Source organism: Colwellia sp. NW0002-52-1, assembly GCF_057550865.1.
In genome coordinates, this window is sequence record NZ_BAAJLU010000003.1 from 1 (window position 1) to 115,343 (window position 115,343).

Genomic DNA, 115,343 nt, shown 5'->3' on the forward strand with positions numbered 1-115,343 from the left:
GCTTTTAGCATTTCAATGGCCATTCTATTTTTCCCGCCACGTGTAACGACGATATCAGCGAAAGGCTTATTGGGCTCAATATGTTGGCGATACATAGGTCGAACAGTAGTTAAATATTGTTCTGTAATTGACGCTACGCTTCGTGAACGCTCGACAGTGTCTCTGTTAATTCTTCGCACAAGACAAATATCAAGCGGAGTATCTATATAAATTTTAATATCGAATTTATCTCTTAGCTCTTTATCCGAAAATAAAAGGATACCTTCGATTAAAATTATAGGCGTGGGATCTAAATGAATTGTTTCAGGTAAACGGGTATGGGTTTTATAACAATAAGTTGGTATATCAACACTTTCACCATTACTTAACTGTGTTAAGTGTTTTGATAGTAGACTATGTTCAAATGCACTAGGGTGGTCATAGTTAGTTTTTACACGTTCTTCCATCGATAAATGTGATTGACTATTGTAGTAAGAATCTTCTTTGATAATGGCAATGCCACTCGATCCTAACTCAGGTAACAATTCATCGTAAATTGTTTGCGCATAAAGTGATTTTCCAGATGCAGAAGCGCCGGTTACCGCGATAATTGTCGGTTTATTGATTTGCAAAACAGAGAGCCTTAAAAATATGATTAACAAAATGTTAAGTAATTATTATTTGCGGTGTGACTAAGAACAACTCACCGCACTCATATTATGGACTAATTTATCTGAAATTCATTAAAATTTAAGCAAAAGCAATAACTCTGCGTTAAATATTTACAAAATATCTGTTGTCTATAATTTATAGCTTGGTAAAGTATCACATGTTGACCAATTGGTCATGAAATTTATTAATATTTACGAGGATAAATTTTAAAAATTTGTTAAAATACGTAAATTAAAGACAGGAAATCAAAATGGCAAGAGCAATAGTTTTAGTAATCGATAGCTTTGGCGTGGGTCATGCACCTGATGCAGCAAATTTTGGCGATATTAATGCCAATACTTTTGCTAATTTATCGCGATACTTCTATCAACACGAAAAACGTAAAATCAGCGTGCCTAATTTAGCTAAAATGGGTTTAGTTCAAGCGGCATTTGAAGCTGGTAAGAGCGAGTTTCCTGTAGAAGAGCAAAACCCTGAGCAGGGCGCCTATGGTTATGCTGCAGAATTAAGTACCGGTAAAGATACACCTAGTGGTCATTGGGAAATGATGTGTGTTCCTGTACTTTTTGATTGGGATTACTTCCCTAAAGAAGGTAATGCTTTTCCTGTTGACCTTATTGATAAAATTAACCTAGCTACAGGTTATAAAGGTATTTTAGGTGATTGTCATGCTTCAGGTACTGATATTATTAATAAACTCGGTGAAGAGCATATTAAATCAGGCTTGCCTATTTGTTACACATCAGCAGATAGTGTGTTTCAAATTGCTGCACACGAAGAGCATTTTGGCTTAGATAACCTTTATAAATACTGTGAAACAGTTCGTGAATTACTTGCCGATATGAATGTTGGTCGTGTAATCGCTCGTCCTTTTGTAGGCAGCAGTCCTGCAGATTTTACCCGCACGGGTAACAGACGTGACTATTCTATTTTACCGCCATCACCTACAGTGCTAGATGCATTTACCCAAGCCGGTGGCCATGTGATCAGCGTTGGTAAAATTGCCGATATTTATGCCCATCAAGGTATCAGTGAAAAAACTAAAGCAACGGGTATAGACGCACTTGTAGATGCCACAATTACCCATATAAATACGGCACAAGATAAGAGTTTAATCTTTACTAACCTAGTTAACTTTGACCAAGACTATGGTCACCGTCGTGATCCCGTTGGTTATGCATTAGCACTTGAAAACTTTGACAAACGTATGCCTGAAATTATCTCAGCCATGAACGACGACGATGTATTGTTTTTAACCGCTGATCATGGCTGTGACCCAACGTGGCCGGGTAATGATCATACGCGTGAATATGTCCCTGTAATAGCATTTCACAAACAGGTACGATCTGTTAATATCGGCGAGCGCGGTACTTTTGCTGATATCGGTCAAACTATCGCAGATTTATTTTCATTAGATAAAATGCCTTATGGCACTAGTTTTTTATCTGATCTTGATTTATAACAATTAAAAGTTAACCACTTTACTGATAACATACAGTAAAATGAGAAAAAAAATTTTTACACAAAACATAAACAGTTCTTGGGAGAGTACTACATGAATGTTTTTAAAAAGACGTCGCTCGCACTATGCGTAAATGCGGCTATTTTGGCGTCTGCTGCAGGTGTTTCAACTGCAACATTGGCACAAGAAAATACTAATAAAACTGAAGCTGAAGTTGTTGGTGTTGAAGTTATTCAAGTTACCGCTCGTAAGCGTACAGAAAATATTAAAGAAGTTCCGATTTCTGTATCAGCACTTACCCCTAAAAAACTAGAAGTTTTAGGTTCATCTGGTATGGATGTTAGAGCACTTTCAGCTAAAGTACCAAGCTTACTGATTGAATCTTCTTTTGGTCGTACATTCCCTCGTTTTTATATACGTGGCTTAGGCAACACAGATTTTGATCTACTAGCCTCACAACCTGTTTCATTAATTTATGATGACGTAGTTTTAGAAAATGCTTTAACTAAAGGTATGCCAATGTTTGACATTGAGCGCGTAGAAGTTTTACGTGGCCCTCAAGGTACATTGTTTGGTCGTAATACACCCGCTGGTATTGTAAAAGTACAATCGAAAAAACCAACACAAGATTTTGACGCAAATGTTTCTGCTTCATACGGTAGTTTTGGTAGTACTGACTTACGTGTAGCTGTTGGTGGTGGTTTAACAGATACATTATCTGCTCGTGTTGCTCTATTGCAACAAGATCGTGATGACTGGATAGACAATAAAGCCCCAGGTTTTGAAGCAAATGACCAACTAGGTGGCTACAGTGAAACTGCTGGCCGCTTGCAATTGTTATGGGAACCAAGTGATGAATTTTCTGCATTGTTTAACTACCATTTCCGCGATGCAGAAGCTGATGCTCGTGTTTTTAGAGCAAATATCATCAAGCCGGGCACTAATGAATTAGTTGATGACTTTGATCGTGAGACTGTATTTCATGATGCTGCTTCTCGTAACAACCAAACGGTTGATATGAAAGGTGCTAGTTTAAAGCTTGAATATAACATGGGCGATCACACGTTAACCTCTGTTACTGGTTATGAGTCTGCTGAAATGTTTTCAGTTGGCGATATAGATGGTGGTTACGGCGCATCTTTCTTACCGGAAATGGGCCCTGGTTTTATTCCATTTCCATCAGAAACTGGCGCTAGAATGCCAGATCATAAGCAAATTACTCAAGAGATTCGCATTGCGAGTAATGACTTAGGTAAGTTTGATTATCAATTTGGTTATTTCCTTTTTGATGAAGACTTAACGATTAACAACTTAAGTTTTGATACTTTAGGTGGTGGTGCACAAAACGGTATTGCTATCCAAAAAATGGAAACTTCGGCGTGGGCAGTTTTTGCATCACTTGATTATGAAGTTTCAGATAAGTTAACGATTAACGGTGGTTTACGTTATTCAGACGACAAACGTGATTGGGATGGCGAATTAGTTCAATCTCCATTCGGCGCACCAAGCTTTACTGAAAGTAACAATGTACAAGATTCACAAGTAAGTGGTGACTTAAGTGCTAGCTACAAATTAAATGATGAAACTAACGTTTATGCACGTTTAGCTCGTGGTTACCGTGCGCCAAGTATCCAAGGACGTAGTTTATTATTCTCAGCTAATTCAACAACAGCTGATTCTGAAACTGTTGACTCTGTAGAAACTGGTTTTAAATCAGTATTTTTAGAAAATACAGCCCGTGTTGATGGCTCTGTTTACTACTACGTTGTTAATGATCAACAATTAACGGCTGTTGGTGGTTCTGGTAACGTAGCAAGTTTACTTAATGCTGATAAGTCAGTTGGTTACGGTTTTGAACTTGACTCAGAATACTTTGTTACAGACGATTTAGTATTAACAGCAAGCGTTAGTTATAACCATACAGAATTACAAGATAAAAATGTAGCTGTGCCAGGTTGTGGCGGTGGTTGTACAGTAACTTCACCACTAAATGGTGACGGTTTAGCGTTAATCGATGGTAACTCACTACCACAATCTCCAGAGTGGATTTCAAACTTTGCTGCTCGTTGGACCAAAGAAATTGCTGATGGCGAACTTTATATTTACACTGATTGGTCTTACCGTAGTGAAGTTAACTTCTTCTTATATGAGTCAACAGAGTTTACTGGCGATGGCTTACTTGAAGGCGGTATACGTGTTGGTTACGAATGGTACACCGACGGCGCTGAATATGAAGTGGCTGTATTTGGTCGTAATATTACCGATGAAGAGCAACTTACTGGTGCGATCGATTTCAATAACTTAACAGGTTATGTTAACGAACCTCGTTTCTGGGGTGTTGAATTTAAAGCGAACTTCTTTTAATAACGAGCTTTTTGTTATTGATTAGTTTTGTTTTAACAATACGTTAAAAATAAAAAACCGGCTATCAATTTGATATCCGGTTTTTTTATTGTTTGAATTTAACTTTCAGAGCATCACATTAAATAACCTGAATTCTGTATAAGCAGCACTTGCTCAATACTCCCTTTTAAGCCATTTTCTGCGTTAAAACGTCGATAAATAGCGCGCTATTCATAAACGTTTTGCCTTGGAAATGGCATAAAATGAAGTATTGATGATATCTATTCGTGATGTTCACCTGGCTATAGCATTTACTTTATTACCTAAGCTTTTGGTTCACTTGAGTTTCAAGCACTCATTATCCAGAGTTCAGGTTAAATAAGGTAGTCTAGATTGAAGCCGACTACCCAGAAATGGCAATCTTGAATTTTACTGTTATTACACTCTGATTTTAATTGCATTAGCTAAAACTGTAAGTATTTCTTCACTGGTATCTAAATTGATACATGCATCGGTAATACTTTGACCATAAACTAATGGTTCATTTGGTATAACTTTTTGATTTCCTGCAACCATAAAGCTTTCAATCATGACACCAAATATAGATTGATTACCTGTGGTTATTTGCTCAGCTAACGAATTTGCAACGTCAATTTGTTTGTTATGATCTTTATAGCTATTGCCATGACTGCAATCAATCATTACTTTTTCAGGTAAACCTGCTTTATCTAATGTCTCACAGGTCTGTGTAATATACTTTTCTTGATAGTTTGGCTCTTTGCCACCTCGTAAAATTACGTGTGCGTATGGATTACCATGTGTTTGATAAATACACATTTGGCCGCTTTTATCAGGTGAATAAAGCACGTGTGGCACGCTAGAAGCTTTTATAGCGTCAACGGCTATTTGAATGTTTCCGTCAGTACCATTTTTAAAACCAACAGGGCATGACAGCGCAGAAGCTAATTCTCTATGAACTTGGCTTTCTGTTGTGCGCGCACCAATAGCACCCCAACTGATCAAATCTGAAATATACTGGCCAGTTACCATATCTAAAAATTCAGTACCGGCAGCTAAACCTAATTTATTAATTTCCATTAATAAATTTCGGGCTAAATTTAAACCTTTAGCAACTTTAAATGATTTGTCTAGATCAGGATCACTGATTAAACCTTTCCAACCGACAGTGGTACGAGGCTTTTCAAAATATACTCGCATGACTATTAGTAATTCGCTGGCATACTTTTCTTGTAGTACTTTTAATTTTTTTGCGTAGTCAATGGCCGCTTCAGTGTCATGTATTGAGCAAGGGCCAATAATAACCAATAAACGTTTGTCGTCGCCTTTAATGATGGCTTCAATTTCTTTACGGCTTTTAATGATGAAATTGGCGGTGTCGTCGTCAAGCGGTATTTGCTCTGCAAGTTCAGCAGGCGAAACTAAATTATCAATTAATGTGGTTCTAAATTCATCTGTTTTTATAGTCATGTTCTTTCAAATGCTGGTTAGCCTGCATATATTGATGCAGCGCAATAATATTATCGCGCTAACATAACGAATATAAGCAATTATGTGAACCGCTTTCGAAGAATTAATGAAACTAAATTGTTATAAGTTAATATTTATAACGCTGAAGACCGGTTTCTGAGAGTATTTTAGCCGTTATTTCTTCAACAGACAGTTTAGTCGTATTTAGGAAGGGGATTTTTTCTTGTTTATAGAGCTTTTCAACTTCTCGTATTTCCATCCTACATTGGCGAGCAGAAGAGTACTTTGTATTGGCCATTCTGCCATCGCGAATATCGACAAGTCTTTCAGCGTCTATTGTTAAGCCAAATATTTTCTTTTTATGCATTTTTAAAAACGACGGTATTTTTAATTCGTCCATGTCATCATCGGTAAAAGGATAATTTGCAGCTTTAATGCCATATTGTAGTGCTAAATAAAGCGCCGTTGGTGTTTTACCAGAGCGAGAAACACCAACGAGGATAACATCGGCATGCTCATAATTAGTAACGTTTGAGCCATCGTCATTAGCTAACGAGTAATTAACTGCGTCGATACGATAATCATAACTGTTTTCATGAATACTATGGGTTCTATGGGCTTTAGGTTTTGCTTTAATACCCAACTTTTCTTCAAGTGGGGCAATAAAGTGCTCAAGGAAGTTATAAATAACCCCATCACAGCCGTCAATAATTTCTCTAATATCTGGATTAACAAAGGTATGGAATACCAAGGGCGGCATACCGGTTCGCTTGGCTGCTTTATTAATACGCTTACATGCTTCAATTGCTTTTTCTTTTGTTTCAACAAAAGAAATAGTGTCATGCTCAAACTCCATAGGAAAAAGAGATAACAGTGCATGACCAAAAACTTCAGATGTTATTGCTGTGCCGTCCGAAATATAAAAAGCTGCCCGCATTTTTTATCCTATATATTATTCTGAAATGAAAGGTGAAAATATTTAAATAGTACTTTAGTTTCAAGGTTAGCAGTGTAAAATGTCTGTGGCATGAAATAAACCACTTATTAGTACAAAAATAGATAAAAGCGTTAAGAAAGATATTTTTAGCATATTTTTGATAGATAGCTTTCTTAAATTTTATTATGTCTAGTGGAGATGTTGTCGTGCAAGAATACGTGCTTTGGTATGAAGATTTAGGAATGAATGATGTTGACCGTGTTGGCGGTAAAAATGCATCATTGGGTGAAATGATTTCCAATCTTTCAAATGTAGGTGTGCAGGTGCCAGGTGGCTTTGCAACTACCTCGTTTGCTTTTAATGAGTTTCTAGAACAAAGTGGTCTTAACGACAAAATTTATCAGTTACTCGATGATTTAGATGTCAGTGATGTAAATGCTTTGGCTGAATGTGGTGCAAAAATTCGTCAATGGATTATCGATACCCCATTTCTTCCTGATATGCAAAGTGATATCGACCAAGCTTATGCTAAGCTTGCTGGTGGTTTTGCTGATGATGCTTCATTTGCTGTACGCTCATCTGCAACCGCTGAAGATATGCCAGACGCTTCTTTCGCTGGCCAACAAGAAACCTTTCTAAACGTTCGTGGACTCGATGCCGTAATGGTCGCGATTAAACACGTATTTGCCTCTCTTTTTAATGACCGTGCTATTTCTTACCGTGTACATCAAGGCTACGACCATCGTGGTGTTGCGCTTTCTGCCGGTATTCAACGTATGGTTCGAAGTGATATTTCGTCAAGTGGCGTTATGTTCTCTATCGATACTGAATCTGGTTTTGAAGATGTGGTATTTGTTACTTCAAGCTATGGCTTGGGCGAAATGGTTGTGCAGGGTGCTGTTAACCCAGATGAATTTTATGTTCATAAGCCAACGTTAGCTAAAGGAAAACCTGCAGTTGTACGCCGTAATATTGGTAGTAAAGCCATTAAAATGATTTACGCTGCTAACGAAGAACATGGCAAGCAAGTTGAAATTGTCGATATCGACCAAGCACAATCTGATACCTTTTCACTTAATGATAAAGAGGTTGAAGAACTCGCCAAGCAAGCGGTTATTATTGAAAAGCATTATGGCCGAGCTATGGATATTGAGTGGGCTAAAGATGGCCTAGACGGTAAGCTATATATTGTACAAGCACGTCCAGAAACAGTTAAAAGTCGTGAAAATGCTAATGTAATGGAGCAATTTCAATTACAAGCAACGGCAGATATTATCTGTGAAGGACGCTCTATTGGTCATAAAATAGGTAGTGGTCAGGCAAAAGTATTATCATCGTTAGCTGAAATGGATAAAATTTTACCAGGCGATGTTTTAGTTACGGATATGACCGACCCAGATTGGGAGCCAATTATGAAACGTGCTTCTGCCATTGTAACTAACCGTGGTGGAAGAACATGTCATGCTGCCATTATCGCTCGTGAAATGGGTATTCCTGCGGTTGTTGGTTGTGGTGATGCAACATCAAAAATTGCTACAGGCGATGACGTAACAGTTTCTTGTGCTGAAGGAGATACCGGTTTCATTTACCAAGGTAAATTAGATTTCACTGTCACCACATCAGAAGTCGACGCAATGCCTGACTTACCTTTAAAAATAATGATGAACGTAGGTAATCCAGATCGCGCATTCGCTTTTGCTCGTTTACCACATGCTGGTATTGGATTAGCACGTTTAGAATTTATTATTAACAAAATGATTGGTGTTCATCCTAAGGCTTTATTAAATTTTGATGAGCAATCAGCCGATCTACAAGATGAAATTCGCGATATTATTGCGGGTTACGATAACCCTGTAGAGTTTTATATTGCCAAGCTAACTGAAGGTATTTCTACCTTAGCCGCAGCATATGCCCCTGAAAAAGTTATTGTGCGCATGTCTGATTTTAAATCAAATGAGTACGCAAATTTAGTTGGCGGTGACAACTTCGAACCAGAAGAAGAAAACCCGATGATTGGTTATCGTGGTGCTTCTCGTTATATTTCTAAAGACTTTAGAGATTGTTTTGCTCTTGAGTGTGAGGCGATTAAACGCGTTCGTATCGATATGGATATGACCCATGTTGAGATCATGATCCCATTCGTACGTACACTCGACGAAGCGGCTGCGGTGATTGATATTCTTGCAGAGCATGGCTTAAAACGTGGTGAAAACGGTTTACGTATTATTATGATGTGTGAATTACCCTCGAACGCTTTACTGGCTGATCAATTTTTAGATTACTTTGATGGTTTTTCAATTGGCTCTAATGACTTAACACAACTTACGTTAGGTTTAGATAGAGATTCAGGTTTAGTGGCGCATTTGTTTGACGAGCGCGACCCAGCAATCAAAATTTTACTAGAAATGGCCATTAAAGCCTGTAAGGCGCGTGGTAAATACGTAGGAATTTGTGGTCAAGGCCCATCTGATCACGAAGATTTTGCCGCTTGGTTAGTTGAAAAAGGCATTGAAAGCTTATCACTAAACCCAGATACCGTATTGCCAACATGGTTATATTTAGCAGAGCAACACAAAAAATCATAATAAATTAACCTTAATCGGTTGAAAGTAAATTATGACCTTATTAAAGCCTAAGTACTTGTTTGTTATTACTTGTGATTACAATGACAAAAAAGTTCTTAGGCTTTTGTTGTAAAACGATTAAATTAACAAAGTCTCATGATATAATATTTTTCACATAATATTGTTAATAGACTTTTATCCATGTTACCTCGCTTAAGTCCTCAAGAGTTAGTTTCTCCATTATATCAAGAGTTTGCCGAAACCTTGGCGACTAAATCGTTCTCAGGTGATATAAATTTTCAGTACAGTGCTCGATTAGCGCATGCCACTGATAACAGTATTTATCAACAACTTCCTCAATTAGTACTGCATCCTCGTAACAAATCAGATATTCAAATTATTACTTTGCTCGGCAGCGAAGATAAATTCAACGGCATTAAATTTAGTGCACGTGGTGGCGGCACAGGTACTAATGGTCAAAGTTTAACGCCAGGTATTGTTATCGACTTATCAAAATACATGAACCGTATTTTAGAGATTAATGTTAAAGAAAACTGGGTACGTGTTGAATCGGGTGTTATTAAAGATCAACTCAATGATTATTTAAGACCTTATGGTTTTTTCTTCTCGCCTGATTTATCAACCAGTAACCGCGCAACTGTAGGGGGAATGATCAACACTGATGCCTCAGGTCAAGGATCATTAGTTTACGGTAAAACCTCTGATCATGTTTTAGCATTAGAAAGTGTTTTGGCAAACGGTGAAATACTGCAAACAAAACCTCAAAGCATGGAACAAGCACAATTACTTGCTCAGCAGGAGGGTACAGAAGCAAAATTAATGCAACAAGTACTTAACTCATGTGTTGATAATCGCGTACAGATTTTAGAAAAATTTCCGCGCTTAAATCGATTTTTAACAGGCTACGACTTAGAAAACGTATTCAATCATGACATGTCTATGGTTGACTTAAGTCGTATTATTACCGGCTCAGAAGGCTCGTTAGCCTTTGTTTGTGAAGCAAAACTAAACTTAACGCCTATTGCGAATGCTAAAACGTTAATTAATATTAAATATGACAGCTTTGACTCAGCACTACGCCACTCTCCACGCTTAGTAGAAGCGAAAGCGACTTCTGTTGAAACTATAGACAGTACAGTACTTAATTTAGCAAAACAGGATATTGTATGGCAATTAGTCAGTGATATGCTGCAAGATGTTGATGGCGCGGTTATGGACGGCATCAACATGGTGGAATACAACGGCGAAAGTATTGAAAGTGTTGCCGACCAAGTATCTGCTTTATGCGCAGAGCTTGATAAAGATATTGCTAATAAAACCGGCGTTATTGGTTATCAAGTAACATCTGATCTTACCAGCATAGGTAAATTGTATACTATGCGTAAGAAAGCCGTAGGCTTGTTGGGCAATACCAAAGGCAGCCAAAAACCGCTAGCATTTGCTGAAGACACTGCAGTACCACCTGAAAACTTAGCCGATTATATAGTTGAATTTAGAGCATTACTCGATGGTTACGGTTTGCACTACGGTATGTTCGGTCATGTTGATGCCGGAGTTTTACACGTGCGACCAGCACTCGATATGTGTGACCCTGAACAAGAAGTTTTACTGAGAGATATTTCAGATAAAGTGGTGGCGTTAACGGCTAAATATGGCGGGTTAATGTGGGGTGAACATGGTAAAGGTTACCGCAGTGAATACGGTCCTGAGTTTTTTGGCGAGACATTATTTCTTGAATTAAGAAAAATTAAAGCCGCTTTTGACCCACTAAATAAAATGAATCCAGGTAAAATTTGTACGCCTTATCTTTCGACAGAAAAACTAGTTTCTGTGGATGATAAAAAACGTGGTTTTTATGACAGACAAATCTCTACTAAGGTAAAGACTTCTTTTAATTCAGCGCTCGATTGCAACGGTAACGGTTTATGTTTCAATTACGATTTAGATAGCCCTATGTGTCCTTCTAGCAAGGTAACGCGTGACCGAAGGCAGTCTCCGAAAGGTAGAGCTGGTTTGATGCGTGAGTGGTTACGCTTATTAGAGACTAAAGGTGTTGATGTGCTTGCTATGGAGCAAAAAATTCAAAACTGGTCCGTTAAAAGCCTATTAGACAAGGTGAAAAACCGTTTAACTAACGTTTTAAATCGGGATGATGCAGATGACTTTTCTCATGAAGTTATGGAAGCAATGCAAGGATGTTTAGCCTGTAAAGCTTGTGCGAGTCAATGCCCAGTTAAGGTTGATGTACCTGATTTTAGAGCGCGTTTTATCAACCTATATCACACCCGCTATTTTAGACCTTTAAAAGATCATTTAGTGGCGAATGTAGAGTGGATGACACCATTGATGGCTAAAACACCAAAACTAGTTAACAGTGTTTTAGCCTCAAGTATTTACGATAAATTATCGCAAGTCTCTATTGGTTATGTTGATACGCCTTTATTATCAATTCCGACATTAACACAAAGAATAGCACAGCATAAATTTACCTCTTTTGATTTATCAGCATTGAAAACTATGAATGCTGATAAACGTGCTAAAGCACTCTTAATTGTGCAAGACCCGTTTACATCCTTCTATGATGCAAAAGTTGTTGAAGATTTTATGTTATTAGCTAGAAAGCTAGGATTCGACCCGATACTTTTACCTTTCAAACCCAATGGTAAACCGCAGCATGTAAAAGGTTTTTTAGCTAAATTTGCTAAAACAGCTAAAAACACGGCGGAGTTTTTAAATGAAGTACACCAACTTGATATACCTATGGTAGGTTTAGACGCTTCATTAGCCTTATGTTTTAGAGATGAATATAAGCAAGCACTAGGGGAAGATCGTGGTGATTTTGAAGTTAAATTGGCACATGAGTGGCTGATAACACTCATAGATAACAGCGTTAGTCCTGTAATTACAGTACAAAGCGCTAGTAGCATAGCTTATAAATTATTTGCCCATTGTACTGAAAAGACTGCCTTAGCTGGCAGTGAAGGGCAGTGGGTAAAGATTTTCAAACATTTTGGTTTAAATTTATCTAATACCTCGTTAGGTTGCTGTGGCATGGCTGGTACGTATGGACATGAAAAAGTGAATCTTAATAACTCTACATCGCTTTATAAAATGAGCTGGCAGGATAAAGTAGCACAATTAGCCACTGAGCAAATCTTAGTTACTGGCTATTCGTGTCGAAGCCAGATAAAACGTTTAGACAACAAAGTTACACTGCACCCGGTGCAAGCTTTGCTAAAAGAATTATAAAGCTTTCAGGTAAAGCCAGCTAATATATCCAGCACTTTAAAACAAAAAAAGCACCTTAGGTGCTTTTTTATTTTTATAGGTCAGTTTTAATACTGATAACTGATAACTGATAACTGATAACTGATAACTGATAACTGATAACTGATAGCTGATAGCTGATAGTTGATAGTTGATAGCTATACTTACTTAGCACCTGCAGCAATAATATTACGTGCCATTTCATCAGCAATATAACCCGTAGGCATACTGTTTGATTCTGCTGTTTCAAAAACAGTCATCAAAGTGTTATAGATATTCTCTACTAACTTTGTTGCACTTTTCGCACAATAAGGTTCAGGATAAATCTCTAATGCCACATTAATAATACCACCGGCATTGATAACATAATCAGGTGCGTACAAAATACCTTTTTCAAGTAAAGCTTTGTCATGACGTGATTCTGCTAATTGGTTATTTGCACAACCCGCGATAATACTTGCTTTCAATTGCACGATTGTTTCATCATTAATAGATGCACCAAGTGCACAAGGAGAGTACACATCAACATCTTGGCTATAGATTTCATCTAAACCAACAACGGTAGCATTTAGCTCTTTTGCTGCTCTATCTAAAGCGACTGGGTTAATATCAGTTACGATCAATTCTGCACCTGCAGCATGTAATTTTTCACAAAGTGAATAACCTACGCTACCTAAGCCTTGAACGGCTACTTTAATGCCCGTTAATTCGTCCTTTCCTAACTTAAACTTAACAGCTGCTTTAATGCCTAAAAAAGTACCTAATGCAGTGAAAGGACCAGGATTACCACTTTTGCCTTCAAGTCCTGAAACGAACGCTGTGCTTTGGTTAACAATTGCCATATCACCTGTTGTGATATTAATATCTTCTGCAGTGTAGTAACGGCCATTTAAATTATTAACCGCATGGCCGAAGGCTTTAAATAATGCGTCTGATTTTAATGTTTTGGCATCACCAATAATAACGCCTTTACCACCGCCAAGCTTTAAACCGGCCATAGCATTTTTATATGTCATGCCTTTAGATAAACGTAATACATCTTTAAGAGCGGCTTCATCGCTTGCATAATCCCAAAAACGACACCCACCGGCAGCAGGGCCTAATGCGGTACTATGAACAGCTATGATAGCTTTAAGTCCTGATGCGTCGTCACTACAGTATACAACTTGCTCGTGGTTATCAAAATCTACTAAATCAAAAACGGCCACTATCGAAATCTCCAATGATTTGAAAATAGTTTAAGTATTATTTTTTACTTAAACTAGGGTTGTAATAATTCGCTGCGCACAATACCATTTAGGCAATTGCTTCGCTACTGAAGCTGCGAATAAATTTGTACTTTGCTGTGAACTAATTCATACAAACTTTCTTAATGTTAATAACTTATTAATATAAACAATAAAAAGACCATAAATATGACAAAAAAATTAGAAATGACTCAAGACGAACAACAAGCTTGGGTTCGCGAACAATATTTAAAAGCTACTAAGTATCTAGCGCAAAAAGGCTTGGTCACTGAGAGCGTAGCAGATACAGAAAGCCGTTATTTAATTCCATTAATGGCGGTTTGGAAAATTAATTTAATCGACAAAACCAAAGTGTGGGTTATTAGTGGAGATTTACCGACAGATCATCTTGTTTTAGAAGAAAATGAATCAGCACGTAATGTTTTACGTCACTTTACTTTTAAATGGCAAATACAAGCAGACGGACTTTTAAAAAGTGATTCTCAAGAACAAGTTGACTATGCGAAATTATTAATGTCTAAGGCCGAAGGTCTTTATCAACTTTATGCTAAAGATGATGTATGGGCTTAACAGTTCATTGTAATAAATGTTGGTGATTATCTAAGTCAATTTAATGGCTTAGATAATACTTCGCTGGGGTGACTTGTTCCAAAAGACAGGTCATTTTTTGTTTAGGCATGCCAGCCTCCATAAAAACCGCCCCGGTTGTATTAAAATTATATTGACGAAAATAATCGATAATCTCTAAAGGGCTATAAATAAATATTTCTTTTAACTCCATTTCCTTGGCTATGTTAAAAAGCTTTTCTAAGATAATTTTATCCACTTGATCTTTACGGCAGTCTTTTAGCACGGCAATACGACTAATTTCTCCGCTTGATAAAATTCGCCCTGTACCAATGGGTTCTTGGGTTTTATCGTGACAAGCCAGTACATGATTAGCAAAGTAATCTTTTCGATCAAACTCAATTCTCTTAGGTATTCGCCATTCATAAACAAATACCTGCTCTCTGACATTTTTTAAAAGTGGGGCTGCTTGCTCCCACTGTACTCTACTAACTGTGTATGACATTTTTTAATCTATATACCAATAACCCTTATTTAATACACTAGTTAATAATTGTTTGTTTTTCAAACAAATTGCGAGATTTTTAACTTCATGAGTAGTTAAAGGTTGTTGTTGTGCTAATTTTTCGCCCAATGGAAGAGTTTGATTATCGAGTAAAAAGCTCTCACCATTGATAAATAGTGTTGTTTGTTCATCATTAATTAGTGCCACTTTTAAACCTGAAACCGGCATAAAATTAATCTCGGGTTCAGATAATATATCGTTGAGTTTACTTTCATCTATATCTTCAACCGGTACTAATATTTCCATGGCATGATGACCTTGGGTTAAATATTGCCCGATAAACTGTTCGTAAAATGACTCTTGTTCAAGCTGCTGCAACATAAATGCTTTTAGTTGTTGCTTATCTTTTGGTGTAATGAGGTAACTCGTATTCGTTAACGCTCTAGCTGGATCACTAAACCTTTCTTCGCCTAAGTTATTATCAATCAGTTTATCAGCAAAATTTGACCATAAATCTTGGCTAGAAGGCGCTTGGAAACCAATAGAGAAATTGACTGAATTTTCAATTGATATGCCTTTATGCGGATGATTAGGTGGAATATAAAGTAAATCTCCGGCTTGGGTAATTTCATCAATAACAGGCGTAAACTCAGAAACTTGTTTCAGATCTGCATGGGGTAACAGGTTGGTTAAAGTGTTGTCAGGTGCGCCCACTTGCCAATGTCTTTTTCCACTGCCTTGAACAATAAATACATCGTATTGATCTAAATGTGCACCAACACCACCATTTGGCGTTGAAAAACTTACCATGACATCGTCTATTCGCCAGTTAGGTATAAACGAAAATGGCGTTAACAGGGCATCTGTTGGTCGAGACCAGTTGTTGACTGCTTGCACTAATAAAGTCCAATGAGATTCACCGTATTGAGAGAAATCTTCAAATGGACCATGATCAACCTGCCAATTGTCACTATTATCAACACTGATAATGCGAGACTCAATTTCAGCCTCCATCGCTAATCCGGCTAATTCATCAGCAGAAATTGTATCTTTAAAGTTTGAAAAGGCTTGTTTGATCAGCAAAGGTTTTTTTTGCCAGTACTCTTTAAGAAATATTTCTGGAGATAAATCTCCCCAATTTAACGATTCTAAATTCATTTTTAACCCTTATAATCAACAGTACTAGCGCAATGTAAATACTAAAATAAACATGCTTACAATGTCGGTACTATTGATTGTTTTAAATAGTAAATAACTCAATAGTCAATAACTAAAGAGCAAATAACAAAAAGGGAGCCTACCGGATCCCTTTATTATTAACTTTTTAAGTTTATTTTATTGTAATGAGCTTAGTCTAGCTCATTGATAAACTCTACCGCGCGACCAATATAAGACGCTGGTGTCATTTCACAAAGCTGTGCTTTTGCAGCATCTGGTAATTCTAACGTCATAATAAATTCGCGCATTGAATCACCGTTAACACGTTTACCACGCGTTAATTCTTTAAGTTTTTCATATGGCTTTTCAATGCCGTATCTGCGCATTACCGTTTGAATTGGCTCAGCTAATACTTCCCAGTTTGAGTCAAGTTCAGCTAATAAGTTTGCTTCATTAACTTGTAATTTGCTGATGCCTTTACGTGTTGCTTGATAAGCAATTAACGTATGCGCAAAACCAACGCCTAAGTTACGAAGTACCGTAGAGTCAGTTAAGTCACGCTGCCAGCGAGAGATAGGTAACTTCTGTGCTAAATGCGTGAATAATGCGTTCGCAATGCCTAAGTTACCTTCAGAGTTTTCAAAATCTATTGGGTTAACTTTATGTGGCATTGTTGATGAGCCAATTTCACCCGCAATGGTTTTTTGCTTGAAATGCCCCATAGCGATGTAACCCCAAATATCACGATCGAAATCAATAAGAATGGTATTAAAGCGTGCAATGGCGTCAAATAGTTCAGCAATGTAATCATGCGGTTCAATTTGTGTTGTAAATGCGTTGAAGCTTAAGCCTAATGAATTAACAAATTCATCAGCAAAATTATGCCAATTTACTTCAGGGTATGCTGATAAATGCGCATTGTAGTTACCCACTGCACCATTAATTTTACCTAACATTTCAACTTGAGCAATTTGCTGACGTTGGCGCTTTAGACGCACGTAAACATTGGCCATTTCTTTACCTAGCGTACTAGGTGAAGCCGGTTGACCATGAGTACGACACATCATAGGTATATTTTTATATTCAACGGCTAATGCTTTTATATCAGCTAGAATATCGTCAATCATAGGCATTAGTACGTTTTCACGACAGTCAGATAACATTAAACCGTGTGAAAGGTTGTTAATGTCTTCAGACGTACAAGCAAAATGAATAAACTCAGTAATGGCATTTAATTCAGCATTAGCGCTAATTTTTTCTTTTAGAAAATACTCAACGGCTTTTACATCATGGTTAGTTGTTGCTTCAATGTCTTTGATATTTTGAGCGTCAGCTTCTGAAAATTCACTCACAATAGCATCTAACAGAGCATTAGCTTGGGCAGAGAAGGCAGGAACTTCGGCTATTTCAGCGGTAGCCGCTAATTTTTGTAACCAACGTACTTCTACTGTTACACGGTATTTAATTAAGCCAAACTCGCTAAAAATAGGGCGTAATGATTTAACTTTACTACCATAACGACCGTCAACCGGTGATATCGCAGTTAATGCTGAAAGTTCCATAGTATATTCCTGAGGTTATATTTAAATTTCTTTAAGTAATTGTTGGGCGCACGCGACCATTTTTGTGCGACCAAAGAGTATATTTCTACGTTTTCCACCAACTTGACGCCATAACACACTTGAACGGATACCGGCGAGTAATAGCGCACGAATTTTATGTTGGTTACTTTGCTGCTTTAGTAAGCTTGGTTCGCCAGCAACTTGTATTGGTGTACCAATAGGGCTGAGTAAGTCGCTGTAAATACTGGCTAAACTAGCAACAAGTGTTTCGCTGATAATATCGTAGTGTGCTAATTGACGTTGGCTTTGTTCAATGCGGTCACCCAAAAGTGCTAACTGACCTTTTTTGTTAGCTAATCGTCTTTCTAAACCTAATAAGCTGACAACATAACGGGTTAATTCTGGGTCTTTTTCTTTTGTTTGATTGCCTAATTGTTCTATTAAAGCTTTTAAGCCAGATTTTAAATGCGCTATATCGTTACTATAAACGTCTAAAATATTGTCGGGTGAAGTCACCATAATACTGTTGAGCATAATGCCAAGCTCTGACTCTTCTATTGTTCCAGTACGCGCTAAGTTCTGCACTAACACGGCAGTTTGACATACTGCTGCTAAGGTAATTGTTTGTTTTTCTAAATTATTCATGAATATCTTTTATTAGCGAATCAGGGAATTAATAATACCGCCACCAAGGCAAATATTATCTTGATAAAACACCACAGATTGTCCTGGTGTTACTGAGCTTTGTGATTCTGAAAACATCACTAAGTATTCACCATTAGCCATAGGTGATAAGTTACAGGCAACATCTTCTTGGCGGTAGCGGGTTTTTACTGTGCAACTAATCGGCGCTGTTAAGTCAACGCGATCAACTAAGTGTAATTGATTAGCAATTAAACCTTTAGAAAATAGGCGAGGGTGGTCCTGTCCTTGACCAACAATTAATACGTTACGCTCAAGATCTTTATCAACCACATACCATGGCGCTTCACCGGCATTTGCAAGTCCGCCAATACGTAGCCCTTTGCGCTGACCTAAGGTGTGATACATTAAACCGTCGTGTTCACCAATAGCTTCACCTTCAGGTGTTTCAATAACGCCTGGCTGTGCCGGTAAGTATTTACCTAAGAAATCTTTAAATTTACGCTCACCAATAAAACATATGCCCGTGCTGTCTTTTTTATTGTGCGTGATCAAGTCAGCTTTTTCAGCAATAGCACGTACTTCAGGTTTCTCAATATGTCCAACAGGAAATAATGTTCTGCCGACTTGCTGATGACTTAATGTGTATAGAAAATAGCTTTGATCTTTATTGCTGTCCAAACCTCGGTGCATTTGCCATTTGCCATTACAATATTCACGTTGAACATAATGCCCCGTAGCAATGTAATCAGCGCCTAAATCTTCACAGGCAAATTCAAGAAATGCTTTAAATTTAATTTCTTTATTACACATAATATCAGGGTTAGGTGTTCTTCCTGCTTTATATTCAGCAAGAAAATACTCAAACACGTTATCCCAATATTCGGTAGCAAAATTTATAGTATGAAGTTTAATGCCTAGTTTCTTACAAACATTTTCTGCATCTGCTAAGTCTTCAGCAGCGGCACAATACTCATCATTATCATCTTCTTCCCAGTTCTTCATGAACAAACCTTCAACTTGGTAGCCTTGTTCAATTAATAAGTAAGCAGAAACTGATGAGTCAACACCACCCGACATACCGACGATAACTTTCGTGTCTTTAGGTAATTTCTCGTTTGGCGCAGTTGAGTTTAGATTTACATGTTCGTTAGAGGTCATGACAACTATATTTCTATGGAAAATGGCGCGAAATTATAGCATGGTCATTCAGCGTGATGATAGATTAAAGATTAGATTTTAGGTGACTTAATGGAATTTTTTTGCCGCTAAGGTAGTCTTCGATGCATTCAAGCACTAATGAACTGCGTAATTGAGCAGATTTTGCTTTAATTTCATCATATGTTAACCAATGACATGCAAGAATTTCAGTATCTTGTGGTTTGCATGGTTCAAAACAGTCACGTTCAATAACAAAGCAAAATCGTAAATAATACAGCGATAAAGATGCTCGAAAATAATAATAAATACCACTGAGGTAATCTACAGAGCTAATTAATCCCGTTTCTTCTTCAAGCTCTCGTATTGCCGCGTCAACTAAGTTTTCATTAGCTTCTAGATGGCCAGCAGGTTGATTATATACTGTACGTCCATTTTCAATCTCCTCTACTAATAAAAATTTACCTTGGCAAACAACGACAACGGCAACGGTTGTATTAGGCTTAAATTGCGCACTGCCATGCGGATTTGTAATTAAATCATTCATGTTTTACTCTCTTATATTCACCATTGTTAATACCATCTAAAGTCCATTTTCCTATGCTATATCGAATTAATCTTAAAGTAGGAAAGCCAATATGGGCGGTCATTCTTCTAACTTGTCTGTTTTTCCCTTCCTGTAAGGTTATTTCTAGCCAAGTGGTAGGAATAGCAGCACGCTCTCGTATGGCTGGTACTCGAGGCCAAATATTGGGCTCTGTAATTATGCTAACTTTTGCTGGCTTAGTGAGTCCATCTTTAAGATTTAAACCTTGTCGAAAGGCAATAAGATCATCTTCAGTCGGGGCACCTTCAACTTGTGCCCAATACACTTTACTGGTTTTTTGGCTCGGATTAGCTAATTTATGCTGAAGTTTGCCGTCATTAGTTAATAGCAGTAATCCTTCACTATCTCTGTCTAAACGTCCTGCCGCATAAACATCCTTTACATCAACATAATCTTTAAGGGTTTTTCTATTTTGATCATCAGTAAATTGGCATAGTACGTCAAAGGGTTTGTTAAAAAGTACAATTTCAGGGCTAAAGTCAACTGGTCGTACCTTTTGTGGTTTTCGCTTATATTTAGCCGTAAGTTTTTGATTTTGTTTTATTGTCACAAATATTAACTCTATAAAATTTTGTTAGAAAATAATTCATCTATTTTAATGCGCTTTGAATTCCTATATTATGCGCGCGAAAATATTTTTTATCGATAAAATGAATAATTATTCGTAATTGAATGTGTATTCATTTTATCGATATATGGCAAATCAGCAAAGGATTTTAAATGACCACAGATACATCAAAAATTATTTATACAATTACCGATGAAGCGCCAGCTTTAGCTACGCACTCTTTTTTACCTATCGTAAAAGCATTTACTGCTTCTTCAGCAATCGATGTTGAAACGCGCGATATTTCATTGGCCGGTCGTATAATTTCTAATTTCCCTAAATATTTAACAGCTGAGCAACGTATGGACGATGCATTAGCTGAGCTTGGCGAATTAGCAAAAACACCTGAAGCTAACATTATTAAATTACCTAATATTTCTGCTTCTATTCCTCAGTTACAAGCGGCAATAAAAGAATTACAAGCGAAAGGTTATAACTTACCTAATTACCCTGAAGAGCCACAAAACGAAGCTGAAGAGTCAATTAAATTAACTTACGCTAAAGTACTTGGCTCTGCAGTAAACCCGGTTTTACGTGAAGGTAACTCTGATCGTCGTGCACCTGGTTCAGTTAAGCAATATGCGCGTACTAACCCACACTCAATGGGTAAATGGTCGCCTACGACTAAATCACATGTTGCACATATGCAATCAGGTGATTTTTACGGTAGCGAAAAGTCAACGACCATTAATGGCGCAACTAACGTTAAAATCGAATTTGTTGCTCAAAATGGTGATGTTACTTTATTAAAAGAGCATTTACCTTTACTTGATAAAGAAGTTATTGATGCTTCAGTGATGAGTAAAAAAGCATTAGTTGAATTTTTTACTGCTGAAACAGAAAAAGCTAAATCTGAAAATGTTTTACTTTCTCTTCACTTAAAAGCCACTATGATGAAAGTGTCTGACCCAATTATGTTTGGTCATGCTGTAAAAGTATTCTACAAAGATGTTTTTGAAAAACACGGCGCTACTTTTAATCAATTAGGTGTTGATGCCAATAACGGTATTGGTGATGTTTACACTAAAATTGGCCGCTTATCTGATGAAAAGAAAGCTGAAATTGAAGCTGATATTAATGCCGTTTATGTTACACGTCCTGAATTAGCTATGGTTGATTCTGATAAAGGTATCACTAATTTACATGTACCAAGTGATGTAATTATTGATGCGTCTATGCCAGCTGCATTACGTGCTTCAGGTATGATGTGGGCACCAGATGGAACGCAAAAAGAAACTAAATTTATGATCCCTGATCGTAACTACGCAGGTGTATTTTCTGCAGTTGTTGATTTTTGTCGTGAAAACGGTGCATTTAACCCAACTACAATGGGCACAGTACCAAATGTTGGCTTAATGGCGCAAAAAGCTGAAGAGTATGGTTCACATGACAAAACTTTCACTATGTCTGGTGAAGGTACAATGCGTGTTGTTGACGATAGTGGTACAACATTATTAGAGCACGCGGTTAGCGAAGGCGATATCTGGAGAATGTGTCAAGCTAAAGATGCACCGATCCAAGATTGGGTTAAATTAGCCGTAACACGTGCTAAGGCAACTAACGTTCCTGCTATTTTCTGGTTAGATGCTAACCGAGGTCACGATGCTGAAATGATCAAGAAAGTTAATACTTACCTTGCTGATCACGACACTACCGGCCTAGATATTCAAATTATGGCGCCTGTTGAAGCCTGTGATTACACATTAGCTCGCGTTGCTAAAGGTGAAGATACTATTTCAGTAACAGGTAACGTACTACGTGATTACCTAACTGATTTATTCCCAATTTTAGAACTAGGTACTAGTGCTAAAATGCTTTCAATTGTACCATTAATGAATGGCGGTGGTTTATTTGAAACGGGTGCTGGTGGCTCAGCGCCTAAGCACGTACAACAGTTCGAAAAAGAAAACCACTTACGTTGGGACTCTTTAGGTGAGTTTTTAGCTTTAGCGGCTTCTTTAGAGCACTTAAGCGTAAATACTGGTAATGCGAAAGCACAAGTATTAGCAGACACACTCGATGAAGCTACAGCTAAGTTCTTGCAAGAGAATAAATCACCATCTCGTCGTGTTAACGAGCTAGATAACCGAGGTTCACATTTTTACCTTGCTATGTATTGGGCACAAGCTTTGGCTGAACAAAATAAAGACGAAACTTTAAAATCAAGTTTTGTTGCTGTTGCTCAAGCGTTAACTAAGCAAGAAGCAAAAATTGTTGAGGAACTTAACAGTGCTCAAGGGCCTAGCATGAACATTAATGGTTATTACTTTGCTGATACAGCTTTAGCTGAAAAAGCTATGCGTCCAAGTGCAACGTTAAATACTATTTTATCTAGCTTACTTTAATTATTTATTAAACATAAGTTAGTCAAAAGCTAGGCAATTGCCTAGCTTTTTTTTGCCTGAAATTTAAGCTCTTATACAAAGAGTGATATGAAAATAAACCCATTTATTTCCTATAAAAGTTTGCAATTAAATTAAAGCAACGGTTTAATCATTCATAGCAGTTATACTAAACATCATGATTTCAGTATTAGTGTCGCTGCGCTTTTTCTATTAGTTTAAGGGAAAAGAAACTAGCAAACGGCTATTTTTATTAGTAAATTTAGGAGAACTCGTATGTCGAACCATGTAATTATTCCTAGTGCAGGCGCTAAAATCACCTCAGAACAAGGTTTGTTAAAAGTACCTAATAACCCAATTATCCCATTTATCGAAGGCGATGGAATAGGTGTCGATGTTACCCCACCTATGATGAAAGTTGTTGATGCTGCAGTAACTAAAGCTTATGGCAGTGAAAAGAAAATTCATTGGATGGAAGTTTATGCCGGTGAAAAAGCAACGCAAATGTATGATTCTGAAACTTGGTTGCCTGATGAAACTTTAGACATGTTCAAAGAATATAAAGTGGGCATAAAAGGTCCGCTTACAACCCCTGTTGGTGGTGGTATGCGCTCTTTAAACGTTGCTTTAAGGCAGATTCTTGATTTATATGTATGTCAGCGACCAGTGCAATGGTTTACCGGTGTTCCAAGCCCAGTAAAGAAGCCTAGCGAAGTAGATATGGTTATTTTTAGAGAAAACTCTGAAGACATATACGCAGGTATTGAATACCAAGCAGGTACAGATCAAGCTAACAAGATGATCAAATTTTTAACGGAAGAAATGGGTGTTACAAAAATTCGTTTCCAAGAGAATTGTGGTATTGGTATTAAACCTGTTTCTAAAGAAGGTACCCAAAGATTAGTTCGTAAAGCTATTCAGTACGCTATAGATAATGATCGTGAGTCAGTTACTTTAGTGCACAAAGGCAACATCATGAAATTTACTGAAGGTGCCTTCAAAGAGTGGGGTTATGAATTAGCGAGAGAAGAGTTCGGTGCTGATTTAATGAATGGCGGTCCTTGGTGTACGCTTAAAAACCCTAATACAGGGAAAGAAATTATCATCAAAGATGTAATTGCTGATGCTATGCTGCAACAAATTCTATTACGTCCGGCAGAGTATAGCGTAATTGCTACTTTAAATTTAAACGGTGACTATTTATCAGATGCCTTAGCAGCACAAGTGGGTGGTATTGGTATAGCACCTGGCGCTAACTTAAATGATGATGTTGCTATTTTTGAAGCGACTCATGGCACAGCACCCAAATATGCGGGTCTAAATAAAGTAAATCCAGGTTCAGTTATATTATCTGCTGAAATGATGTTAAGACATATGGGGTGGACTGAAGCGGCTAACTTACTGTTAAAAGGCATGTCTGGTGCTATCAATGCGAAAACAGTGACTTATGATTTTGAACGTTTAATGGATAATGCAACCTTAGTCACTTGTTCTGAATTTGGTGATTGTATTATTGATAATATGTAAACTGATAATACGTAAAACGTAGCACCATTTAGGTGCTAATAAATTTATCAAAATTTTTAAGGTAAATTAAAATCGTTAAACATAAAAAAACACAGCTAAATAGCTGTGTTTTTATTTTTTAATATTTTCAGTTTATTATTAATTGTCTGAGTCTGATTCTATTTCTGATGGAGTAATACTTGCTGCGTGATCACCTTTTGGGCCAGCATTTAACTCGTAATTAACATCTTGACCCGCTTTTAACGTACGGTATCCTTCCATTTGAATTGTTGAATAATGAGCGAAAATATCTTCACCACCATCCTCTGGACGAATAAAACCAAAACCTTTCGCATTATTAAACCATTTAACTGTACCGTGAGCCATACATCAACATCCTTCTAAATTCATCGGTAATTAGGTATGCTTTCCACAAAGCATTATCTTAAGTATCATTTTTACGCTACATGACTAAAAAATAGCCATTAAAGTAAATCGTAGATAATAATTAAAAATAGTCAAGTATTAAGTAACATATTTTAATTTTTTAGTTATTATTTTTTAAATCTCAAGCAAAATTTAACTGACAGACTAATATAGAATTATGAGTAAATGGAAAGAATTAATAGGTGATCAAACAGTTCTTGATGACGAGGTTATTGAAAAATTTGATAAACCCCCAATGTATACAGTTGTGCTTTTAAATGATGACTACACACCGATGGATTTCGTTATTGATGTGTTATGTAGATTTTTTAATATGGATTCAGAACAAGCAACAGATGTGATGTTAGCGATTCATTATAAAGGGAAGGGACGTTGTGGTACCTTTACAGCTGAAGTAGCAGAAACTAAAGTTGATCAAGTGCTAAGTTACGCAACGAGTAATGAACACCCGCTTAAATGTACTATGGAAAAAGCGTAATTACGCAAGATTTTAATGGGAGCAACCTATGCTGAATAAAGATTTAGAAGTATCGTTAAATATGGCTTTTCGTCAGGCTAAAGAGTCTCGCCATGAATTTATGACGGTTGAACACTTATTGTTGGCATTGTTAGACAATCCTTCATCTATTGATGCTTTAAAAGCATGCGGCGCAGAAATCGAAAATTTAAAAAAAGAGTTATTAGCATTTATTGCTGATACAACCCCAGTTATTCCTGCTGGAGAAGCTGAACGTGAAACTCAACCAACGCTTGGTTTCCAACGAGTTTTACAGCGTGCTGTTTTTCATGTGCAATCGTCAGGTAAAAGTGAAGTAAATGGGGCAAATGTACTTGTAGCAATATTTAGCGAGCAAGAATCTCAAGCAGCTTATTTCCTTAAAAAATCTGACATTACCCGTTTAGATATTGTTAATTTTATTTCTCATGGTATCGCAAAAGTTGAACAAGAAGGGATAAATAGTGGTGAGTCTCAAGCTCCCGCTGGTGAAGAAGAACCACGTACTATTGATAATTTCTCTACAAACCTAAACGAAGTAGCCTTAAAGGGGAATATAGATCCGCTAGTGGGGCGCGATAATGAATTAGAACGAACCTTACAAGTATTGAGTCGCCGCAGAAAAAATAATCCTTTATTTGTCGGTGAAGCAGGCGTTGGTAAAACCGCTATAGCTGAAGGCTTAGCAAACTTACTTGTTTCAGATAAAGCACCTGAGTTTTTAAAAGACGCGACTATTTATTCTTTAGATATGGGCGCATTGTTGGCTGGTACTAAATACCGCGGTGATTTTGAAAAACGCTTCAAAGCCTTGTTAAAAGAACTTGAACAAGACGGCAATGCAATTCTCTTTATTGATGAAATTCATACTATTATAGGCGCTGGTGCTGCCTCTGGTGGTATGCTTGATGCCTCAAACTTAATCAAACCGTTACTGTCATCAGGAAAGCTTCGATGCATGGGGTCAACAACGTATCAAGAATACCAAAGTATATTCGAAAAAGATCGTGCCTTAGCTCGTCGTTTCCAAAAAATTGATGTTGTTGAACCTAGCGTTGACGATACAACAAAAATTTTACATGGCTTAAAAGAAAAGTACGAGAGCCATCATGGCGTTAAATACTCTAATAATGCCTTGAGAGCTGCCGCGCAACTCTCAGCAAAATATATTAACGATAGATTTTTACCTGACAAAGCTATTGATGTAATTGATGAGGCGGGTGCTCGTCAGCAATTAGTTCCGGTATCTAAACGTAAAAAAACCATCAACAATACCGACATCGAGAATATCGTCGCTAAAATGGCACGTATCCCTGAAAAGTCGGTATCTTCAACAGAAGTCGATAGTTTAAAAACGCTTGACCGTAATTTAAAATTGGTTGTTTTTGGCCAAGATCATGCAATTGATGAGTTATCTTCTGTTATTCGTTTATCTCGAGCGGGCTTAGGTAATGAACACAAACCAATAGGCTCTTTTATATTTGCCGGCCCAACAGGCGTTGGTAAAACAGAGGTTACTCAACAACTCGCGAAAGTCTTAGGTGTAGAGTTACTGCGTTACGATATGTCTGAGTATATGGAAAAACATGCCGTTAGTCGTTTAATCGGCGCTCCTCCAGGTTACGTGGGTTATGAACAAGGTGGCTTATTAACAGATGCAGTGATTAAAAACCCGCATGCTGTTGTGTTGTTAGACGAAATAGAAAAAGCACATGAAGACGTTTACAACATTCTACTACAAGTGATGGATCACGGTACGTTAACTGATAATAACGGCCGTAAAGCTGATTTTAGAAATATTATTTTAGTGTTAACAACTAATGCAGGTGTTGCGCATACTGTTAAGCAATCTATTGGCTTTAAACAGCAAGATAATACCCTTGACGCTATGGAAGAAATAAACAAAGTATTTTCACCTGAGTTTCGTAATCGCTTAGATAATATTGTTTGGTTTAACCATTTGGGTGATGAGGTTATTCAACAAGTTGTAGATAAATTTATTGTTGAGCTGCAAGTCCAACTTGACGAGAAGGGGGTATCGTTAGAAGTCACCAAAGATGCTAAAAAATGGATGGCTAATAAGGGTTACGATAAAGCTATGGGTGCACGGCCAATGGCAAGGTTGATTCAAGAGCATTTGAAAAAACCATTGGCTAATGAACTCTTGTTTGGTGAGTTAACGCAAGGTGGAGTAGCAAAGGTTGCGGTTAAGAAAGACAAACTCGTTATTAACTATGAATCGAAGAAAGAGTTAGTCGAACACTAATGTTTAGCTAATACTTAGCACATAGATGTTCAATAGCATTTATGTGCTTTTTATTTATAGTTAAATAGCACAAGCTACACTAAGTTTATCTTTTTTAAGATATAAAAAAACCGAGCAAGCTCGGTTTTTTGTTTTTAAATTGGCAATAACAAAAATTTTAGTTATAAAAAAACGCTTTGTTAAGCAAAAGCGCTTTTAAAACTAAAACTTGAAATATTTATCTAGCACGGAAGATAATACGACCTTTAGATAAGTCATAAGGTGTTAATTCAACAGTAACTTTGTCGCCAGTTAATATACGAATGTAGTTTTTGCGCATTTTCCCAGAAATATGAGCAGTAACAACATGGCCATTTTCTAGTTCAACACGGAACATAGTATTTGGCAAAGTATCTAAAACAGTACCTTGCATTTCAATATTTTCTTCTTTCGCCATTGGGCGCCGAACCTCTAAATTAGTGCGTAAATAAAAAGCTGCGCAGATAATGCCGAATTGCGGCGCTAATGTAAAGCTATAGTGTTATTTATTTACCGTTTGCCATTGATTTTCTACTAATATTTGATGGGCTTTGTAGCGGTCTTTATAATTCATTTTACTGCATGTTTCTATTTGGTAGCCAAGGTAGAGAAACTGTCGATTCTGTTGAGCAGCGATTTCAATTTGTTTTAGTATAGAATACACCCCTAAACCGTAGCTTTTATAATTGGGATCATAAAAAGTATAAACAGCAGAAAGGGCGTTTGGTATGTCATCTGTTACTGCAACACTGATTAAAATATCATTATGCCAAATTTCGATGTAGCACTGCTCAGTAATATTGTTTTGGGTAAAACTTTTAAATTGTTCTTCTGAGGCTGGGAACATACTACCATCGTGATGCACAGTGTTAATATACCGCTCATAAAGCGGATAGTAACTTGCTTTGATCGTCCGGCTTAACAAAACTTTAAAATGTTGGTTACGTTTGAAAATACGCTTTTGACTTTTCGATGGAATAAACTCCTGAACTAGAACTCGTAACGATTTACATGCTTGGCAAGCAACACAATGAGGCCGATAAATATCATCACCGCTGCGGCGAAAACCTTGCTGCATTAGCCAACCATAATGTTCTCTATTATGTAAACTTTCATCAACAGCAATTAACAGGCGCTCTTCTTGTTCTGGTAAATAATTGCAAGAAAAAGGCTTTGTAATGCCAAGTTTATAATTATTATTCATTGGTGATTTTACTCGCAGACTTTAAATGTAAGGCTTAAGGTCTGCATGATATAAATGTTGTAGGCTTAAGGTTATTTTGCGGATTTTAACGTTATATATGCAGACTCAAAATCGCCAAGGCTAAAATACGTTTCAGCTAACATTTGCATTAATTCGATTTTATCTCGTGCCATTTGGTAGGTTTCGGCAAGTGTAATGGTCTCTAATAGTAAGGTTTTACATTCAATAAATGCTTTATTTTGCGCTAATATTTTTGCCATATTCTTACGTACATGTATTTTAACTCTTTCAGATGCACTTAAATCTGCAGCAATAATAGCTTCATTCAAGTATTTTTTAGCCTCTTTTATGTTCCCAAGATTATTTTGATACTCTGACAACCTAGACAATGAAAATGCTTGATTGAGCTTGTTTTTATCTTTTAATGCTTGTCGGTAAGACTTTAACATCCAGACACTGGCATCTTGCCAGTTTTCTATTGCTTGATAAATTCTAGCAAGATTATAATAACCAATAGATAAGTAATGTGGGGTATCTATTTTTTCATATATTGTATTTGCTTGATGTTGATATTTCAGTGCAACTTTTATGTTGCCTAGCCTTTTATTTACAGCACTAAACCTTTCTAAAATAATGGCTTTATCAAAAACATTGGGCATTAATTCTAAATATTTTATGGCGAGGGCTAAATCTTTTATCGCTTTATCATTACTTCCCAATAAATTATTAGCGTAAGCTCTCTCAACCAGTGCCGAAATTTTGTAAGTCGATAAGTTAAATTGCTCGGTTTTAATTACCGCCATATTAGCTGCTGCATAGAACTCATTAAACTGTCCGCGTTGAAAGTAACCTCTTGATTGACTAATAAGTACTCTCGCATGCCAGGTATCAGTTAGTAAACCAGTCGCTAAAGCTGCTTTTGAATATTTTAGAATATGTTCTGGTTGGTCAATGATGTAAGCGACTTCTGACTGAAGTACCATTAATTTCGCTTTTAAATTTACGTTGAGCTCAGGATCAACTAATAAAGACTCGATTTCATAAAATACAGCTTTCGGGTTTATAGAAATTTGGTTGTTTAATTTTCGTTCAATATTTGCAAGGTTGTACGAAAGAGCATAATTTGAATAGAGTGTAATGATTATTACCATTAACCAAGTTGAATTTTTACGCAAACCTTCACCATAACTAAGCAATTTAATATCTATTATCATTATTAGCAAATTTCAACAATTATGCCTACTTATAAATTCAGTATTTTGGTGACGCTATCATCACTAATGTAATTTTTATACTGTATAAATCGATTGTCTTATAGTTATGTTAACGTTTTGGAATTGAATGTTAGGAGGTTATTTAGCTTTTTCTGTTAAATAAAAGCAAGGGTTTTAGTTTGCCAAAAGTTTATCGGCGGGATTATTTTTTTTGCAGCACTTTGGTATCCTAAAAACTGCTCTCTTGTAACTTCAATACAACCCATGTTAGCTAAAAAAGGGTTCAACATTTGGCAATCTATAAATTCAACATTAATTGATTTAAGTAATTTAGCTAAATACACAAGTGCTATTTTCGATGCATTACTTTGTCGGTAAAACATAGATTCGCCAGAGAAATAACCATTAATTGCTACACCATACAATCCGCCAACTAATTGCTCGTTATGCCATACTTCAATCGAGTGTGCTTTACCTTGTTCATGCAATAACCTATAAGCAGCTATCATAGGGTCAACAATCCAAGTTTCTTCTTGACGAAAGGGTGCATCAGCACATAGTGAAATAACTTGATTAAAGTCTTTGTTTATTGTGACGGTAAAAGTGTTTCTTTTAATTACTTTCTTTAAGGTTTTATTAATAACAAGTTGTGAAATATTAATAATGCCCCGTGGATCTGGGCTCCACCACATTACTGGCTCTCCATCACTAAACCATGGGAAAATACCGTTTTGATATGCTTGAAAGATTCGTTGAGGTGATAAGTCATCGCCGAAAGCGAGTAGACCATTAGGCTCGTTTAAAGCGGTAGTTAAATCAGGGAAAGTCGAGCTATTCGAAGTTATCCAAGGAATAGCCCGAGTCATTGCTTAGTGACTACCTTTTGCGTCTAAGTAACGCTCTGCATCAAGTGCAGCCATACAACCGGCACCTGCAGATGTAATTGCTTGACGGTAAATATGATCAGCAACATCACCAGCAGCATAAATGCCTTCAACACTCGTTTGTGTAGCATTGCCATCAGTGCCACTTTGAATAGTTAAATAACCATCTTTCATGTCAAGTTGGCCTTTGAATATATCAGTGTTTGGTTTATGGCCGATGGCAATAAACACACCCATAACATCAAATTCTTCCGTGGCATCTGAGTTCATGTCTTTAACACGTACACCAGTAACACCCATATTATCGCCTAGTACTTCGTCTAATGTGCGGTCTAGGTGTAAAACGATATTACCATTAGCCACTTTATCCATTAAGCGTTTAGTCAATATTTTCTCTGAACGGAAAGTATCACGACGGTGAATTAAATGAACTTCAGAAGCTATGTTAGATAAATAAAGCGCTTCTTCAACTGCGGTATTACCGCCACCAACAACAGCGACTTTTTGATTTTTATAGAAAAAACCGTCACAAGTTGCACAAGCCGAAACACCTTTACCCATAAAGGCTTCTTCAGAAGGTAAACCAAGATACATCGCAGATGCACCAGTACAAATAATAAGTGCATCACAGGTGTATAACCCTGAATCACCTTTAAGTTTGTATGGTTTCTCACTAAAATCTACTTCATTGATATGATCAAATATAATTTCAGTATCAAACTTTTCTGCATGTTTTTGCATGCGATCCATTAGTGCAGGTCCAGTAAGATCATCTGCATCACCTGGCCAGTTTTCTACTTCAGTGGTTGTGGTTAATTGACCACCTTGTTGTAAACCTGTGATCATCACAGGTTTTAAATTAGCACGTGCTGCATATACTGCGGCGGTATAGCCTGCAGGGCCTGAACCCAATATGAGTAACGGGCAATGTCTTGCTTCGCTCATGAACTACTCCAAAATAAATATGTTAATGTCTTAATAGTTGGGATTCTAAGTGATTATCTCAAGAGAGCAACAAAGAAATAATTATAAATAATAATTTCTTTCACAAATCTGCAAGGCAATTTTTACAAATGTACCTTTAGGTTTGTACTTTTACTGTTAAGTTAAACGCTTAAAAAACACAAAAGCCGCTTAAAATAAGCGGCTTTAAAACTTTTATTGTTACAAATTACAGAGTCGCTATTGCTACTTCTGGTGCAACGTATTCATAACCAAGTACGTCAGCAACTGGCTTGTAAGTTACTTTACCACCTAATACATTTAAACCGGCCATTAAGTGCGCGTCGTCGAGCAAGGCTTGCTTAGCACCTTTGTTAGCTAGTGTAACTGTAAATGGCATAGTTGCATTGGTTAATGCCATTGTAGATGTTCTTGCAACACCACCTGGCATGTTAGCAACACAGTAATGCACAACATCATCTACTACATATGTTGGATCTTGATGCGTAGTCGCTTTAGATGTTTCAAAACATCCGCCTTGGTCAATGGCAACATCAACAATAACAGCGCCTTTTTTCATCATTTTAATATGTTGTGCTGTTACTAATTTAGGTGCAGCTGCACCCGGAATTAATACTGCACCAATCACTAAGTCAGCTTCTACAATAAGTTGGTCCATAGCATCAGCAGTTGAATATACTGTTTTAAGACGACCATCAAATTCTGTATCTAACTGGCGTAAACGCGGTAATGAACGATCTAAAATAGTAACATCAGCACCCATTCCAACAGCCATACGTGCTGCTTGAGTACCAACAACACCACCACCAACAATAAGAACTTTTGCTGGAGCAACACCTGGAACACCACCTAATAAAGCACCTAAACCGCCTTGAGCTTTCTCAAGTGCATGTGCGCCTGCTTGAATTGACATACGACCGGCAACTTCAGACATAGGAGCTAAAAGTGGTAAACCGCCACCATTTTGTGTAACCGTTTCGTAAGCAATACAAGTTGCACCAGAAGCGATAAGAAGTTCGGTTTGTTTTGGATCTGGCGCTAAATGTAAGTAAGTAAAAAGTACTTGGCCAGGGCGAAGCATTTTACATTCATTTGGTTGAGGCTCTTTTACTTTGATGATCATATCTGCAGTAGCAAAAATTTCTGCTGCAGTATCGATAATTTTTGCACCAGCTGTAATGTATTGCTCATTTTCAAAGCCGATTGCTGCACCACCATTGTTTTCAACGATAACGTCATGGCCATTAACAACTAATTCTTTAACGCCTGCTGGAGTTAAGCCGATACGGTATTCGTGGTTTTTTATTTCTTTAGGTACACCGATAATCATAGTTTCTATCTCTGTTGTAAAATATGGCACTAGTATAGTGGCTTTATCTCGAATTAACGTGTCGTTATTTTTATTATGTTAGGATATAATCCTGCAAATATGTGTTTTGCTAGTGGATTATGTATGAATTCTTCGGTAGAAAAAAAAATAGATAGAATTGATAAAAATATCTTGTTTGAGTTACAAAAAAATGGACGTTTATCTAATATTGAACTTTCTAAAAGAGTCGGTTTAAGTGCTACCCCATGCCTTGAAAGGGTAAAACGATTAGAGAACGACAAATTTATTGTAGGTTATCAAGCTATTTTAAACCCCAAAAAATTAGATGCTGCATTGTTAGTTATTGTCGAAATTACTTTAACTAAAACCAGCCCCGATGTGTTTGACGATTTTTCTAGAGCAGTGCATGAATTAGACGTTATTCAAGAGTGTCATTTGGTGTCAGGTAATTTTGATTTTTTACTTAAAACCCGTGTTGCAGATATGGCCGCTTATCGTGAGTTATTAGGTAACACTTTGTTAAGATTACCAGCAGTCAGTGAAAGTAGAACTTATGTTGTTATGGAAGAGGTAAAATCTTCAAATAATTTACCTATAAAGCGATAAAAAGCTTTATTCACAGTAAATATTCGGTATTACGTTTTATTCATCGCTAATGTTTGGTATTTTAGCACTATTATAATGATAATTTTCAGAAGAGTGTGCTCTTGTCTTCTCCATCTCCAAAGTTAAATGGCGTTCAACGCCTGCTTGAAGCCGGACTTTTAGTGTCTTGCGTTTTTGCTATGTTTATCATGCTAGCATTATTTAGTTTCGATCCCGCTGATCCCGGATGGTCTCAAACCGGCTATCAAAGCCCAGTTCGTAATTTAGGCGGCGCGGTCGGTGCTTATTTATCTGACTTATTGCTAAATTTATTTGGCTTAATTGCATATAGTTTACCTTTTGTTATCGCCATAACAGGTTGGCTTTTATTTCAAAAATATCATCAATTAATCCGTCTAGATTATTTAACTTTAGGCTTAAAGTTTATTGGCTTTATTTTGTTTTATATTGGCATAACCTCAATAGCCAGCATGAACTTTGACGACGTATTTTATTTTTCGGCCGGTGGTATTTTAGGTGATGTATTAAGCAATTCTCTTATTCCATATTTTTCATTTGTTGGTAGCACATTATTATTTGTGACATTTTGTGGTTCAGGTTTTGTTTTATTAACCGGCATTTCGTTGCTTAAAGCTATTGATAAAGTAGGGGAGTTAACCATTAATGCTATTGAATACAGTTTAACTATACCTTCTTTAATTAAACATCATTTAGATACCAGTCCTGAGAAACCTTCAGACAAAGCTTCAGCCTTAAATACTGAACAAACCGATGACACATCCAATAGCAGTAATAAAGCCGCAATAAACGATAATTCCACTGATCATTACATCGCTTTTGAAAAAGAGTCTGATGAAATTAAAGAGGCAATGGAAGCCATCAGCGATACGCAACATGAAAGTTTGATCGCAAAAAGTAAAGATGACAGTGCTTATAATTATCGAGAAAATGAACCCTACGTTGATATAGACGAATTAATGGGTGAACCGCTTGCTATGAATGTTCAAGAGCATGTTAGTGATGATGAAATTGCTGCAGCTTTTGAGCCAGTTGAAAAAATTGTCATTGAAGAGCCAACAACATTACATGACAAAATTTATCAACAACTAGAAAAAGATAAACCCGATGAGCCTAACTATACTGATATGCCATCTTTAGATTTATTAGACCGTAAAGACAAAGTAGAAAACCCAATAGATCAAGAACAACTCGATATGGTTTCTCGCTTAGTTGAAGCTAAACTATTGGAGTTTGGCATAAAGGCTGAAGTGGTTGGTGTATTCCCTGGTCCAGTAATTACTCGCTTTGAACTAAACTTAGCACCAGGTGTTAAAGCGAGCAAAATTACCAATTTATCTAAAGATTTAGCACGTTCTTTATCTGCTAAAAGTGTCAGGGTTGTTGAAGTTATTGAAGGTAAATCAGTTATTGGTATTGAATTACCTAATAAACACCGAGAAACGGTATTTTTTGCTGACGTAATATCTTGCGAAAAATTTGCCAAGTCTAAATCAAACTTAGCCATGGCCATTGGTAGCGACATTTCTGGTCAACCGGTTATTGCCGACCTTGCTAAAATGCCACATTTACTTGTTGCAGGTACTACTGGATCGGGTAAGTCAGTGGCTGTTAATACCATGATTGTCAGTATTTTGTATAAATCATCTCCTGAAGATGTACGTATGATAATGATTGATCCTAAACAAGTCGAGTTATCAGTTTATGATGGTATTCCGCACCTTTTATCTGAAGTTGTAACCGATATGAAAGAGGCGGCTAATGCTTTACGATGGTGTGTTGGTGAAATGGAACGACGTTATCAATTAATGTCTAAGTTAGGCGTACGTAATTTGAAAGGTTACAACGATAAAGTTGCCACAGCCATTGCTGCCGGAGAGCCTCTTATAGATCCATTATGGCAACCTAGTGATGCATTCACGCAAACGCCTCCGACTTTAGAGAAATTACCATCGATTGTTATTATTGTTGACGAATTTGCTGATATGATGATGATAGTGGGTAAAAAAGTTGAAGAGCTTATTGCACGTATCGCTCAAAAAGCGCGTGCTGCGGGTATTCATTTAATATTAGCAACTCAACGTCCTTCAGCCGATGTTATTACTGGTCTAATTAAGGCGAATATTCCAACCCGTATGGCACTTAGAGTGCAGTCACGTATTGAGTCTCGTATTATTCTTGATCAACAAGGTGCAGACCAATTACTTGGTATGGGTGACATGTTTTATTTACCACCTGGTGAGGCGGTGCCTATTCGTGTTCATGGTGCTTTTGTTGATGATCACGAGGTACATGCCGTTGTAAATGACTGGAAATCTAGAGCTGAACCTAATTACATCGAAGATATTCTTTCAGGCGATTCAGAACAAGATATTTTGCTACCTGGTGAACAAGCCGACGCTGACAGCGAAGAAGAAATTGACACCTTATACGACGAAGCATTAGCGTTTATTACAGAAAGTCGTCGCGTTTCAATTTCTAGTATTCAAAGAAAATTTAGAATAGGTTACAACCGTTCTGCACGTATTGTTGAACAAATGGAGTCGCACGGTGTCGTAAGCAGACCAGGTAACAACGGTGCGCGTGAAGTTTTAGCGCCACCACCCGTTAAGGACAATTAATATGCAAAGTAAAAGTAAACTTATAAAAAATGGCGCTGCCATAGCAACTCTGTGCAGTGCTGTATTTTCAGCGTCGAGCTTAGCGCTAAGTCATGATGACTTAGAACTTAAGACGTCACAGGTGACTGTAAATAAAGTTAAAGCGGCTAATAAAATAGACTTACAAAAGTCAGTATCAGCAAATATCAGTGAAAATCGTGCTGATAATCAAATGCTCGATAAACAAAATAACCAGCATGTTGCTGTTAATGCTATTGAAAAATCAAATGCTTATAAAAGTGAGTTAATGGCTAAATTAGCTAAGATTGATTTTTTTAGTGCAAGTTTTGCTCAAGTTATATTTGACGAAGCAGGTAATGAATTACAGCAAGGTAATGGTCTTATTTCGGTCAGTAAACCTAATTTAGTGCATTGGCAAACTGTTATGCCAGACGAGTCATTAATCGTTTCAGATGGCGAAAATTTATGGTTTTATGATCCTTTTGTTGAGCAAGTTAGTGTTTATACCTTAGAGAGTGCTATTGCCAATACACCCATATTACTTATTACCAGTAATAACGAACAACTTTGGCAAGATTACACCGTAAGTCAATTAACAGACAATCGTTACTTGGTTACCGCAACGAATGAAAATTCGCGTGTTAAAAGTTTAGAGCTCAGTTTTACTAATGTGGCAAACAGCATTGAACTTTCAAGCTTCAATATTTTAGACGCAACTGGCCAACTCAGTGTAATAACGCTCGAGCAAAGCAATACTAAACCTAAACAGAGTATATTCCAGTTTACCGTCCCCGAAGGTGTTTATTTAGATGACCAACGCTAACGGCTCACTTGACCTAGAGTTTGCTGAAGATGACCGCTTTAAACCCTTAGCGGCTAAATTGAGGCCGAAATCACTGGCAGAGTATGAAGGCCAAGAGCATATTTTGGCTAAAGGTATGCCATTACCTTTAGCGATTGAACAAGGCAAAGTGCACTCTATTATTTTTTGGGGGCCACCAGGTACCGGCAAAACGACGATTGCTGAAATTATTGCGAACCATGCCAATGCCGATATAGAACGTGTTTCTGCCGTAACTTCAGGTATTAAAGATATTCGCCAAGCGATTGAAAACGCAAAAAATCGCGCGACACATCAGCAACGTCGAACGGTGCTTTTTGTTGATGAAGTGCATCGTTTCAATAAAAGCCAACAAGATGCTTTTTTACCGCACATAGAAGATGGCACTATTATATTTATTGGCGCGACCACTGAAAACCCAGCCTTTGAATTAAACCAAGCGATACTTTCACGTGCCCGTGTTTATACCTTAAAAAAATTGAGCGAACAAAACTTAAGTAATGTATTAGCGCGAGCCATTAGCTATCAACGAAAGAGTACTCAGCTTGAAATTGTTATTGATCAAGAAACCAATAAACAACTTATTGCATTAGCTAATGGCGATGCCCGAAGATTGCTCAATTTATTTGAAAACTGTTTAGAAATTACTCAGGTTGAAAACAACCAACAAGTCTTGACTAAAGAGCAATTGATCCAAGTTGCGGGTAATAAAATAGCCCTTTACGATAAAGGCGGCGATGCATTTTACGACCTCATTAGTGCTTTTCATAAATCGGTTAGAGGCTCGGATCCCGATGCTGCACTTTATTGGTATGCCCGTATTCTTACCGGCGGCGGCGATGCACTTTATGTTGCTCGACGCCTACTCGCCATAGCGAGTGAAGATATTGGTAATGCAGACCCACGTGCCATGCAATTAGCGATTAATGCTTGGGATACATTTCAACGAGTTGGCCCCAGCGAAGGGGAGCGAGCAATAGCTCAAGCCACCGTTTATATGGCGCTGGCGCCAAAAAGTAATGCAGTTTATATGGCATTTTCTCAAGCAAAGGCTTTAGCAAAAGAAACCAGTGATCTTGATGTGCCATTACATTTAAAAAACTCTACCAGCACGATTACAAAAGAGCTAGGGCATGGAGATGAATATCGTTATGCGCACAATGAAGTAGGTGGCTTTGCTGCGGGGGAAAATTATTTTCCAGAAGAAATCGCCGAAACCATGCTTTATCAACCTACGGATCGCGGACTTGAAAAACAACTGCGTGAGAAACTCAATTATTTAAACCAGTTAAATCAACAAAGTGACCAACGTCGATATGACTAATACCCTCAGTAACTTCACTTTATATCTATTTGTTGCCTTAGGTGGTGCCTTTGGTGCGAGCCTTAGATTTTATATTTCACAATTAATTCTAAATTGGCTCGGAAAAGGATTCCCTTTTGCGACGTTGGCGGTTAATATTTCCGGATCCCTGATCATGGGAGCACTTTATGGGTTAATTGAACAAGGTGTGATTGAAGTGAGTGTTTATCGAACACTTATTGGTATTGGCTTTTTAGGCGCATTTACCACTTTCTCAACCTTCTCATTAGATACCTTGTTATTAATTCAGCAAGGTGACATATTTAAAGCAACAATAAACATTTTACTTAATGTTGGCTTTTGCATTATTGCAGCAGCATTAGGCATGTATATTGTATCTATTTTTAACAAGTAAATAACAAAGAAAACACGTGACATATCATGCTTGATCCAAAACTACTTAGAACAGACATAGAAAACACCGCAGCTGAACTTGCTAAACGTGGATATACGTTAGATACCGCGCAATTAATTGCATTGGAAGAGCAGCGTAAAACCATTCAAATGAATACGCAAGACTTACAAAATCAGCGTAATACTCGCTCTAAGTCAATAGGACAAGCCAAAGCTCGTGGCGAAGATATTCAGCCTTTGTTGGCTGAAGTGAGTAAACTTGGTGACGAGCTAGAAGCAGCGAAAGAAGAACAAACACAAGTGTTGGCGAAAATCGACCTGATCGCTTCTGCTATTCCAAATTTAATTCATCAGTCAGTACCTGCTGGCGCAAGTGAAGACGACAACGTTGAAATAAAACGTTGGGGTACACCGCGCGAATTTGATTTTGAAGTGAAAGACCATGTTGACGTTGCTACCGCTTTAGACAAAGGTTTAGATTTTGAAAGTGGCGCAAAGCTTGCCGGTACTCGTTTCGCTGTTATGCGTGGCCAAATTGCTAAACTTCACCGGGCATTAGCACAGTTTATGTTAGACGTGCATAGTGAAGAGCATGGCTACCAAGAAATGTATGTACCTTATTTAGTTAACCATGACTCTTTGTACGGTACTGGCCAGTTACCAAAATTTGGTGAAGATTTATTCCATACCGAATTGAACAATAAAAAACTGTCTTTGATCCCAACCGCAGAAGTACCGTTAACGAACTTAGTGCGTGATGAAATTATTGAAGAGCAAGACTTACCGATTAAAATGTGTGCGCATACACCATGTTTTCGTAGTGAAGCAGGTTCTTATGGCAGAGACATTCGTGGCTTAATTCGTCAGCATCAATTCGACAAAGTTGAAATGGTACAAATCGTTAAGCCAGAAGACTCTTTTCAAGCTTTAGAAGACTTAACCGGTCATGCTGAAAAGATTCTAGAAAAACTCGAATTACCATACAGAACTGTAGTGTTATGTACTGGAGACATTGGTTTCAGTGCCACTAAAACCTTTGATATCGAAGTGTGGTTACCCGCGCAAAACACTTACCGTGAAATTTCTTCTTGTTCAAATATGGGCGACTTCCAAGCTCGTAGAATGCAAGCAAGATATCGTAGTAGCGAAACGAATAAACCAGAGTTAGTTCATACGCTTAACGGTTCAGGTCTTGCGGTTGGTCGCACCTTAGTCGCTGTACTTGAAAACTATCAACAAGCTGATGGTAGCATTAACGTTCCTACCGTTTTACAGCCTTATATGAAAGGGTGTACTAACATTAATGTTGGTTAGTTCCAAGTAGGTGAATTAATTGTATTTGTGTAAAAATCCAATACTTAGGTATTGGATTTTTTATATCTACAGATAAGATTTTTTATATCTACAGATAAAATAAAGCTTAATGGTGTAGGCTGACAATAAAGTGCCATGCTCGACAAAAAAGTATCATACTTTTATGTCGCTGCTTTCGGCAGCAAAGAGCCTGAAGCTGACATTCATGCTACATCTTCTTATTCGTAATTTAGTTTAATAACTGAGTATTTAAATGCAGTTGTAACTTGTTTCCACCAAAGTCATGAAATGAGGCAACTTGCCTCATTTCGTTTATTAGCGAATTTTTGTTTTTATCTGTAGGTAAGTAGTGGTGTTGGCTGCAAAGATTTGTTATTAATATATAAAATAAATAAGGTGGAAACTTTTTCTCTGTAAAAGAGGCAAGTTGCCTCCTATTAAATTGTTAGCAGTACAAGGAGGTTTCGTGTCAAATTGCATTACCGTATTCTGTAACGGACTAGCACAATTAGAGTGTGATGATTTCGTTATAGATAAGCTATATGACCTAGTGGATTTAATAGAAAACCAAACAGATATTTCTGGTGCTTATGATTCTATTTTCAAGTTTATGGAAGATAACCCTATAAGTGATATCGGCTCTCCCGGCCCCCTTGTGCATCTATTAGAAGAACATTTTCCTAGCTATGTTCCAAAGTTAATAAACTCAATCAATAAAGCGCCTTCTACAACTACAATTTCTATGCTTCACCGAATTTTAAACTCAGATGTTACTGAGCCTGAGAGAAGCCAATACATAGATTTACTTAGTAGAGTATCTAAAAGTGATTCATTCAATATAGCAGTATGCAACGAAGCAAAAGAGTATTATGATTACCATTGCTAAAAGTACAGCTAACAAGCTAATAAATAAGGACAAAAAACAGTTGGCTGTTTTCGTTCCTCAACATTTTAGCCAACAATTTTTTGCCCATTATTAGGGCGTTCTGATGGAGTTGGAAAAGCTCCTAGAGAGTAAGTATAGTTCATATAAGACCATGTATGTATATTCATACAGTATATATGTTGACATTTTAATTAACTTATTAAGCCACCCATAATAACTGTATAAAATAGCCGAACAAAGAAAGGGAAGGTTACTTTTGCTTTAGTAGGACTATTCAGTATGTAAATGAGGGGGGTGTTATCTATTTGCAGAGTTTTCTCATCATCTGCTGAATTTCAGGCAAGCTTTTAATGTCATCCTCAGAAAACCGTATTTTTTGTTATTGAACTGAATTAGTTTGCTAAGCGCTATTCAAACAAGCCTGAGCGTTGGCGATACCATGAGCTAGCTTTAAACCGACGTGCTCTGTAAATTCATACAAATGCTCTGCAGTACCTACCGCGCCAGTGAACATACCTTCAAAGTTGGTGGTGAGTTTTAACCAGCTCTCATCGCTGATATGCAGTCTTGATAGTATGTCAGCCGTTTTAGCATTGATAGCGCCGCGTTTATCTTCTCTCATCACGCGTCCAGTTTCATCAACTAGTGTTAAGTAATCTTTTAAGCAAAAAGCAATGCCTGCAGTTTTTTCTTGATGTTCATTGTCAGTGAAAGGTAATAAGGCTTTAGGTTGCTCTCCGTTAATCGCTGCTTTGATACGCAGTTGAATACTGGTAAAGCCTGACTGCTCAGGCGTTGGAGCAATACCGGCACGGACAGGATTTAAATCTACATAAGCCATACAAGACAGTAATGCAGCGTCATCAAGCAGGGCTTGAGATTCAAAGCGTCCTTCCCAGAAGTGGCCAGTACACTTATCTTCTTTATTGGCTTGCCTGGCAATAGGCTCGTTTAACGAGCGCATAAACCAACTGATATCGATGAGGCGCTGTTTATACACCTGTACTGTGTCTTCAACCATCTCCAATTCAAACTGCGTTAACGGTTGTTCTTGTTGAAATTTAACAGTGAGGTGGGTACCTTTAAACAACTTATGCCAACGAGTAAGTACCTCTAGTGTTGTCCAGTTTTCCACTTGCTCACTTTCAACATGAAGAACGAGGTGTAAGTGATTATTCATCACAGCATGAGCACAAATATCAATGGCAAACACCTGAGCTAATTGAAATATACGCTTTTCAATCCAGCTACGCCTGTGCTCATAACTAACGCCGGTTTCTTTATCAACACCGCATAAAAAGGCCTTGCGAACGGTGCGACTGCAAATATGATAATTCGGCGTATCGGTTAAACTGATTTGTTGAGAACGAGGTTTAGGCATAATAATCACCACATTTAGAATTGTGAACTAAGTGTAGTTTACTCATAAAAATATGAACAAGTTATTATGGGTGGCTCAATAGGAAGCTTTGCGGGTACTACCATAATATATTTTGTGTCTAGCATGACTTTGTTGCTAGTTAGATTATTTATGATGTGTGTTATTATTAGTGATGCATGATTTATTAAAATCTAAATGCAAAATAAACTTTAAAATTTACGTTATTGATTAGCTGAAAAAAATTAACTCTAGCTTGAGTACAAATTCAGTGATTTAATTTTTTATCTTTTCCGTGCCAGTGTTACCGACAGTTAAGTAACGATCAAATATTTTTTGGTATTCACCTGACTTCTTTATGCGTAGCAACTGTGTATTAAACTTGTTTCGTAACGCTTCTGATTTAAATAAAAAACCATTCGGACTTTCACCAAATAGCCCAAAACGGTCAACTTGTTGAGTGGCATTTATTTTGCCATCATTTATTATCTGCACTCGATAGTAATCAAAAATATTCGCATCCATTTGTACAACGTCAAATTTGTCTAAATAAAGCATTTTAACTTGTACTAATTGATCAAAGGTCTCGCTATAACTGTCATGACTATTCACCATTTTCGCGTATGCTTCACCTAAATGAATTGCAGCATCTTGCCACGAAAGTAAACTATGGTTTTTAAGATCTTCTATTTGGGTAAAATTAAATTTATTTTTATGCAAACTAAAAGCAAAATTTTCATAAGCATAAGCATTATCTGAGAAGTAACCTTTTAAATTGTGTTGGTTAATCGTATTCAAATTCATATCAGAAACTGCATCTACATTACCGTATTTATAAGCATATGTTCGTCGAGCATAAGGCATGTATAACGGTTGAATCTCATAGCCTAAGGGGGTAAGTGTGGCTTTTAATATATCGATGATAATTCCTTCATCGGTATCAGCTAAAACCCAAGGTGCTAATTTTTCACCAAAAACTACCGTTAATTTTTCTGCTGCACTCGTCATGCTGAAAAAGATTGAGAAAAGCATTAATACCCATATACTGACTTTATTTTTCATAGTGATGCTATCCATTTATGGCTATTAACTATGTTAATATTAGCTATTATACTCAATTCTCACAAGCTAGATTTTAACGTAATGACTCGCGAATAGATTATATTAACTAGATAGGACAAAAAACTCTTTTGTTGTTCCTGTAGCTTTATATGGTTATACACTACCTAGGGTTAATTAATTGATTTTTTATAGCCGAGTTAACAGATTATAAACCGTTACAGCCACTGCTATGTAAAGTTAAATTAACTGTATGTTTTTTGTTATAAATGTTTGTTTTTTATACTCTATGTGTTCATTTGGCTTGTCGTTAATATTTGTTACATAAATTCAGCTTTAAATCTTGTTAAACAGTAGCATTTTTCCTCAGTTTAGATTAAGTTTGCGCTTTTATTTATACAGTTAACAAGAGCGCCTTATGTTAGAAAATACTCTCCCTCAACTCGAACAACTGATTGAACAGATCATTGAGAAAAATACCTTACTAAAAAGCCAAGTGGCAACTTTAGAGCAGCAAAAGTCACTATTGGCTGATGAAAATGAAATGTTGCAACTCGAAGTACTTGAAAGTGAAGAAAAGCAGAAGCAAACCAGCAATGCTGTAACAAGCATTTTAGACAAATTACAAAGTGTAGAAGAGCTTAGTTAATGTTTGCTGAAGACCCTATCGGTATCAGCGTTGAAATTATGGGCAAGCAGCACAAGTTTTCTTGTTCAGCAGAGCAAGCAGAAGATTTTAAGCAGGCTGCGGCTAACCTGGCTGTTATATGTGATGATATCAAGCAACAAAAAGGTATGGCTACCAATGAGCGTACATTATTAGTTGCGTCAATTAATTTAAGTTATTCACTACTTGTAGCAAATAATAAAGTTAATTGTATTCAAGATGGGCAAGCTGCTTTAATTTCGACTTTAAAAAATAGTTTAAGCCAAGTAAATAAGTAAGTTTATTAATAGCTTGGATTAGCAAAGTTTCATTTATTAGTATTACCGTTATCGGTTAGTTAAGATAACGGTAATACTGGCAACACTTTGTAAATATTATCAATTTAGATAATGAGTGTCTAAACACAGATTGTTGCTTCATTTAGGAATAACTTCATTATGGCTGATGCCAGTATTGAATTTAAAGGGTCAAGCTTTACCCTATCTGTTTTACATCTAAAAACATCCTCGTTAGCCAATATTCGTGCTGATTTAACAAATAAAGTAGCACAAGCTCCTGATTTTTTTTATTTAGTTCCTGTTGTCGTCAGTATTGAGCATCTATCAGGCTCAATTGATTATCAAGCGATAAAATCCTTAGTAGAAGAGTTTAATTTTATCTTTGTTGGTTTTACCGGTGCAATTGAAAAAGAACAGCGTCAAGTTATTCGCCAACTAGGTTTTTCTTTTGTTAGCACTGCAAAAGCTAGCGCTGCTGATAAAAGTACGGTAGTTAAAGACACTGCAGCTAAACAAAATTCAGCATCACAAACAGGTTCAACAACTCCAGCAACAACTTGTCATTTATATACCGACAAAGTTCATCGAGGGCAAATTCGTTCTGGCCAGCAGCTTTATGCGAAAGAACAAAACCTTGTCATTATTGGTTCAGTCTCAGCCGGCGCTGAAGTGATCGCCGATGGTAATATACATATCTACGGTTCGCTACGCGGCAGAGCAATTGCAGGTGCTAAAGGTCATCATAAAGCACAAATATATTGCCAAAATCTTGAAGCAGAGTTGGTTTCTATTAATGGCAACTATTGGCTTAGTGAGTCAATGGAAGCGCACTGGGGCTCACCTGTATATATTCATTTGACTGACAGCGAATTAACGTCGTCAAAACTTATTTAACTTTAACATTTAACTTATAAAGGATATTCGGTCTATGGCACGAATAATAGTTGTTACATCAGGAAAGGGCGGTGTGGGTAAAACTACCTCAAGTGCTGCTATTGGCCTTGGCCTTGCGTTGAAAGGTCATAAAGTTGTTTTAATTGATTTTGATATTGGATTACGAAATCTTGACTTAATCATGGGGTGCGAACGTCGTGTTGTTTATGATTTTGTCAATGTTATCAATGGCGAAGCAACATTAAATCAAGCGTTGATTAAAGATAAACGTGTTAGTAGTCTGTCAATATTACCTGCCTCGCAAACACGTGATAAAGATGCGTTAAATAAAGAAAATGTGGGTAAAGTGCTTGAAGAGCTAGGTAAAAGCTACGATTTTATTGTCTGTGACTCGCCTGCAGGCATTGAAGCAGGTGCTATAATGGCTTTGTATTACGCTGACGAAGCCATTGTAACTACCAATCCTGAAGTTTCTTCAGTACGTGACTCTGATCGTATTTTAGGTATGTTAGCTAGTCGCTCTCGCCGAGCAGAACTTGGCTTAGAGCCAATAAAAGAACACCTATTACTAACACGTTACTCACCAAAACGTGTAGAAGAAGGTGAGATGCTCAGCGTTGAAGATGTTAAAGATATTCTTTCAATACCTTTATTAGGCGTTATACCTGAATCCCAAGCTGTACTTAAAGCATCGAATGCCGGTGAACCGGTAATTTTAGATACTGAAAGCGATGCAGGTAAAGCCTACCAGGACGTTATTGAACGTTTACTTGGCGAAGAGGTTGAATTTAGATTTATACAAGCCGAGAAAAAAGGCATTCTTAGTCGTTTATTTGGAGGTTAACATGGCATTGCTTGATTATTTTTTTAAAAAAGAAAAGCAGGTAACAACAGCTTCTAAGGCTAAAGAACGTTTGCAAATTATTGTTGCTCACGAACGTAATAGTCGTAATAAACAGCCAGATTATTTACCGCAACTCACCGAAGATATTCTGAAGGTTTTACGTAAATATATTAAAGTATCAGATGAAAGTTTCTCGATAAATCTTGATAAAAAAGAAGGCGATTTAAACGTTTTAGAGCTTAATATTGAATTGCACGATGAGCTCAATAAAGATTAAGGTTTTTGCAAGATGCTAACTCACTATTTTTTGTTAGTTTATCTGCTTTAAAGGAAGCTTAATTTCGAAATTCTGCTAGCCATCATCCCATCATCAAAGAGTGAAATTGATGATGGCTTTTTATACTCTGAATTTCAGTGAGAAATATAGGCGTTGAGCTGTTGATCGCTATTATGTTTAATATTTGGCTTTATAGATTTGGCTTTATAGATTTGGCTTTATAGATTTGGCTTTATAGATTTGACTTATTGTGTGGTAAGTCGTTTAAGGTTAATCATTTAAGCTTAATAAACAAAAACGCCGAGTGAATTACTCGACGTTTTTAACTTGATTCAATATTAGCGTTTAATGATTAATTTCTATATAACTGTATTAAAAAATCATGCCTTTTGGCTGTCTATGGCTAACGAATACTAAGTTATTTCTTACCTAACAAGGTAAATATTTTCTTAGCAATATCGGTGTTATCTTGAAAGCCATTAAAGTTTTCACTACCTTTACCAAAAGCGAATACGGGGACATCAATGCCAGTATGCGTTCCTGATGGGCTAATTGATCCCCAGCCAGTATTTGTTTTCATATCAATGATTTTGGTAATTACGTTGAGTACAGATTGATAAGCTCTTGGCGCTCTTTTGCCCTTTTTCTCGGCAGCAGATAATTGGTTGAATTGCTTCATAATATCTAGGTCAATAACCTTTGCTGCTTTTAAGTTAGTTAAGTCAGCTTCGGTAATATCAAAAGTCATGAATTCATTAATGTTTTCTATGCTTAAATCATTTTCAACAAACTTACTCGCCATTGTTTGTGGTGACATAGTCATGGCTCTAATAAATTCAGGTCGCCACAAATATTTACTATTAATGTTTGGGTCTGTGCGTGCTGTTTTTTTACCAATAGTTAAACCACCAGTACTATGGTCTGCCGTGATCACTACTAATGTATCAGGGTTTGCTGCTACATAAGTTTCAAGGTATTCAATGGTTTTTGCTAAGTCGTCCATTTCTGCCATTGCCGCAGCAATATCTCGCGCGTGTCCGGCGTAATCTACTTGGCTGCCTTCAACTAGCATGAAATAACCATGCTTGTTTTCTAATTGTTTGGTAGCGGCTTTGGTCATCATTGCCAAACGGTGTTTGTTGGTATCGTCTAATGCCCAAGGTAAATTGGTTTTATCAAATAACCCTAATACCGGCTTACCGTTAGGAATAGAGTCTATTTCGCTATATTTATCGATGTAATGAAAACCAGATCCAATAAACTCATCAACTAAGTTTCTATCTTTACGGATAAAATATTTCCAGCCGCCACCTAAATATAGATCTGCTTTTATACCGTCATCAATATAGCTGTCAGCGATAGCGTTATAGTTATAACGATGTTCGTTATGAGCTAAGTACGAAGCAGGAGTTGCGTGATTTATTTGTACGGTAACAACAACGCCGGTTTTCTTGCCTTGTTTTTTTGCATATTCTAAAACGGTTTCAACCGGCAATCTGTTTATATCTAGGCCAATCGAATTATTGTAAGTTTTTATGCCGGTAGATAACGCTGTAGCGCTTGCTGCTGAGTCGGTAATATAGCCAGATTCAGGATCAGGGTGGGTGCTACTGGTACCTGTGAAATTACGATCAAACACAGTTTTTTCAATTTCAGGAGTATTTGGGTTGTCGTTATAATAACGATAAGCTGTGGTAAAAGCTGGCCCCATGCCATCACCGACAACCATGATAATATTTTTGGGCATATTATCTGCCGCGCTAGTGTTTAATTTGGTTGGTGCCGCTTGAAGTTGACTACAAGACATGATTAACAAACTGGTTAATAAGCTTGGAATGAATTTTTTCATATTGATATCCGCTAACTTTATAAGGGTAAAAAGTAAATGCAACAGCTTAAGTTAAGCTGTTGTTTGTGCATAAATTTATTCTTTAAATGCTACATCGATCCAAACTAGTCGGTGATCTGATGAAGCAGCACGGTCTTTAATTAATCTAAACTCAGCTTCTTTGACTGTGGGCCAAAAAATACCCGAGTTAATGACCTGTAGTTGCTGTTTAGCAGGTAATACGTAATCGGCACGCATGCCCCAATAGGCTGTGTGATATTTTGCGTTAGGGTTATCTTTTTTGTGAAGTTTTCCGCCTTCACTAAAAGGCGTAGGATCATTTATACGAGCATGGGTAATTAAGCTTTGAATACCAGATTTAATCGCATCTCCATCGACAGCATCAGCATTTAAATCGCCTAAGATAACAAAGGCTTTATTTTCGCTAAGGCCACCATATTGGGTTTTGTCGTCGTAAATATAGCTGGCGGCATTTGGGGTTAAGTAATCAATCCAAAAACGTATTTCATCAAAGTTTCTTTTTCCGTTGCGATCTTCAGGTCCGTCAAACACGGGTGGAGTGGGGTGGCTTGCTAAAATATGCAACTCTTCTCCGTTAACATTTAATGGAATATCCCAGTGAGATTTAGAAGATAGGCGATAGTTGTTCCAGGCTTTATTATTAAACCATGGTGCTTTTGTTTCTGGATCGATAGGCATCATGGCATTAGGCATATCTCGCCATTTAAATAGCTGAAATGTTCTTATTTTATCTTCTACTATTGGGTACTTAGACAATAACGCCATACCAAAATGTCCGGGGAAAAGTCCATAGCCGAAGGCATCGCTGGGTAATTCTCCTATTTTGTTGTCATTATTTAAATCAAAACCTGATGCAACACCCGTGTTGACAGGCCCTTGATAAAAGTAAGGGAAGTTTATAGCGTTCTCACCTTGCTGGCTCTTTGCTAAATATTCACTCAAAAAAAGCTTCAATGATTGATGAGTTTTATCATTTGAGTCAAATTCATTTAACAAAATTATATCAGGATTTACCCGTTGAATTATTTCAGCAATATTTCTAATTTGTTGATGGTTTTGTTCCAATGCTTGCGCTAATTCTTTACCCGTAGGTTTAGCTTCTCTACCTAATTCAGAGGGGAGATAATTTAAAGCTTCCATACTCACATTGAAAGTGGCAATACGTATGGAAGATGTTGTTTTGCTGATTTTTTCTGCCATTACTATCCCTGGGCTTATTAATAAGGACGTTGTTAATAAAAATGTAAATAATTTCATCAAAGTTCCTACTTTAACCCGCAACCACGCAATATAAAGTCAGTTAAAAATTGTGTTACTTGAGTAATATCATCTTCTTCATAATCAGCGCGATTCATTATCGTTAATATTTGTTGTTCAAAATCGGCATAATGTTGAGTTGAAGACCAAATTAAAAAAATAAGTTTTACGGGATCAATATCTTTCATTTCGCCACTATCAATCCATACTTGAAATACTTTCGCTTTCTCACGAACCCATTGACGAAGGTACGTACGTGCAAACTCTTTTAAGTGCAAGGCGCCTTGAATAATCTCCATTGCATAAATTTTAGAGGCTTCTGGATGTTCGAAAGACATTTTAACTTTAGAGGCAATAAACTTTTCAATAGCAACAACAGGGCCGTCCTCAACATCAAGTTCACCGATGCCTTGGTCCCAAGTATCAAGCGTTAACTGTAATACTGCATGGTATATATTTTCTTTATTTTTGAAGTAATACAAAACATTAGCTTTAGGTAGCCCTGCGTTATCGGCTATAGACTGAACGGTAGCACCTTTAAAGCCCTGTAATATGAACTCTTTTTGGGCGGCCTTTAAAATTATAGCCTCACTTCTAGCGCGAATGCTTCCTTGCTTTTCATTGCTGTTATTGTTACTCACGTGATTAACCTTTTTATAATTATATTTTTGTTAACGTAATTCTATTAAGCCAATATTACATTTATTCGGTCCATACGAACCTTAGCGTAATCTTGCTATATGTGTTGCCAATTAATCGGGTTGATTATTCTCAAGTAATATAGCCATGCTCGACAGTTCTTGGTCAGTTTAATTTAAATACATATTTAAGGTACTGTTTTAATACGTTTTGTAGAATTTCACAAGAAAATATACCTATTTATAATTTCATTTTTTGTCGTGGTTATATTCTTTACACTAATACAGCCCTTAAAAAATAGAGCTAAAATCATACTTTATTTTATCTTGACCAGACGGTGTGTTTTTATCATTTTTTGTTATAATTAATGTCTAGTGAGAGACTTATGGTTATAAGTGTTTTTTTGTCATGTTTAAATAGATTATTTAAGTTGTTGTTATTGAAGTGTTTATTAGGTGCCTCTGTGTTTTTGTATTTTATTTGTTTGTAAAATGTAAATTTTGAAACAAATAGGTGTAAAATTTTGTAATGAAAATGTAATAAAACTCTGTTTTAATTTCATATGCAGAAGCTTATAAAACAATAAAAAGATTAATAATTAGCTAAGTAAAACTTTAAAACATTTTAATAAAATATTTACAAAACAAAAAACTAACTTATACCAAGGAATATTATGATGAAAACTCATCGTCTCTCACGCATTACTGGCGCAGTTGTACTTGCACTAGGATTGTCAACATCAGCCATGGCTGATGATACGTCATCGTCAATTCGTGGCAATATCTTAACTGCAAGCGGAAATGTAGTTACAGATGCAACGATTACCATAGTTCATGAGCCTTCAGGTACTCGTAAAACTTTAAAAGTTAACGATACGGGTAACTTCTCTGCACAAGGTCTTCGTGTTGGTGGTCCATATACGGTAACGATTGACTCTGATATTTATGCTGATAAAAAATTAGAAGGTATTTATATCTCGTTAGGCGATGTATTCCGTCTTAATGAAGTTTTAGAAGATGTTAATATCGAGCGTATTGCTGTAACAGGTTCTTCAACATTCTTTGATCCGTCAAAAGGTTCATCTAGTGTATTTAGTGGCGACGATTTAACTAAATCAGCTGCTTTCAACCGTGATTTGAAAGACATTGTTCGTCAAAACCCTATGGCTGTTGTTGGTAACGATGGCAATACTTTATCTCTAGCAGGTAGTAACCCAAGATATAACAGTTTAGCTGTTGATGGTGTAAACCTTAATGATGATTTTGGTTTAGCCGGTAACGGTTATCCTACAGAGCGTTCTCCAATCTCTTTTGATTCAATTGATCAAATCAGTGTTGCCATTGCACCATTTACCGCTAAAGAAGGCGGTTTTTCTGGTGGTAAAGTAAGCGTTGTTACAAAATCAGGTACAAATGAATTCCATGGTTCTATGTTTATAGAACAAGCAAAAGATGCTTGGGCTGGTACACCAGAAACTGACGACGGTGATAAAATTGATTTAAAATTTGATGAAGAAACTTGGGGTGCTACGTTTGGCGGTCCGATCATTAAAGATAAACTATTTTTCTTTGCATCTTACGAAACTTTTGAATCACCTAGTTCTGTTGACAAAGGACCTTTAGGATCTGGTGTTGCTAATGAAGTTACTCAAGTATCTCAAGCTGAAGTTGATCGTGTAATTAACATTGCTAGTGACAAATATGGCTATGATGCTGGAAGCTGGGACGATTCTATTCCACTAGAAGATGAAAAGTACTCATTGAAACTAGACTGGAACATCAACGAAGATCATCGTGCAACCTTTACCTATTCACATGGTTCTAGTAACAGTGCGGGTAACCAAGGCTCTGGTAATTCAGATGATTTATACCTTTCTTCTCATTGGTATAACCGTTCGAATGAATTTGATACCTACGTTGCTCAATTATTCTCAAGATGGACTGAAGATTTCTCAACAGAAATTAAAGTGTCAAAAAAAGAATCTGTTAACGGACAAGTTTCACTTGGTGGTTATGAGTTTGGTGAAGTTAAAATTGACACCGTTAACGGTGGCGAAATTATGTTGGGTTCTGATGACAGTCGTCATGCAAATGAGCTAACTAATGAAACTTTCCAATTCCGTGCAAGTGGTGAATACTTATACGAAGATCATGCTATTTCTTTTGGTTGGGAATACGAAGAAGTAGAAGTTTATAACATTTTCATGCAACATTACTTAGGTTCTTGGTATTTCGATAGCATAGATGACTTTGAAGCAGGTCAAGCTGATTGGTTTGAATACCAAAATAACCCAAGCTTAAACCGTGATGATGCAGCCGCTGAATTTGCCCTGGGTAACCATGCATTATACATTGAAGATAGTTGGGATGTTAATGACTCACTTAACGTAACTTATGGCTTACGCTATGAATTAACTGTAAATGATGATGCTCCTAATTTTAACCAAAGTTTTTATGACCGTTATGGTTTTTCAAACAATGAAAATCTTGATGGTTTAGATGTGTTATTACCTCGTCTAGGCTTTACATGGACTGCAACTGATGATTTAACCATTCGTGGTGGTGCTGGCTTATTTAGTGGCGGTCGCCCAAATGTATTTATCTCTAATGCATTTACAAATGATGGCTCAAGAATCGCATTATATCGAAGCTTCGGTGATGATATAGCCGCTAATACTTTCTTACAAAATGCTGATCCAAGTGGTATTCCACAACATGCACAAGATCAAATTGCTCAATCTGAGTTAGGTGGACCAAATTCAAATATTGACGCAATTGATCCAAACTTCGAAGTTCCTACAACATGGCAGTATAGCTTAGCTGCTGATTACGTTGCTGATTTAAGTGATATTGGCTTAGGCGATGATTGGCGTATAAGTGGTGAAATTCTCTATAAAGATATTCAGAAAGATATGGCATGGTCTGATCTTTCTCGTACTTTAGATACTTCAAAAGGAAATGGCGGTTTAACTGTTGAAGGTCGTCCAATTTATACTTTTGCTAATCCTGATAGAGATGCACGAGATGTATTATTAACCAATACATCTGGTGGTCATACAATGATTGAGACATTATCAGTAGCTAAAAATTGGAAAAATGGCTTTAAAGCTAACTTTTCATACACGCATTCAACTATTCGTAATCGTGTAGATGCAACGGGTACTTCTTCAAATACGGCATACAACTTTAACCCCGTTATAGATCCTGAGAACCCAACTATTGGCACATCAGCTTACCAAGTTAAGCATCGTTTAACGTTCAACCTTTCATATAACACTGAAATGTTTGAAGGTTACAACACTGGCATGCACATGTTCTGGGAACGCAAATCAGGTCGTCCATTTAGCTACTTGCTAGGCTACAATAACCGTACTGGTTTATCTGGCGAGTTAGATCTTACTACAGCTAATTTACCTTACATTCCAACAAGTGCTAGCGATGGTGCGGTTGATTTTGCTAACGGTTTAAGCTACGACGAAATTATGGCTGAATTAGCAACTGCTGGTATTAGCTCTGATGGCGGCTACCTTGGTAAAAACGACTATACTGCCCCATGGACAACGACTATGGACTTACGTTTTGAACAAGAAATCCCAGGTTTCTTAGAAGGTCATAAAGGTTTATTTTACATCGACATTAAAAATGCGCTAGCTATTTTTGATGAAGGTGCTGCACGTGTTTACCAATTACCATTTGGTCAATCAGCAACAGAGATATTAGATTATAGTATCAACGATGCGGGTCAATACGTTTATGAATCTGCAAATGTTAGTGAAGGTGAGACACCAGCTAGATTCCAAGATAGAGAGTCTACTTGGAGTATGAAGATTGGTGTTAAATACACTTTCTAATATCTACTAAGTGATACCTTTTTAAAAAGCCAACAGTTATGTTGGCTTTTTTATTTTCACGGTATTAGAAATTATTTATTGGTACTTCAAAGCCGGTAATTATTGATTATATAGGTTGCTTTTCCTCTAGTGATTTACTAGGATAGGATATAAGTTGACCACATGGTCAGATAAAGGCTTTTATAATGATGAAGATAGAAGAAGATAAATTATTAACACTGGTTAATGCTGCTAAAGAAGGCTTTGAAAACGCCTATGCGCCCTATAGTAACTTTCATGTGGGTGCTGCTGCGTTAACAGCTAATGGCAAGGTAGTTAAAGGCTGTAATGTTGAAAATGCCTCTTACGGCTTAACGGTTTGTGCAGAACGCAACTGTTTAGCGCAAGGTGTTATCTCAGGTGAGAAATCGTTTTCAGCGATAGTTATTTATACCAATCAAGAAAAATTAACGCCACCATGCGGTGCTTGTCGACAAGTTATTGTTGAGTTTTTAGCACCTGACGCACTCGTAATGGCTGTTAACCATAATAATGATAAAAAGCAATGGACAGTTAACGAACTATTACCAGATGCTTTTACACCTAAAGATTTACTGGAAATATAAGGACTCTAGTTAATGTTATTACCTCAAGAAATTATTCGCACCAAACGTAATGGTGGCTCGCTCTCTAAAGAACAAATTCAAAGCTTTGTAGATGGCCTAGTAACAAAAGATTTTAATGATGCTCAAGCCGGCTCAATGGCCATGGCGATTTTCCAACAAGGTATGGAAACTCGTGAAATTATTGACTTTACCATGGCGATGAAACAATCAGGCGATGTGTTATCTTGGCCTGAATTAGATGGCCCAGTGGTTGATAAGCATTCAACGGGCGGTGTGGGTGACAAAGTGAGCTTTATGCTAGCGGCTATTGTTGCAGCTTGTGGTGCTTATGTACCTATGATTGCAGGTCGTGGCTTAGGTCATACTGGCGGAACAGCAGATAAATTAGAAAGTATTGCAGGCTTTAATGTTCAGCCAAGTATTGCTGAGTTTAAAGGTATTGTAAAAGACTTAGGTATGGCAATTATTTCGCAAACTGACAATTTAGCACCGGCAGATAAACGTTTATACGGTATTCGTGACATTACTGCGACGGTAGAATCTATTCCATTGATCACGGCTTCTATTTTATCTAAAAAGCTAGCAGCAGGGCTTGATAGCTTAGTGATGGATGTAAAAGTTGGTAATGGTGCCATGATGTCAAATATTGACGATGCTAAAGCCTTAGCACAAAGCATTGTTAATGTTGCTAATGGCGCTGGTGTGCCAACACAAGCAATTATTACTGACATGAACCAAGTATTAGGTGCTACTGCAGGTAATGCTTTAGAAATGGCTGAAACCGTTAAATACTTAAACGGCTCGTTACGTGAGCCTCGTTTACATGCTGTTGTTGTTTCATTAGCTAAGGCTATGCTTGTGAGTGCTAAAGTTGCTGACAATGAAGAGCAGGCTTTAACAAAAATTAATCATGCATTATCTTCTGGTGCTGCTGCTGAAAAGTTCAACAAAATGATCCATGCATTAGGTGGGCCAAGCGACTTTATGGAAGATCCATGGCGCTCGATGGAACGTGCAAACTGCGTTCAAGATATTATTGCTTCAGATCATGGTTACATTAATGGCATGCAAACTCGTGATATTGGTTTAGCGGTTGTAGGTTTGAAAGGTGGCCGTACAGCCAATGGTCAGCAAATTGATCATACGGTTGGCTTTGACCGTGTATTACCTACCGGCACCCTAGTAAATCGTGGCGATGTGTTAGCACGCGTTCATGCTAAAGATGAAGATTCAGCGCTTAGAGCAAGCCAGCAGTATTTAGCCGCGTTAGATATTGGTGAGAAGCAAGCTGAACAAGTACCTGTTATCTATCAAACTATCACAGGCTAACTTATTAAATAATCAGTCGGTTATAGCCAAAAAGCAGCGTTAATACGCTGCTTTTTTTATGTGTAAATATTTTTATCCTAGGTTTTTATCGCCGGTATTTAACATTGTTAACGCTAATAATGTTTAGCTGGGTAAGACTTGTTAAATGATGTTAATTGAGCATGGGTTAATGTGAATTATTCAATAACCAATTCAATATCAGAAGTAGGGTAGGAGCAGCAGGTGAGAATTTCATTGTCGCCGATAAAAGCGAGTGGGTATTCATGGTACTCAACCGACCCTTTTTTTAAGGTACAGCGACATGCACCACAAAAACCATCTCGGCAATGAAAATGTGATTCTATATTTTTTCTTTCTAGTGTGTTCAATATATTTTTATCTTCATCGAGGAACGTTATTTCTTGTTCCTCGATGGTTATACTAAATGACATAAATACTATAAATCGAAGTCGTCAAAATCGTCGCTAGATACAGACGAGTCAACTTGTCCTACTAGGTAGCTAGAAATTTCAGTTTCTTGAGGGGCAACTTGCACGTTATCACTAACCAAGTATGAATTCATCCAAGGCAATGGGTTACTCTTCACGTCGTATGGAGCATCGAAACCAATAGCAGCCAAACGCTGATTACTGATGTATTCAATATATTGTTTTAAAATTGCAGCGTTAAGACCGATCATTGAGCCATCTTTGAATAGGTAATCAGCCCATTCTTTTTCTTGATCTACCACGTCCATGAATATTTGTTTGCCTTCTTCACGTAACGTAGTGGCAATTTCTTGCATTTCTGGATCGTCTCTGCCTGACATCCAGTTATTTAACATGTGTTGAGTACCGGTTAAGTGCAAGGCTTCATCACGAGCAATCAGTTTAATAATTTTTGCATTACCTTCTAATAACTCACGTTCAGCGAAGGCGAATGAACAGGCAAAGCTAACATAAAAACGAATCGCTTCTAACGCATTAACCGAACAAATTGCTAAGAAAAGACGTTCTTTTAATTTACGTTCGCTAACTTCAATAGTGTTGCCGTCTACTTCATAACTACCAGGGCCTTGCGACTGCAACAACTGTGTAGTGATAATTACGGCATCAAAATATTGGGCGATACTTGAAGCACGCTTTAAAATTGCCGGATTAACCATAATGTCATCGAATACTTCACTAGGGTCTGTAAACAAATTACGTAAAATATGCGTGTATGAACGAGAGTGAATGGTTTCACTAAATGCCCAAGTTTCTACCCAAGTTTCTACTTCTGGCAGAGATACAAGTGGTAGTAAAACAGCATTTACCGAGCGCGCTGCCATAGAATCTAATAAGGTTTGATATTTTAAATTAGAAATAAAAATGTGTTTTTCAGACTCAGTTAAACTCTGCCAATCGGCACGGTCTTTAGATACATCAATTTCTTCTGGACGCCAAAAGAAGGATAACTGCTTTTCAATCAGTTTTTCAAACGCCATATAGCGTTGTTGATCGTATCGTGCAACATTAACACTGTTCCCCAAAAACATTGGCTCTAACAAAGCATTGTTAGCTGTTTGGTTAAACGTAGTGTACGACATTTATTTCTCCTTGAAATAGTACGCTCATAGGGCAGTATTTCATTACTAAGTGTTGGTTAATCTAGTTGTTATTATGTTTAATTTTTTACAAATTGGCTGGTAAAAAAAGAGGAAAACTTGCTGTTTTCCTCTTGTAGACGCTATATCTTGCAAGCACCGCCGGCACAATCGTCTTCAACTTCAATTTGATTGTCGTCAGCGCCATCGCGAGTGTTATGGTAATACATAGTTTTAACACCGAGTTTATAGGCAGTTAACATGTCTTTTAAAACTTGTTTAATGGGTACTTTACCGCCTTCAAATCGCGCAGGATCGTAGTTAGTGTTAGCAGATATAGTTTGGTCAATAAACTTCTGCATTATGCCAACTAATTGCAAGTAGCCTTCGTTATTTGGAATATTCCAAAGTAACTCGTAGTTGTCTTTTAATCGTTGATACTCAGGAACAACTTGTTTTAAAACGCCATCTTTACTTGCTTTAATACTGATTAAACCGCGTGGTGGCTCAATACCGTTAGTGGCATTAGAAATTTGAGATGATGTTTCTGATGGCATTAATGCTGAGACTGTTGAGTTTCTAACACCATGCTTTTTAATGCTTGCACGCAATGATTCCCAATCTAAATGCAAAGGTTCACCGGTAATGTTATCGATTTCTTTTTTGTAAGTATCGATAGGTAAAATACCTTGTGATAAACGCGTTTCATTAAACTTAGGACAAGCGCCTTGTTCAATTGCTAACGCGTTAGATGCTTTTAATAAGTAAAATTGAATGGCTTCAAATGTTCGATGCGTTAAGTTGTTCGCACTCCCGTTTGAATAGAAAACACCATTTTTTGCTAAGTAGTAAGCGTAGTTAATAACACCTATACCAAGAGTACGTCGCCCCATAGTCGCTGTGTGTGCTGCAGGTACAGGATAGTCTTGATAATCTAACAAGCTATCTAAAGCACGTACGGCCAAATCGGCTAAACCATCTAGTTCGTCTAAGTTTTCAATCGCGCCTAAGTTGAAAGCAGATAAAGTACATAGGGCAATTTCACCATTTGGATCGTTTACATCTTCCATTGGCTTAGTTGGTAAGGCAATTTCTAAACATAAGTTGCTTTGACGAATAGGCGCAACAGTAGGATCAAAAGGCGAGTGTGTATTACAGTGGTCGACGTTTTGTAAATAAATTCGACCTGTACTTGCACGCTCTTGAGCAAATAGCGTGAATAATTCAATCGCTTTTATGCATTTCTTACGAATTGAGTCATCAGCTTCGTACTTAACGTAAAGCTCTTCAAACTTTTCTTGATCTTCAAAGAAAGCGTCGTATAAACCCGGTACATCGCTAGGGCTAAATAAGGTAATTGATTGACCTTTAATTAAACGTTGGTACATAAGCTTATTAAACTGCACGCCGTAATCAAGATGGCGAACGCGGTTTTCTTCAACACCACGGTTATTTTTAAGTACTAATAAACTTTCAACTTCTAAATGCCACAATGGGTAGAATAGGGTAGCTGCGCCGCCACGAACACCACCTTGCGAACAGCTTTTAACGGCTGTTTGAAAGAGCTTGTAAAAAGGAATACAACCAGTATGAAAAGCTTCACCGTTTCTAATGGTACTGCCCAATGCTCGAATACGACCAGCGTTGATACCTATGCCTGCTCGTTGAGAAACATATTTAACGATAGAGCTAGACGTTGCATTAATTGAATCTAAGCTATCGCCACATTCAATTAGCACACAAGATGAAAATTGGCGTGTTGGTGTACGTACACCGGCCATAATAGGTGTAGGTAATGAAAGTTTAAAAGTTGAAATAGCGTTGTAAAAACCTTTAACGTAATCTAAACGTGTTTCTTTAGGGTATTTTGCAAATAAGCAGGCTGCCACTAGTATGTAAAGGAATTGCGCGCTTTCATAAATTTCACCAGTTACACGGTTTTGTACAAGATATTTACCTTCTAACTGTTTTACAGCCGCGTAACTAAAATCTAAATCACGTGCGTGATCCATAAAACTTTCTAGTTGCTCGAACTCTTCAGGCGTGTAATCAGTTAATAAATGCTCATCATATTTTCCAGCTTCAACTAGTTTTACAACATGTGGGTATAGGGCTGGTGGTTCAAACTGGCCGTAAGCTTTTTTACGCAAATGAAATATCGCTAAGCGAGCAGATAGATATTGGTAGTCAGGTGTTTCTTCTGAAATTAAATCAGCAGCTGATTTAATAATGGTCTCATGAATATCAGCAGTTTTAATACCATCGTAAAACTGAATATGTGATTTAAGTTCAACTTGAGATACCGAAACATTGTCTAAGCCGTTAGCAGCCCAAGCAATAACTTTATGGATTTTTTCTAAGTCGATTGGCTCTTTAGAGCCGTTGCGTTTTGTAACAAAAAGGTTGTTATTCATGAATGACCTGTAAATCTATTTGTTGTTTTAATTACCCACAATAGGTGATTAAAATGTTAATTACCTCAAGTTGCCTTTTATACGAGATAAATCGTATGTCACTCATAGTGTCTCTGAATGAAAAATGCACTATATCTTGGGGTTTTTAAAAATCTAATCACAAGATAGTGAGGTTTGCATGACAATGCAAGCGATAAAAAAGATCGTTTTTTAGTTGATTTTTTTAGAGTAAAAGATCTGTTAGTGACAACTAACTTAGTAGTGCTTTTTAATTTTGGTTTTTGTAAAACGCAACGGTTATTTTAAATTATTTTTAACGACTAAATTATTTTAAGTTAATTTTTGCGTTTTATATGACTAAAGGTAATATAAAAAACAATATCCTTATTTAACAGTATCTTATGTTTTTAGTTTAGTTATTGAACAGACAAATTGACGAGTGATTGTTTTATCAACGCTTTAAGATTACCTTTAATACATAAGGAAAAAACATTTGATTGTTTAGATGGGATAAAACTAATAACGCGAGCTTTATCGTCAAGCCAGTGACTAAGTGTTTAGGTTAGCGTTATCTTATAATATAGCTACCTTATATTTTAAAAAATTAAAAAGAGACGCAAAATAGTGGATGTCAAAAATCGGTATTAATAGCTTTAAATTAAGCTAAAAGAAATATTAAAACGCTATTTCTTTTCTGTATTAGAAATAGCGTTAAGCTGTGTTAATTAACAACGGGTTTATACATTAATAAAGGATATTAAATCAATTGGGTTTGCTATTATGTGATCACCTTGCCATGAAGCACAATTTTCATTACTAAGAATGTAGCCCCATTTAGCAACAAATGTTGTCATTTCTGCACTATTACCTGCTTGAATATCTCGAAGTGCATCGCCGACATAAAAACATTGCTTATGATCGACTCCTATTTGTTCACAAGCATATAAAATAGGAGCTGGATCAGGCTTACGCAGTGGTAATGTATCACCAGCTACCATAACCGCACATTGTTTAAATTCAGCATAGTGAGGAAGTAACGCTTTAGTTAAGCCCTCAGGTTTGTTGGTTACAATACCCCAAGGTATTTTATTAGTCTCTAAATGCAGCAGTAATTCAGCTACACCAGGATAAAGACAAGTATGTACGGCGATGTTTTCTTGGTAATAATCTAAAAACTGTTTACGCAATGTTTCATAATCAAACTCTTTAATAGCATCGCCAAAACCAAGAGATAATAAGCCTAAGGCGCCATCTGAGGCAACAGGTCGATAATCTTTTGCCGCCACTTGCGGTTTATTGTGTTGTGCTAAAACAAAATTTAAAGCTGCGCCTAAATCATCAGCGGTATCTAATAAGGTGCCATCAAGATCAAATAGTACGCTTGCTAAGTTTTGTTTTTTATTGTTAGTTGAAGGCATAATGCAGCTCTAAGTTAAAGGTAAGTTTAAAAGGGAAGGCGCGTTGTTTTTAAACGTTTAATATAAACATTAAACAACGCGATGATTGCGTGTCTTATAAAAATTAAAGACGCTGGCAACACAAAATATAATTAACATCTAGTGATGAGGTTAATTTATGGTTTTCAGTTAATGGGTTGTAATGAATGCCTGCAGCGTCTATACATTTTAAATCAAACGATTCAGCCCAACCGATTAAAGTAGAAGGGCGGATAAAGCTTTTATGATCATGTGTGCCATTAGGGACTAACTTTAAAATTTTCTCAGCAGCAACGATTGCGAGCAAATAAGCTTTTAAAGATTTATTTAATGTAGAGAAAAAAACAAAGCCACCAGGTTTAACCATTTGTGCACAGGCTTGTATAATAGAAGCTGGGTCGGGAACATGTTCAAGCATTTCCATGCAGGTGACTACATCATAATATTCTGGTTGTTGCTGCGCTTTTTCTTCAGCGGTTATTTTTTGGTAATCAACACTAACACCCGTTTCTAATGCGTGTAGTTTAGCAACGTTCAGCGGCTCTTGTCCCATATCAATACCTGTTACGTCAGCGCCAAGCTGCGCTAGGCTCTCGGCTAAAATACCGCCGCCACAGCCAACATCAATTATTTTTTTAGAAAATATATCGCCAACATGCTGACAAATAAATTGTCGGCGTAACGGGTTGATTTGATGTAAAGGTTTAAAATCACCGTCTAGTTCCCACCATTGACTGGCAACTTGTTCAAACTTGGCAATTTCATCAGGATTAACATTAAACGTGTTAGACATAAATATTTATCATTGTTGGTCTACTAATATTTGAGATTCTAAACCAATAATTACGTCAAGCCTAGTGGCAAAGCCTATTCACTTTAAATAAAGCTTTTATCTGTATTAAATAGCCCTAAGATTTTTGTTCCACTTAAGTGTAACCCTTAAATGCTGACATTATAGGTTAGGCGATGGCAAAATTGCTGTTTAAATCGACATGTGATTGAAATGCGTACAATCGGCAACTTTAAACAGATCAGCATGTAATACCAATTGAAATAAATAATCGAGCATTATCAGGTGGTTTAAATCGCCAATAACTGCGTTGTTTTCAATCCCAATAACCCCCTATTACTCAATCAAACGCCATATTATTGAACAATTTATCCTCGCTTAAAATTGGTCAATAACTTATTACATTTGGTATAAAAATCAATCAACAAATACCTTTTAAATCATATTGGTACTGGCTTAACGCTTTATATCTTACATTTACTTGAAACTTTAGTTTTTTAACGGCAGAATTAAGCAAAATAAAGCGGTATGGCATGACAAATATTTATGCTAGTATGCCGTGTTAATTAAAAATAATAATTTCGAAATTTTCTGAATTAGATTTACGTTAAGGGATACCATCAATTTATGACCGATTTGGCGAATAATATTGCTCCTGTCAATATTGAGGATGAGCTAAAAAGCTCCTATTTAGATTACGCAATGAGCGTTATCGTAGGTCGTGCACTACCAGATGTGCGTGATGGATTAAAACCAGTGCATCGTCGCGTACTTTTTGCGATGAACGTATTAGGGAACGACTTTAACAAGCCGTACAAAAAATCAGCACGTGTTGTTGGTGATGTAATTGGTAAGTATCACCCGCATGGTGATACAGCTGTATACGATACAATTGTTCGTATGGCGCAACCATTTTCATTGCGTTACATGTTAGTAGATGGCCAAGGTAACTTTGGTTCTGTTGATGGTGATTCAGCAGCGGCAATGCGTTATACCGAAATTAGAATGGCGAAAATTGCCCACTCTATTTTAGCCGACTTGGATAAAGAAACGGTTGATTACGTTGCCAACTATGATGGCACGGAAATGATCCCAGCCGTTATGCCTACTCGAATTCCTAACTTACTAGTTAATGGTACTTCAGGTATCGCCGTAGGTATGGCTACTAACATTCCACCACATAACTTAACTGAAGTTATCAATGGTTGTTTAGCGGTTATAGATAACAGCGATATTAGCTTTGAAGAGCTATTAGAGTTTATCCCAGGACCAGACTTTCCAACCGCGGGTATTATCAGTGGTCGCGCGGGTATTCAAGAAGCTTACTTGACCGGTCGTGGTAAAATCAAAATTCGTGCTCGTGCAGATATCGAAGTCGACGAGAAGTCGGGTAAAGAAACGATTGTTGTTCATGAATTACCTTATCAAGTTAACAAAGCCCGCTTAATTGAAAAAATGGCTGACTTGGTAAAAGAGAAACGTTTAGAAGGTATTTCTGCCTTACGTGATGAGTCTGATAAAGACGGTATGCGTATGGTTATCGAAGTAAAACGTGGCGAAGTAGGTGAAGTTATTTTAAATAACTTATATAAGCTTACTCAAATGCAAGTGTCGTTTGGTCTGAATATGGTAGCGTTGACCAATGGTCAGCCTAAGTTATTCAACCTACGAGAAATGCTAGATGCCTTTATTTTACATCGTCGTGAAGTTGTAACACGTAGAACTATATTTGAATTACGTAAAGCTCGTGAACGTGCACATTTACTTGAAGGTTTGTCGATTGCGCTTTCAAATATTGACCCTATCATTGCCTTAATTAAAAACTCACCAACCCCAAGTGAAGCAAAAGAACAATTGTTAGCACAAGGTTGGGACTTAGGTCTTGTGTCTGACATGCTAGCTGCTGCTGGTGATGACGCTGCTCGTCCTGAATGGGTTGAAGATGAATTTGGTATTCGTGATGGTCAATATTTCTTAACGCCTCCACAAGCACAAGCCATTCTAGATTTACGTTTACATAAGTTAACGGGTCTAGAACACGAAAAAATCTTAAGTGAATATAAAGCATTATTAGAAGTTATTGCAGAATTACTCCATATTTTAGCAACGCCTTCTCGCTTGATGGAAGTTATTCGCGAAGAACTTGAAGCCATTCGTGATGAATTTGGTGATGAACGTCGTACTGAAATTACCAATGCTTCACACGATTTATCGATGGAAGATTTGATCACAGAAGAAGACGTAGTTGTTACGCTTTCTCATGAAGGTTATGTTAAATATCAAATATTAAGTGATTACCAAGCACAACGACGTGGTGGTAAAGGTAAAGCGGCAACTAAGATGAAAGAAGAAGATTTCATCGAACGTTTATTAATCGCTAATACCCACGATACTATTTTATGTTTCTCAGATCGCGGTAAGCTTTACTGGTTAAAAGTGTTCCAATTGCCTCTAGCAAGCAGAACCGCTCGCGGACGTCCAATTGTTAATATTTTACCACTTGAAGATGGTGAACGTATTACGGCAATTTTACCGGTACGTGAATACGAAGAAGACAAGTTCATTATTATGGCGACTGCTTCTGGTACGGTTAAGAAAACAGCATTAACGGCATATAAAAACCAACGAGCTAACGGCATTATTGCGTTAAACCTTCGTGATGACGATACCTTAATTGGTGTTGATATTACCGATGGCGATAACGACATTATGTTGTTCTCAGATGCTGGTAAAGTTGTACGTTTTAACGAGAAGAAACGTGACAGTGAAACGGGTGAGATAAAAGTTGATCCTGAAACTGGCGAGCAATTATGGGCGTTAAAACCTATTGGCCGTACCGGTACTGGTGTTCGTGGTATTAAGTTAGAGGGCGATCAAAAAGTTGTATCTTTAATTGTTCCGAAAAATGATGGTCCGATATTAACCATTACTGAAAATGGTTTTGGTAAGCGTACTGCTTTAGAAGAATACCCTGCGAAAAGTCGAGCGACTAAAGGTGTTGTTTCAATTAAAGTGAGTGAGCGTAACGGCCCTGTAGTTGGCGCAGTACAAGTTGAAGAACAAGATGAAATAATGTTAATCACCGACAACGGTACATTAGTACGTACTCGTGTAGGCGAAGTAAGCGTTATTGGTCGTAATACTCAAGGTGTTCGTATTATCCGTACCATTGAAGGCGAGCATGTAGTTGCCTTACAACGTATCGATGAAATTGAAGAAGTTGAGACCTTTGAAGTAGATGAGAATGGTGAACCTACATCAACTCAAGCAGAAGCAGGTGACAAAGTTGAAACACCTGAATCTGATGAGAGTGAAGGTGAAAATTCTGAACTCAATGATGACGATACTGCAGAGTAACCGTTATTAAATTAAGAAGGGCGGTTTATACCGCCTTTTTTTATGAGCAAAATTTGAGATAAAAGTTATATCAAAGTTGATTTTTGAATTGATGATAACGATTAAATAGGTATGCTAGAGTCCTTAAAAATCAAATGAAACAGTTAAACTACCTGGATAAATTAGCAGATCATATTTAACGGTAAAAATGAATAACTACACGGTTATAGAATATATACTCCTAACTAGGTTATATACCCTGTAATTATCCAAATCACTTGTGAAAGAATAGAACTCTTCATTAATCAATTTGGTATTCAACTAACTGTTTTCAATAAAGACATAATGTTTGAATGATGGCGTTAACTATTTTAGAGAGTGTTAAACCATTTTATATCAATATCGGGTGATAAATTAAATTAACTAAAGGTGAAGTTTTAGATGTCTAGTGTTTACAATTTTTGCGCAGGTCCTGCAATGTTACCTGTTGATGTGATGAAAAAGGCGCAAAGTGAATTTTTAAATTTTGCCGATACAGGCAGCTCAGTAATGGAATTGAGTCATCGTAGCAAAGAGTTTATTGCCGTAGCCGAAAATGCTGAAGCCAACTTACGATCTTTAATGGCAGTTCCCGATAATTATAAAGTATTGTTTTGTCACGGCGGTGGTCGCGGCCAATTTTCAGCAGTAGCATTAAACCTTTTAGGTGAGACTAAAAATGCTGACTACATAGTCACAGGTGCTTGGTCTAAAGCCGCAGCAGAAGAGGCAGGTCATTATGGCAATATTAACGTTATCAATGCTATCGATAATGTTAATGGTGAACAACGTGTAAAACCTAGTAATGATTGGGCATTAAGCGCTAATGCAGCTTATGTTCATTACTGCCCAAATGAGACTGTAGATGGAATCGAAATCTTTGATATTCCTGATACCGGAGAGATCCCATTGATTGCCGATATGTCTTCTACTATTTTGTCTCGTGAATTTGATGTCAGTAAATTTGGTTTGATTTATGCCGGTGCTCAAAAAAATATCGGCCCATCAGGTTTAACTATCGTTATTGTTAGAGAAGATTTACTGGGTAATGCACATATAGATACCCCTTCGATAATGAATTATCAGGTTTTAGCAGAAAATGGCTCTATGTATAACACGCCACCTACTTATGCATGGTATTTAGCCGGTTTGGTTTTTGAATGGTTAGAAGGAAAGGGTGGCGTTAGCGCTATTGCTGATATTAATCAACAAAAAGCACAGCTTTTATATCAGTATATTGATCAAAGTGGCTTTTATACAAATTCAATAGTTTCAGAGAATAGAAGCTTGATGAATGTACCATTTTGGTTAACTGACGACAGTTTATCAGCAGATTTTGTAAAACAAGCTGAGGCTGAAGGATTAACAGCATTAAAAGGTCATCGTATGGTTGGCGGAATGCGAGCCAGTATATACAACGCAATGCCAATTGAAGGTGTAGAAGCGTTAATTAATTTTATGAAAAAATTTGCAGCAGAGGCTAAATAATATGGAGCAACTAACTCTACAACCAATTAATAAAATAAATGGTGAAGTGTTTTTACCTGGCTCAAAGAGCCTATCGAATCGTGCTTTATTAATAGCAGCGCTTGCTAAGGGTGAAACAAAAATCACTAATTTGTTAGTGAGTGACGATATTAATTACATGTTAGGCGCCTTAAAAACTTTAGGTATTCAATATACCTTAAGTGATTGTGGTACTGAGTGTACAGTTATTGGCAATAATGGCTTTTTTAAGACAAGTGAATCGTTAGAGCTATATCTTGGTAATGCAGGTACTGCAATGCGACCGTTATGTGCCGCACTTGCTGCAAGCCAAGGTGAGTTTGTATTAACGGGTGAACCAAGAATGAAGGAAAGACCTATTGGTCACTTAGTGGATGCATTAGCGCAGCTTAATGCTGATATCGAATACATGGAAAATAAAGATTACCCGCCGGTAAGAATTAATGGTAAAGCGCTATCTGGCAATACTGTTAGTATTGATGGCTCTATTTCAAGCCAATTTCTAACAGCGATTTTGATGGTAGCGCCTTTACTTAACACCGATACAAACATTGTTATAGAAGGTGAGTTAGTCTCAAAACCTTATATTGATATTACGCTCGATATTATGGCGAGGTTTGGCGTCACGGTACAAAATAATGAATATCAATCATTTACAGTAAAAGGTAAACAATCTTACCAAGCTGTGGATAAATACATGGTAGAAGGTGATGCATCATCTGCATCATATTTTTTAGCTGCAGGTGCTATAAAAGGTGGCGAAATTACCGTACATGGCGTGGGTAAATTAAGTGTTCAAGGTGATAAACACTTCGCTGATGTGCTGGAAAAAATGGGCGCAGAAGTTATTTGGAATGATGAATCTATTACTGTGATTGGCAAGCCGCTTACGGCTGTAGATATGGACATGAACCATATTCCTGATGCGGCCATGACTATAGCTACCACAGCTCTTTTTGCCACCGGCACAACAACTATTCGAAATATCTATAATTGGCGAGTGAAAGAGACTGATCGTTTAAGCGCCATGGCAACCGAACTAAGAAAGGTGGGTGCTGAAGTAGTAGAAGGCGAAGACTTTATTTCTATCACACCACCAACTGCTTTAAAGCATGCTGATATTGATACTTACAATGATCATCGAGTTGCTATGTGTTTTTCACTTGTGGCCTTAAGTGATACGCCTGTAACAATTAATGATCCTAAATGTACGGCTAAAACATTTCCTGATTATTTCGATAAGTTATCGACCGTTTCATCTTAAAAAAGTGTTACAGAATAATTTATTACGCGATTTTGAATTGTAAATCCCGTATAATGCCGCCGATTTTCGACTTTAGGAGATAAATAAATGCAGGAAAGCATTCCAGTCATCACTATAGATGGACCCAGTGGTGCCGGTAAAGGAACAGTTGCCCGTATTGTTGCCGAACAGTTAGGTTGGCACTTATTAGATAGTGGCGCAATTTATCGCGTATTAGCGGTTGCAGCCCAACACCACAATATTAGTGTTGAAGATGAAGCATCTTTATTACCCGTTGCTGCGCATCTTGATGTGCAGTTTCAAATATCTACTGCCGGTGAAGGTAGTGTTATTTTAGAGGGCGAAGATGTTTCAAATGCCATACGTACCGAAGAAATTGGCGCATTGGCCTCTAAAGTAGCGGCATTTCCTCGTGTTAGAGAAGCATTACTAAGACGCCAACGTGCTTTTAAAGTTACACCAGGCTTAGTTGCCGATGGTCGTGACATGGGCACCGTTGTATTTGCTGATGCACCCGTTAAAGTTTTTTTAACAGCCAGTGCAGAAGAAAGAGCACAAAGAAGATTTAATCAGTTGAAAGGCAAGGGCTTTGATGTTAAAATCGGGCGCCTTTTGGATGACATACGTCTAAGAGATGAGCGAGATCAAAACCGCAAGGTTGCGCCGCTTGTCCCTGCAGAAGGTGCATTAATTATTGATTCTACTGAACTTTCTATTGAAGAAGTGGTTGGTAAAATCCTTTCATTTAGTAATGAAAAATTAATGTAAGCTGAAAATTAACCTTATGCCTACTGTACGGATGCACTGGGCAATTATTTAATTACCCCATGAAACAATGACGTTGACTGGATTAATAACTGAGTTTATATACAAGTTATGACTGAAAATTTTGCACAACTTTTTGAAGAAAGTTTAAAAACAATCGAAACACGCCCTGGTTCAATCATTAAAGGGACTGTAGTTGCTATCACTAAAGACAACGTTTTAGTTGACGCTGGCTTAAAATCTGAATCTGTTATCTCAATCGATCAATTCAAAAGCCTTACAGGCGAAGTTGAAGTATCTGTTGGTGATGAAGTTGATGTATCGCTTAAAGCTACAGATGATGGTTTCGGTGAAACTATTCTTTCTCGTGATGACGCAAAACGTCACGAAGCATGGCAAGTGCTTGAAAAAGCATACGAAGAAAAAGAAACTATTATCGGTGTTATCAACGGTAAAGTTAAAGGTGGTTTCACGGTTGAAGTTAGCAACATTCGCGCTTTCTTACCGGGTTCATTAGTAGATGTTCGTCCAATTCGTGACACTACTCACCTTGAAGGTAAAGACTTAGAATTTAAAGTTATTAAGCTTGATCAAAAGCGTAATAACGTTGTTGTTTCACGTCGTGCTGTTATCGAATCAGAAAGCAGTGTTGAACGTGATGAGCTTCTTGCTTCTCTTGCTGAAGGCATTGAAGTTAAAGGTATCGTTAAGAACCTTACTGACTACGGTGCATTCGTAGACTTAGGCGGCATTGACGGCCTACTTCACATCACAGATATGGCTTGGAAACGTGTTAAGCACCCAAGTGAAATCGTAAATGTTGGTGATGAAATCCAAGTTAAAGTATTGAAATTCGATCGTGAACGTACTCGTGTTTCTTTAGGTATGAAGCAGTTAGGCGAAGATCCATGGGTTGCTATCGCTAAACGTTACCCTGAAGGTGCTAAGCTTACAGGTCGCGTAACTAACTTAACTGATTACGGTTGTTTCGTTGAGATCCAAGAAGGCGTTGAAGGTTTAGTTCACGTTTCTGAAATGGATTGGACTAACAAAAACATTCACCCATCTAAAGTTGTTAACTTAGGTGACACAGTTGAAGTTATGGTATTAGAAATTGACGAAGAACGTCGTCGTATTTCTCTTGGTCTTAAGCAATGTATCCCGAACCCTTGGGAAGAGTTTGCTAAGAACTTCAACAAAGGTGATAAAGTATCAGGTAAGATCAAGTCAATCACTGACTTTGGTATCTTCATTGGTCTTGACGGCGGTATTGACGGTTTAGTTCACTTATCTGACATTTCATGGGCTGGCGGTGAAGAAGCTGTTCGTGAATACAAGAAAGGTGATGAAATCTCAGCTGTAGTACTTCAAGTTGACCCTGAGCGTGAGCGTATTTCTTTAGGTGTTAAACAAACTGAAGATGATCCGTTTAATCAATACCTTGCAGATAACAAAAAAGGTGCTATTGTTACAGGTAAGGTAATTGAAGTAGATGCTAAAGGCGCTAAAATTGAATTAGCCGAAGGTGTTGAAGGTTACTTACGTGTTGCTGATATTTCACGTGAGCGTATCGAAGATGCGACTACTGAATTATCTGTTGATGACAGCGTTGAAACTAAGTTTGTTGGTGTTGATCGTAAGAACCGCACAATCAGCTTATCAATCAAAGCTAAAGATCAAGCAGACGAGCGTGAAGCAATGGATACATTGAACCAAGCTCCAGAAGAAGATTCTGGTCTTAGTGCAATGGCAGAAGCGTTTAAAAACGCTAAGCTTTAATTCCTAGCTATACCAAGTGAAGAACTGCATTTAAGCAGTTCTTCTTAATGTTTAACCCCGATGGCGCGAAGCTATAGTGAACACTGGAGGTCAAATGACCAAATCAGAACTCATTGAAAGATTAGCAGATAAATTAAATCATTTAGCTGCGAAAGATGTTGAAGAAGCTATTAAAGAAATTCTTGAAATGATGGCGCACACTTTATCAAAAGGTGAGCGTATTGAAATTAGAGGTTTTGGCAGTTTTTCGTTGCATTATCGTGCTCCTCGCGTGGGACGGAACCCAAAAACTGGCGAGTCAGTAGAGCTTGACGGTAAATATGTTCCGCACTTTAAACCTGGTAAAGAATTGCGTGAAAGAGTTAATCTTTCAATAGCGTAATTGCAGAATTAATGAATAAACGGCATGCTATCAGCATGCCTTTTTTTTGTGTTGTTTTGGACGAACTGTTATGCGACTTTATATTACCGTTATACTTTTTCTAATTTTACTTGCTATCGCTTTTATTTTTGGTAGTCAAAATGATCAAATGTTTACTTTGAATTATTTGATTGCACAAACGCAAATTTCTGTGGCGAGTGCTGTAGGATTATTTACTGCAATCGGCTTCTTATTAGGCTTACTGTTTGTATTGTTTTGGAAACTTCTTAGCATGGTAAAACCGGCTAAGAAAGAGCAAGCGTTAACAGGAAAGAAGTCTTAATATGCTAGGGTTATTATTCTTATTACTACCTGTTGCTATGGGCTATGGTTGGTTTATGGGGCGCAATAGCGTCAAACAAAACAATCATTCCGCACAGCAAGAGCTTTCTATTAAATATTCTACAGGTTTAAATTATTTATTTTCAAATCAACAAGATAAAGCTATTGATTACCTTCTTGAAGCTTTAAAAGTTGAAGATGATACTGTAGAAGCACATTTTGCTATGGCAAATTTATTCAGGCGTCGTGGAGAGCTTGATAGAGCGCTGAAAGTACATGAGCATTTAGTACGCCAGAAACACTTACCTAACAGTGCCAAACAACAAGCTGTATTTGAGCTTGCAAAAGATTTTCTCAGTGCTGGTCTTTACGATCGCGCTGAAGACATGTTCCACAAATTATTAAAGTCAAAAATATACGGTTTAAAGTCATTAACCTCATTAATGCAGATTTACCAATCGACTAAAGATTGGAAGCAGGGTATTGCGCTCAAAAAGGCGATTGCGAAAACCCGTGACACTAAACTTTTACATACCTTAGCAAACTTTTATTGTGAACTTGCAACCTCCGCTCTTGAGAAAGACGAGTTTATTGAAGTTATAGAACTTCTAGATAATGCCTTGAGTCATGATCCTAATTCTTCTCGTGCAAATTGGTTGATGGCACAAATATATGAAAATCACCAACAATACAATGAAGCATGCCAATGCTATAAAGCCATTTATGAGCAAGACAAAGAATTTTTTCCTGATGTGATTGAGAAAATGTTTCTCTGTTATCAGGCACTTAATGCTGAAAAAGAATTTTTTAAATTTATTCGAAAAGTTTACGAAGAAACTGGCAGTACTAGTGCGCTGATCATGTATTTATCACACATTGAGCAAGCTAAAGGTGGTAGTCACGCAAAAACCTTTATTCTAACAGCCTTGAAACGTAGACCAACTATTCGTGGCTTCAAGCACTTTGTTAAAATGCAAATGGATGGTAATCAATCTGAAAATACAGCTGATAACCTTGAAGTTATTCGTGAGTTAGTTACCGCCTATTTAAATGTTAAACATCGCTATAGTTGTAGAACTTGTGGTTTTAATTCAAGTACGCATTATTGGTCATGTCCTTCGTGTCATGATTGGGAACAATTAAAACCTATTCGTGGGTTAGATGGCGAATAAGTAAACTACGTGGCTGTTTTGTAAATTATATAAAGCCTGCTTATACAGGCTTTTTAGCGCAAAGTTCGTTGTATTATTAAAATATTTATTATTGAGGAGAGTTGCATGAGAGATGCAAAAGTTGTCGTAGCCTTAGATTTTGATAACAAAGAAAAGGCATTATCTTTTGTAGATAAAATTCAACCGAGCGACTGTCGTTTAAAAGTAGGTAAAGAAATGTTCACACATTTTGGCCCAGACTTTGTTAAAGTACTTGTCGATCGTGGTTTTGATGTTTTTCTTGATCTAAAATTTCATGATATTCCCAATACAGTGGCTAAAGCTGTCGCTGCTACTGCTGAATTAGGTGTTTGGATGGTCAATGTTCATGCGTCAGGTGGTCTTAAAATGATGGTAAAGGCGAAAGAGGCGCTAATACCTTATGGTGACAAAGCACCTTTATTAATCGCTGTTACAGTGCTTACCAGTATGGGAGAAGAAGATCTGGCTGGTATTGGTATCACTAAATCTCCAGCTGAACATGTACAACACTTAGCCACATTAACTAAAAAGGCTGGTTTAGATGGTGTGGTTTGCTCTGCAATGGAAGCAGAAACATTAAAAAGCTTACTAGGGAAAGACTTTAAACTTGTAACACCAGGTATACGTCCTGAGGGCAGCAATGCTGACGATCAAAAACGTATTATGACTCCTCGTCAAGCGTTAGATGTTGGCGTTGATTATCTTGTTATTGGTCGCCCGATCACCAAATCTGAAAACCCACATAGCGTTTTACAAGAAATTAACCAATCAATAAGCTAAAGCTAACAAAAAAGTCAATTAATTTGACTTCTATTTGACAAATCTAAACAAGACTTCTAAACCTAATGAAGTGAATTATTATCTATAATGGTTCACTTATAAGGAAATTAACTCTATTTAGAAGGAAAGTTACATGAAAAGTCACATCTATTACGCTCTTATCGTTTTATTTACAGTACTGTCAATGCCACTACAAGCAGCAGGTTTTAATGACGTTCCAGACGTTGCTGCCGTTACAGAAATACAAGTGGTAGATATTAACCTTGCAGATATTGAAACTTTAGCCTTATTGAAAGGTGTAGGTGAAAAACGAGCAAAAGCTATCGTCGCGTACCGTGAGTCAAATGGCCAGTTTAATTCTGTTGATGATTTACTGAATGTAAAAGGCGTAGGGGAGCATACTTTACAACTCAATAAAGGAAGAATTAAGTTGTAATACTGATAGCTTCTCAACTTTCTTATGGTAGGGTGATAAAGCGCTTCGATGCTTTTTCATGACCTAAGCGTGAACAAAAGACCATATAAATTTAATGACTTGAATTAATCAATGTTACTTTAATAAATAGATTTGTATAGGCTCAGTCAATCTTAAGTGAAGTTGTGTGAAGTGAAGCTATCAAAATTAAAAAAGCCAGTCATTCGACTGGCTTTCTACTATTAAAATTAGCTATCAAGTTAAAGCAGGCTATCTAATGTTAATTCCATCATACCTTTAAACGTAGTTTCACGTTCGTCTGCTGTAGTTTGTTCACCGGTTTTAATATGGTCACTTACAGTTAATACTGTTAATGCTTTTTTACCGTATTCTGCAGCAACACCGTATAATCCGGCCGCTTCCATTTCAACGGCTAAAATGCCATATTTTTCCATTAATGCAAACATTTCAGGTTGAGGAGTGTAAAATAAATCAGAAGTAAATATGTTACCTACACGGATTTTTTTACCAGTTTTTTCAGCCGTTTTTACAACGTTATGTAGTAAATTGAAATCAGCTGTAACTGCGAAATCACAACCATTCATGCGTGAGCGATTTACATTTGAGTCGGTACTTGCAGCCATACCTACAATTATATCACGTACTTTTATATCATCACGTACGGCGCCACAAGAGCCTATACGGATAATACTTTCAACGCCGTAGTCTTTGTACAATTCTGTTGCGTAGATTGAGATTGACGGAATGCCCATTCCTGAGCCCATCACAGAAACAGGCTTACCTTTATAGGTACCTGTGTAACCAAACATGTTACGTACGCGTGTTACGCATTTTACGTCGTCAAGAAAGTTGTCTGCTATATATTTTGCGCGAAGTGGATCGCCCGGCATAAGTACCGTTTTTGCGAAATCGCCATTGTTTGCTTCAATATGTGCTGTTGCCATGAGTGTTAACCTTTGTTAGTGGTGTTCAATCACAGTAAGTTTCTAGCCTTTGCTGGTAATTTGTAATTCAGCTGCTATCAAGGATGTTTTACTGATATGTCTTTTAAATGTTTAAAGTAGGATTCTAACTGAAAAAGCGTTCAGTGATCCAGTGATAACCGATACCACCTAAATAAATGCCGAAAATACCAGCAATGCCAGACAAAACCGGCGGAGCGGGTATAGGTAATTTCAAAAATGAAAAAACCAATCCAACAAATATACCTGTGATTATCGCAATTATAACTTCGAACACGTGTTCTCCTAGTTGATTGTTAATCAGTTATTTTAACCTATCATTAACAATTTCAACAACACGGATTACTGTTTATTTGCTGCTTTTTGTTTTAAAAGCGCTTTGTCGCTATCTGATAAAAAACTTGCCTTTAAGGCGTTTTCTTGTAGTTGTTGTATATCTTTATCTGAAAAGCCTAAAGTCTCACGTGCTATTTTAAATTCGTTTTTAAGTTCAAAGCCTTGCACACCCGGATCATCGGTATTTAGACATACCAAAAGTCCACGTGCTAAAAATTCTTTAATTGGATGTTGGCTTAAGTCTTTAATCGTACCGGTTTGAAAATTAGAAGTAAGGCATGACTCTATAGCAATATTATGCTCGAGCATATAATCCATCAGCTTTTCATCTTGATAACAAGCAACACCATGACCAATGCGTTTAGCGTTTAATTGGTTAATGGCTTGCCATATACTCTCTGGCCCGGCTGCTTCACCCGCATGTATGGTGGCTTGTAATTGTGCTTTATTGACTTGTTTGAAGTGTTCAACAAACATTTCACCAGGAAAATTATACTCATCTCCCGCTAAATCAATCGCAACCAAATGTTGTTTATGAGCGAGAAGGCCATCTAACTCTGCTTGGCATTTATCAACACCAAAAGTACGACTTAAAATACCAATGAGGTTAATTTTAACATCATATACTTTGCAAGCTGCATTAACACCGTCTATTACAGCCGCAACAACATCAGCAATAACTAAATTATTATTCATTGCCATATAATAAGGTGAGAAACGTAATTCGGCATAATTAATACCGGCGTTGTATGCATCTTCGACGTTTTCATAGGCAATACGCTTACAGTCATCTAAAGTTTTGAGTACAGCGACACCCCAATCAAGTTTACTTAGAAAAGCTAATAAATCGCTTTCACTACCTTGAACTTGTACATGAGGAATGAATGCTTCGAAGTTATTTTCAGGTAAAGCTATGTTGTGCTGTTGTGCTAATGCCCATATGGTTTTAGGGCGAATGTTTCCGTCTAAATGACGATGTAAATCAATTAACGGCAGGTGAGAGTGGTTCATAATACTGTGCAACCTATATATTTGTTTGATAAAAAATACGACAAGCATCTAATAAAATAAAGCTAATTATTATCCGCTAAAGTCGAATATTTTTATTATACCGCTTTTTTCGTATTTTAGGTTGCTATTAGTGTAAGAACACTGATAAGTTAAATTTGGAATAATCATCTAGGTGTCTAGACGTAAATAATAAACAAAATTTTAGTATAAAGAGAAGCAATATGTTTGAGCAAACCGACGACGTTCGTATTAATAATATTAAAGAACTTTTACCTCCTATCGCATTACTTGAGCGATACCCTTCTTCAGAGCAGGCAACCAAGTCGGTTTTTACTGGTAGACAAGCCATCAGTAACATTTTTAATAACAAAGATGATCGTTTACTTGTCGTTATTGGTCCATGTTCGATACATGATCCAAAAGCGGCTTTGGAGTATGGCGAACGTTTAGTAAAGCTTCGCGAAAAATATAAAAACTCGTTAGAAATTGTCATGCGTGTTTATTTTGAAAAGCCCAGAACAACCGTTGGATGGAAAGGGCTTATTAACGACCCTTACATGGATAATAGTTTTAAACTAAATGATGGTTTGCGCATTGGCCGTAAATTGTTACTTGATTTAAATAATTTGGGTTTACCTACCGCAGGTGAATTCTTAGATATGATCACTCCGCAGTACATGGCCGACTTTATGTGTTGGGGCGCTATAGGTGCGCGTACAACCGAGAGCCAAGTTCATCGTGAACTCGCTTCAGGCTTATCATGCCCAGTAGGTTTTAAAAATGGTACTGATGGCACGATTAAAGTTGCTATTGACGCTATTGGTGCTGCAAGTGCTCCGCATCATTTTCTTTCAGTGACTAAGTATGGTCATTCAGCGATAGTTGAAACTACAGGTAATGAAGATTGTCATATCATTTTACGTGGCGGCCGAAAAACTAATTTTGATGCAGAGAGTGTTAAATCAGTTACTCAGCAGCTAGAAAAATCAGGTTTAAATACCAATATAATGATTGATTTTAGTCATGCCAATAGCAGTAAGAAATTCGAAAACCAAATGCTGGTGTGTAAAGATGTCTGTGCTCAAATGCGTAGCGGTAATGATGACATTTTTGGTGTTATGGTAGAAAGTCATTTAGTGGAAGGCCGCCAAGATTTAGCGGAAGGTGAAAAAGGTACTTATGGACAAAGTATTACCGATGCTTGTATAGGCTGGCAAGATACAGAAACCTTACTTGCTGAGTTAGATCAAGCCGTTACAGACCGCAGAGCTAATAAATAAACTTTAAACTGAGTAAATAATTAAAACACTTTAATTGTTTTTACTGAGTTTTGTCGTTTTAAAAGACATAGAAGCGCCAATCAATTAACCATTGATTGGCGCTTTTATGTCATCTGAACTATAGCTTTACTAGAAAAGCAAATTTTTAATAGCAGTAAAATAATAAACAACGGAAAAACAAAATATTCATTTAAAGCTTTTCGTGTTCTTACTTTAAAAACGTTGTTTAGCGTATGAAATAAACCACTCGTCTTATTGTTCAAAAACTTATGTAACCTGAACTCTGGATAATGAGTGCTTGATACTCAACTGAATCAAAAGCTTAGTTGATAAAGTAAATGCTCTAGCCAGGTGAACATCACGAATAGACATCATCAATGCTTCATTTTATGCCATTTTTAAGGCAAAACGTTTATGAATAGCGCGCTATTTATCGACGTTTTAACGCAGAAAATGGCTTAAAAGGGAGCATTGAGCAAGTGCTGCTTATCCAGAGTTCAGGTTATGTAAAGCAGTGTAAAGAATATTGTGTGTAACTTTACTCAGTCATACTATATTGTTAAATCAATAGTTTAAAAATGTAATTGTTACTATGAGGAAGGATTTTGAACGTTCGTTTTAACAAAGCAACAGAGTTGGTAGAGCTGGGGTTTTCTCAGAGTTCGAGGCAACTTAGTTCGCCAAAAAACAAGCTAAATTCTAAGTGTTGCTTAGCTATTAGCTTAGCGCTACTCGTTGGCGCTTGCAGCAGCCCAAGTGGACTATCTCATTCAAAACCAGAGGCTCTAGTTGATAAAAATATACCTATTAAATGGCAATCTGATGTAACAACGAATGAAGTAATCCAAGTAAATGATGGCTGGATAAAAAGCTTTAATGACAGGGGTTTAGAAGAATTAATAAGTTACGCGTTACAAAGTAACTACACACTGAATGCTGAAAAAGTGAGTGTGGCACTTGCAAAAGAAAGAATAAACATAAGCTCGTCAACTGATCTACCTGAACTTTCTTTATCTTTAGCAAATTCAAGACGCAAACAAGTAACAAGTAATACTACTAGTTATCAAACCAGCGCTGATCTCAGTGTTGATTTAACTTACGAGCTTGATCTTTGGGGGAAGCTGTCTGACCAACAAAATCAAGACCGACTAAATTATGCCGCAGCAATATCTAATTATCGGCACAGTGAACTCACGTTAGTCGCTGATATCACTAAAGCTTGGTTTGATTTAACACAGGCACAACAGCTGCTTAACTTATATCAAGAACGAGCAGATAACTTACAACGCAATTTATCAATGATTCAATCATCTTATCAATTGGGTTTGAATGATGCGTTAGATGTTTACCTAACTAAAAATACCGTTAATCAAGAATTAGCGCGTGTGGCAGATCAACAGCAAACCTTAAACATTAAAAGTAGAGCACTTGAGTTGCTCATGGGTGATTATCCGCTAGCAAATAGAGTAAGTGAACAAAGCCTTCCTGTTATTAGTGAAGAAATCAACCTAGGCTTACCTGCACAACTACTCACCAGAAGAGCAGACATTCAAGCAGGGTGGTTAGAATTGTTAGCGTTAGATGCTGGGTTAGCTGTAGCACATAAACAACGTTTTCCTAGTTTTAATTTAAATGCAGGGCTAAGTGATAGTGCCAATGAACTCACTAGTTTACTTAATGGCGGAGCATTAGCTTGGTCTTTAATTGGTGGGATAGCCAGTCCGTTATTTAATTCAGGTCGATTAGAGTCACTAGAAGCACAAGCAAAATTGTCTGTTGTGCAAAAAGAAAAACAATATTTACAGCAAGTTTATCAAGCGTTTGCTGATGTTGAAAATAGCGTAAGCGAAAGAGAATCCCTTAATCAACAATATAGTTTTTATTTAAAAGCGCAAGAAAATGCCATCGCGGCAGAAAAGCTTTCATTTGATCAATATTTGCGTGGCTTAGTAACCTATACCACAGTATTAGAGTCTCAACGTCGTTCGTTTGACGCACAAACCACCGTTATACAGTTAACTAATCAATTACTGCAAAATAGAATTGAAATACATCTGGCGTTAGGTGGTGATTACCTTGATACCACGAATAAATTGAGCAATAACGAAGTACAGAACAACCAGATAGCTAATAACCCAAAAAATGATAACCAAAGAATTGATAGCCCAAAAACTAGCGGTAACTCATCACCCACATCGTTAACTAACCGCACAAGCATGGAAAAATAATGTCGTTAAAATTAAGAAAACTACTGCCAATCATTGTTTTATTATCGCTCTTATTCGCTGCGTATATAGTAACGAGTAATCCACCTTCAGCAAAGCGAGGTCAGCCCAGTACAACGCCACAGATCAGCGTTGAAGTTGCAAAATTAATACGAAAGGATCTTCCTATTGGGATCGATAGTTATGGCACGATAAAACCGCGTACTCAGAGTGTGTTATTACCGCAAGTGTCAGGACAAATTATCAGTATTAATCCTAAATTTAGAGCCGGCGGATTTTTCGAAGAAGGCGATATTTTACTGCAATTGGATCAAAGAGATTTACTCGCTGAAGTTAAAATTGCCCAAGCAAATTTATTTAGTGCACAACAGAGTTTTAGCGAAGAGCAAGCCCGAGTTGAGCAAGCAGAGCAAGATTGGCAGCGCTTAGGTAATAACAAAAAAGCTCCTGATTTAGTGCTTCGAAAACCACAATTAATGGCGGCGCAAGCCTCAGTATTTTCAGCCGAAGCCAGTTTATCTAAAGCTGAATTAGCGGTTGAGCGTAGTAATATTATTGCACCCTATACAGGCCGAGTATTAAGCAAATCTGTTGATGTTGGACAAGTGGTGAGTATAGGTACTCAACTTGCTGAAATTTATGCCGTTGATTACGTTGAAATTCGCTTACCATTAAAAAATAAAGACTTAGCATATATGATATTGCCTGAAAGCAATCGTTTTGAAAATGCTGCAGTTCGAGAACAACCAGGCGTGACAATATTCTCAGATTTAGCCACCCGTCAAAGTTGGCAAGGTAAAGTTGTGCGTACTGAAGGGGCGTTTGATGAAGAGTCGCAACAATTATTTGTTGTAGCACAAATTGACGATCCGTACGGAGAAAATGAAGGCAATGGTTTACCTTTAAAAATTGGCCAGTATGTGAGCGCAAAAATTAAGGGTAAAACTATTGAAAATGCATTGAGTATTCCAAATAAAGCGATTTATCAAGGCAGCTACGTTTATGTTGTTGATGATAATGTACTCAAACGTAAAAACATTTCGATCGCTTGGCAAAGTGAAGACGTAGCGGTTATTAAATCGGGTTTAGAAGTTGATGAATTGTTAGTATTAACCCCTTTAGGTCAAGTTACTTCAGGCACAATAGTGAGTATAAATAGCATCGATGGGAAGTCGGTAAAAACAGCTAAAAAAACCAGAGAAAAAGCTAACTCTAACAAAAGGCCTGAGAAAAGACCTGATAAAAGACCTGATAAAAGACCTGAAAAAAATGCAGAATCTAAACAGGGTGAAAAGCAAGCGTTTGATGATAAAGGAGCTAAGTCATGATCGAATGGTTTGCTAAAAATCATGTTGCGGCTAATTTATTGATGATCACCATTTTATTGACCGGTATTTTCTCAATAAAAAGTAGTATTCCATTAGAAGTTTTTCCGTCTTTTGAATCTGAAATAGTGAATGTTTCTGTTACTTTACAGGGCTCTACACCAGAAGATGCAGAGCAAGGCGTAGCCATACGCATTGAAGAAGCGGTTCAAGATCTTGAAGGTATAGAAAAAATTATTAGTACCTCTGTTGAAGGTGGCGCTTCGGTTCGAATTGAAGCAGACTCGAGTATCGATGTTCGAGATTTACTGGCTGATATTAAAAGCCGTGTAGATGCGATAAATACCTTTCCCGTTGATGCAGAAAAGCCCGTTACCGCAATCGCGCAACGTATTCGTAATGTTATATCAGTTACTATTGCCTCTGATTACGGTGAAAAAGAGATACGTGAATTTGCCGAGCAAGTGCGTGATGACTTACTGAAATTACCTCAGGTAACGCAAGTAGCGTTAGATGCTGTTCGTGATTATGAAATTAGTATCGATATTAATCAAAGTAAATTAGAACAGTATCAATTAACCCTAAGTGAAATATCAACAGCCATTAGTAATAGCTCTGTGGATATTTCAGCAGGTAATGTGCGTACCGATGGGGGTGATGTACTAGTACGTAATATTGGTCAAGCCTATCGTCGTGACGAGTTTGAAAAAATTGTAATAAAAACTAATACCGATGGTACGTTTCTTTTATTACAAGATATAGCAACAGTAAATGACGGTTTTGAAGAAACGCCACTGCGCGCCCGTTTTAACGGTCAGCAAGGTGCGTTAATAGACGTGTATAGAATTGGTAATCAAAGCGCAATTGACGTTGCTGATGCGGTTAAAGAATATATCGATGACCGTCAAGATACCTTACCTCAAGGCTTTGTGCTTAGTTATTGGGATGATGATTCTGAAATTGTAAAAAGTCGACTTAACACTTTAATTAGCAATGCGTTACAAGGTGGCTTTCTTGTTTTAATTCTACTGACATTATTTTTACGTCCTTCGATAGCTTTTTGGGTATCTATAGGCATACCGATAAGTTTTATGGGCGCATTTATCGTTATGCCATTCTTCGATATTTCTATTAATATCATGAGTTTATTTGGTTTTATTTTGGTGTTGGGTATAGTTGTTGATGATGCCATTGTAACCGGCGAAAATATTTATCGGCATACCCAAACAGCATCTAGCGGTTTAGAGGCCGCCATTAAAGGAACACAAGAAGTTGCAACCCCAGTAACTTTTGGTATTTTGACCACAGTAGCAGCCTTTTTGCCGTTAGCTTTTATTGAAGGGCAGCGAGGCGCTTTATTTGCACAAATTCCGATTATTGTTATCCCGGTTTTATTGTTTAGTTTAATAGAGTCTAAGTTTGTACTACCTTCACATTTAAAGTCGCTACGTTTGCGCAGTGAAAGTACCAAACAATCTAAATTTAGTGTTTGGCAACAAGGCTTTGCTGATGGCTTTGAAAATGCGATCCTTAAATACTATAAACCATTGTTGGCATTGTCTATTCGTAATCGTTTAACTACAGTGGCATTGTTTTTTGGTGTTCTTATTCTAATTGTAGCCTTTATTACTAGTGGCTGGACTCGCTTTGTATTCTTCCCACGTATTGCTAGTGAAACAGCGCTTGGTAGTGTCACTATGCCTGTGGGTACGAGTTTTGATGTAGTAGATTCATATGTTGAAAAAATGTCTAATTCTGCGAAATTACTGCAAGATAAATATCGTGATGAACAAGGCCAAAGCTTGATTTTAAATACCTTAGCTATCACCAGTGAAGAAAAAGGTCGTGTACGTTTTGAAATATTAGCTGCTGATAAAAATACCACCGGCATTGGTACTGCACAATTAGTTAAAGAATGGCGAGAATTAATTGGCCCATTACCGGGCGCCGAAAGTGTTACGTTCAGAGCAGAAATAGGTAGGGGGGGGGATCCCATTGATGTTCAGCTCTCCGCAACAGATTTGAAAACATTGAAACTGGTCTCTGATGAAGTTAAAAACCGTATTCGAACTTACCCTACCGCTTTTGAAATAGCTGATAGTTTATCCAATGGTAAAGAAGAGTTGCAAATACAATTAACAGCGCAGGGCTATGCCATGGGTATGAATAACACTTGGGTTACAAGACAAGTTAGAGATGCTTACTTTGGCTCACAAGTTCAGCGTATTCAGCGTGGCCGTGATGATGTAAGAGTTATGTTGCGTTTTCCATTGTCAGAGCGGCAATCAATATCAAAACTAAACGATATGCTGATAAATACTCCAAGTGGTGGCAAAGTACCTTTATCACATGTTGCCACATTAAAGCCCGGTAAGAGTGCGTCTGCTATTACTCGTATAGACCGATACCGTACGATTAATGTAACCGCTGATGTTGATAAAAATGCCACTAATATGACCACGTTAAATGCTGATCTTAATCAGTTTTTAACCGAGTTAATGAACAAATACCCAGGTGTTTCATATAGTTTAGAAGGTGAAGCACGTGAGCAAGCTGATTCTTTTAGCAGTTTAGCTTGGGGCTTAGTCTTTGTATTTTTTATTATTTATTGTTTATTAGCGATACCTTTTAAATCTTATGTACAGCCGATCATCGTTATGTCGGTTATCCCGTTTGGGGCCATTGGTGCAATCATAGGGCATTGGATCATGGGTATGGATTTAACCATAATGAGCATACTAGGTTTAATGGCGCTTATTGGTGTTGTAGTAAACGACAGTTTAGTCTTAGTTGATTTTATAAACGCAAAAGTTCGTTCTGGCATTAAAGCTTATGACGCAGTATTAATTGCGGCTCAATCTCGCTTTCGTCCAGTAATGCTAACATCATTAACTACTTTTATTGGTTTAATGCCTTTACTGTTTGAAAAAGCTACACAAGCTCAATTCTTAATACCTATGGCGGTTTCATTAGGTTTTGGGATAATATTTGCAACCTTTATTACGTTAATTCTAGTGCCAGTAAATTACTTATTAGTTGAAGATATAAAAAAAGTATCAAACAAAGGTAAGCAAAAATTGATTGGTCAGTTTACATAGCTAAAATATATAAAATCTAATGCAGTTAAACGAATGATAAGCCTTTGTTATTCGTTTAACTCTTGGTTAAACTAAGGTGAAATAGTATTTAACCCAACTGAGATAATCTGATGGCCAACATAAACTCTCCAGAAGAAACTATATTTTCTAAAATTATTCGCCAGGAAATACCAACCCCATTACTTTTTCAAGATGATTTAGTAACTGCATTTCGCGATATTTCTCCACAAGCCAAAAGTCATATTTTGGTGATCCCAAATAAACTCATTGCCACAGCTAATGATATTGAACAAGAAGACGAGTTGACCATAGGCCGTATGTTTAGTGTTGCTAAAAAACTGGCAAAAGAAGAGGGCATTGCAGAAGACGGGTACCGTTTGATCATGAACTGCAATCAACATGGTGGCCAAGAAGTTTATCATATCCACCTACATTTAGTAGGCGGCGAACCCTTGGGTAAAATGCTAAATATTAGCTAATTTAGCTTCGATCTTTAGTCATTATCTCTAGCTATTGCCTTAAACCATTATGACTACTTCTCTGAAATACGGGTTATTTCAGAGAAGTAGTCATAAAAAATATCAGCCTGGAACAATAAACTTAACAGTAAATAAGCTTTTAAGCTGCAGGCACTAATCAACATTGCAATGTCTATGCTTATTTTTAATTATTCAAGAAAAAACCATAGTGATTCCAATAAAGTGATGGTGCAAAATAATTGTTCCGATTTAATCGCAATTTAATTACATAAATTTACTTTATATTTGCCAAATAAGCGCTGATTTAGCGTATATTCCAAGTGATAGAATTATAAAAAGTTCGTAGTTTAAAAACTTTACGAAAAAGTGGAACATTATGCTTGAGTGATTTCTCCGAAAATAGTTAAATAAAATGACATGACTTATTAGAAAGTTCGTTGCATATGTTAACGTCTCGCTGAAGCAATAGCCTAGTTTGCTAACCATACAATATTTGAAATATTACTTTATTAAAATGAGCGTATAAATGATGATAGAAATAAATTCACTACCGATAGAACAATGTAATGCCTGCCCTGAAGAATACAGTTTTGGCGTAACATTTTCTGATCATATGTTCCTACAAAATTTTGACCAAGATAAAGGTTGGAATGATGCAAATATTGGTCCTTATCGACCATTATCACTTGAGCCATCGGCGGCAGTTTTTCATTACAGTCAAGAAATATTTGAAGGTTTAAAAGCATACAGAGATATTAACGGTGGCATTAATTTATTTCGTCCTGAAGAAAATATAAAACGATTTAATCGCTCAGCAAAACGTATGGTTATGCCAGAAGTAGATGAAACTCTACATCTTGACGCTATAAAATCATTAGTAAAAATTGATAAGGCTTGGGTGCCAGATCAAAAGGGTGCCTCTTTATATATTCGACCAACCATGATTGCAACAAGCCCTAAACTTGGCCTTGGAGCTAGTAGTGCATATAGTCACTTTATTATTACAGGACCTGCAGGTAGTTATTTTTCTGGCGGATTAACCCCAATTGCCGTTTTCGTTTCTGACGAATATCGACGTGCTGTAAAAGGTGGTGTAGGTGAAGCTAAAACAGGTGGTAATTATGCTGCAAGTCTTTTAGCTTCTGAAGAAGTGAGCAAAATTGGTTATTCACAGGTGTTGTGGTTAGACGCAGTTAACGGCCAATATATAGAAGAAGTTGGCGCGATGAATATATGCTTTGTTTACGAAGGGAAAAAGATAGTAACCCCTGCGCTAAGCGGTAGTATTTTACCGGGTATAACTAGAGACTCAATTTTAAAACTAGCCCCTACGCTTGGTTATGAAGTAAGTGAACAGAAGTTAGATATAAACGAAATCTTAGCAGATATTGACAGTGGAAAAATAACTGAAGTGTTTGGTTGTGGTACTGCTGCAGTAATATCACCTGTTGGAGAACTTGGTTTTAAAGGTAATAAACATATTATTAATAGTAACCAAACCGGCCCAGTATCTAAGCATTTGTATGATGAATTAACGGGAATTCAATACGGTACGCATGAAGATAAATTCGGCTGGATTCATAAAGTGTAGTGATTAAAATCTAATTTATATTTTCACCTCTGTGTTATTTTTTATGCTCAGAGGTGAGTGTATATTCAAGCGATACAAAACAGTTGCTGTAGTATTACTCGTTATTTCCCTTCGTTATTCCTCACAATTGTTCTTCATAGTTAACCCCCAATTAATCTATAAAACCTCAATATTGCTAAGGCATTTAAGCGACTATTGTAAGATGTGAGTGCGCTAGCATCATTTAACTCAATAGTAGCAACAAGCTGAGTTAATTGTAGCTTTTAAAGTTTTTACTCTGTACTTTCCAGTAAAAATTGTTAGTATGCATACCGAACCAAGGGGTGCCTGATAAATTTTATCGTTTAAATGGCTGAGATGCGAAGCGAACCCTTAGAACCTGAACCGGATAGTACCGGCGTAGGAATGGTTAAGCTCATCGTATTACCATTCTGTATGTTAACTTTTGTTGCCTCGAATTGTGCTTGAGGTATTTGTTAATTATACAGGTTATACACCTTAAGCTATCTTCCCATATGCCGGATCCCATAACGTATTCCTAGTCGAATTTATGAGATCATAATGACATTTATAAAAACACCTGTTGCTTTAGCAATATTCACTAGCCTTGTTGCTCAAACAACATTTGCTGAAGAAACTTCAAATGATATTGCTACACCCGTAACAGAAGTTATCACCATTGATGGTGACTTTCGTGCAACATCACTACAAAAAACTGCAAGCTCTTTATCTGTTATCGCCAGTGAAGAAATTAATGCACGAAACGCACAAAATTTAGAAGAGATTATTGCTCGCACACCGAATGTTAATTTTTCTAGTGGTACGCAACGTGCTCGATATTATCAAATTCGTGGTATTGGTGAACGTAGCCAATTTAAAGAGCCCATTAACCCATCTGTGGGTTTAGTCATTGATGGTATCGATTTTTCAAGTGTTGGTAGCATAGCGTCAACGTTTGACGTTGAACAAGTAGAGGTTTACCGTGGCCCGCAAGGTACACGCTTTGGCGCTAATGCCATGGCGGGTATGATAAATATTACATCAAATAAACCTAGCGATACCTTTGAAGGTAAAGTTAGATTATCTGCTGGTAATTACGATAGTTACAGTGCTGGTTTGGTATTATCAGGGCCGGCAACAAAGAAAGTAAACTATCGTTTGGCGGTTGAGCAGTATAGTAGCGATGGTTTCATCGAGAATGACTTTTTAAATCGTGACGATACTAATAATCGCGATGAATTTACTATGCGTGGTAAGTTGGCTATTCAAGCAACCGACGATTTAACTATTGATATAACGACTTTTGTTGCAGATTTTGATAATGGTTATGATGCGTTCTCACTTGATAATACTCGCCATACATTATCTGACCAACCAGGTTTTGATCGTCAAGACACCAAAGCCCTAGCAACAACGTTTACTTATCAAGGTTTTAACGACTTTACCTTAGAGAGCATTTTTAGCTACGCAGACTCAACTTTAGATTATGGCTATGATGAAGATTGGGCTTTTGTTGGTATACGTCCCGACTGGGAATATAGCTCAGAAGATCAGTATTTTCGTGATAAAACCTCAGCTACAGCTGAGTTAAGAGCTGTGTCAAAGCCTGGTGGAGAAATTTTCAACAAGAGTACCGCTTGGGTAACAGGCCTGTATTTCAAGCAAGAGAAAACTGATTTATTAAGAAAATATACTTACCTTTCTGCTGATTTTACATCAACGTTTGATACCGATAATATTGCCGCATTTGTTCAGTTTGATAGCCAACTTGATAAAAAGCTAAGTCTTACTACAGGTCTTAGGTTAGAGCGCAGAAACTCGGATTACAACGACAGTGAAATTCTAGCGTTTTCACCAAACGATACCATGGTGGGTGGTAAAGTTGTGTTGTCTTATCAAATGGATAAAAATAACCTATTTTACAGTTCCATTAATCGAGGTTACAAGGCTGGTGGTGCTAATACAGAAGGAAGTTTACCCGCTGATTTACGTGAGTTTTCGCCGGAATATTTATGGAACTACGAACTAGGTTATAAAGTAAATTTATTAAATAACCAAGCTTATGTTCGCAGCGCTATTTTCTACATGGACAGAGACGATATGCAAGTGCGTACCTCTTCTTTAGCGTTACGGGAAGATGGTAGTACAGACTTTGTTTCATATTTAGGTAATGCCGCAACAGGGACCAACTTTGGTTTAGAGCTAGAAGCTGGCTGGCAGATCACACCTGAACTTGAATTTTATGGCGCTTTAGGGCTGTTAGATACTGAATATAAAGGTTTTATCGATTCAGATGGTAACGATAAATCCGGTGACGAACAAGCGCATGCGCCAAGTTATCAATTCAACCTTGGTTTGAATTATCAACTGTCTGATCATTTACTATTAAATATTTCAGTTGACGGTAAAGATGAGTTTCTATTTTCTGACACCCATCAAGAAAAGTCGGAAGCTATTGAGATTGTAAATTTATCTCTTAGTTACACTAAAGATGATTGGCAAGTAAAATTATGGGCACGTAATTTATTTGATGAAACGTATGCAACACGTGGCTTTTATTTTGGTAATGATCCACGAGATGAATACACGGCAAAAGCATACTATCAATTGGCTGAACCTGCAGTTTTTGGCGCAACATTTGACTACAACTTTTAAACGCTATAACTTACAACGTATTGCAATTTATTAGCTTTTATCTAGCAATAATTGCTATAAGTTGGATTTACAGCTTATCTCGAGCACGCATTTATCAAGGTTAGCGTGCTCCTTATTTAAATATTATTAAGTAGTAATTATGAAAATATCAATTGAAATTAGCTTATACCCATTGGCGGAAGAAAAGTTTAAAACAGAAATTTGGGCGTTTATTAAACGTTTGCGTTTAGTTGAAGGCTTAACGGTTGTAACGAATGGTATGAGCACGCAAGTATTTGGAGACTACGATCTTGCTACCTCTCATGTGATGACTGAAATAAAGCATGTACACCAAAAGCTGAATGCTGCTGTTTTTATTTGTAAATTTATTGGCGGTGACCGCTCTGAAGTAGAAGCTGAGTCTTAATGGACAGTTCAATGAGTGCAACAAGTGAGATTATTCATTATTTCACTACCTTGCCATTATTCGAGTTACTCGCGGTATTAACATCAGTGCTCTATGTTGTGTTAGCTGCAAAAGGAAATATTTGGTGTTGGCCTGCGGCCATAGTAAGCACCATATTATATACAGTTATTTTTTATAACGTGTATTTGTGGATGGACAGCCTGTTACAGCTGTATTACCTGCTGATGGCGCTATATGGTTGGTTTTGTTGGCATAAAAATACTGAATCAACAAATCAAACATTAACAAAAGCATTACTCTATAGTCAGTGGCCGTTAAAGCGACATAGCCTGATAATTCTGAGCTTGGCTTTAGTGTCTTTAGCTTTGGGTTGGTTAATGGCAAACTATACTCCTGCACATTTTCCGTATCTTGATAGCGCTACAACGGTTTTCTCAGTATTTGCTACCTATTTAATTACCCAAAAAGTTATAGAGAATTGGCTCTACTTCCTTGTTATAGATATAGTATCAATTTATCTTTATATTGAAAAAGGCTTGCTACCAACGGCTGCCTTATTTGCTGGATTCGTTATATTTTCTATTTATGGTTATTGGCAGTGGCGTAAGTATTATAAAATGCAATTTCGTCAACAACATGATGAAATTTGTATGAATAATTCAGTTATCAGCTAAGTAGTATATAAATTGAGTAAACAGCAAGATCTACTTTGAATGTGAGCTCACAACCATGGATCAGAAAATTCTAATTCAAAAACTATGTCAGCTGCCTTGTTTTAAAAACCTTAGGGCAGATGACATCAGTATAATTGCAGCAGGGTTAAGTCAACCTTGTTTTTGTGTTGTTTATAACAATAATAAATATTTCGCGAAGTATCTCGATTCTAAAAGTATTGAGGCAACCGTTGCTCAGCTAGCTGCTAAGCAAGGTATATCACCTGATTTAATCTATGTAGGGCATAACTGGTTAATAACCGAATTTATAGTCGGTGAGGGCTTAAATACTGCATCAGTAAGCGAAAGTAAAAAAATAGCCATTATGTTAGCGCTGATATCACGCTGCCATACTATTGATTACAAGCAATCAAATACCCAACATTTTGACCTTGAAAAATCAGTAGGGTTAAATCTACCGAATGATGATCAAATAACAACAACACAGCCAATACCCATCTTAGATATTCTTAACACTATTAAGCCGTTATTAACCAACTTAGAGTGCGATGAAGCATTAAAACATAGCCTAGATTCGTTATTAGCGGTGTTAAAACATAATTTAAGTAAGATAACTAATATAGTGCTAAATAGCGAAAAGGTGTTGTGCCACGGAGATGCTAATTTCGCTAATGCGATGCGAATAAAAAGTGAACATAAAAGTTCAACAGCTTTATATCAATTAATCGATTTTGAATGTGCATGTATTGCTCCCAGAGAATATGATATTGCAATGTTATTGGCCGTTAATGAGATTAAGCGTAATAAAATTAAAACAATTAATTTATTTGGCCTGCAACACAAAAGTAGTGCAAACAACTGCGAGAACCTACCAAAAATTGTCGACAATATATCAGATACCTGCCAGTTTGAGGTAAATATATCTAGTGGTGTGGTTACGTGTTACTATGATTTATCCATATTAGTCAATTACTTGTGGTATTTCACTAAATATCAAGCTAACAAGCAGCAAAGCTACAAAATTTTAGCTGAAAATCAGATGTCGTTATTATCGGTCTGTTATTCACAAGCAAATACGATTTTAGATCAAATGAGATAAGCCGTATTAATCTTAAGACTAGTGGTAGTGCGAGAGTAAGTTGCATAGCGCATAATTACCCTAATCTCACTAATAGGTCTTTTATGTGAATTGGAAAGAATTTATAGAAAATAGAAATCGCTTATTTTGGCTAGTACACACTGCTGGTTGGTGTGGCTTTGCCTTGGTACATTACCTAGGTTCTTTGCTGCATGATTTACGCGATATTTTCCTTGTTATTATCTTATTGAATGCCTATGCGGGTTGGTTGTTTACTGCTCCTCTTAGATATATCTATCGTCGTGTCTGGAATTTTACCCCGTTAAAAATAGCCTTCGTGGTTATTTTAACTTCCTATTGTACGGGTGTGCTTTGGCAGGTAGTTAAAAATATTAATTACTGGGAAATATACAAGCACGGTTACAGACCTGATTTTTGGCTTTATTACACCAAAAACAGTCTCCTCTCTTTCTTCATTATTTTAAGTTGGAGTGGTTTATACTTTGGTACTAAGTATTATCAAATGCTGCAAAAAGAAAAGCAAAACGTTTTGCGTGCCAATAATGTTGCTCATCAAGCCCAATTAAAAATGTTGCGTTATCAGTTAAATCCACATTTTTTGTTTAACACCCTAAATGCTATATCAACGTTAATTTTGGTCGAAGAAAATAAAACAGCCAATGGTATGGTAACTAAGCTAAGTGAATTCTTGCGCTATTCACTTGATAAAGATCCAATGAAGCGGGTAACCCTCGATAGTGAGCTACAAGCATTAAGACTGTATTTAGATATTGAAAAAGTACGCTTTGAAGAACGTTTACAAGTGATTTGTGAAGTTGCTACCGACTGTAATCTAGCTTTAGTACCTAGCATGATACTGCAACCTCTAGCTGAGAACGCAATTAAACATGCTGTTGCCGTGCAGGAAGAAGGTGGTTCCATCAATATATCAGTACGTCGTTTTGGTAACGATTTACTAATAGAATTGGCTGATAATGGCCCAGGTGCAGATATTAAAAATGGTAATCTATTTCGAGAAAATGGTGTAGGTTTGGTCAATACGCGAGAGCGCTTACAAGCCTTGTATCAGAATGATTTTTCTTTAGTTGTTGCCAACAATGTACCAACTGGTGTTAAAATCAGCATAAGAATTCCCTATGAAGTTGGCGGCCGAATATGAGCAAGCTACTCAGCACAATAATTGTTGATGACGAACCTTTGGCTAGAAAAGGTCTTGCGGTTCGTTTACAAGAACATCTAGATATAAACATTGTTGCACAGTGCAGCAATGGAAGAGAAGCATTAGAGGCGGTTAAAACTTTCCAGCCTGATTTGTTATTTCTTGATATTCAAATGCCAGGCTTGAATGGCTTTGAAGTGGTTGAGGCTATATTGGCTCAAGGTTTGGATTTGCCTATGGTGGTATTTGTTACTGCTTACGATCAATATGCTATGCAAGCTTTTGAAGTACATGCACAAGACTATTTACTAAAGCCTGCCGATGAACAACGACTTGCACAAACTTTAGATAAAATTCGTCAGAACATCAGCAGTGAAGTCAACGCGAAGCATAAATCTAAACTCGTAAGACTTGTTAGTGATGTTACGGGTAATGATTGTGAAAAAATCCTCCAAGAACTAGAAAATAATGAACCTGTTAGTATATCAAGCTACTCTGATGTACTTGCGATAAAAGATGCAGGTGAAGTTAGTAGGGTACCAGTAAAAGACATTTTATGGATAGATGCTGCTGGCGACTATATGTGTGTTCATACGCATGATAATACTCATATTTTACGTAAAACCATGAAGCAACTCGAAGAAGTGTTAGACCCCAGACGATTTTTGAGAAGCCACCGCTCCACCATAGTCAATAAAAGTTATGTTGATAAGTTTTGCAGTCAACTTAATGGTGAATATTACTTAGTTATGTCAAATGGTAAAGAGTTGAAAGTTAGTCGAAGTTATAAAGAAAAAGTGAAAAAATCTGTTACCACTTAATTTTAAAAGATTATTTATATAACAAAGCCTTGGTATAAATGTCGTTAATTAAAAATATGGGTTGTTTATTGAACCTGAAAATAACGACAGTGACCAAATTACAGTTGAACTTTAATTATGTTCACTGAACAATTGATTATTAGTTTAAAAATCTATTATATAAACCTTTTTAAGCGGAGTGTTATAAGTGTTGAGTATTGATAATTTCATGGAAAACTTCATCAACAATTCTTCTAATCGACAAAAAATGACACCGATTGCAGCTGAAGATATTGACGAACTTGAACAACGGTTAGCTGCAAATTTACCAAACGCATATAAATACCTTCTGCTAAATTATGGTTTGCTTCATTCTCCTAACGTTATGACAAAAACTTGCGACTTATCAGTCGAGTTTACTCAAGTGCAGGATTTTCTCAGCCTTGAAGACGTATATTCATTATCTAAGTTATATGAACTCAGTGGTATGCCAAAAGACCATATTTTGTTTGCCTCTGATTGCAAAGGCAATATGTTTTGTTTCAAACTGAGTGAATGTTTGTTGTCGCAAGCTGATATAGCTGTATGGTTTTACAATCAACATAAGCAAACTATTGAAAAAACAGCAGATACATTTGATCAGTGGCTAACATCGTTTACGGCGGGTTGAACTTCTAGTTAACTATTTGACCTTATATAAATGAAATATAAACGCCTAGCATTTAACGCTGGGCGTTTGTCATTCTAGGGTGTTTAATATTTGCTAATGGCTTCCGTTGACTAAGCGCTATGAAAAGTCTGAGCTAACCTTTACAGTCGATATAAAGGAAAATATGACTATGAACGAAGGTGCCGATGAGTTATGCGTTATAGGTAAGAATTCATAGACGATATACTAGGGAACCGGTTACTTCGTAATCCGTTGCATTATATAAGGTATTAAATAAATTTCATTGATTATCAGCGCAATGTTATTGTTCCTAATCGTTTCTAGTTGATGCGAAAAATTTAAATGTTAGATTTGAATTTAAACGATTTAGCAAGATTTAAGTTTAATAATGATCTTTATTTATGCATAAGCGTATCTCTACAAAAACTAAAACAAAAGGATTAACAAAATGTTAAGAATAAAATCAATACTCATTTGCTTAGTTCTAGCTGTACTTGTTTCTGGCTGTAGTTTCCGGTTTATATATAATCATTTAGATTGGTGGACTAATTGGTATCTGGATGACTATATAACGCTAAACGAGCAACAACAAAAAATATTTGATGAAGAATTTGAGCGACTTCATCTATGGCATAGAGAAACACAGCTGCCTTTATATTTAAAGCAACTTAATGACATTAAATTACTCATTAATAGTGAAATGAGCCCTGAACAGGTTAGCAATAACCTCGATCAATTGTTACAACATTGGCAAAACTTTTTAATTGCTGCAGAGCCTAAATTACAACCTTTAGCTTTGGGTTTATCTAAGAGTCAAAAGCAGCAGTTATTAACCGCATTAACCGAAAATAACCAAGATAATATCGACGATTATGAAAATTTAAATGATAAAGATTGGTATGAAGAGCGAAGTGATGATCAAATAGACCAGCTCAAATCATGGTTTGGCAAGCTAAGTTCAGAACAGAAAGCGCAAGTAACCAAAATGAGTAAAAAGTATCAACAATCTTTTATGACTCGCATGGCTTATCGTCAACGTTGGAGTAATGAATTTGCTCAACTTTTAAATGGTGACTTACCTGAACATCAATTCAAGTTTGAATTTTATCGCTTATTTGTCAACGGAAGAAGTTTAAGAGACGAACAACTAAACGAAATTACAGAGAACAACGGTAAGGTTTTTGCTGAAATTTTTGTCTACATGATGAGTACAATTAACGATAAACAACGAAAACGAATAAACAAAAAACTTAATAAAGTGATAGGCGATCTGGAATACTTAATGGCTAATGATTAGTCAAAACTTTTATTTTGTTAATCAGATAAAGAATGAGTGTATTCAGGTACTTAGTTATCTCTGTAATTATCTGTGTATTTATCTATGCAGTTATTCTAAGTAGATATTTAACTCGCCTCTTTTATTAATGAATAAGCACGATATCAATTGAGATAAAAGCTATTAAATAGTGAAAAAAATAGGCAGTGTTTAAACACTGCCTATTTTGTTTGTCGTAATTAACAATATAACAAGTTACCGATATACCATTTTAAAATGCATATTTTAAGCAAAATGCTTTTTAGTTAACGTAAGTACTTTCAATGTATTAGTAGCACCAACGGTTTCCATTAAATCACCGTGGGTTAAAATAACTTTATCGCCAGCAACTAATTCAGAGCCTTTAACAACAGCAGACAATACATCTTGTGCCATTTTTTCAGCATTAACAGCAGCAGTAGAATCATAAGCTACAGGATATACGCCACGATAAATAGCCGTTTTAGTTAAGGTTTTACTATGGCGTGATAAAGAGAATATTGGCAAGCCCGATGAAATTCGAGACATAATTTTTGTGGTATGGCCAGACTCAGTCAGTGCAATTATTGCTTTTACACCATCTAAGTGGTTGGCAGCATACATAGCAGACAAAGCAATAGTTTCTGAAACTTCAGTAAAGATTGCTTCAACACGATGCTTCGACGTAGTAACAGAGCTTTCTTTCTCAGCGCCAATACACACACTTGCCATCGCTTTAACCGTTTCAATAGGGTATTTACCCGCAGCTGTTTCGGCTGAAAGCATAACAGCGTCTGTGCCATCTAGTACCGCATTCGCTACATCCATAACTTCAGCGCGAGTAGGCATAGGCTGTTCGATCATGGTTTCCATCATCTGTGTTGCGGTAATAACCACACGGTTTAATTGGCGACTACGAGCGATAATGTGTTTTTGCTTGCCAACGAGTGCAGCATCACCAATTTCAACACCTAAGTCACCACGTGCTACCATAACCACATCAGAGGCTAAGATAATACCGTCTAGTACTTCGTTATCGTTAACTGCCTCAGCACGTTCAATTTTAGAGACTAAACGCGCGTCACAACCGGCTTCTTGCGCTAACAAGCGAGCTTCTCGCATATCTGAAGCATCCCGAGGAAAAGACACGGCTAAGAAATCAACATTAATTTTTGCGGCTAATTTAATATCTTCTTTATCTTTATCCGTAAGGGCAGGAGCAGTAAGACCACCACCTTGGCGGTTAATACCTTTGTTGTTTGATAAAGGACCGCCTACTGTTACTTCAGTAAATACCGACTGTCCTTTAGTTTCAAGTACACGTAATTGCACGCGACCATCATCTAAAAGCAAAATATCATCAGGTCTTACATCTTGTGGAAGCTTTTTGTAATCAATCCCCACTTTTTCCTGGCAACCTTCACCTTTGGCTAAAGTTGCATCTAATTCAAATTTATCACCAATAGCTAATTTGATTGGACCATTTTTAAATGTTGATACACGAATTTTAGGCCCTTGTAAGTCACCTAATATACCTACGTATATACCTAACTCTTTTGATAGTTCACGAACAGTATTTGCGCGATCAATGTGATCTTGAGGAATGCCGTGAGAAAAGTTTAATCTAACAACGTTTACACCTGCAGCTAATACTTGTTTTAATACGTTTCTGTCATCAGTTGCCGGACCTAAGGTCGCGACAATCTTGGTTCTTCTAGGCATGGTATTCCTTAAGGTTATCTATTTCTATTTGTTATAAAGCATTTGGCTTATATCACCAATAGCTACTAATTAGTCTTTACGTTCAAACCGAGAGCTGCGCAGACTGTCTTTAACTTTCTTTAAATTGTCTCTAAATTTTGTGCCACGACGTAAGGTAAACCCAGTCGCTAAACAATCAATTAATGTAAGCTGGGCAATACGTGAAGCCATTGGCATATAAAGATCGGTATCTTCAGCAACATCTACCGACAATACAAAGTTACATTCTTTTGCTAGTGGGGTGCCTGCAGTTGTTATCCCTATGACGGTAGCATCGTTTTCACGCGCTAAACTTGCAACATCGACTAAAGCTTTAGTTCTGCCAGTATGAGATATAACAACAACAACATCTCCTTGACGACTATTAATAGCACTCATACGTTGCATTAATATGTCATCGAAATAAACAACAGGGACATTAAAGCGGAAAAATTTATTTTGTGCGTCATGTGCCACAACTGCTGAAGCGCCTAAGCCAAAAAATGATATTTTATTCGCTTGGGTTAATAAATCTACTGAGCGATTAATCGTAGAGGTGTCTAAACTTTTACGAGCTAATTCGAGATTAGCCATAGTAGATTCGAAAATTTTTGAGGTGTATTCATCAGCTGAATCATTTTCGTCAACATGTCGATTAACATAAGGCGTACCGTTAGCAAGACTTTGCGCTAAATGAAGTTTAAAGTCAGGGTAGCCTTTAGTATCAAGGCGGCGACAAAATCGATTAACGGTTGGTTCACTTATATTTGCTTGCTTCGCCAAGGCGGCGATACTGGCATGTATAACAGTACCGGGTGATGATAATATAACTTCTGCCACTTTACGTTCAGATTTACTGAAAGTTTCTAACTCGTTGGCGATTTTTTCTAATATATTCATTACGTTTTAGCCTTAGCGGGTTACTTAATTAGTACTATACTGTCTCTATTAAGCGTAACTGTAATTTGTTTTCTGTCTTTACAACAGAAAATATGAAAATTAATTTCATATTTTACGCTAATATAAAACAAAAGTAGTAGTTTTTGCAAACTTTTAATATATATCTGTTTGAGAAATAGCTCTGGATAGACTGTTTTTAAATGAAAAATCACCAATGTAATAAACTTACAAAAAGTCCTTTACTGTCGAAGCCATAGCAGATAAATTAGCTATATATGTAGTTTAGTTACAGTAAAATAAAAAATTGAGAATACATGCTATGAAAAATTTAGATAAACCTTTAGCAAGTGAAATTGTTATTTTTGGGGCACTTGGAGACTTATCTCGTCGCAAACTTTTACCGTCTCTATATCAGTTAGAACTCGTAGGGTTATTAAGTGATGACACCCGCATTATAGCCGTTGCTCGGAATGAGCTTGCGCTGGAAGATTTTACAAAGCAAATAAATGACAGCTTGAATGAGTTTATTCCTGAAGCGTTAGATGAAGATACCGTAAACAAGTTTCTTTCTCGCCTGGTCTACCAACAACTCGACTTTAAAGATATTACTGCCTATAAGAACCTTGCCGAAACCTTAGCTACATTTGAGGGCGCTCGTGTTTATTATTATTCAACACCTCCTGCTATCTTTGGTGATATTAGCGAAGGCTTAAAGTCAGCTGATCTCATCGCTGATACTGATAGAGTCGTAATGGAAAAGCCTATCGGTCATTGCTTAGAGTCATCTAAGGTCATTAACGATCAAGTTTCACGTTACTTTAAAGAAAATCAAATTTATCGAATTGATCATTATCTTGGTAAAGAAACTGTTTTAAACCTGTTAGTTTTACGATTTGCTAATAGTTTATTTACCAATAACTGGGATCGTAACTGTATCGACCATGTGCAAATTACTGTAGCCGAAAGTGTTGGTATTGAAGGGCGTTGGGGTTTTTATGACGAAGCGGGTCAAATGCGTGACATGGTGCAAAACCATTTATTACAAGTGTTGTCGCTACTCGCAATGGAACCACCGGCAGATTTAGGTGCTGATAGTATTCGAGATGAAAAGTTAAAAGTAATAAAAGCGCTTAAGCCTATTACCTTACAGAATGTTAAAGAAAAAACCGTTCGTGGCCAATATGCAGATGGTTACTTAAACGGTGTTGCTGTACCAGGGTATTTAAATGAAGAAGGTGCAAAAGCAAATAGTACGACGGAAACGTTTGTGGCTATTAAAGCAGAAATAGACAACTGGCGCTGGGCGGGTGTTCCATTTTACCTGAGAACAGGTAAACGTATGCCACAGAAACACAGCGAGATTGTTGTACACTTTAAACAACAAGCGCATAACATTTTTAACGAGAGCTATGCTGAATTGCCATCAAATAAATTAACGATTCGTTTGCAACCAGACGAAGGCGTTGAGCTTGAAATGATGAATAAAATTCCAGGTATTGCTTCACAAATGCAAATTCATGAAAACAAGCTAGATTTAAGCTTTTCAAAAACATATGACAACCAGCGTGTTGTAGGTGCTTATGAACGGTTGCTCCTTGAAGTGATTAAAGGAGATCAATCACTGTTTGTAAGACGTGATGAAGTTGAAGCAGCTTGGAGCTGGGCTGATAGCATTATTGAAGCATGGCAATCAACAAATAGTGCACCAAAACCATATGCAGCAGGTTCTTGGGGACCTGTTTCATCAATTTCTTTAATAGCGCGTGATGATCGCCATTGGGTAGAATAATGTATCAAATTAACGAGTTCGAACAACGTGAATTATTAGATGAGTCTCTAGCAGATAAAGTTGCAGCGATATTAACCGCTGCAGTTGAATCGAAAGGAAAAGCAAGTATTGCTGTTTCAGGGGGCTCAACCCCTAAAGGTTTTTTTCAAGCTTTATCAAAGAAGAAACTGGCTTGGCGAGCAATTACTATTACCTTAGCAGATGAACGTTGGGTGGATATTACATCGAGCGATAGTAACACCAAGTTAGTACACGAAAATTTATTACAAAATGAAGCAGTAAATGCGAATTTCTTTCATCTGAAACAAGGTGATGAATTAGCTGATGAAACGCTTAATGATTTAAACATAGTGGCGAATCAAGAGTTATTACCCTTAGATGTATTAATTCTAGGCATGGGTGAAGATGGTCATACTGCTTCGTTATTCCCTTGCAGTGACGAAATAACACAGTGTTTAGCCGAAGATAGCGAAACACTGATAAAAGTAACACCAAAATCTGCACCATATCAGCGTATTAGTTTTAGCTTTGCTGCATTGTCGCAAAGTAAAAATACCTTTTTACATATAAGCGGTGCAAGCAAGAAGCAAGTGTTAGCAACTGCTATTGCCGGACAAGAATGCCGTGAAATGCCGATCAGAGCATTTTTACAAGCACCAGACGTAAATACACAAGTTTATTGGGCACTTTAATTATGACTAAAATTTCTATGAATAAAAATATTCTCAGTATCACACAACGCATAATTGATCGCAGTAAAGCGAGTCGCGCTGCATACCTTGAAAAAATTGAAGGTGAAAGATCAACAACAGTACACCGTGCTAATTTATCATGTGGTAATTTAGCACATGGTTTTGCCGCATGTGGTAAAGACGATAAAACAACATTACGCGGTGTTAATCATTCTGATGTTGCTATTGTATCTGCATACAACGATATGCTTTCTGCGCATCAACCTTACCAAACTTACCCTGATATTATTAAAGCTGCGGTTAAAGAAACTGGTGGTGTTGCACAGTTTGCTGGTGGCGTTCCTGCTATGTGTGATGGGGTGACTCAAGGTCAACCAGGCATGGACTTAAGCTTAATGAGCCGCGATGTAATCGCAATGTCTACAGCTGTTGCCTTGTCGCACAATATGTTCGACGGCGCTTTAATGTTAGGTATTTGTGACAAAATTGTACCTGGCTTACTAATCGCAAGTATGACCTTTGGCCATTTACCTACAGTATTTGTACCTGCTGGTCCTATGCCTTCTGGTTTACCTAATAAAGACAAAGCACGCGTTCGTCAACAGTACGCAAAAGGTGAGGTGGGTGAAGAAGAATTATTAGAAGCTGAATCTGCGTCTTATCATAGTGCAGGTACATGTACCTTCTTCGGTACGGCAAATTCAAACCAATTAGTGGTTGAAGTAATGGGCTTACATTTACCTGGTGCTTCTTTTATTGCCCCGAATACACCACTACGTGAAGAATTAACTAAAGCGGCTGCACGCCAAGTAACCCGTTTAACTCAGCAGTCGGGCAACTACATGCCAATAGGTAAAATGGTTGACGAACGTTCAATTGTTAATGCAATTGTTGCTTTGTTAGCTACGGGTGGCTCAACCAATTTAACCATGCACATTATAGCCTTCGCTAAAGCCGCAGGTATTATTATTAACTTCCAAGATTTTAATGATTTATCTGATGCTGTGCCATTACTTACACGTATTTATCCAAATGGTCATGCTGATATTAATCAATTTCAAGAAGCGGGTGGCATGGCATTGCTATTTAAAGAGCTGATTGATGCAGGTTTGGTACATGAAGACGTTGAAACCATTTGTGGACGTGGCTTAACACGTTACACCCAGCGCCCAGTGCTAGAAAATGGCAAACTATTGTGGATTGACGGTGCTACAACTTCAGGCGATGACGAAATCATTGCTAGCGTTGCTAAGCCGTTTAGTAGCCATGGTGGTCTGCAAGTAATGAAAGGTAACTTAGGTGTTTCAGTGTTAAAAACATCTTCACTTCGTGAGGGTAGTTTTGTGATTAAAGCACCAGCGGTTGTATTTGAAGATCAACATGAACTAGACGTTGCTTTTAATGCAGGTGAATTAGAGAAAGACTTTATTGCGGTTGTTCGCTTTCAAGGACCTAAAGCGCGTGGTATGCCTGAATTACATAAGCTAACGCCACCATTAGGTGTGCTACAAGACAAAGGCTACAAAGTTGCGTTAGTAACCGACGGCAGAATGTCGGGTGCGTCAGGTAAAGTTCCTGCAGCCATTCATTTATGCCCAGAAGCGTTAGATGGCGGATTAATTTCTAAAATTAACACCGGTGACATGATTTTACTTGATGGTGAAACAGGCGAGCTAACATTATTAGTTGAAGAAAGTGAATTAGCAAAACGTGAAAACGCCACCTTTAAAGTCAATGGCCATCACCAAGGTATGGGGCGTGAACTTTTTGGTTTTATGCGTCGTAACTTAAGCTCTGCTGAAACAGGTGCCTGTTCACTTTTTGATGAGAACTTTCAAGGCGAATCATAATTATGCCTCAAAACGAAATAAACATTATTGCTGATATTGGTGGAACCAATATGCGTGTCGCTCAAGTCGACGTGCAAGGTAACATTACTAATATTACCATCTACGCATGTGCAGAACATGAAAGCTTGTCAGTTGTATTAACAGATTTTATGACTAAGCATCAGTTAATAGGTAAAAAAGTTAATGCTTGTTTAGCCATTGCTTGCCCAGTTGATAAAGATCTTATTGTGATGACCAACTTGCCTTGGCAGTTTTCACAATCACAATTAAAAGCACAACTTGCGCTGAATGAATTGGTATTAATTAACGACTTTACCGCGATTGCACATTCAATTCCGCACTTAGGTGCTGAGCAAAAAGTTCAAATTGGTGTTGGAGAAGTACTTACCAACAAACCTATTTCAATTTGCGGCGCTGGTACAGGTTTAGGGGTTGCTAATTTAATTCCTGTAGATACAAACTGGCATAGCTTAAGCGGTGAGGGTGGTCATGTAGATTTTGCTCCTGTTGATGAACAGGAAATTGCAATATTACAATTTTTATCGAAAAAATATGCACGAGTTTCTAGCGAGCAGTTATTGTCCGGTCTTGGTATCGAACAAATTTATCAGGCGTTGAGCTTTGTAAAAAATGGCGAAGCAACTGTATTGCCGGCTAAAGCGATCACAGAAAAAGCATTAGCGAACGATTGCAGCTTATGTGTAGAAACCTTAGCGCAGTTTTGTCGAATTCTTGGAAGTTTTGCTGGCAATCTAGCTTTAACGCTTGGAAGCTACGGTGGCGTTTATATTGCCGGCGGTATTGTTCCACGTTTTATTGAGTTTTTTTCAAACAGTGAGTTTAGAAAAAGATTTGAAGCAAAAGGTAGATTATCAAGTTTTAATCAGCCCATTCCAACATTTGTCGTTACAGAGGAACAGCCTGGTTTACTTGGCGCATCAGCGTATCTTAAACAGTTTATCTCACAACAAAGCCAAGCCAATACTATAAACCAAACAACTAACACTACGAATTATTAAGAGGAATTATGACTTTATCAAATAAATGGCAAATTCAGCCGTCAGATCTGTTTGCAATGGGCCCTATAGTTCCCGTTTTAGTGATCAAAGATGTTAAAGATGCACTGCCGATTGCAGAAGCATTATTAGCTGCGGATATAAAAGTTTTAGAAGTTACACTGCGCACTCCAGCGGCTTTAGAAGTGATCAGCACCATAGCTAAACACTTACCTGAAGCAGTAATTGGCGCAGGAACGGTTACTAATCGTGAATTGTTGCAACAGTCTTACGACGCTGGCGCAAAGTTTGCCATTAGCCCTGGCTTAACTAAAGATTTATTACAAGCGGGTAAAGAAGGTAACTTGGCACTAATTCCTGGTATTTCGTCAATATCAGAGTTAATGGACGGTATAGATTCAGGTTACGATCACCTTAAGTTTTTCCCTGCTGAAGCTTCTGGAGGTGTTAAGGCACTTCAATCTATTGGCGGCCCATTCCCAGACATTAAGTTTTGTCCAACGGGTGGTATAAACATCAATAATATTAGAGATTATTTAGCCTTATCTAATGTTGCTTGTTGTGGTGGATCTTGGTTAGTTTCTGACGAAATTATACAACAGGCAAATTGGCAAGAGATTACGCGTTTAGCCAAGCAAGCATTAGCACACGTTAAATAGGAAACTTCTCTTTTTAGCTTGTAAAGCTTGATCGCTTTTTATGAAAAAACCAGGTAATAACCTGGTTTTATTAATGGAATATATTCATTTCTCGATGTGTTCGGGTAAACATTAATACATTGTTGATTTATTAACTGTTCATTTAATGGTTAATATGAATAACTTTGGCGTAATAAAACTTATAAGAAGAACACTCAAATCAACCAGTTGATATTATATTAATCTGAAATTTATTTTGGTTAAGGTTAGATTTTAGTTTCAGTCAATAATGGCAGTTGTAGTCTCATTCGTTGGCTATTACGAATAAAGTTGCTACCGGTCTCAACTAACTCTCTACCTTCTTTGAGCATAGCTTGGGCTTCAGATTGTAATTTAACTGATTTGGTCACCATAGCATTGCCTTTTTTACATCATCAATAGCATCTTCCCATTTATCACCAATGGCGCTTAAACGATCAGCTTCATATTGTATTTCTTTCGGGCTTGTTGATGTACCTATTTTTTGAGATTCTATTTGATAGCTCTGTCTAGAGCGTATAATAGTATCGCTGGCTTCTTGGATTAAGGCTTCACCTTCACGTAGTTCACTTCGTGATTTTTCAAGCGTTTTTTCACCTTTAATGATGAGTTTCTCGCCTTTATCAGAATATTTTTTTCCTTGCTCCCACATACCGTTAGGGTTGTTAGCATAATCGCTAAGCTTTGGTGTAGAAATACAGGCGGTTAAGAGTGACGCGGATATCATCAAGATTAAAAATCTTTTCTTCATACTTCCTTAGCATAAACCTTCAACAAAGATCTATACTTAAAATTGCATTAATTAATTCCAGTATATTATACAGATTTATGAAATTTAGTTACAAAAAAGCCAGATTAAATCTGGCTTTAGTTCATTAATACTCTAACAAGCGATAGTTTATTTAGAAATATAAGTAGCTAAGTCTAAAATTTTATTAGAATAACCAATCTCATTGTCATACCAAGAAACAACTTTTACAAAGGTGTCTGTTAACGCAATACCAGCTTCAGCATCAAAAACTGAAGTACAACGTTCACCAATAAAGTCGTTAGAAACAACAGCATCTTCTGTATAGCCTAAAATACCTTCTAAAGCACCTTGTGAAGCTGCTTTCATTGCTGCACATATTTCTTCATATGTAGCCGGCTTTTCAAGATTCACCGTTAAATCAACAACCGAAACATTTGGAGTAGGTACTCGAAATGCCATACCCGTTAACTTACCGTTTAACTCAGGAATTACTTTACCAACAGCTTTTGCTGCGCCGGTTGATGAAGGAATAATGTTTTGTCCTGCACCACGACCGCCACGCCAATCTTTAGCTGAAGGGCTATCAACAGTTTTTTGCGTTGCTGTAGTGGCGTGAACTGTCGTCATTAAACCATCTTTAATGCCCCAGTTGTCGTTTAATACCTTAGCAATAGGTGCTAAGCAGTTAGTCGTACAAGAAGCATTTGAAACAATGTCCTGTCCTTTATATTCAGTGTGATTAACCCCCATAACAAACATTGGAGTCGCATCTTTAGAAGGAGCAGAAAGCACAACCTTTTTCGCACCAGCTGCTAAATGTTTACGAGCAGATTCGTCAGTTAGAAATAAACCCGTTGACTCTACAACAACGTCAACATCAACCTCATCCCACTTTAAATCTAGCGGATTACGCTCTGCAGTCACTCTAACTTTTTTACCGTTTACAACTAAATGCCCATCAACAATATCAACAGTGCCATTAAAGCGACCGTGAGTAGAGTCATATTTAAGCATATAAGCGATGTAATCAACGTCGATTAAATCGTTAATGGCTACAATTTCAACATCTGTTCGAGCAAATGCTTCTCTAAATACGAATCTACCAATACGACCAAACCCGTTAATGCCTACTTTAATTGTCATAATGAAACCTTTAAAACAAAATTCAAATATATTATGTAGTAAAATTACACCATTTGTCGGGAATTACAAGTTTTAAATCGATTAATCTTTCTAAACATCGATTTAATGCTTGTTTTGTTACGTATTGTTACTAAAATGTCTGCATTTAAGAGTAGAATACAAAAAAATAATTATTTTTCGTTAGTATTTAACGAATTATCTCTATTAATTGATGATGCTATAATGCGTTATTTTTAACTTTACTGGATATTTTATAATGAAAAACAACAGTGTATGCGATATTGGTTTTATAGGCTTAGGCGTTATGGGGAAAAACTTAGTGCTGAACTTAGCTGATAATGGTTACAGTATTGCTGCTTTTGATCTTGATCTTGGTAAAGTTGACGATGTTATAGCGCAAGATAAGGCTGAAAGTGGCTTACCTAGCGCACGTGTTGTTGGATGTACTTCTTATACAGAATTACTGTCACGCTTAAAGCCTCCACACCTTATTGTATTATCTGTGCCGGCTGGTGCGCCTGTCGACCAAGTATGTGAAAACTTAATTGGTGCAGGTGTTCAACCTGACGATATTGTTATTGATACTGGTAATAGCTTATGGGTGGATACCGTTGCGCGTGAAAAGAAATATAAAAGCAATTTTATTTTATTTTCTTCAGCGGTTTCAGGTGGTGAAGTGGGCGCACGTTTTGGTCCGGCGTTAATGCCAAGTGGCTCTCCTTATGCTTGGACTCGAATTAAACCTATTTGGGAAGCAATAGCCGCTAAAGTAGACGCTGAAACTGGTAAGCCAATTGAACGTACAAAACCCGGTGAAATAGTAACAGAAGGCGAACCTTGTGCTGCTTATATAGGACCTGCTGGTGCCGGACATTATGTAAAAATGGTACATAACGGTATTGAATATGCTGATATGCAAATTATCTGTGAAGCTTATCAAATGCTTCGCGATGGCTTAGGGCTGAGTAACGATGAAATAGCCGATATTTTTTCACGTTGGAATAAAGGGCCACTAGAAAGCTATTTAATGGAAATATCTGTTGAAGTTTTACGTCACCGTGTTGGCGAAGAAGAAACACCATTAGTAGATTTAATTTTAGATAAAGCAGGTCAAAAGGGCACAGGATTGTGGACGGCGGTGAGTAGTTTAGAACTTGGTACTCCGGCACCCACTATTGCTCAAGCAGTTTACGCGCGTTCTATTTCATCTTTTAAAGATTTACGTATTAAAGCTTCAGCAATTCTTGCCGGGCCAGAGATTGCTGCAGTTGACGCTTCTGAAAAAGAAGCATTTATTGAGCAGCTTCATGGCGCTATTTACAGTGCTAAAATTTGTGCTTATGCTCAAGGGTTTCAACTAATGAAATTGGCTGAAAAAGAACATAACTGGCAGCTAAACTTTGCCAGTATTGCAAAAATTTGGCGTGCAGGTTGTATTATTAGAGCGGCATTTTTACAGTCAATAACCGAAGCATTTGAACGCGAACCAGATTTAGATAACTTGTTATTAGATACTTTCTTTTCTGAGCAATTAAGTAAGCATCAAATTAACTGGCGTAAGTCGGTTTCAAATTCAGCGCTAATGGGTATTCCAACAGGCGCAATATCTTCAGCACTATCATATTATGACTCTATTCGCTGCGCTGTCCTTCCTGCAAATTTATTACAAGCACAACGTGACTTTTTTGGTGCGCACACCTTTGAACGTATTGATAAAAACACAGGTAAAAAATATCATGTTAATTGGTCAAGCGAAGCGCGTGATATGATAGAAATAACTTAAGCTCAATTAACTTCACTGCAATAGCGAAGTTTTAATTACCACTAGGTTAATTTATATTATATAAACTAGTGGTAATTAATAGCCTAAGTGCTTTAACGGGGTACTGCATTCCAATTCATCAAGCTAAATACACATTTAGCGCTGATACTTAATTACCTGTGCTATCAAGTATTAAAACTTCTTCTTTATTGATATTCTTTGCTCGTTTTACTTGAAATAAAAAATAAACTGCTGGTGTTGCAATAAACTGTATTCAATTAACCTGAGTTCTGCCTAAGCAGCACTTACTCAATGCTCCTTTTAAGCCATTATCTGTGTTAAATGTCGATAAATAGCGCGCTATTCATCAACGCTTTGCCTTGCAAGTGGCTTAAAATGAAGCATTGATGGTATCTATTCGTGATGTATACCTGCTATAGCATTTACTTTACTACCTAAGCTTTTGATTAACTTGTGTATCAAGCACTCATTATCCAGAGTTCAGGTTATTTAATAATTTTATTGGAAAAACCTCTGTAACCAGTAGAGAAATATTTCATGTTCAATTACAATATCCGCCGAAATTAGTAATTAATACTTACGAATTGCAGCTTTACATTTTTAATAACCCATCTTCAATTGACTGAAATAAAAGGTTCACGTAATGACTTCTCATCTTGAGGAACAATATCAAACTAGTTGGCAAGAGCGCCAAACATTCGCTGAAAACATGCAGCCTATCACTGGACAATTATTTAGAAATAAAGGAATTGAAATTTCTATTTATGGTCGCCCGCTAGTTAATGCTTCTGCTATCGACATCATTAAAGCTCATAGATCAGTAGCTTTACACGAAGAAAACAAGTTGCGTTTACGCGAGAGTTTCCCGTTTTTACAAGCGTTAGCCAAAATGGAACTAGCACCTGCACGTATCGATGTAGGTAAATTAGCATACCGTTATTTATTTAAAGGTGAAGCTAATGGCTTGTCAATTGAACAATTTTTAGAAAAAGAATTGTTAAGCATTACAGCTAAAGGCAACGATGTACAAGAGACTAAAGATGTTGTGCTATATGGCTTTGGTCGTATTGGTCGCTTGTTAGCCCGTTTACTTATTGAACGTGCAGGCCCAAATGCTAAATTAAACCTGCGTGCTATTGTTATTCGCCCAGGTAAAGAAGATGATTTAGAAAAACGTGCAAGTTTATTGCGTCGCGACTCTGTTCATGGTGCTTTTAACGGTAGTATTACTATTGATAAAGAAAACAACGTTATTAAAGCAAACGGCGCATTCATAAAAATTATTTATGCTAAATCTCCTGCAGAAATTGATTACACTGCATACGGTATTAAAGATGCACTTGTTGTTGATAATACCGGTATTTGGAGTGATGAAGAAGGTTTAGGTCAGCATTTACAGTCTAAAGGTGTTGCTAAAGTTTTACTTACAGCTCCAGCAAAAGGCGATATTAAAAATATTGTTTTCGGTGTGAACGACGATATGATCTTAGCCGATGACACTATTATTTCAGCGGCAAGTTGTACAACCAACGCTATTACGCCTGTACTTAAAGCATTGAACGATGAGTTTGGTATTCGTAACGGCCATGTTGAAACCGTTCATTCATATACCAATGACCAAAACTTAATTGATAACTACCACCCAGCACCACGTCGTGGACGTAGTGCACCACTTAACATGGTTATCAGTACTACGGGTGCTGCTAAAGCGGTAGCTAAAGCATTACCAGAATTAAAAGGTTTATTAACCGGTAACGCCATTCGTGTTCCTACGCCAAATGTTTCAATGGCTATCATGAACTTGAACTTGAAAAAAGCCACAGACAAAGCGGCGTTGAATGATTACTTACGTAACATTTCATTAAACTCTACATTGCAAAACCAAGTTGACTACACGGCTTCAACAGAAATCGTATCAACAGATTTAGTTGGTTCACGTTACGCAGGTGTTGTTGACTCTCAAGCAACTATTGTTGACGGTGACCGTGCTGTACTTTACGTATGGTATGACAATGAGTTTGGTTATAGCTGTCAGGTTGTTCGCGTGATGTTAGCCATGGCAGACATTAACGTTCCAACATTACCATTAAACTAGACTAAGTTAAGATAAGTTAAACAACGCTATACTTCATTTAGTGTGAATAGTTTATATAAAGCGTTTACCTCATAGGTAAGCGCTTTTTTTTGCAAAAAATTATTAGCTCAAGTAATAAAGCTATATGTCGATATATATTCTATAAAGCCTAGATGTTCTTTATAAGTTAATAAAATAGCCTGTTACAGAAACTAACTGAGCAAAACAGAGGTAAATATGTCTTTAGAATTAAATGCCAACAACCCTGTAGCTATGAACACAGAAACTTTACTTGCTGTACAAAGTGCAAAAATAGCAAAATCACAAACAGAATTAGAAGGGCAAATGGCTTTAGCACTTATTGCATCAGCATCTGTTGGCGATCAAAGCCTGCCTGTATCAAATAATGTTGTTGGAAATATCGGTCAAAATATCAGTCTCAAAATATAAGATACGGCTTCTTTGATACGTTTTAATCATTTCAACGATGTGCTGCTAAAATACAGCACGTTTTTTCTCAGATAATTATTAAAGTTTAAATACAACGAGCAGGTTTAGGCAAACCCGCATACTTTGTTGCTTGTTTTGCAGGACCTTCTTTAAACAAGCGGTATAAATATCGGCTACTTGATTTTTCTTCGCCAAACTCTGCCTTCATGGCTTTGGTTAAAGCGCGTATTGCCGGTGACGTATTGTAAGTTAGGTAAAACTCTCTCACAAAACGAATAACTTCCCAGTGCGGCTCTGAAAGCTCAACGTTATCTCCGTTTGCCAATAAAACAGCTATGTCTTCATTCCACTCAGTAAAATCGAGTAAATAACCTTGTTTATCCGTCGCGATAGATTGATTCTTATAAAGTATTGTCATGACCAAGTAATTGAATTGTCGTGTTGAAAGAGTAGAGTAACGACATCTGTTAACGTCGTCGGTGAAAAAGCTTGTGCGGTATTTTTTTGAGCACGCGCATTAGCATGTTGTTCAATAAAGAAGATTTTTAATTCAGGTGCAGCTAATTGTGCCCTTAGTAATAGTTTATGGTTAACGTTATAACAACCATCATCCATTAATAAAATACTGTCGTTGGGTAATAACATGTTTAGGCATTGCGCTAATGCATTGTTGTTGTAACCTGAACTTCTTATGATATGTAGCATTGCCATGTTAAAACCTAAAAATTACATTATGTTGATGTAAGCGTTGACTAAAATCTTTGTTAGATAATACCTGTATATTGCTGATGTGAAAATTTTCAGGTAAATTTCTTTCTGTTAAAGACTCCTGACAAACAAAGATATTTTCTATGTCATAAAAGCCCAATGCAGAAAATGTTTTCAGGTAATCTTTTATTTCAATTTCTGTCGCATTTTGATCCCCGATCACCTGAAATACGCCATCACCTATAAAAAATAATGATATAGCTTGCTCATAAGAGCCAAAAATTAACGCGGCGTCTAAAGATTCTTTACCCGCAGCTGAAGAAAAGGGGGCTTCGGTATTAAGAATTGCAACCGTTCTATTGCTAGTCATGTTATCTGTTATGTTATTAGGAATAGCTTCAGACATTATAATTGCACCACTCGAACTGCGTTACAGGTTAGCTCAACCAATTCACCTAAACCAGACACAGTAAATGTTGAGTCAATGCTTGAAGCAACGTCTTTATCAAGGCCATCACTCAAACCACGTTTTTCTGCCGCCGTAATACATAAAAATAGCGGTACAGAATATTCACGGTTTAGTGTTTGCCACTGCGTTAAGGTTTGATATTCATCGCTCGGAATTGACAAGTTTTTTGCCGCATTTAATACGCCATCTTGATAAAAGAACACGCCAACAATATCGACACCACTTTTAGCCGCAGCGCGAATAAGATTAATTGCGCTAGTGGTTAAGTTGCTATTAGGTGGGGTAGTAACCACGAAAGCCAAAGTTTGTTGCATATTTTACCTTGTACTATTACGAACAATATTTAAAAAAGGATAAAGAAAAACAGGAAATAAAAAAGCCTCATTACTGAGGCTTTATATTTTATACGGTAAGTATAAACAATTACTAATCACATTGAAGGATTTTTAATTGTTAATTAGTCATCGCCGCCTAAAACACCTAAAAGGCTCAATAAATGTACAAAAATATTATAGATATTTAAGTACAGAGAAACTGTTGCACGAATGTAATTTGTTTCTCCACCATGAATAATGCGGCTTGTATCAAATAAAATCAAACCAGACATGATCATGATAATTGCAGCACTAATGGCTAACGATAATGCAGGTATTTGGAAAAATATGTTTGCTACCATAGCAATAACCGCAACAATTAAACCTACCATTAAAAAGCCACCCATAAATGAGAAGTCTTTTTTGCTGGTTAATGCGTAGCCAGAAAGTGCAAAGAAAATTAATGCTGTGCCACCTAATGCTTGCATGATTAATGACGGACCGCCAGGCATTGCAGCATAGTGGTTAAGCATAGGACCTAAAGAAGCACCCATTAAACCGGTGAACGCAAAAATCCAAAAAATACCGCTCGCTTTATCGGCATTCTTATTAACAACAAATAATAAACCGAAAGAAACAAGGGTCATTACTAAGGCAGCCATATGAGACAAGCCCATCGCCATAGAAACACCAGCTGTTACGGCACTAAATGCCAAAGTCATAGAAAGTAACATATAGGTGTTTTTCAAAACCTTGTTAATTTCAATCGCTGAACTTCTACTAGCATTTACACTAATATTTGATTGCATAAAATTTCCTCTAAGTATGCTAAATATATATTCTTTAGATATGGTCAAATGTTAAAAGTTCAAGAGTAAATCAAATGTTTAACTTTAATTCATTTGTATAGCTAACAATTAACCCATCACCATATTGACATATTATGGCACGCTATATTTTTAATTACTATACTTAAACTTGCTCAAATTCATTGATTATTTGCGAGCGTTTGTAACAACCAACACTATGATCGTTTACCATGCCACAGGCTTGCATATGTGCGTAACAAATTGTAGAACCAACAAATTTAAAACCGCGTTTTTTTAAATCTTTGCTCCAAGCGTCTGATTCTTTCGTGGTGGCAGGGTAGTCAGCCATATTGCTCCACTGATTAACAATTGTCTTATGATTAACAAAGCCCCACATATAATTACTAAAACTGCCAAATTCATTTTGTATCTCAATAAATAGCTTAGCATTATTAATAGCCGCTTTAATTTTACCTCGGTGTCGAATAATCTCTGGGTTTACTACAAGTGCTTCTACTTTTTCATCGTTAAATAAAGCAACTTTATTCACATCAAAATTTTCAAATGCTGCACGATAGCCTTCACGACGTTTTAATATGGTGTACCAACTTAAGCCCGCTTGCGCCGATTCAAGGGTTAAGCTTTCAAATATTTTTTGATCATCATAAACAGGCACTCCCCATTCTTCATCATGATAGTCAACGTAATCAGCTTTTGTAGTATCTAACCATGGGCAGCGACAAAGATTTTTATTACTCACATCTATTCCTTAACATCGAAAACAGCAAAACTTGCTTAAATAAATGGCAAATTGTTGATTTTTTTAGCAAACAAACTTTTTTATAGAATAAATCCTTTACAAGAGAATTTCGAGCCTTTATTATTCGCTCCGTTCTCAAGCAGCAATGCTTTTGAACTTCAGGTGAGATGGCTGAGTGGTCGAAAGCACCGGTCTTGAAAACCGGCAAGGGTTTGTAGCCCTTCTAGAGTTCAAATCTCTATCTCACCGCCATATTAAGAAGAGCCCGTTAATTGAAAGATTAGCGGGTTTTTTGCTTTTCAGGGATTATTAAAGAGGGTTTGTAGCGCTAATCTTTCGAGTAGAGTTCAAATCTCTATCTCACCGCCATATTAAGAAGAGCCCGTTAATTGAAAGATTAGCGGGCTCTTTGCATTTCAGGAATTATTAAAGAGGGCTTGTAGCGCTAAACCTTCGAGTAGAGTTCAAACCTCTTTCTCACCGCCATATTAAGAAGAGTCCGTTAATCGAAAGATTGACGTTTTCAGGTATTTCTTACTCAGCTTAATTGTTAATAAATTCATCATAAGATTTAGTTTCTTTCAACGCCGTTTTTACCTGTAAAAAGTATATAGTATTAAGTGATGATTTATCGGACATTAAAGAGTTAATAGATCAGAATAGCCTTCAAAATGAGAATTTTGTGTATTGCTATCCTTGGTAAAATGACTTGTTATCCTTTTCGGTGTCTGTTTACTCATTATGTTGATTTGTCTCAAGCTTATACGATTAAAATTAAGGCGATAACTCAAGTGTTGTTTAAACAATGATTAAACTATCGTGGTTGATGGTAAACGCGAAATACCGTCAAAGACATAGAGTTCGCATACTTCTATTTGTTCATTAACTTGATCTTAAGAGTACAAACCATATTCTATTTTAAATTTTGAGATGGTTCCACCCAATAACGTTTAGTTAAAGTCAGGCCATTTTTAGAGCGTAAATGGTCTTTCTTATTTAATTGTGATATTGTCATGAGAGAAAATTAAATGTAACGTAACACATTAATTTAGTTAAATTAAATACTAAGTTAACTGTTAGGATATAAGAACAAGGACAGTAGTTATTTCAACACTTGTATTATTACCGGGAATGGATGGAACAGGGGAGTTATTTACAGAGTTTCTGTCTTACTATGTTGGTGACTATTTGGTAGTACCTCTGCCTAATTCTGGCCCTCAAGACCATGTGATCTTAGCTAACGCTATACATAAACATTTGCCAAATAACGATTACATTTTACTCGCTGAATCTTTTTCCGGTGGCATTGTTCCAGAGTTACTTAAATTGAATTCAACAAATATGAAAGGTGTAATTTTTATTGCCAGCTTTCTCAGCTCACCTTACCAATTATTATCGATTGCTAAGCTATTGCCTATTAAAGCTTTAGTCTCGTTACCACTATCAAATATTGTTCATAGGTTGTTATTTTTTGGTCAAGAAGCAACAAAACCGCTTTTGTCAAAATTTATAAATGTCATTAAATCAATTCCTGAGCAGGTTTTGAGTAACCGATTGGATGTTATGAAGAGGCAACAACTTCCGCAGGTAACCTTTAATATTCCCACTATTTATATTCGAGCACTCTCTGACAGACTTATATCACCAGAGAAAAGCCAAGAAGTTGCCTACGTTTTTAAACACGTTGAGTTTGTTGAAATAGAGGGGCCACATTTTATATTGCAAGCAAAGCCCAAAAAAGCAGCCGAACTCATACAAAGGCTTATTCAAGCAGGGAAGCTATAAAAGTGTCAATCCAGAACATACTTTCCTATTATCGAGACTGCTACAAAGAAGATAGTGCAGACCTAAATTTATGGAATTTAAATAAACTAAAAAAGGATGACTGCTTAGTATTAGAAGGTCAGGATGATTTAGGTTCTGGATTTCTTCCTCGCATGCCC

The 115,343-nt window shown here is 37.1% G+C and carries 100 protein-coding genes, 1 tRNA gene and 1 riboswitch (1 of these 102 running past the window's edge); of the genes, 59 read left to right on the forward strand and 42 right to left on the reverse strand.

Annotated features, from left to right (window positions below):
- On the reverse strand, positions 1 to 605 hold a 605-nt coding region (gene udk, locus AC27H3_RS04240), incomplete at its 3' end, for a uridine kinase (protein WP_487104419.1).
- Between the two features lie 296 nt (positions 606 to 901).
- Here udk and AC27H3_RS04245 point away from each other — a divergent pair.
- Positions 902 to 2,113, forward strand: a complete 1,212-nt coding sequence (locus tag AC27H3_RS04245) for a phosphopentomutase (RefSeq protein ID WP_487103998.1) — start codon at positions 902 to 904, stop codon at positions 2,111 to 2,113.
- Positions 2,114 to 2,206: 93 nt separating this feature from the next.
- On the forward strand, positions 2,207 to 4,477 hold the full coding sequence (locus AC27H3_RS04250) for a TonB-dependent receptor (protein ID WP_487104000.1): 2,271 nt from the start codon (positions 2,207 to 2,209) through the stop codon (positions 4,475 to 4,477).
- A 417-nt stretch (positions 4,478 to 4,894) separates the two neighbouring features.
- On the opposite strand, the gene AC27H3_RS04255 is transcribed toward AC27H3_RS04250, so the two are convergent.
- Both AC27H3_RS04255 and ppsR read right to left on the reverse strand, forming a co-directional pair.
- A complete protein-coding gene (locus AC27H3_RS04255; protein WP_487104002.1) occupies positions 4,895 to 5,944 on the reverse strand; it encodes a 3-deoxy-7-phosphoheptulonate synthase in 1,050 nt (349 codons plus the stop codon).
- Positions 5,945 to 6,071: 127 nt separating this feature from the next.
- Positions 6,072 to 6,881 (reverse strand): posphoenolpyruvate synthetase regulatory kinase/phosphorylase PpsR, encoded by an 810-nt coding sequence (gene ppsR, locus AC27H3_RS04260; protein WP_085303783.1) that lies wholly within the window; start codon positions 6,879 to 6,881, stop codon positions 6,072 to 6,074.
- 206 nt (positions 6,882 to 7,087) lie between these two features.
- On the opposite strand from ppsR, the gene ppsA reads away from it, so the two are divergent.
- Together ppsA and ydiJ are read left to right on the forward strand one after the other, a co-directional pair.
- Positions 7,088 to 9,466 carry a phosphoenolpyruvate synthase gene (gene ppsA, locus AC27H3_RS04265; protein WP_487104005.1) on the forward strand — a complete coding sequence of 793 codons (2,379 nt, stop codon included), beginning with the start codon at positions 7,088 to 7,090 and terminating at the stop codon, positions 9,464 to 9,466.
- A gap of 180 nt (positions 9,467 to 9,646) precedes the next feature.
- Entirely contained in the window at positions 9,647 to 12,715 is a 3,069-nt protein-coding gene (gene ydiJ / locus AC27H3_RS04270) for a D-2-hydroxyglutarate dehydrogenase YdiJ (RefSeq protein ID WP_487104007.1), read from the forward strand.
- Between the two features lie 182 nt (positions 12,716 to 12,897).
- On the opposite strand, the gene AC27H3_RS04275 is transcribed toward ydiJ, so the two are convergent.
- Positions 12,898 to 13,941: a Leu/Phe/Val dehydrogenase gene (locus tag AC27H3_RS04275; RefSeq protein ID WP_487104009.1), complete on the reverse strand. Its 1,044-nt coding sequence runs from the start codon at positions 13,939 to 13,941 to the stop codon at positions 12,898 to 12,900.
- Between the two features lie 207 nt (positions 13,942 to 14,148).
- Between AC27H3_RS04275 and AC27H3_RS04280 the strand changes: the two genes are divergently transcribed.
- A complete protein-coding gene (locus AC27H3_RS04280; RefSeq protein WP_233131385.1) occupies positions 14,149 to 14,550 on the forward strand; it encodes a DUF4826 family protein in 402 nt (133 codons plus the stop codon).
- A 40-nt stretch (positions 14,551 to 14,590) separates the two neighbouring features.
- Here AC27H3_RS04280 and AC27H3_RS04285 read toward each other — a convergent pair whose 3' ends face one another.
- The 7 genes from AC27H3_RS04285 to AC27H3_RS04315 form a co-directional block, all read right to left on the reverse strand.
- Positions 14,591 to 15,052 (reverse strand): GNAT family N-acetyltransferase, encoded by a 462-nt coding sequence (locus AC27H3_RS04285; RefSeq protein WP_487104011.1) that lies wholly within the window; start codon positions 15,050 to 15,052, stop codon positions 14,591 to 14,593.
- Positions 15,053 to 15,055: 3 nt separating this feature from the next.
- Positions 15,056 to 16,210, reverse strand: coding sequence for a JmjC domain-containing protein (locus AC27H3_RS04290; RefSeq protein WP_487104013.1), 1,155 nt, complete (start codon positions 16,208 to 16,210; stop codon positions 15,056 to 15,058).
- A gap of 191 nt (positions 16,211 to 16,401) precedes the next feature.
- Positions 16,402 to 17,772: an adenylosuccinate lyase gene (gene purB, locus AC27H3_RS04295; RefSeq protein WP_487104015.1), complete on the reverse strand. Its 1,371-nt coding sequence runs from the start codon at positions 17,770 to 17,772 to the stop codon at positions 16,402 to 16,404.
- Between the two features lie 21 nt (positions 17,773 to 17,793).
- A complete protein-coding gene (gene hflD / locus AC27H3_RS04300; RefSeq protein ID WP_487104017.1) occupies positions 17,794 to 18,417 on the reverse strand; it encodes a high frequency lysogenization protein HflD in 624 nt (207 codons plus the stop codon).
- A 12-nt stretch (positions 18,418 to 18,429) separates the two neighbouring features.
- Positions 18,430 to 19,575 (reverse strand): tRNA 2-thiouridine(34) synthase MnmA, encoded by a 1,146-nt coding sequence (mnmA, locus tag AC27H3_RS04305; RefSeq protein ID WP_487104019.1) that lies wholly within the window; start codon positions 19,573 to 19,575, stop codon positions 18,430 to 18,432.
- A gap of 64 nt (positions 19,576 to 19,639) precedes the next feature.
- On the reverse strand, positions 19,640 to 20,119 hold the full coding sequence (locus tag AC27H3_RS04310) for an NUDIX hydrolase (protein WP_487104021.1): 480 nt from the start codon (positions 20,117 to 20,119) through the stop codon (positions 19,640 to 19,642).
- A complete protein-coding gene (locus AC27H3_RS04315; protein WP_487104022.1) occupies positions 20,112 to 20,729 on the reverse strand; it encodes a pseudouridine synthase in 618 nt (205 codons plus the stop codon). Before AC27H3_RS04315 ends, AC27H3_RS04310 begins: the two co-directional genes overlap by 8 nt.
- Before the next feature lie 170 nt (positions 20,730 to 20,899).
- Here AC27H3_RS04315 and AC27H3_RS04320 point away from each other — a divergent pair, with 170 nt between their 5' ends.
- Positions 20,900 to 23,131 carry an NADP-dependent isocitrate dehydrogenase gene (locus AC27H3_RS04320; RefSeq protein WP_487104024.1) on the forward strand — a complete coding sequence of 744 codons (2,232 nt, stop codon included), beginning with the start codon at positions 20,900 to 20,902 and terminating at the stop codon, positions 23,129 to 23,131.
- Between the two features lie 273 nt (positions 23,132 to 23,404).
- The gene (icd, locus tag AC27H3_RS04325) at positions 23,405 to 24,655 is read left to right on the forward strand and encodes an NADP-dependent isocitrate dehydrogenase (protein WP_487104026.1); all 1,251 of its coding nucleotides are present in this window, start codon (positions 23,405 to 23,407) and stop codon (positions 24,653 to 24,655) included.
- Positions 24,656 to 24,793: 138 nt separating this feature from the next.
- On the opposite strand, the gene cspD is transcribed toward icd, so the two are convergent.
- A complete protein-coding gene (gene cspD / locus AC27H3_RS04330; RefSeq protein WP_085303767.1) occupies positions 24,794 to 25,021 on the reverse strand; it encodes a cold shock domain-containing protein CspD in 228 nt (75 codons plus the stop codon).
- A 217-nt stretch (positions 25,022 to 25,238) separates the two neighbouring features.
- On the opposite strand from cspD, the gene clpS reads away from it, so the two are divergent.
- Positions 25,239 to 25,559 (forward strand): ATP-dependent Clp protease adapter ClpS, encoded by a 321-nt coding sequence (clpS, locus tag AC27H3_RS04335; protein ID WP_085303765.1) that lies wholly within the window; start codon positions 25,239 to 25,241, stop codon positions 25,557 to 25,559.
- Between the two features lie 28 nt (positions 25,560 to 25,587).
- Positions 25,588 to 27,843, forward strand: coding sequence for an ATP-dependent Clp protease ATP-binding subunit ClpA (gene clpA / locus AC27H3_RS04340; protein ID WP_487104029.1), 2,256 nt, complete (start codon positions 25,588 to 25,590; stop codon positions 27,841 to 27,843).
- Between the two features lie 217 nt (positions 27,844 to 28,060).
- Here the strand turns inward: clpA and infA are convergent, their stop codons facing one another.
- From infA to ald, 6 genes are all read right to left on the reverse strand, one after another.
- Positions 28,061 to 28,279, reverse strand: a complete 219-nt coding sequence (gene infA, locus AC27H3_RS04345; RefSeq protein ID WP_011043571.1) for a translation initiation factor IF-1 — start codon at positions 28,277 to 28,279, stop codon at positions 28,061 to 28,063.
- A gap of 84 nt (positions 28,280 to 28,363) precedes the next feature.
- Positions 28,364 to 29,065 carry an arginyltransferase gene (locus tag AC27H3_RS04350; protein WP_487104030.1) on the reverse strand — a complete coding sequence of 234 codons (702 nt, stop codon included), beginning with the start codon at positions 29,063 to 29,065 and terminating at the stop codon, positions 28,364 to 28,366.
- A 71-nt stretch (positions 29,066 to 29,136) separates the two neighbouring features.
- Positions 29,137 to 30,240, reverse strand: a complete 1,104-nt coding sequence (locus tag AC27H3_RS04355) for a tetratricopeptide repeat protein (protein ID WP_487104032.1) — start codon at positions 30,238 to 30,240, stop codon at positions 29,137 to 29,139.
- A 194-nt stretch (positions 30,241 to 30,434) separates the two neighbouring features.
- Complete coding sequence (gene aat, locus AC27H3_RS04360) at positions 30,435 to 31,145, reverse strand: leucyl/phenylalanyl-tRNA--protein transferase (protein ID WP_487104034.1); 711 nt, start codon at positions 31,143 to 31,145, stop codon at positions 30,435 to 30,437.
- A gap of 3 nt (positions 31,146 to 31,148) precedes the next feature.
- Positions 31,149 to 32,108 carry a thioredoxin-disulfide reductase gene (gene trxB / locus AC27H3_RS04365; RefSeq protein ID WP_487104036.1) on the reverse strand — a complete coding sequence of 320 codons (960 nt, stop codon included), beginning with the start codon at positions 32,106 to 32,108 and terminating at the stop codon, positions 31,149 to 31,151.
- A gap of 226 nt (positions 32,109 to 32,334) precedes the next feature.
- Positions 32,335 to 33,456 carry an alanine dehydrogenase gene (gene ald, locus AC27H3_RS04370; protein ID WP_487104038.1) on the reverse strand — a complete coding sequence of 374 codons (1,122 nt, stop codon included), beginning with the start codon at positions 33,454 to 33,456 and terminating at the stop codon, positions 32,335 to 32,337.
- Between the two features lie 123 nt (positions 33,457 to 33,579).
- On the opposite strand from ald, the gene lrp reads away from it, so the two are divergent.
- From lrp to AC27H3_RS04405, 7 genes are all read left to right on the forward strand, one after another.
- Positions 33,580 to 34,062, forward strand: coding sequence for a leucine-responsive transcriptional regulator Lrp (lrp, locus tag AC27H3_RS04375; protein WP_487104040.1), 483 nt, complete (start codon positions 33,580 to 33,582; stop codon positions 34,060 to 34,062).
- A 101-nt stretch (positions 34,063 to 34,163) separates the two neighbouring features.
- Entirely contained in the window at positions 34,164 to 36,701 is a 2,538-nt protein-coding gene (locus AC27H3_RS04380) for a DNA translocase FtsK (RefSeq protein WP_487104042.1), read from the forward strand.
- Between the two features lies 1 nt (position 36,702).
- Positions 36,703 to 37,524, forward strand: coding sequence for an outer membrane lipoprotein periplasmic chaperone LolA (lolA, locus tag AC27H3_RS04385; protein WP_487104044.1), 822 nt, complete (start codon positions 36,703 to 36,705; stop codon positions 37,522 to 37,524).
- Positions 37,511 to 38,866 (forward strand): replication-associated recombination protein A, encoded by a 1,356-nt coding sequence (locus AC27H3_RS04390; RefSeq protein WP_487104046.1) that lies wholly within the window; start codon positions 37,511 to 37,513, stop codon positions 38,864 to 38,866. The genes lolA and AC27H3_RS04390 overlap by 14 nt, the downstream gene beginning before the upstream one ends.
- Positions 38,859 to 39,260, forward strand: a complete 402-nt coding sequence (crcB, locus tag AC27H3_RS04395; RefSeq protein ID WP_487104048.1) for a fluoride efflux transporter CrcB — start codon at positions 38,859 to 38,861, stop codon at positions 39,258 to 39,260. The genes AC27H3_RS04390 and crcB overlap by 8 nt, the downstream gene beginning before the upstream one ends.
- 26 nt (positions 39,261 to 39,286) lie before the next feature.
- A complete protein-coding gene (serS, locus tag AC27H3_RS04400) occupies positions 39,287 to 40,573 on the forward strand; it encodes a serine--tRNA ligase (protein WP_487104050.1) in 1,287 nt (428 codons plus the stop codon).
- 466 nt (positions 40,574 to 41,039) lie between these two features.
- The gene (locus AC27H3_RS04405) at positions 41,040 to 41,459 is read left to right on the forward strand and encodes a hypothetical protein (RefSeq protein WP_487104052.1); all 420 of its coding nucleotides are present in this window, start codon (positions 41,040 to 41,042) and stop codon (positions 41,457 to 41,459) included.
- Between the two features lie 400 nt (positions 41,460 to 41,859).
- On the opposite strand, the gene AC27H3_RS04410 is transcribed toward AC27H3_RS04405, so the two are convergent.
- Both AC27H3_RS04410 and AC27H3_RS04415 read right to left on the reverse strand, forming a co-directional pair.
- Positions 41,860 to 42,840: a transposase gene (locus tag AC27H3_RS04410; protein WP_487104054.1), complete on the reverse strand. Its 981-nt coding sequence runs from the start codon at positions 42,838 to 42,840 to the stop codon at positions 41,860 to 41,862.
- A 273-nt stretch (positions 42,841 to 43,113) separates the two neighbouring features.
- Complete coding sequence (locus tag AC27H3_RS04415) at positions 43,114 to 43,899, reverse strand: substrate-binding periplasmic protein (RefSeq protein WP_487104055.1); 786 nt, start codon at positions 43,897 to 43,899, stop codon at positions 43,114 to 43,116.
- A 415-nt stretch (positions 43,900 to 44,314) separates the two neighbouring features.
- Here AC27H3_RS04415 and AC27H3_RS04420 point away from each other — a divergent pair, with 415 nt between their 5' ends.
- From AC27H3_RS04420 to minE, 5 genes are all read left to right on the forward strand, one after another.
- Positions 44,315 to 44,545 carry a DUF904 domain-containing protein gene (locus tag AC27H3_RS04420; protein ID WP_085303732.1) on the forward strand — a complete coding sequence of 77 codons (231 nt, stop codon included), beginning with the start codon at positions 44,315 to 44,317 and terminating at the stop codon, positions 44,543 to 44,545.
- Positions 44,545 to 44,841 carry a cell division protein ZapA gene (locus AC27H3_RS04425; RefSeq protein ID WP_487104057.1) on the forward strand — a complete coding sequence of 99 codons (297 nt, stop codon included), beginning with the start codon at positions 44,545 to 44,547 and terminating at the stop codon, positions 44,839 to 44,841. Before AC27H3_RS04420 ends, AC27H3_RS04425 begins: the two co-directional genes overlap by 1 nt.
- Before the next feature lie 159 nt (positions 44,842 to 45,000).
- Positions 45,001 to 45,735 carry a septum site-determining protein MinC gene (minC, locus tag AC27H3_RS04430; RefSeq protein ID WP_487104059.1) on the forward strand — a complete coding sequence of 245 codons (735 nt, stop codon included), beginning with the start codon at positions 45,001 to 45,003 and terminating at the stop codon, positions 45,733 to 45,735.
- A gap of 34 nt (positions 45,736 to 45,769) precedes the next feature.
- Positions 45,770 to 46,579 (forward strand): septum site-determining protein MinD, encoded by an 810-nt coding sequence (gene minD, locus AC27H3_RS04435; RefSeq protein ID WP_487104061.1) that lies wholly within the window; start codon positions 45,770 to 45,772, stop codon positions 46,577 to 46,579.
- 1 nt (position 46,580) lies between these two features.
- Positions 46,581 to 46,856 carry a cell division topological specificity factor MinE gene (minE, locus tag AC27H3_RS04440; RefSeq protein WP_085303724.1) on the forward strand — a complete coding sequence of 92 codons (276 nt, stop codon included), beginning with the start codon at positions 46,581 to 46,583 and terminating at the stop codon, positions 46,854 to 46,856.
- 418 nt (positions 46,857 to 47,274) lie between these two features.
- On the opposite strand, the gene AC27H3_RS04445 is transcribed toward minE, so the two are convergent.
- The 3 genes from AC27H3_RS04445 to AC27H3_RS04455 all read right to left on the reverse strand — a co-directional run bounded on the left by AC27H3_RS04445 (position 47,275) and on the right by AC27H3_RS04455 (position 50,624).
- On the reverse strand, positions 47,275 to 48,705 hold the full coding sequence (locus AC27H3_RS04445) for an alkaline phosphatase (RefSeq protein ID WP_487104063.1): 1,431 nt from the start codon (positions 48,703 to 48,705) through the stop codon (positions 47,275 to 47,277).
- A 75-nt stretch (positions 48,706 to 48,780) separates the two neighbouring features.
- Positions 48,781 to 49,983 carry an endonuclease/exonuclease/phosphatase family protein gene (locus AC27H3_RS04450; RefSeq protein WP_487104065.1) on the reverse strand — a complete coding sequence of 401 codons (1,203 nt, stop codon included), beginning with the start codon at positions 49,981 to 49,983 and terminating at the stop codon, positions 48,781 to 48,783.
- 8 nt (positions 49,984 to 49,991) lie between these two features.
- Entirely contained in the window at positions 49,992 to 50,624 is a 633-nt protein-coding gene (locus tag AC27H3_RS04455; RefSeq protein WP_487104067.1) for a TetR family transcriptional regulator C-terminal domain-containing protein, read from the reverse strand.
- Between the two features lie 671 nt (positions 50,625 to 51,295).
- Here AC27H3_RS04455 and AC27H3_RS04460 point away from each other — a divergent pair.
- From AC27H3_RS04460 to deoA, 3 genes are all read left to right on the forward strand, one after another.
- The gene (locus tag AC27H3_RS04460; RefSeq protein WP_487104069.1) at positions 51,296 to 54,472 is read left to right on the forward strand and encodes a TonB-dependent receptor; all 3,177 of its coding nucleotides are present in this window, start codon (positions 51,296 to 51,298) and stop codon (positions 54,470 to 54,472) included.
- 185 nt (positions 54,473 to 54,657) lie between these two features.
- Entirely contained in the window at positions 54,658 to 55,077 is a 420-nt protein-coding gene (locus AC27H3_RS04465) for a cytidine deaminase (RefSeq protein WP_487104071.1), read from the forward strand.
- Between the two features lie 12 nt (positions 55,078 to 55,089).
- Complete coding sequence (gene deoA / locus AC27H3_RS04470; RefSeq protein WP_487104072.1) at positions 55,090 to 56,406, forward strand: thymidine phosphorylase; 1,317 nt, start codon at positions 55,090 to 55,092, stop codon at positions 56,404 to 56,406.
- 176 nt (positions 56,407 to 56,582) lie between these two features.
- On the opposite strand, the gene yfaE is transcribed toward deoA, so the two are convergent.
- The 5 genes from yfaE to ubiG form a co-directional block, all read right to left on the reverse strand.
- Entirely contained in the window at positions 56,583 to 56,837 is a 255-nt protein-coding gene (gene yfaE / locus AC27H3_RS04475; RefSeq protein ID WP_487104074.1) for a class I ribonucleotide reductase maintenance protein YfaE, read from the reverse strand.
- Between the two features lie 5 nt (positions 56,838 to 56,842).
- A complete protein-coding gene (gene nrdB, locus AC27H3_RS04480; protein WP_085303709.1) occupies positions 56,843 to 57,973 on the reverse strand; it encodes a class Ia ribonucleoside-diphosphate reductase subunit beta in 1,131 nt (376 codons plus the stop codon).
- A 140-nt stretch (positions 57,974 to 58,113) separates the two neighbouring features.
- Positions 58,114 to 60,384 carry a class 1a ribonucleoside-diphosphate reductase subunit alpha gene (gene nrdA, locus AC27H3_RS04485; RefSeq protein WP_487104076.1) on the reverse strand — a complete coding sequence of 757 codons (2,271 nt, stop codon included), beginning with the start codon at positions 60,382 to 60,384 and terminating at the stop codon, positions 58,114 to 58,116.
- A gap of 737 nt (positions 60,385 to 61,121) precedes the next feature.
- Entirely contained in the window at positions 61,122 to 61,802 is a 681-nt protein-coding gene (locus tag AC27H3_RS04490; protein ID WP_487104077.1) for an HAD family hydrolase, read from the reverse strand.
- A gap of 103 nt (positions 61,803 to 61,905) precedes the next feature.
- A complete protein-coding gene (gene ubiG / locus AC27H3_RS04495; protein WP_487104079.1) occupies positions 61,906 to 62,613 on the reverse strand; it encodes a bifunctional 2-polyprenyl-6-hydroxyphenol methylase/3-demethylubiquinol 3-O-methyltransferase UbiG in 708 nt (235 codons plus the stop codon).
- Positions 62,614 to 63,237: 624 nt separating this feature from the next.
- Between ubiG and gyrA the strand changes: the two genes are divergently transcribed.
- The 10 genes from gyrA to AC27H3_RS04545 all read left to right on the forward strand — a co-directional run bounded on the left by gyrA (position 63,238) and on the right by AC27H3_RS04545 (position 74,411).
- Entirely contained in the window at positions 63,238 to 65,967 is a 2,730-nt protein-coding gene (gene gyrA, locus AC27H3_RS04500) for a DNA topoisomerase (ATP-hydrolyzing) subunit A (protein ID WP_487104081.1), read from the forward strand.
- A gap of 420 nt (positions 65,968 to 66,387) precedes the next feature.
- On the forward strand, positions 66,388 to 67,473 hold the full coding sequence (gene serC, locus AC27H3_RS04505) for a 3-phosphoserine/phosphohydroxythreonine transaminase (RefSeq protein ID WP_487104083.1): 1,086 nt from the start codon (positions 66,388 to 66,390) through the stop codon (positions 67,471 to 67,473).
- 1 nt (position 67,474) lies between these two features.
- Positions 67,475 to 68,755, forward strand: a complete 1,281-nt coding sequence (gene aroA / locus AC27H3_RS04510; protein WP_487104085.1) for a 3-phosphoshikimate 1-carboxyvinyltransferase — start codon at positions 67,475 to 67,477, stop codon at positions 68,753 to 68,755.
- 87 nt (positions 68,756 to 68,842) lie between these two features.
- The gene (gene cmk / locus AC27H3_RS04515) at positions 68,843 to 69,523 is read left to right on the forward strand and encodes a (d)CMP kinase (protein WP_487104087.1); all 681 of its coding nucleotides are present in this window, start codon (positions 68,843 to 68,845) and stop codon (positions 69,521 to 69,523) included.
- A gap of 108 nt (positions 69,524 to 69,631) precedes the next feature.
- Positions 69,632 to 71,299 (forward strand): 30S ribosomal protein S1, encoded by a 1,668-nt coding sequence (gene rpsA / locus AC27H3_RS04520; RefSeq protein WP_085303692.1) that lies wholly within the window; start codon positions 69,632 to 69,634, stop codon positions 71,297 to 71,299.
- A gap of 76 nt (positions 71,300 to 71,375) precedes the next feature.
- On the forward strand, positions 71,376 to 71,681 hold the full coding sequence (ihfB, locus tag AC27H3_RS04525) for an integration host factor subunit beta (protein WP_158088476.1): 306 nt from the start codon (positions 71,376 to 71,378) through the stop codon (positions 71,679 to 71,681).
- Positions 71,682 to 71,751: 70 nt separating this feature from the next.
- Positions 71,752 to 72,003 carry a lipopolysaccharide assembly protein LapA domain-containing protein gene (locus AC27H3_RS04530; RefSeq protein ID WP_085303688.1) on the forward strand — a complete coding sequence of 84 codons (252 nt, stop codon included), beginning with the start codon at positions 71,752 to 71,754 and terminating at the stop codon, positions 72,001 to 72,003.
- Between the two features lies 1 nt (position 72,004).
- Entirely contained in the window at positions 72,005 to 73,174 is a 1,170-nt protein-coding gene (gene lapB / locus AC27H3_RS04535; RefSeq protein WP_085303686.1) for a lipopolysaccharide assembly protein LapB, read from the forward strand.
- 105 nt (positions 73,175 to 73,279) lie between these two features.
- Positions 73,280 to 73,975: an orotidine-5'-phosphate decarboxylase gene (gene pyrF, locus AC27H3_RS04540; protein ID WP_487104089.1), complete on the forward strand. Its 696-nt coding sequence runs from the start codon at positions 73,280 to 73,282 to the stop codon at positions 73,973 to 73,975.
- A gap of 133 nt (positions 73,976 to 74,108) precedes the next feature.
- Positions 74,109 to 74,411 carry a ComEA family DNA-binding protein gene (locus AC27H3_RS04545; RefSeq protein WP_085303682.1) on the forward strand — a complete coding sequence of 101 codons (303 nt, stop codon included), beginning with the start codon at positions 74,109 to 74,111 and terminating at the stop codon, positions 74,409 to 74,411.
- A 239-nt stretch (positions 74,412 to 74,650) separates the two neighbouring features.
- On the opposite strand, the gene deoD is transcribed toward AC27H3_RS04545, so the two are convergent.
- The 3 genes from deoD to add all read right to left on the reverse strand — a co-directional run bounded on the left by deoD (position 74,651) and on the right by add (position 76,720).
- Positions 74,651 to 75,355 carry a purine-nucleoside phosphorylase gene (gene deoD, locus AC27H3_RS04550; protein WP_487104091.1) on the reverse strand — a complete coding sequence of 235 codons (705 nt, stop codon included), beginning with the start codon at positions 75,353 to 75,355 and terminating at the stop codon, positions 74,651 to 74,653.
- 124 nt (positions 75,356 to 75,479) lie between these two features.
- Entirely contained in the window at positions 75,480 to 75,650 is a 171-nt protein-coding gene (locus AC27H3_RS04555; RefSeq protein WP_487104093.1) for a XapX domain-containing protein, read from the reverse strand.
- 65 nt (positions 75,651 to 75,715) lie between these two features.
- Positions 75,716 to 76,720 (reverse strand): adenosine deaminase, encoded by a 1,005-nt coding sequence (add, locus tag AC27H3_RS04560; protein WP_487104095.1) that lies wholly within the window; start codon positions 76,718 to 76,720, stop codon positions 75,716 to 75,718.
- 221 nt (positions 76,721 to 76,941) lie between these two features.
- On the opposite strand from add, the gene aroG reads away from it, so the two are divergent.
- The 14 genes from aroG to AC27H3_RS04630 all read left to right on the forward strand — a co-directional run bounded on the left by aroG (position 76,942) and on the right by AC27H3_RS04630 (position 95,478).
- Entirely contained in the window at positions 76,942 to 78,000 is a 1,059-nt protein-coding gene (aroG, locus tag AC27H3_RS04565; RefSeq protein ID WP_085303672.1) for a 3-deoxy-7-phosphoheptulonate synthase AroG, read from the forward strand.
- Positions 78,001 to 78,605: 605 nt separating this feature from the next.
- Complete coding sequence (locus AC27H3_RS04570) at positions 78,606 to 80,228, forward strand: efflux transporter outer membrane subunit (RefSeq protein ID WP_487104097.1); 1,623 nt, start codon at positions 78,606 to 78,608, stop codon at positions 80,226 to 80,228.
- On the forward strand, positions 80,228 to 81,553 hold the full coding sequence (locus AC27H3_RS04575; RefSeq protein ID WP_487104099.1) for an efflux RND transporter periplasmic adaptor subunit: 1,326 nt from the start codon (positions 80,228 to 80,230) through the stop codon (positions 81,551 to 81,553). The genes AC27H3_RS04570 and AC27H3_RS04575 overlap by 1 nt, the downstream gene beginning before the upstream one ends.
- The gene (locus AC27H3_RS04580) at positions 81,550 to 84,648 is read left to right on the forward strand and encodes an efflux RND transporter permease subunit (protein ID WP_487104101.1); all 3,099 of its coding nucleotides are present in this window, start codon (positions 81,550 to 81,552) and stop codon (positions 84,646 to 84,648) included. Before AC27H3_RS04575 ends, AC27H3_RS04580 begins: the two co-directional genes overlap by 4 nt.
- A 110-nt stretch (positions 84,649 to 84,758) precedes the next feature.
- On the forward strand, positions 84,759 to 85,127 hold the full coding sequence (locus AC27H3_RS04585) for an HIT domain-containing protein (protein WP_487104103.1): 369 nt from the start codon (positions 84,759 to 84,761) through the stop codon (positions 85,125 to 85,127).
- Positions 85,128 to 85,653: 526 nt separating this feature from the next.
- Positions 85,654 to 86,718: a branched-chain amino acid aminotransferase gene (locus AC27H3_RS04590; protein WP_487104104.1), complete on the forward strand. Its 1,065-nt coding sequence runs from the start codon at positions 85,654 to 85,656 to the stop codon at positions 86,716 to 86,718.
- A gap of 309 nt (positions 86,719 to 87,027) precedes the next feature.
- Positions 87,028 to 87,141: riboswitch (TPP riboswitch) on the forward strand.
- A gap of 138 nt (positions 87,142 to 87,279) precedes the next feature.
- Positions 87,280 to 89,373 (forward strand): TonB-dependent receptor, encoded by a 2,094-nt coding sequence (locus AC27H3_RS04595; RefSeq protein WP_487104106.1) that lies wholly within the window; start codon positions 87,280 to 87,282, stop codon positions 89,371 to 89,373.
- Between the two features lie 139 nt (positions 89,374 to 89,512).
- Positions 89,513 to 89,779 carry a hypothetical protein gene (locus tag AC27H3_RS04600; protein WP_085303658.1) on the forward strand — a complete coding sequence of 89 codons (267 nt, stop codon included), beginning with the start codon at positions 89,513 to 89,515 and terminating at the stop codon, positions 89,777 to 89,779.
- Positions 89,780 to 89,790: 11 nt separating this feature from the next.
- On the forward strand, positions 89,791 to 90,453 hold the full coding sequence (pnuC, locus tag AC27H3_RS04605) for a nicotinamide riboside transporter PnuC (RefSeq protein ID WP_487104108.1): 663 nt from the start codon (positions 89,791 to 89,793) through the stop codon (positions 90,451 to 90,453).
- Between the two features lie 55 nt (positions 90,454 to 90,508).
- Positions 90,509 to 91,552: a phosphotransferase gene (locus AC27H3_RS04610; RefSeq protein WP_487104110.1), complete on the forward strand. Its 1,044-nt coding sequence runs from the start codon at positions 90,509 to 90,511 to the stop codon at positions 91,550 to 91,552.
- 85 nt (positions 91,553 to 91,637) lie between these two features.
- Positions 91,638 to 92,711, forward strand: a complete 1,074-nt coding sequence (locus AC27H3_RS04615; protein WP_085303654.1) for a sensor histidine kinase — start codon at positions 91,638 to 91,640, stop codon at positions 92,709 to 92,711.
- Entirely contained in the window at positions 92,708 to 93,532 is an 825-nt protein-coding gene (locus tag AC27H3_RS04620) for a LytR/AlgR family response regulator transcription factor (RefSeq protein ID WP_487104112.1), read from the forward strand. Before AC27H3_RS04615 ends, AC27H3_RS04620 begins: the two co-directional genes overlap by 4 nt.
- 187 nt (positions 93,533 to 93,719) lie before the next feature.
- A complete protein-coding gene (locus tag AC27H3_RS04625; RefSeq protein ID WP_233131382.1) occupies positions 93,720 to 94,181 on the forward strand; it encodes an SMI1/KNR4 family protein in 462 nt (153 codons plus the stop codon).
- A gap of 448 nt (positions 94,182 to 94,629) precedes the next feature.
- The gene (locus AC27H3_RS04630; protein WP_487104115.1) at positions 94,630 to 95,478 is read left to right on the forward strand and encodes a DUF6279 family lipoprotein; all 849 of its coding nucleotides are present in this window, start codon (positions 94,630 to 94,632) and stop codon (positions 95,476 to 95,478) included.
- Positions 95,479 to 95,742: 264 nt separating this feature from the next.
- Here the strand turns inward: AC27H3_RS04630 and pyk are convergent, their stop codons facing one another.
- Positions 95,743 to 97,197: a pyruvate kinase gene (gene pyk / locus AC27H3_RS04635; RefSeq protein ID WP_487104117.1), complete on the reverse strand. Its 1,455-nt coding sequence runs from the start codon at positions 97,195 to 97,197 to the stop codon at positions 95,743 to 95,745.
- A gap of 69 nt (positions 97,198 to 97,266) precedes the next feature.
- Complete coding sequence (locus AC27H3_RS04640; protein ID WP_085303644.1) at positions 97,267 to 98,115, reverse strand: MurR/RpiR family transcriptional regulator; 849 nt, start codon at positions 98,113 to 98,115, stop codon at positions 97,267 to 97,269.
- 319 nt (positions 98,116 to 98,434) lie between these two features.
- On the opposite strand from AC27H3_RS04640, the gene zwf reads away from it, so the two are divergent.
- The 5 genes from zwf to AC27H3_RS04665 are packed head-to-tail and all read left to right on the forward strand — an operon-like array spanning position 98,435 to position 104,121.
- Positions 98,435 to 99,904: a glucose-6-phosphate dehydrogenase gene (gene zwf, locus AC27H3_RS04645; protein ID WP_487104119.1), complete on the forward strand. Its 1,470-nt coding sequence runs from the start codon at positions 98,435 to 98,437 to the stop codon at positions 99,902 to 99,904.
- Positions 99,904 to 100,596: a 6-phosphogluconolactonase gene (gene pgl, locus AC27H3_RS04650; RefSeq protein ID WP_487104121.1), complete on the forward strand. Its 693-nt coding sequence runs from the start codon at positions 99,904 to 99,906 to the stop codon at positions 100,594 to 100,596. The genes zwf and pgl overlap by 1 nt, the downstream gene beginning before the upstream one ends.
- A gap of 17 nt (positions 100,597 to 100,613) precedes the next feature.
- A complete protein-coding gene (gene edd / locus AC27H3_RS04655) occupies positions 100,614 to 102,446 on the forward strand; it encodes a phosphogluconate dehydratase (protein WP_487104421.1) in 1,833 nt (610 codons plus the stop codon).
- 2 nt (positions 102,447 to 102,448) lie between these two features.
- On the forward strand, positions 102,449 to 103,465 hold the full coding sequence (locus AC27H3_RS04660; protein WP_487104122.1) for a glucokinase: 1,017 nt from the start codon (positions 102,449 to 102,451) through the stop codon (positions 103,463 to 103,465).
- An 8-nt stretch (positions 103,466 to 103,473) separates the two neighbouring features.
- The gene (locus AC27H3_RS04665; RefSeq protein WP_487104124.1) at positions 103,474 to 104,121 is read left to right on the forward strand and encodes a bifunctional 4-hydroxy-2-oxoglutarate aldolase/2-dehydro-3-deoxy-phosphogluconate aldolase; all 648 of its coding nucleotides are present in this window, start codon (positions 103,474 to 103,476) and stop codon (positions 104,119 to 104,121) included.
- Positions 104,122 to 104,366: 245 nt separating this feature from the next.
- Here AC27H3_RS04665 and AC27H3_RS04670 read toward each other — a convergent pair whose 3' ends face one another.
- The 3 genes from AC27H3_RS04670 to gap form a co-directional block, all read right to left on the reverse strand.
- The gene (locus tag AC27H3_RS04670) at positions 104,367 to 104,513 is read right to left on the reverse strand and encodes a hypothetical protein (RefSeq protein ID WP_487104126.1); all 147 of its coding nucleotides are present in this window, start codon (positions 104,511 to 104,513) and stop codon (positions 104,367 to 104,369) included.
- Positions 104,507 to 104,890, reverse strand: a complete 384-nt coding sequence (locus AC27H3_RS04675) for a hypothetical protein (RefSeq protein ID WP_487104128.1) — start codon at positions 104,888 to 104,890, stop codon at positions 104,507 to 104,509. Before AC27H3_RS04675 ends, AC27H3_RS04670 begins: the two co-directional genes overlap by 7 nt.
- Before the next feature lie 147 nt (positions 104,891 to 105,037).
- On the reverse strand, positions 105,038 to 106,033 hold the full coding sequence (gap, locus tag AC27H3_RS04680) for a type I glyceraldehyde-3-phosphate dehydrogenase (RefSeq protein ID WP_487104130.1): 996 nt from the start codon (positions 106,031 to 106,033) through the stop codon (positions 105,038 to 105,040).
- 256 nt (positions 106,034 to 106,289) lie between these two features.
- On the opposite strand from gap, the gene gndA reads away from it, so the two are divergent.
- The 3 genes from gndA (at position 106,290) to AC27H3_RS04695 (ending at position 110,340) form a co-directional block, all read left to right on the forward strand.
- A complete protein-coding gene (gene gndA, locus AC27H3_RS04685) occupies positions 106,290 to 107,816 on the forward strand; it encodes an NADP-dependent phosphogluconate dehydrogenase (RefSeq protein WP_487104132.1) in 1,527 nt (508 codons plus the stop codon).
- A gap of 643 nt (positions 107,817 to 108,459) precedes the next feature.
- Positions 108,460 to 109,911 carry a glyceraldehyde-3-phosphate dehydrogenase gene (locus AC27H3_RS04690; RefSeq protein WP_487104134.1) on the forward strand — a complete coding sequence of 484 codons (1,452 nt, stop codon included), beginning with the start codon at positions 108,460 to 108,462 and terminating at the stop codon, positions 109,909 to 109,911.
- A gap of 216 nt (positions 109,912 to 110,127) precedes the next feature.
- Entirely contained in the window at positions 110,128 to 110,340 is a 213-nt protein-coding gene (locus tag AC27H3_RS04695) for a hypothetical protein (RefSeq protein ID WP_487104136.1), read from the forward strand.
- Between the two features lie 85 nt (positions 110,341 to 110,425).
- On the opposite strand, the gene AC27H3_RS04700 is transcribed toward AC27H3_RS04695, so the two are convergent.
- From AC27H3_RS04700 to AC27H3_RS04725, 6 genes are all read right to left on the reverse strand, one after another.
- Positions 110,426 to 110,758, reverse strand: a complete 333-nt coding sequence (locus AC27H3_RS04700; RefSeq protein WP_487104138.1) for a TusE/DsrC/DsvC family sulfur relay protein — start codon at positions 110,756 to 110,758, stop codon at positions 110,426 to 110,428.
- The gene (gene tusB, locus AC27H3_RS04705; RefSeq protein WP_487104140.1) at positions 110,755 to 111,051 is read right to left on the reverse strand and encodes a sulfurtransferase complex subunit TusB; all 297 of its coding nucleotides are present in this window, start codon (positions 111,049 to 111,051) and stop codon (positions 110,755 to 110,757) included. Before tusB ends, AC27H3_RS04700 begins: the two co-directional genes overlap by 4 nt.
- A 1-nt stretch (position 111,052) precedes the next feature.
- On the reverse strand, positions 111,053 to 111,454 hold the full coding sequence (gene tusC, locus AC27H3_RS04710) for a sulfurtransferase complex subunit TusC (protein WP_487104142.1): 402 nt from the start codon (positions 111,452 to 111,454) through the stop codon (positions 111,053 to 111,055).
- The gene (gene tusD / locus AC27H3_RS04715; RefSeq protein ID WP_487104145.1) at positions 111,454 to 111,831 is read right to left on the reverse strand and encodes a sulfurtransferase complex subunit TusD; all 378 of its coding nucleotides are present in this window, start codon (positions 111,829 to 111,831) and stop codon (positions 111,454 to 111,456) included. The genes tusC and tusD overlap by 1 nt, the downstream gene beginning before the upstream one ends.
- Positions 111,832 to 111,974: 143 nt before the next feature.
- Positions 111,975 to 112,640, reverse strand: coding sequence for a Bax inhibitor-1/YccA family protein (locus tag AC27H3_RS04720; RefSeq protein WP_085303618.1), 666 nt, complete (start codon positions 112,638 to 112,640; stop codon positions 111,975 to 111,977).
- 163 nt (positions 112,641 to 112,803) lie between these two features.
- Positions 112,804 to 113,400, reverse strand: a complete 597-nt coding sequence (locus AC27H3_RS04725; protein WP_487104147.1) for a DNA-3-methyladenine glycosylase I — start codon at positions 113,398 to 113,400, stop codon at positions 112,804 to 112,806.
- Between the two features lie 161 nt (positions 113,401 to 113,561).
- On the opposite strand from AC27H3_RS04725, the gene AC27H3_RS04730 reads away from it, so the two are divergent.
- The 3 genes from AC27H3_RS04730 to AC27H3_RS04740 form a co-directional block, all read left to right on the forward strand.
- Positions 113,562 to 113,652: transfer RNA gene (locus AC27H3_RS04730), tRNA-Ser, on the forward strand.
- A gap of 879 nt (positions 113,653 to 114,531) precedes the next feature.
- Positions 114,532 to 115,185, forward strand: a complete 654-nt coding sequence (locus tag AC27H3_RS04735) for an alpha/beta hydrolase (protein ID WP_487104149.1) — start codon at positions 114,532 to 114,534, stop codon at positions 115,183 to 115,185.
- A 2-nt stretch (positions 115,186 to 115,187) separates the two neighbouring features.
- Positions 115,188 to 115,343: the beginning of a DEAD/DEAH box helicase gene (locus AC27H3_RS04740; RefSeq protein ID WP_487104151.1), read on the forward strand. It continues 2,568 nt past the right edge of the window; only the first 156 of its 2,724 coding nucleotides appear in the window; it begins with the start codon at positions 115,188 to 115,190; its stop codon lies beyond the right edge, outside the window.

Excerpts from the sequence above, each read along its gene's own strand:
- AC27H3_RS04245 (WP_487103998.1), top strand. The coding sequence starts at position 902 with ATGGCAAGAGCAATAGTTTTAGTAATCGATAGCTTTGGCGTGGGTCAT.
- AC27H3_RS04250 (WP_487104000.1), top strand. The coding sequence starts at position 2,207 with ATGAATGTTTTTAAAAAGACGTCGCTCGCACTATGCGTAAATGCGGCT.
- AC27H3_RS04255 (WP_487104002.1), bottom strand. The coding sequence starts at position 5,944 with ATGACTATAAAAACAGATGAATTTAGAACCACATTAATTGATAATTTA.
- ppsR (WP_085303783.1), bottom strand. The coding sequence starts at position 6,881 with ATGCGGGCAGCTTTTTATATTTCGGACGGCACAGCAATAACATCTGAA.
- ydiJ (WP_487104007.1), top strand. The coding sequence starts at position 9,647 with ATGTTACCTCGCTTAAGTCCTCAAGAGTTAGTTTCTCCATTATATCAA.
- AC27H3_RS04280 (WP_233131385.1), top strand. The coding sequence starts at position 14,149 with ATGACAAAAAAATTAGAAATGACTCAAGACGAACAACAAGCTTGGGTT.
- AC27H3_RS04285 (WP_487104011.1), bottom strand. The coding sequence starts at position 15,052 with ATGTCATACACAGTTAGTAGAGTACAGTGGGAGCAAGCAGCCCCACTT.
- AC27H3_RS04290 (WP_487104013.1), bottom strand. The coding sequence starts at position 16,210 with ATGAATTTAGAATCGTTAAATTGGGGAGATTTATCTCCAGAAATATTT.
- purB (WP_487104015.1), bottom strand. The coding sequence starts at position 17,772 with ATGGAACTTTCAGCATTAACTGCGATATCACCGGTTGACGGTCGTTAT.
- hflD (WP_487104017.1), bottom strand. The coding sequence starts at position 18,417 with ATGAATAATTTAGAAAAACAAACAATTACCTTAGCAGCAGTATGTCAA.
- mnmA (WP_487104019.1), bottom strand. The coding sequence starts at position 19,575 with ATGACCTCTAACGAACATGTAAATCTAAACTCAACTGCGCCAAACGAG.
- AC27H3_RS04310 (WP_487104021.1), bottom strand. The coding sequence starts at position 20,119 with ATGAATGATTTAATTACAAATCCGCATGGCAGTGCGCAATTTAAGCCT.
- AC27H3_RS04320 (WP_487104024.1), top strand. The coding sequence starts at position 20,900 with ATGACCACAGATACATCAAAAATTATTTATACAATTACCGATGAAGCG.
- icd (WP_487104026.1), top strand. The coding sequence starts at position 23,405 with ATGTCGAACCATGTAATTATTCCTAGTGCAGGCGCTAAAATCACCTCA.
- cspD (WP_085303767.1), bottom strand. The coding sequence starts at position 25,021 with ATGGCTCACGGTACAGTTAAATGGTTTAATAATGCGAAAGGTTTTGGT.
- clpS (WP_085303765.1), top strand. The coding sequence starts at position 25,239 with ATGAGTAAATGGAAAGAATTAATAGGTGATCAAACAGTTCTTGATGAC.
- clpA (WP_487104029.1), top strand. The coding sequence starts at position 25,588 with ATGCTGAATAAAGATTTAGAAGTATCGTTAAATATGGCTTTTCGTCAG.
- infA (WP_011043571.1), bottom strand. The coding sequence starts at position 28,279 with ATGGCGAAAGAAGAAAATATTGAAATGCAAGGTACTGTTTTAGATACT.
- AC27H3_RS04350 (WP_487104030.1), bottom strand. The coding sequence starts at position 29,065 with ATGAATAATAATTATAAACTTGGCATTACAAAGCCTTTTTCTTGCAAT.
- aat (WP_487104034.1), bottom strand. The coding sequence starts at position 31,145 with ATGACTCGGGCTATTCCTTGGATAACTTCGAATAGCTCGACTTTCCCT.
- trxB (WP_487104036.1), bottom strand. The coding sequence starts at position 32,108 with ATGAGCGAAGCAAGACATTGCCCGTTACTCATATTGGGTTCAGGCCCT.
- ald (WP_487104038.1), bottom strand. The coding sequence starts at position 33,456 with ATGATTATCGGTGTACCTAAAGAAATAAAAAACCACGAATACCGTATC.
- lrp (WP_487104040.1), top strand. The coding sequence starts at position 33,580 with ATGAATTCTTCGGTAGAAAAAAAAATAGATAGAATTGATAAAAATATC.
- lolA (WP_487104044.1), top strand. The coding sequence starts at position 36,703 with ATGCAAAGTAAAAGTAAACTTATAAAAAATGGCGCTGCCATAGCAACT.
- AC27H3_RS04390 (WP_487104046.1), top strand. The coding sequence starts at position 37,511 with ATGACCAACGCTAACGGCTCACTTGACCTAGAGTTTGCTGAAGATGAC.
- crcB (WP_487104048.1), top strand. The coding sequence starts at position 38,859 with ATGACTAATACCCTCAGTAACTTCACTTTATATCTATTTGTTGCCTTA.
- serS (WP_487104050.1), top strand. The coding sequence starts at position 39,287 with ATGCTTGATCCAAAACTACTTAGAACAGACATAGAAAACACCGCAGCT.
- AC27H3_RS04410 (WP_487104054.1), bottom strand. The coding sequence starts at position 42,840 with ATGCCTAAACCTCGTTCTCAACAAATCAGTTTAACCGATACGCCGAAT.
- AC27H3_RS04415 (WP_487104055.1), bottom strand. The coding sequence starts at position 43,899 with ATGAAAAATAAAGTCAGTATATGGGTATTAATGCTTTTCTCAATCTTT.
- AC27H3_RS04420 (WP_085303732.1), top strand. The coding sequence starts at position 44,315 with ATGTTAGAAAATACTCTCCCTCAACTCGAACAACTGATTGAACAGATC.
- AC27H3_RS04425 (WP_487104057.1), top strand. The coding sequence starts at position 44,545 with ATGTTTGCTGAAGACCCTATCGGTATCAGCGTTGAAATTATGGGCAAG.
- minC (WP_487104059.1), top strand. The coding sequence starts at position 45,001 with ATGGCTGATGCCAGTATTGAATTTAAAGGGTCAAGCTTTACCCTATCT.
- minD (WP_487104061.1), top strand. The coding sequence starts at position 45,770 with ATGGCACGAATAATAGTTGTTACATCAGGAAAGGGCGGTGTGGGTAAA.
- minE (WP_085303724.1), top strand. The coding sequence starts at position 46,581 with ATGGCATTGCTTGATTATTTTTTTAAAAAAGAAAAGCAGGTAACAACA.
- AC27H3_RS04445 (WP_487104063.1), bottom strand. The coding sequence starts at position 48,705 with ATGAAAAAATTCATTCCAAGCTTATTAACCAGTTTGTTAATCATGTCT.
- AC27H3_RS04450 (WP_487104065.1), bottom strand. The coding sequence starts at position 49,983 with ATGAAATTATTTACATTTTTATTAACAACGTCCTTATTAATAAGCCCA.
- AC27H3_RS04460 (WP_487104069.1), top strand. The coding sequence starts at position 51,296 with ATGATGAAAACTCATCGTCTCTCACGCATTACTGGCGCAGTTGTACTT.
- AC27H3_RS04465 (WP_487104071.1), top strand. The coding sequence starts at position 54,658 with ATGATGAAGATAGAAGAAGATAAATTATTAACACTGGTTAATGCTGCT.
- deoA (WP_487104072.1), top strand. The coding sequence starts at position 55,090 with ATGTTATTACCTCAAGAAATTATTCGCACCAAACGTAATGGTGGCTCG.
- yfaE (WP_487104074.1), bottom strand. The coding sequence starts at position 56,837 with ATGTCATTTAGTATAACCATCGAGGAACAAGAAATAACGTTCCTCGAT.
- nrdB (WP_085303709.1), bottom strand. The coding sequence starts at position 57,973 with ATGTCGTACACTACGTTTAACCAAACAGCTAACAATGCTTTGTTAGAG.
- nrdA (WP_487104076.1), bottom strand. The coding sequence starts at position 60,384 with ATGAATAACAACCTTTTTGTTACAAAACGCAACGGCTCTAAAGAGCCA.
- AC27H3_RS04490 (WP_487104077.1), bottom strand. The coding sequence starts at position 61,802 with ATGCCTTCAACTAACAATAAAAAACAAAACTTAGCAAGCGTACTATTT.
- ubiG (WP_487104079.1), bottom strand. The coding sequence starts at position 62,613 with ATGTCTAACACGTTTAATGTTAATCCTGATGAAATTGCCAAGTTTGAA.
- gyrA (WP_487104081.1), top strand. The coding sequence starts at position 63,238 with ATGACCGATTTGGCGAATAATATTGCTCCTGTCAATATTGAGGATGAG.
- serC (WP_487104083.1), top strand. The coding sequence starts at position 66,388 with ATGTCTAGTGTTTACAATTTTTGCGCAGGTCCTGCAATGTTACCTGTT.
- aroA (WP_487104085.1), top strand. The coding sequence starts at position 67,475 with ATGGAGCAACTAACTCTACAACCAATTAATAAAATAAATGGTGAAGTG.
- cmk (WP_487104087.1), top strand. The coding sequence starts at position 68,843 with ATGCAGGAAAGCATTCCAGTCATCACTATAGATGGACCCAGTGGTGCC.
- rpsA (WP_085303692.1), top strand. The coding sequence starts at position 69,632 with ATGACTGAAAATTTTGCACAACTTTTTGAAGAAAGTTTAAAAACAATC.
- AC27H3_RS04530 (WP_085303688.1), top strand. The coding sequence starts at position 71,752 with ATGCGACTTTATATTACCGTTATACTTTTTCTAATTTTACTTGCTATC.
- lapB (WP_085303686.1), top strand. The coding sequence starts at position 72,005 with ATGCTAGGGTTATTATTCTTATTACTACCTGTTGCTATGGGCTATGGT.
- pyrF (WP_487104089.1), top strand. The coding sequence starts at position 73,280 with ATGAGAGATGCAAAAGTTGTCGTAGCCTTAGATTTTGATAACAAAGAA.
- AC27H3_RS04545 (WP_085303682.1), top strand. The coding sequence starts at position 74,109 with ATGAAAAGTCACATCTATTACGCTCTTATCGTTTTATTTACAGTACTG.
- deoD (WP_487104091.1), bottom strand. The coding sequence starts at position 75,355 with ATGGCAACAGCACATATTGAAGCAAACAATGGCGATTTCGCAAAAACG.
- add (WP_487104095.1), bottom strand. The coding sequence starts at position 76,720 with ATGAACCACTCTCACCTGCCGTTAATTGATTTACATCGTCATTTAGAC.
- aroG (WP_085303672.1), top strand. The coding sequence starts at position 76,942 with ATGTTTGAGCAAACCGACGACGTTCGTATTAATAATATTAAAGAACTT.
- AC27H3_RS04575 (WP_487104099.1), top strand. The coding sequence starts at position 80,228 with ATGTCGTTAAAATTAAGAAAACTACTGCCAATCATTGTTTTATTATCG.
- AC27H3_RS04580 (WP_487104101.1), top strand. The coding sequence starts at position 81,550 with ATGATCGAATGGTTTGCTAAAAATCATGTTGCGGCTAATTTATTGATG.
- AC27H3_RS04585 (WP_487104103.1), top strand. The coding sequence starts at position 84,759 with ATGGCCAACATAAACTCTCCAGAAGAAACTATATTTTCTAAAATTATT.
- AC27H3_RS04590 (WP_487104104.1), top strand. The coding sequence starts at position 85,654 with ATGATGATAGAAATAAATTCACTACCGATAGAACAATGTAATGCCTGC.
- AC27H3_RS04595 (WP_487104106.1), top strand. The coding sequence starts at position 87,280 with ATGACATTTATAAAAACACCTGTTGCTTTAGCAATATTCACTAGCCTT.
- AC27H3_RS04600 (WP_085303658.1), top strand. The coding sequence starts at position 89,513 with ATGAAAATATCAATTGAAATTAGCTTATACCCATTGGCGGAAGAAAAG.
- pnuC (WP_487104108.1), top strand. The coding sequence starts at position 89,791 with ATGAGTGCAACAAGTGAGATTATTCATTATTTCACTACCTTGCCATTA.
- AC27H3_RS04610 (WP_487104110.1), top strand. The coding sequence starts at position 90,509 with ATGGATCAGAAAATTCTAATTCAAAAACTATGTCAGCTGCCTTGTTTT.
- AC27H3_RS04620 (WP_487104112.1), top strand. The coding sequence starts at position 92,708 with ATGAGCAAGCTACTCAGCACAATAATTGTTGATGACGAACCTTTGGCT.
- AC27H3_RS04630 (WP_487104115.1), top strand. The coding sequence starts at position 94,630 with ATGTTAAGAATAAAATCAATACTCATTTGCTTAGTTCTAGCTGTACTT.
- pyk (WP_487104117.1), bottom strand. The coding sequence starts at position 97,197 with ATGCCTAGAAGAACCAAGATTGTCGCGACCTTAGGTCCGGCAACTGAT.
- AC27H3_RS04640 (WP_085303644.1), bottom strand. The coding sequence starts at position 98,115 with ATGAATATATTAGAAAAAATCGCCAACGAGTTAGAAACTTTCAGTAAA.
- zwf (WP_487104119.1), top strand. The coding sequence starts at position 98,435 with ATGAAAAATTTAGATAAACCTTTAGCAAGTGAAATTGTTATTTTTGGG.
- pgl (WP_487104121.1), top strand. The coding sequence starts at position 99,904 with ATGTATCAAATTAACGAGTTCGAACAACGTGAATTATTAGATGAGTCT.
- edd (WP_487104421.1), top strand. The coding sequence starts at position 100,614 with ATGAATAAAAATATTCTCAGTATCACACAACGCATAATTGATCGCAGT.
- AC27H3_RS04660 (WP_487104122.1), top strand. The coding sequence starts at position 102,449 with ATGCCTCAAAACGAAATAAACATTATTGCTGATATTGGTGGAACCAAT.
- AC27H3_RS04665 (WP_487104124.1), top strand. The coding sequence starts at position 103,474 with ATGACTTTATCAAATAAATGGCAAATTCAGCCGTCAGATCTGTTTGCA.
- AC27H3_RS04670 (WP_487104126.1), bottom strand. The coding sequence starts at position 104,513 with ATGGTGACCAAATCAGTTAAATTACAATCTGAAGCCCAAGCTATGCTC.
- AC27H3_RS04675 (WP_487104128.1), bottom strand. The coding sequence starts at position 104,890 with ATGAAGAAAAGATTTTTAATCTTGATGATATCCGCGTCACTCTTAACC.
- gap (WP_487104130.1), bottom strand. The coding sequence starts at position 106,033 with ATGACAATTAAAGTAGGCATTAACGGGTTTGGTCGTATTGGTAGATTC.
- gndA (WP_487104132.1), top strand. The coding sequence starts at position 106,290 with ATGAAAAACAACAGTGTATGCGATATTGGTTTTATAGGCTTAGGCGTT.
- AC27H3_RS04690 (WP_487104134.1), top strand. The coding sequence starts at position 108,460 with ATGACTTCTCATCTTGAGGAACAATATCAAACTAGTTGGCAAGAGCGC.
- AC27H3_RS04695 (WP_487104136.1), top strand. The coding sequence starts at position 110,128 with ATGTCTTTAGAATTAAATGCCAACAACCCTGTAGCTATGAACACAGAA.
- AC27H3_RS04700 (WP_487104138.1), bottom strand. The coding sequence starts at position 110,758 with ATGACAATACTTTATAAGAATCAATCTATCGCGACGGATAAACAAGGT.
- tusB (WP_487104140.1), bottom strand. The coding sequence starts at position 111,051 with ATGGCAATGCTACATATCATAAGAAGTTCAGGTTACAACAACAATGCA.
- tusC (WP_487104142.1), bottom strand. The coding sequence starts at position 111,454 with ATGTCTGAAGCTATTCCTAATAACATAACAGATAACATGACTAGCAAT.
- tusD (WP_487104145.1), bottom strand. The coding sequence starts at position 111,831 with ATGCAACAAACTTTGGCTTTCGTGGTTACTACCCCACCTAATAGCAAC.
- AC27H3_RS04720 (WP_085303618.1), bottom strand. The coding sequence starts at position 112,640 with ATGCAATCAAATATTAGTGTAAATGCTAGTAGAAGTTCAGCGATTGAA.
- AC27H3_RS04735 (WP_487104149.1), top strand. The coding sequence starts at position 114,532 with ATGGATGGAACAGGGGAGTTATTTACAGAGTTTCTGTCTTACTATGTT.